The sequence below is a fragment of the Agrobacterium sp. 10MFCol1.1 genome (assembly GCF_000381165.1).
Classification (GTDB): Bacteria; Pseudomonadota; Alphaproteobacteria; order Rhizobiales; family Rhizobiaceae; genus Agrobacterium; species Agrobacterium tumefaciens.
Map to the genome: position 1 here is coordinate 1 of NZ_KB906079.1, position 115343 is coordinate 115343.

Annotated in this window: 98 protein-coding genes and 1 pseudogene; 61 read left to right on the top strand and 38 right to left on the bottom strand. The window is 57.7% G+C overall.

The window, feature by feature from the left end:
* The coding region (locus F617_RS28040; protein WP_155846275.1) for a transposase at positions 1–209 on the bottom strand (209 nt) is incomplete at its 3' end.
* Between the two features lie 80 nt (positions 210–289).
* Here F617_RS28040 and F617_RS0118655 point away from each other — a divergent pair.
* From F617_RS0118655 to F617_RS0118685, 7 genes are all read left to right on the top strand, one after another.
* Positions 290–964 (top strand): hypothetical protein, encoded by a 675-nt coding sequence (locus tag F617_RS0118655; RefSeq protein ID WP_019566292.1) that lies wholly within the window; start codon positions 290–292, stop codon positions 962–964.
* A 204-nt stretch (positions 965–1168) separates the two neighbouring features.
* Complete coding sequence (locus F617_RS0118660; RefSeq protein ID WP_081626769.1) at positions 1169–2254, top strand: GTP pyrophosphokinase family protein; 1086 nt, start codon at positions 1169–1171, stop codon at positions 2252–2254.
* 220 nt (positions 2255–2474) lie between these two features.
* A complete protein-coding gene (locus F617_RS0118665; RefSeq protein WP_245260821.1) occupies positions 2475–4694 on the top strand; it encodes a sigma factor-like helix-turn-helix DNA-binding protein in 2220 nt (739 codons plus the stop codon).
* 18 nt (positions 4695–4712) lie between these two features.
* Entirely contained in the window at positions 4713–6683 is a 1971-nt protein-coding gene (locus tag F617_RS0118670) for a DEAD/DEAH box helicase family protein (protein ID WP_245260823.1), read from the top strand.
* On the top strand, positions 6673–6870 hold the full coding sequence (locus F617_RS0118675; RefSeq protein ID WP_019566296.1) for a CxC ATPase DNA modification system associated small protein: 198 nt from the start codon (positions 6673–6675) through the stop codon (positions 6868–6870). The genes F617_RS0118670 and F617_RS0118675 overlap by 11 nt, the downstream gene beginning before the upstream one ends.
* Positions 6860–8839: a hypothetical protein gene (locus F617_RS0118680; RefSeq protein ID WP_155846276.1), complete on the top strand. Its 1980-nt coding sequence runs from the start codon at positions 6860–6862 to the stop codon at positions 8837–8839. Before F617_RS0118675 ends, F617_RS0118680 begins: the two co-directional genes overlap by 11 nt.
* Positions 8836–9324: a hypothetical protein gene (locus F617_RS0118685; RefSeq protein WP_019566298.1), complete on the top strand. Its 489-nt coding sequence runs from the start codon at positions 8836–8838 to the stop codon at positions 9322–9324. Before F617_RS0118680 ends, F617_RS0118685 begins: the two co-directional genes overlap by 4 nt.
* A gap of 57 nt (positions 9325–9381) precedes the next feature.
* Here F617_RS0118685 and F617_RS0118690 read toward each other — a convergent pair whose 3' ends face one another.
* From F617_RS0118690 to dndB, 5 genes are read right to left on the bottom strand one after another with little or no spacing between them, the layout of a single operon-like run.
* Complete coding sequence (locus tag F617_RS0118690) at positions 9382–10545, bottom strand: cysteine desulfurase family protein (RefSeq protein ID WP_019566299.1); 1164 nt, start codon at positions 10543–10545, stop codon at positions 9382–9384.
* Positions 10542–10916, bottom strand: a complete 375-nt coding sequence (gene dndE, locus F617_RS0118695) for a DNA sulfur modification protein DndE (RefSeq protein WP_019566300.1) — start codon at positions 10914–10916, stop codon at positions 10542–10544. The genes F617_RS0118690 and dndE overlap by 4 nt, the downstream gene beginning before the upstream one ends.
* Positions 10897–12879: a DNA sulfur modification protein DndD gene (gene dndD, locus F617_RS0118700; RefSeq protein ID WP_019566301.1), complete on the bottom strand. Its 1983-nt coding sequence runs from the start codon at positions 12877–12879 to the stop codon at positions 10897–10899. The genes dndE and dndD overlap by 20 nt, the downstream gene beginning before the upstream one ends.
* On the bottom strand, positions 12876–14357 hold the full coding sequence (gene dndC, locus F617_RS0118705) for a DNA phosphorothioation system sulfurtransferase DndC (RefSeq protein WP_019566302.1): 1482 nt from the start codon (positions 14355–14357) through the stop codon (positions 12876–12878). Before dndC ends, dndD begins: the two co-directional genes overlap by 4 nt.
* Positions 14357–15469 carry a DNA sulfur modification protein DndB gene (gene dndB / locus F617_RS0118710; RefSeq protein ID WP_019566303.1) on the bottom strand — a complete coding sequence of 371 codons (1113 nt, stop codon included), beginning with the start codon at positions 15467–15469 and terminating at the stop codon, positions 14357–14359. Before dndB ends, dndC begins: the two co-directional genes overlap by 1 nt.
* A gap of 440 nt (positions 15470–15909) precedes the next feature.
* On the opposite strand from dndB, the gene F617_RS0118715 reads away from it, so the two are divergent.
* Genes F617_RS0118715 through F617_RS0118725 form a run of 3 tightly spaced genes read left to right on the top strand, consistent with a single transcriptional unit; the run spans position 15910 to position 19044 of the window.
* Positions 15910–16428, top strand: coding sequence for a hypothetical protein (locus tag F617_RS0118715; protein ID WP_245260825.1), 519 nt, complete (start codon positions 15910–15912; stop codon positions 16426–16428).
* Position 16429: 1 nt separating this feature from the next.
* Entirely contained in the window at positions 16430–17677 is a 1248-nt protein-coding gene (locus tag F617_RS0118720; RefSeq protein ID WP_019566305.1) for a DNA phosphorothioation-associated DGQHR protein 1, read from the top strand.
* 26 nt (positions 17678–17703) lie between these two features.
* Complete coding sequence (locus F617_RS0118725; protein ID WP_081626773.1) at positions 17704–19044, top strand: transposase; 1341 nt, start codon at positions 17704–17706, stop codon at positions 19042–19044.
* 77 nt (positions 19045–19121) lie between these two features.
* Here the strand turns inward: F617_RS0118725 and F617_RS0118730 are convergent, their stop codons facing one another.
* The 3 genes from F617_RS0118730 to F617_RS0118740 form a co-directional block, all read right to left on the bottom strand.
* On the bottom strand, positions 19122–20027 hold the full coding sequence (locus tag F617_RS0118730) for an HNH endonuclease (RefSeq protein WP_019566307.1): 906 nt from the start codon (positions 20025–20027) through the stop codon (positions 19122–19124).
* Between the two features lie 311 nt (positions 20028–20338).
* Entirely contained in the window at positions 20339–20776 is a 438-nt protein-coding gene (locus F617_RS0118735; protein ID WP_026330942.1) for a hypothetical protein, read from the bottom strand.
* Positions 20777–20830: 54 nt separating this feature from the next.
* Entirely contained in the window at positions 20831–21799 is a 969-nt protein-coding gene (locus F617_RS0118740) for an RHE_PE00001 family protein (RefSeq protein WP_019566309.1), read from the bottom strand.
* 481 nt (positions 21800–22280) lie between these two features.
* On the opposite strand from F617_RS0118740, the gene F617_RS0118745 reads away from it, so the two are divergent.
* A complete protein-coding gene (locus F617_RS0118745) occupies positions 22281–23489 on the top strand; it encodes an MFS transporter (protein WP_019566310.1) in 1209 nt (402 codons plus the stop codon).
* Between the two features lie 100 nt (positions 23490–23589).
* Here the strand turns inward: F617_RS0118745 and F617_RS0118750 are convergent, their stop codons facing one another.
* Positions 23590–24678 (bottom strand): hypothetical protein, encoded by a 1089-nt coding sequence (locus tag F617_RS0118750; RefSeq protein ID WP_019566311.1) that lies wholly within the window; start codon positions 24676–24678, stop codon positions 23590–23592.
* A 347-nt stretch (positions 24679–25025) separates the two neighbouring features.
* Between F617_RS0118750 and F617_RS0118755 the strand changes: the two genes are divergently transcribed.
* From F617_RS0118755 to F617_RS28905, 8 genes and pseudogenes are all read left to right on the top strand, one after another.
* A complete protein-coding gene (locus F617_RS0118755) occupies positions 25026–25463 on the top strand; it encodes a hypothetical protein (protein WP_019566312.1) in 438 nt (145 codons plus the stop codon).
* 129 nt (positions 25464–25592) lie between these two features.
* Entirely contained in the window at positions 25593–26102 is a 510-nt protein-coding gene (locus F617_RS0118760; RefSeq protein WP_019566313.1) for a cytochrome P460 family protein, read from the top strand.
* Between the two features lie 183 nt (positions 26103–26285).
* Positions 26286–28031 (top strand): cytochrome c biogenesis protein DipZ, encoded by a 1746-nt coding sequence (locus tag F617_RS0118765; protein ID WP_034502378.1) that lies wholly within the window; start codon positions 26286–26288, stop codon positions 28029–28031.
* Positions 28032–28077: 46 nt separating this feature from the next.
* Positions 28078–28836 carry an alpha/beta hydrolase gene (locus F617_RS0118770; RefSeq protein ID WP_019566315.1) on the top strand — a complete coding sequence of 253 codons (759 nt, stop codon included), beginning with the start codon at positions 28078–28080 and terminating at the stop codon, positions 28834–28836.
* A 201-nt stretch (positions 28837–29037) separates the two neighbouring features.
* Entirely contained in the window at positions 29038–30084 is a 1047-nt protein-coding gene (locus F617_RS0118775; RefSeq protein ID WP_019566316.1) for an alpha/beta fold hydrolase, read from the top strand.
* A 95-nt stretch (positions 30085–30179) separates the two neighbouring features.
* Positions 30180–30920 carry a response regulator gene (locus F617_RS0118780; protein WP_003508322.1) on the top strand — a complete coding sequence of 247 codons (741 nt, stop codon included), beginning with the start codon at positions 30180–30182 and terminating at the stop codon, positions 30918–30920.
* Entirely contained in the window at positions 30917–32233 is a 1317-nt protein-coding gene (locus F617_RS0118785) for an ATP-binding protein (RefSeq protein WP_019566317.1), read from the top strand. The genes F617_RS0118780 and F617_RS0118785 overlap by 4 nt, the downstream gene beginning before the upstream one ends.
* A 113-nt stretch (positions 32234–32346) precedes the next feature.
* Positions 32347–32481 (top strand): annotated as a pseudogene (locus tag F617_RS28905) (integrase); the annotation flags it as partial.
* Between the two features lie 14 nt (positions 32482–32495).
* Here the strand turns inward: F617_RS28905 and F617_RS0118790 are convergent.
* Complete coding sequence (locus tag F617_RS0118790; RefSeq protein ID WP_019566318.1) at positions 32496–32909, bottom strand: type II toxin-antitoxin system VapC family toxin; 414 nt, start codon at positions 32907–32909, stop codon at positions 32496–32498.
* Positions 32906–33154, bottom strand: coding sequence for a type II toxin-antitoxin system VapB family antitoxin (locus F617_RS0118795; protein WP_006313527.1), 249 nt, complete (start codon positions 33152–33154; stop codon positions 32906–32908). Before F617_RS0118795 ends, F617_RS0118790 begins: the two co-directional genes overlap by 4 nt.
* Before the next feature lie 576 nt (positions 33155–33730).
* Between F617_RS0118795 and F617_RS0118805 the strand changes: the two genes are divergently transcribed.
* The 11 genes from F617_RS0118805 (at position 33731) to F617_RS0118855 (ending at position 45351) form a co-directional block, all read left to right on the top strand.
* Entirely contained in the window at positions 33731–34147 is a 417-nt protein-coding gene (locus F617_RS0118805; protein WP_019566319.1) for an organic hydroperoxide resistance protein, read from the top strand.
* Positions 34125–34283 (top strand): hypothetical protein, encoded by a 159-nt coding sequence (locus tag F617_RS28435; RefSeq protein WP_155846277.1) that lies wholly within the window; start codon positions 34125–34127, stop codon positions 34281–34283. Before F617_RS0118805 ends, F617_RS28435 begins: the two co-directional genes overlap by 23 nt.
* Positions 34284–34582: 299 nt before the next feature.
* Complete coding sequence (locus F617_RS0118815; protein ID WP_019566320.1) at positions 34583–35392, top strand: cyclase family protein; 810 nt, start codon at positions 34583–34585, stop codon at positions 35390–35392.
* Positions 35393–36148: 756 nt separating this feature from the next.
* A complete protein-coding gene (locus F617_RS0118820; protein WP_019566321.1) occupies positions 36149–38026 on the top strand; it encodes a TRAP transporter large permease subunit in 1878 nt (625 codons plus the stop codon).
* 65 nt (positions 38027–38091) lie between these two features.
* Positions 38092–39102, top strand: a complete 1011-nt coding sequence (locus tag F617_RS0118825) for a TRAP transporter substrate-binding protein (RefSeq protein WP_003517515.1) — start codon at positions 38092–38094, stop codon at positions 39100–39102.
* Between the two features lie 76 nt (positions 39103–39178).
* Positions 39179–39982, top strand: coding sequence for an SDR family NAD(P)-dependent oxidoreductase (locus F617_RS0118830; RefSeq protein WP_026330943.1), 804 nt, complete (start codon positions 39179–39181; stop codon positions 39980–39982).
* 1 nt (position 39983) lies between these two features.
* On the top strand, positions 39984–40847 hold the full coding sequence (locus F617_RS0118835; protein WP_019566323.1) for an IclR family transcriptional regulator: 864 nt from the start codon (positions 39984–39986) through the stop codon (positions 40845–40847).
* Entirely contained in the window at positions 40844–42013 is a 1170-nt protein-coding gene (locus F617_RS0118840) for an acetyl-CoA acetyltransferase (RefSeq protein WP_003517520.1), read from the top strand. Before F617_RS0118835 ends, F617_RS0118840 begins: the two co-directional genes overlap by 4 nt.
* Positions 42010–43650, top strand: coding sequence for an acyl-CoA synthetase (locus F617_RS0118845; protein ID WP_019566324.1), 1641 nt, complete (start codon positions 42010–42012; stop codon positions 43648–43650). Before F617_RS0118840 ends, F617_RS0118845 begins: the two co-directional genes overlap by 4 nt.
* Before the next feature lie 31 nt (positions 43651–43681).
* The gene (locus F617_RS0118850; RefSeq protein WP_019566325.1) at positions 43682–44461 is read left to right on the top strand and encodes an SDR family NAD(P)-dependent oxidoreductase; all 780 of its coding nucleotides are present in this window, start codon (positions 43682–43684) and stop codon (positions 44459–44461) included.
* Complete coding sequence (locus tag F617_RS0118855; RefSeq protein ID WP_019566326.1) at positions 44458–45351, top strand: DUF296 domain-containing protein; 894 nt, start codon at positions 44458–44460, stop codon at positions 45349–45351. The genes F617_RS0118850 and F617_RS0118855 overlap by 4 nt, the downstream gene beginning before the upstream one ends.
* Positions 45352–45389: 38 nt before the next feature.
* Here F617_RS0118855 and F617_RS0118860 read toward each other — a convergent pair whose 3' ends face one another.
* Together F617_RS0118860 and F617_RS0118865 are read right to left on the bottom strand one after the other, a co-directional pair.
* A complete protein-coding gene (locus tag F617_RS0118860; protein WP_019566327.1) occupies positions 45390–45797 on the bottom strand; it encodes a PPC domain-containing DNA-binding protein in 408 nt (135 codons plus the stop codon).
* On the bottom strand, positions 45784–46350 hold the full coding sequence (locus F617_RS0118865) for a hypothetical protein (RefSeq protein WP_026330944.1): 567 nt from the start codon (positions 46348–46350) through the stop codon (positions 45784–45786). Before F617_RS0118865 ends, F617_RS0118860 begins: the two co-directional genes overlap by 14 nt.
* Before the next feature lie 160 nt (positions 46351–46510).
* On the opposite strand from F617_RS0118865, the gene F617_RS0118870 reads away from it, so the two are divergent.
* Positions 46511–47029: an Lrp/AsnC family transcriptional regulator gene (locus F617_RS0118870; RefSeq protein ID WP_019566329.1), complete on the top strand. Its 519-nt coding sequence runs from the start codon at positions 46511–46513 to the stop codon at positions 47027–47029.
* A 155-nt stretch (positions 47030–47184) separates the two neighbouring features.
* Here the strand turns inward: F617_RS0118870 and F617_RS0118875 are convergent, their stop codons facing one another.
* Together F617_RS0118875 and F617_RS0118880 are read right to left on the bottom strand one after the other, a co-directional pair.
* The gene (locus tag F617_RS0118875) at positions 47185–48768 is read right to left on the bottom strand and encodes a hydantoinase B/oxoprolinase family protein (protein ID WP_245260827.1); all 1584 of its coding nucleotides are present in this window, start codon (positions 48766–48768) and stop codon (positions 47185–47187) included.
* A gap of 2 nt (positions 48769–48770) precedes the next feature.
* Positions 48771–50864, bottom strand: a complete 2094-nt coding sequence (locus F617_RS0118880; protein WP_019566331.1) for a hydantoinase/oxoprolinase family protein — start codon at positions 50862–50864, stop codon at positions 48771–48773.
* A 160-nt stretch (positions 50865–51024) separates the two neighbouring features.
* On the opposite strand from F617_RS0118880, the gene F617_RS0118885 reads away from it, so the two are divergent.
* On the top strand, positions 51025–51699 hold the full coding sequence (locus F617_RS0118885; RefSeq protein ID WP_019566332.1) for a TetR/AcrR family transcriptional regulator: 675 nt from the start codon (positions 51025–51027) through the stop codon (positions 51697–51699).
* On the opposite strand, the gene F617_RS0118890 is transcribed toward F617_RS0118885, so the two are convergent.
* The 3 genes from F617_RS0118890 to F617_RS0118900 form a co-directional block, all read right to left on the bottom strand.
* Positions 51672–52436, bottom strand: a complete 765-nt coding sequence (locus tag F617_RS0118890; RefSeq protein WP_013761249.1) for an IclR family transcriptional regulator — start codon at positions 52434–52436, stop codon at positions 51672–51674. The genes F617_RS0118885 and F617_RS0118890 overlap by 28 nt on opposite strands.
* 169 nt (positions 52437–52605) lie before the next feature.
* Positions 52606–54258 carry a hydantoinase B/oxoprolinase family protein gene (locus tag F617_RS0118895; protein WP_233283667.1) on the bottom strand — a complete coding sequence of 551 codons (1653 nt, stop codon included), beginning with the start codon at positions 54256–54258 and terminating at the stop codon, positions 52606–52608.
* Positions 54255–56306: a hydantoinase/oxoprolinase family protein gene (locus F617_RS0118900; RefSeq protein WP_026330945.1), complete on the bottom strand. Its 2052-nt coding sequence runs from the start codon at positions 56304–56306 to the stop codon at positions 54255–54257. Before F617_RS0118900 ends, F617_RS0118895 begins: the two co-directional genes overlap by 4 nt.
* Positions 56307–56782: 476 nt before the next feature.
* Between F617_RS0118900 and F617_RS0118905 the strand changes: the two genes are divergently transcribed.
* The 4 genes from F617_RS0118905 (at position 56783) to F617_RS0118920 (ending at position 62066) form a co-directional block, all read left to right on the top strand.
* The gene (locus tag F617_RS0118905; RefSeq protein WP_019566334.1) at positions 56783–58312 is read left to right on the top strand and encodes an ABC transporter substrate-binding protein; all 1530 of its coding nucleotides are present in this window, start codon (positions 56783–56785) and stop codon (positions 58310–58312) included.
* 126 nt (positions 58313–58438) lie between these two features.
* A complete protein-coding gene (locus F617_RS0118910) occupies positions 58439–59386 on the top strand; it encodes an ABC transporter permease (RefSeq protein ID WP_013761253.1) in 948 nt (315 codons plus the stop codon).
* A complete protein-coding gene (locus F617_RS0118915) occupies positions 59383–60225 on the top strand; it encodes an ABC transporter permease (RefSeq protein ID WP_013761254.1) in 843 nt (280 codons plus the stop codon). The genes F617_RS0118910 and F617_RS0118915 overlap by 4 nt, the downstream gene beginning before the upstream one ends.
* 17 nt (positions 60226–60242) lie before the next feature.
* Entirely contained in the window at positions 60243–62066 is a 1824-nt protein-coding gene (locus F617_RS0118920) for an ABC transporter ATP-binding protein (RefSeq protein ID WP_026330946.1), read from the top strand.
* A gap of 170 nt (positions 62067–62236) precedes the next feature.
* Here F617_RS0118920 and F617_RS0118925 read toward each other — a convergent pair whose 3' ends face one another.
* Genes F617_RS0118925 through F617_RS0118955 form a run of 7 tightly spaced genes read right to left on the bottom strand, consistent with a single transcriptional unit; the run spans position 62237 to position 69519 of the window.
* Positions 62237–63565, bottom strand: coding sequence for an FAD-binding oxidoreductase (locus tag F617_RS0118925; protein ID WP_019566336.1), 1329 nt, complete (start codon positions 63563–63565; stop codon positions 62237–62239).
* A gap of 3 nt (positions 63566–63568) precedes the next feature.
* Positions 63569–65029, bottom strand: a complete 1461-nt coding sequence (locus tag F617_RS0118930) for an aspartate ammonia-lyase (RefSeq protein ID WP_026330947.1) — start codon at positions 65027–65029, stop codon at positions 63569–63571.
* Position 65030: 1 nt separating this feature from the next.
* Positions 65031–66347, bottom strand: a complete 1317-nt coding sequence (locus tag F617_RS0118935; RefSeq protein ID WP_003517554.1) for an FAD-binding oxidoreductase — start codon at positions 66345–66347, stop codon at positions 65031–65033.
* A gap of 45 nt (positions 66348–66392) precedes the next feature.
* Entirely contained in the window at positions 66393–67139 is a 747-nt protein-coding gene (locus tag F617_RS0118940) for an amino acid ABC transporter ATP-binding protein (RefSeq protein ID WP_013761259.1), read from the bottom strand.
* Positions 67136–67936, bottom strand: coding sequence for an amino acid ABC transporter permease (locus F617_RS0118945; RefSeq protein ID WP_236768948.1), 801 nt, complete (start codon positions 67934–67936; stop codon positions 67136–67138). The genes F617_RS0118940 and F617_RS0118945 overlap by 4 nt, the downstream gene beginning before the upstream one ends.
* A gap of 14 nt (positions 67937–67950) precedes the next feature.
* A complete protein-coding gene (locus F617_RS0118950; RefSeq protein ID WP_003517557.1) occupies positions 67951–68667 on the bottom strand; it encodes an amino acid ABC transporter permease in 717 nt (238 codons plus the stop codon).
* Positions 68668–68685: 18 nt separating this feature from the next.
* Entirely contained in the window at positions 68686–69519 is an 834-nt protein-coding gene (locus F617_RS0118955; protein ID WP_013761261.1) for a transporter substrate-binding domain-containing protein, read from the bottom strand.
* Positions 69520–69694: 175 nt separating this feature from the next.
* Between F617_RS0118955 and F617_RS0118960 the strand changes: the two genes are divergently transcribed.
* On the top strand, positions 69695–70465 hold the full coding sequence (locus tag F617_RS0118960) for an IclR family transcriptional regulator (RefSeq protein WP_019566338.1): 771 nt from the start codon (positions 69695–69697) through the stop codon (positions 70463–70465).
* Here the strand turns inward: F617_RS0118960 and F617_RS0118965 are convergent.
* Positions 70459–71160: an SDR family NAD(P)-dependent oxidoreductase gene (locus F617_RS0118965; RefSeq protein WP_019566339.1), complete on the bottom strand. Its 702-nt coding sequence runs from the start codon at positions 71158–71160 to the stop codon at positions 70459–70461. The genes F617_RS0118960 and F617_RS0118965 overlap by 7 nt on opposite strands.
* A gap of 15 nt (positions 71161–71175) precedes the next feature.
* Positions 71176–72498 carry an FAD-binding oxidoreductase gene (locus F617_RS0118970; RefSeq protein WP_019566340.1) on the bottom strand — a complete coding sequence of 441 codons (1323 nt, stop codon included), beginning with the start codon at positions 72496–72498 and terminating at the stop codon, positions 71176–71178.
* 365 nt (positions 72499–72863) lie between these two features.
* On the opposite strand from F617_RS0118970, the gene F617_RS0118975 reads away from it, so the two are divergent.
* The 11 genes from F617_RS0118975 (at position 72864) to F617_RS0119025 (ending at position 85633) form a co-directional block, all read left to right on the top strand.
* A complete protein-coding gene (locus tag F617_RS0118975; protein WP_013761265.1) occupies positions 72864–73652 on the top strand; it encodes a GntR family transcriptional regulator in 789 nt (262 codons plus the stop codon).
* Positions 73653–73682: 30 nt separating this feature from the next.
* Positions 73683–74798 (top strand): ABC transporter ATP-binding protein, encoded by a 1116-nt coding sequence (locus F617_RS0118980; protein WP_013761266.1) that lies wholly within the window; start codon positions 73683–73685, stop codon positions 74796–74798.
* Positions 74795–75724, top strand: coding sequence for a sugar ABC transporter permease (locus tag F617_RS0118985; protein WP_013761267.1), 930 nt, complete (start codon positions 74795–74797; stop codon positions 75722–75724). Before F617_RS0118980 ends, F617_RS0118985 begins: the two co-directional genes overlap by 4 nt.
* An 11-nt stretch (positions 75725–75735) precedes the next feature.
* Positions 75736–76617, top strand: a complete 882-nt coding sequence (locus F617_RS0118990; protein ID WP_019566342.1) for a carbohydrate ABC transporter permease — start codon at positions 75736–75738, stop codon at positions 76615–76617.
* A 60-nt stretch (positions 76618–76677) separates the two neighbouring features.
* On the top strand, positions 76678–78207 hold the full coding sequence (locus F617_RS0118995; RefSeq protein ID WP_019566343.1) for an extracellular solute-binding protein: 1530 nt from the start codon (positions 76678–76680) through the stop codon (positions 78205–78207).
* Between the two features lie 70 nt (positions 78208–78277).
* Positions 78278–80608, top strand: a complete 2331-nt coding sequence (locus tag F617_RS0119000; RefSeq protein WP_026330949.1) for an alginate lyase — start codon at positions 78278–78280, stop codon at positions 80606–80608.
* A gap of 18 nt (positions 80609–80626) precedes the next feature.
* Positions 80627–81376, top strand: a complete 750-nt coding sequence (locus tag F617_RS0119005; RefSeq protein WP_019566345.1) for an SDR family NAD(P)-dependent oxidoreductase — start codon at positions 80627–80629, stop codon at positions 81374–81376.
* Between the two features lie 15 nt (positions 81377–81391).
* Positions 81392–82561 (top strand): SGNH/GDSL hydrolase family protein, encoded by a 1170-nt coding sequence (locus F617_RS0119010; protein WP_019566346.1) that lies wholly within the window; start codon positions 81392–81394, stop codon positions 82559–82561.
* Positions 82558–83592: a hydroxyacid dehydrogenase gene (locus F617_RS0119015; protein ID WP_026330950.1), complete on the top strand. Its 1035-nt coding sequence runs from the start codon at positions 82558–82560 to the stop codon at positions 83590–83592. The genes F617_RS0119010 and F617_RS0119015 overlap by 4 nt, the downstream gene beginning before the upstream one ends.
* On the top strand, positions 83589–84386 hold the full coding sequence (locus F617_RS0119020; RefSeq protein WP_019566348.1) for a sugar phosphate isomerase/epimerase: 798 nt from the start codon (positions 83589–83591) through the stop codon (positions 84384–84386). Before F617_RS0119015 ends, F617_RS0119020 begins: the two co-directional genes overlap by 4 nt.
* Positions 84386–85633 carry a glucarate dehydratase family protein gene (locus F617_RS0119025; RefSeq protein WP_019566349.1) on the top strand — a complete coding sequence of 416 codons (1248 nt, stop codon included), beginning with the start codon at positions 84386–84388 and terminating at the stop codon, positions 85631–85633. Before F617_RS0119020 ends, F617_RS0119025 begins: the two co-directional genes overlap by 1 nt.
* A 196-nt stretch (positions 85634–85829) precedes the next feature.
* Here F617_RS0119025 and F617_RS0119030 read toward each other — a convergent pair whose 3' ends face one another.
* Together F617_RS0119030 and F617_RS0119035 are read right to left on the bottom strand one after the other, a co-directional pair.
* The gene (locus F617_RS0119030) at positions 85830–86129 is read right to left on the bottom strand and encodes a DUF982 domain-containing protein (RefSeq protein ID WP_019566350.1); all 300 of its coding nucleotides are present in this window, start codon (positions 86127–86129) and stop codon (positions 85830–85832) included.
* Positions 86130–86202: 73 nt separating this feature from the next.
* Positions 86203–86679 (bottom strand): Hsp20 family protein, encoded by a 477-nt coding sequence (locus F617_RS0119035; RefSeq protein WP_026330951.1) that lies wholly within the window; start codon positions 86677–86679, stop codon positions 86203–86205.
* Positions 86680–87366: 687 nt separating this feature from the next.
* Between F617_RS0119035 and F617_RS0119040 the strand changes: the two genes are divergently transcribed.
* Genes F617_RS0119040 through F617_RS0119050 form a run of 3 tightly spaced genes read left to right on the top strand, consistent with a single transcriptional unit; the run spans position 87367 to position 91021 of the window.
* Complete coding sequence (locus tag F617_RS0119040) at positions 87367–88569, top strand: glycosyltransferase family 4 protein (RefSeq protein ID WP_019566352.1); 1203 nt, start codon at positions 87367–87369, stop codon at positions 88567–88569.
* Positions 88566–89849 (top strand): glycosyltransferase family 4 protein, encoded by a 1284-nt coding sequence (locus F617_RS0119045; RefSeq protein ID WP_019566353.1) that lies wholly within the window; start codon positions 88566–88568, stop codon positions 89847–89849. Before F617_RS0119040 ends, F617_RS0119045 begins: the two co-directional genes overlap by 4 nt.
* Positions 89846–91021 (top strand): glycosyltransferase, encoded by a 1176-nt coding sequence (locus tag F617_RS0119050; RefSeq protein WP_019566354.1) that lies wholly within the window; start codon positions 89846–89848, stop codon positions 91019–91021. Before F617_RS0119045 ends, F617_RS0119050 begins: the two co-directional genes overlap by 4 nt.
* Here the strand turns inward: F617_RS0119050 and F617_RS0119055 are convergent.
* From F617_RS0119055 to F617_RS0119085, 6 genes are all read right to left on the bottom strand, one after another.
* Positions 90985–91593, bottom strand: a complete 609-nt coding sequence (locus tag F617_RS0119055) for an acetyltransferase (protein ID WP_019566355.1) — start codon at positions 91591–91593, stop codon at positions 90985–90987. The genes F617_RS0119050 and F617_RS0119055 overlap by 37 nt on opposite strands.
* A gap of 3 nt (positions 91594–91596) precedes the next feature.
* Complete coding sequence (locus tag F617_RS0119060) at positions 91597–92874, bottom strand: hypothetical protein (RefSeq protein WP_019566356.1); 1278 nt, start codon at positions 92872–92874, stop codon at positions 91597–91599.
* Positions 92874–93503, bottom strand: coding sequence for a YdcF family protein (locus tag F617_RS27195; protein WP_245260829.1), 630 nt, complete (start codon positions 93501–93503; stop codon positions 92874–92876). The genes F617_RS0119060 and F617_RS27195 overlap by 1 nt, the downstream gene beginning before the upstream one ends.
* A 73-nt stretch (positions 93504–93576) precedes the next feature.
* Entirely contained in the window at positions 93577–94722 is a 1146-nt protein-coding gene (locus tag F617_RS0119070) for an MraY family glycosyltransferase (RefSeq protein WP_019566358.1), read from the bottom strand.
* Between the two features lie 254 nt (positions 94723–94976).
* Positions 94977–96236, bottom strand: a complete 1260-nt coding sequence (locus tag F617_RS0119080; protein ID WP_245260831.1) for a DUF4038 domain-containing protein — start codon at positions 96234–96236, stop codon at positions 94977–94979.
* A 64-nt stretch (positions 96237–96300) separates the two neighbouring features.
* Complete coding sequence (locus F617_RS0119085) at positions 96301–97500, bottom strand: glycosyltransferase family 4 protein (RefSeq protein ID WP_019566360.1); 1200 nt, start codon at positions 97498–97500, stop codon at positions 96301–96303.
* A 270-nt stretch (positions 97501–97770) separates the two neighbouring features.
* Between F617_RS0119085 and F617_RS0119090 the strand changes: the two genes are divergently transcribed.
* The 3 genes from F617_RS0119090 to F617_RS0119100 all read left to right on the top strand — a co-directional run bounded on the left by F617_RS0119090 (position 97771) and on the right by F617_RS0119100 (position 101693).
* Complete coding sequence (locus F617_RS0119090) at positions 97771–99003, top strand: polysaccharide pyruvyl transferase family protein (RefSeq protein WP_019566361.1); 1233 nt, start codon at positions 97771–97773, stop codon at positions 99001–99003.
* Between the two features lie 222 nt (positions 99004–99225).
* Positions 99226–100737 carry an oligosaccharide flippase family protein gene (locus F617_RS0119095; RefSeq protein WP_019566362.1) on the top strand — a complete coding sequence of 504 codons (1512 nt, stop codon included), beginning with the start codon at positions 99226–99228 and terminating at the stop codon, positions 100735–100737.
* The gene (locus F617_RS0119100) at positions 100734–101693 is read left to right on the top strand and encodes a glycosyltransferase family A protein (protein ID WP_019566363.1); all 960 of its coding nucleotides are present in this window, start codon (positions 100734–100736) and stop codon (positions 101691–101693) included. Before F617_RS0119095 ends, F617_RS0119100 begins: the two co-directional genes overlap by 4 nt.
* 33 nt (positions 101694–101726) lie before the next feature.
* Here the strand turns inward: F617_RS0119100 and F617_RS0119105 are convergent, their stop codons facing one another.
* Positions 101727–106010 carry a CheR family methyltransferase gene (locus F617_RS0119105; RefSeq protein ID WP_019566364.1) on the bottom strand — a complete coding sequence of 1428 codons (4284 nt, stop codon included), beginning with the start codon at positions 106008–106010 and terminating at the stop codon, positions 101727–101729.
* 787 nt (positions 106011–106797) lie between these two features.
* Here F617_RS0119105 and F617_RS0119110 point away from each other — a divergent pair.
* The 4 genes from F617_RS0119110 (at position 106798) to F617_RS0119125 (ending at position 111691) form a co-directional block, all read left to right on the top strand.
* Complete coding sequence (locus tag F617_RS0119110) at positions 106798–107526, top strand: response regulator transcription factor (protein WP_026330953.1); 729 nt, start codon at positions 106798–106800, stop codon at positions 107524–107526.
* 216 nt (positions 107527–107742) lie between these two features.
* Positions 107743–109146: a glutamate-1-semialdehyde 2,1-aminomutase gene (locus tag F617_RS0119115; protein ID WP_019566366.1), complete on the top strand. Its 1404-nt coding sequence runs from the start codon at positions 107743–107745 to the stop codon at positions 109144–109146.
* 117 nt (positions 109147–109263) lie between these two features.
* Positions 109264–110334 carry an NAD(P)-dependent oxidoreductase gene (locus F617_RS0119120; RefSeq protein ID WP_019566367.1) on the top strand — a complete coding sequence of 357 codons (1071 nt, stop codon included), beginning with the start codon at positions 109264–109266 and terminating at the stop codon, positions 110332–110334.
* 13 nt (positions 110335–110347) lie between these two features.
* On the top strand, positions 110348–111691 hold the full coding sequence (locus F617_RS0119125) for a DUF4910 domain-containing protein (RefSeq protein WP_019566368.1): 1344 nt from the start codon (positions 110348–110350) through the stop codon (positions 111689–111691).
* A gap of 4 nt (positions 111692–111695) precedes the next feature.
* Here F617_RS0119125 and rfbC read toward each other — a convergent pair whose 3' ends face one another.
* On the bottom strand, positions 111696–112223 hold the full coding sequence (gene rfbC / locus F617_RS0119130) for a dTDP-4-dehydrorhamnose 3,5-epimerase (RefSeq protein ID WP_019566369.1): 528 nt from the start codon (positions 112221–112223) through the stop codon (positions 111696–111698).
* A 307-nt stretch (positions 112224–112530) separates the two neighbouring features.
* On the opposite strand from rfbC, the gene F617_RS0119135 reads away from it, so the two are divergent.
* From F617_RS0119135 to F617_RS0119145, 3 genes are read left to right on the top strand one after another with little or no spacing between them, the layout of a single operon-like run.
* Positions 112531–113823: a class I SAM-dependent methyltransferase gene (locus F617_RS0119135; protein ID WP_019566370.1), complete on the top strand. Its 1293-nt coding sequence runs from the start codon at positions 112531–112533 to the stop codon at positions 113821–113823.
* Positions 113820–114632 carry a glucose-1-phosphate cytidylyltransferase gene (locus tag F617_RS0119140; protein WP_019566371.1) on the top strand — a complete coding sequence of 271 codons (813 nt, stop codon included), beginning with the start codon at positions 113820–113822 and terminating at the stop codon, positions 114630–114632. Before F617_RS0119135 ends, F617_RS0119140 begins: the two co-directional genes overlap by 4 nt.
* On the top strand, positions 114629–115282 hold the full coding sequence (locus F617_RS0119145; protein ID WP_026330955.1) for a PIG-L deacetylase family protein: 654 nt from the start codon (positions 114629–114631) through the stop codon (positions 115280–115282). Before F617_RS0119140 ends, F617_RS0119145 begins: the two co-directional genes overlap by 4 nt.
* Positions 115283–115343 lie beyond the last annotated feature (61 nt).

Genomic DNA, 115343 nt, shown 5'->3' on the forward strand with positions numbered 1-115343 from the left:
GCCGCAGTGTCAGATCTTGGCTCCTCGATCCGACAAAGCTCTTTGCGCCAACGGAACAACTGGCTGACATGGATCCCGGCCGCGCGGGCAATCTCCGAGATGACCGCGTCTGGCTCAAAGCACGCAGCGACGAGCCGCTCTTTATCTTCGCGTGACCAGCGCCGACGGCGCTCTACGGAGGTGATCACCTCAATTGCATGCTTCGTCATATGACTACTCCTAGTGTTACCACTAGGACTGGCAGTCAGAAGGCCGTCATCGCAAGACGGCCTTCACCGTGGGCTTACGATTGTTCAACGAGCGATACATCAGCACGCCCATTTCACAAGTTCTGGCCTACCGCTTCAAGTGTGGCGTGTCGGCCGAACATCCTCACCCGACTCTAAGCGTCGCGAAAGACGGTCCTGGTGCGAAGCCTTGTGTAGATTTTGCCGCAATCGAGAAGTTTCCCAAAGTCCGCGCTCTGGTCGAGTCAAAATGGCTTAACGATGCTGGAGTGAGGGCTGAGGCGCTCGTTTGGGATTTAATCCGACTCGAGATGGTTGCTCACGCTGAAAATGCTGAGGCTTTTTTTGTACTGGCCGGCAAACGTAAACGAATGAGAGAGGTATTTGAAGGTGTACGCTATTATTGGCAAAATGCCAAAGGAGCAGAAGGTCCAATCTTCGACCGCATTCATCGAACGAGTGTTGCAATAAACGAGATCGATGGGAAGTACACCGCAAAGCTGCACCCTTACTTCCAAAAATATCCAACGGGCTCGTTCCCGTCAGAGATTCACCTGAGCCAACCCTACTCATACCCTTATGGGAAAACTACGCTCGATATGAACGATGAGGCTCGTCAGCCGAAGAGCAAGACGTCCGAACCAAAGAATGGGGGCGGGGAGCCGAAGTATCAGGTCTGGGTCTGGGAGGTTAAATCTGAAGGCGTTCGCCGGTTTCAGCCGCTTGGCGACCAATAGATCAGGCATCCCAAAATTCAATCGCTTTTCGGGTAACGGGCAAGTTAGCGCTAGTTTGCAGTAGCCGCTTTTAATTTAAAAGCGCCATACTCAGCGTACGATCGCTGCTATGGACATTTAGCATCCACAGATTGTTACTAATATCAGATTCCCGCTCTCGACTAATCTGAATGCGCGAGATACTTTGAGTCGGGGAGCTATGACATGCCGATTTCAGAGAAAGTTATAAGCGCTGCAGTCGCTCGATACGATCGGGAGCGAGATCGTTACCTGAAGCTCGCGGCCCGAGTCTCGGATATTTGTCGAACCAGCATAGTCGAAGACAATGCGATCCGCGCGCAGGTGACGTTTAGAACCAAGACGGTCCGGAGTTTCGAGGGAAAACTAAAACGATTCTCTCGGCGCCAAGATAAAAATTATGCAACCGTTGATGATGTGTTTGCTGGCGTTGGCGATTTTGCCGGGGTCCGCATCGCCACTTACAGGCCCGAGGATGAGCAAAGGGTAACGGAAGAAATTTGCAAGTTGTTCGAAGGAGAATCCGGCGGCGATGTCTTTGTCGACAAAAAGGACAAGCTCGCCGTGAACAGCTATCAGTTCTACCGTGCGACCCACTGCCAGGTGTTTCTTAGGAATGAGGATTTGATCGGCAATTACGAAAATCTGCGCGGCACCAGTTGCGAAATCCAAGTATGTTCGATGATGGCGCATGTGTGGAACGAAATTGAGCATGACATAGGCTACAAGCCCGAAGGTGGAGGGCCTGGTGAAGCTGAAAAGGGCTTGCTTGAGGCGCTGGGGCATCTGACCCGCTCCGGTGATGCCGCGATCACTCGGCTGCTGGCTGCCAACGCTGCCCGTATGCAGGAGAATGTCGGCGATTTCGTCGATATTCATGATTTCGTCGCGCAGCTTCGTCCGACCTTCCCGAGCTCCGATTTGTCGGTGAACGCCGGCCAAGCTTTCGATACGGCGGTGCAGCTAGGTCTCAATTCGGTAGCAAAGCTCAAGGACGCCGTTGGAGAGGAAGCGCTGACCCCAGAGACTTCCACCTGCAGGATAGAGGCTTTCAATAAGTACCTGATGTCGATCGAAAGCGGTGAATACGCCCTCAATCCGGTGTCTGCAGACGCAGTCACTGTAGCCCTGCTACATAGTTTCGCTGGAAATATTGTGGAAAGTAACTCGACCGATCGTACCAAAAGCAGACCGGCGAGGATCTTCGAGATCGCTCGCCTCTATAGTCGCTTTCTGGACGCCCAGAAGACCGGTGAGCGCGACGCGGCATGAAACTTCAGCATCAGTCTATGACGGGAGCATTAACGCGTTGTTCGTTCGCCGGTGTAAGCGCACCGGTCAGCCGTGGTGACAATCTTTCAGACTATGTCACAGAATCCGCAGTCAATCCGTGTCGTCACCAAACTGATCAGATGGTGAAATGGTAGGCAACGTTACGCCCGTTCACTCTGAATTGCTTGCCCCTTCGCAATACGGTCTTAACCGGACGCAGATGGTTGATGATATTGGCGACCTAACGTTGGCCAAGGCCATCGAAGGTGAGTTGCTTTCTGTCCGCCTGCAGCGGACTCTGACCGCTCCCGACCTTCAGACCATTCGCTTCGCTGACGTTGTTCTAAACCTCGACACCTTCCTCGATAGTATGCGGACGCGGCCAAACATAGGCAGAACGTCAATTCGTGAAATGTCTTCTCTCGTAAAGCTTGTAACACGAAGAGTGCTGGCAGAGCGCGGCGTGGCGCAAGAGCACATTGCGCAGGCCTGCGAAGCTTTGTTTGGCGACATGCGGCAAGACGAGCATGCCTCGGCTGACACGATCCCGACGTTCGAGACGCTTGAGGAAAGCCTTGATTGGTTGCTCGGGCAATGCAATGCCCGAGACCGATTGGTCATCGAGCGCAGATTCGGTCTAGCGTCAAACGCGCGCGAAACGTTAGAGGAGATCGGGTCTGACTATGGCGTGACGCGCGAGCGTATCAGGCAGATCGAAAAACGCGCTTTGACACGCATGCGGGTTCGCATGCGCCTTGTTCCACTTGCCGATTTCGTCGCCTCCGCATCTCCATCCGCTTGGTTGAAGCTCAGCGAGGGGCGTGGATGGGTTTCAGATAAAACGGTAGACTCTGCCTTGCGCGACCTGGATGGCACTCTTCAGCTTTCGCTCGAGCTGATTGCAACGCAACCTCGGATGTGGCTTTCAAGCATAGCGACACGGGCCACCCACGGTTGGATCGGCGCACCGGCTGATGCCGAGCTCGCGATGGCGGCTGCCGATCAATTCAGGGCACTCGCTCATCTGCCTCTGCCGCGCTCCATCTCCGAATACGGAGGGGACGGCGAAGCTCATGTGGAAGCCGGGCTGCGGGTCGAGCTCGGCCTCGAGCTTGACCAAGGCTACGTGCTCAAGTCGAAACCGGGGCCAAGGATGCGTCGAGCCCTTGGTCTGCACCGACTGCTGGCGGCGGCGGCGCAACCTCTTCCCGCAGAGAGTTTAATTGAACTGTACCACCAGCTTTGTCCGTTCGATCCCTGCTCTGCGCGTGACGCCGATATCGTCATGCAAGCGGCGCCGCACCTCTTCATCGAAACGTTTGATCAGGTCTGGTTTGCAATTGGAGCTGGAGGCGAGCTCCCTATTTCAGATGATCGCGGAGACTTTTTTCGCGAAGCGCCGCCCAAATATGAGGACATATTTGCTGATGACGATGGTGCCACGTGTGTCGCAGCACTTGCCGCTGCACTCGAACGACGTGGCCCAGAGCGTCTTTTGACGCTTTATCAAAATGCACCTGAGGTTCTTCCGCCAGGCCGTTCACCCAATAGCATCGGGCCAACTTTGCTTCTAAACCCTCAAATTTTTTTGCGGTTCCTGCCGGGCGTTTACGGCCTTCGCCATCAGTTGCCATCACCGGAACATCTCCTCGCCGATCCTCCTCCTTACCTTTTGGAGAACAACCAGTTGCGCCTGTTTGCCCTCGGGCGCCGGGCTGGCGAGAGACGAGATGTCTTCCCGCTTTGGTCGCCCGAAGGGGAGTTTGCGCTTGCCAAGTGGGGCCGGCACAATGGTGCCCCGGAAAATTATCGCTCCCTCCTTGCCGTTGCGGACATCGACGTCTGGCCAATCTCCGGCTCGGAGCGCGCGCATTGGCGGGAAGTCGCGAGGCACGAAGGCCGGTTTGAACTCGCGGACACACCGCGTCAGGATGCCTACGTCAGACCACAACTGCATCGCATTCTTGCCGCCTGTATCGAAGCGAGCAACGTAGGGACGCTGAACTGGATGGCTGTCAACCGCATTGCAGGGCGTCGGATCGATAGCCATGCGGCCGTGTCGGTTTTGGCGATCCTGATTGCCCTTGGCGTCTTAAACGCCGTAGACACCGGGTATTCGGGCTGGCAGCGAACCCATTGTGCTACGGATCGTGCCAGAGATCTGGTCAGGCAGATGACAAGCGAAATGTCTTCGACTGGCATCCTCTCTTGGGACCGCGGCATTGGATCAGTGATGCGGGACGAGATTTGCGCCGCGAGCCCGTTTTTAACGGGATGGCCTGAACCAGATCGGCTTAGTGCGATTTTTGATAGCGACCAAGCGCCGGCAGCGCCTGATCCTGTGGAAATGGATTCGTTGGACGTTATCATGGCGGAAAGCCGTCAGTCCGCCGAGAGGCAAAATCGCGAGGACTTGCTACGGTGGTTGCTCGAGGAATGACACGGCATTGGATTTTAAATGAATAGAGCAACTGGACATTCGGGCTTTCGTCCTAAAAGTCACTATCGCAGCGGCCGAGATAGCCTTGCCGATGACTTTTTTGCGCCTTGTATTCGGGAGGCCGCCCTTTACCGCCGAGCGGCTGGATACTTCTCAAGCACTGCTCTGCTTTCCTGGATCGATGGACTTCCTCGGGCGGCGCTGAAGATGCTGACGATCCGTCTGATTTCGTCGCCGATGATATCGGAATCTGACAGGCGCACCCTGACGGAGCTTGAAGACGAGCAAGAGCGTGCGGCCTATCGCTCGATCGTGGTCGATCGTATCCTTGAAGAGATTGCCGAGCTGGCGCTGTCACCCAACGATACTGCCATCCGTGCACGCGTCTTCGCATGGCTTATTGCCAATGATAGGCTCGAACTCAAGTTTGCCTTTCCCGAGCATTTGGACGAACCCGGCATATTTCACGAGAAATTCGGTATCTTTGATCTCTCGTCCGGCAGGACGATTGCCTTCACCGGCTCGGCGAACGAAACAACTGGCGGCCATAGCCGTAACTACGAAAGTATCGATGTTTATTGCGACTGGATCGCTGGGGAAGAGGAGCGGGTCGCCACCAAGTCTGAGCAGTTTGATGAAACCTGGGCAGGCGAGGCCGCGGGCTTGGCGGTGATCGCACCGTCAGCGAAGATTCTGGAGAAGTTCCGGAAGAATGCTGACTGGCCATTCGTCGATACAGTTGTCGAGAAACAGCCCGAGGCCCCGACAGAAGTTGATCCGCGCTGGCTTCACCAGGAAGAGGCGGTTTCGGCGTTCCTTGAAAAGCCCGCTGGCATTCTCGAAATGGCAACAGGCACGGGTAAAACCAGAACCGCGCTGAAGATACTGGCAAACCTCGTCTCCGATGGCGCGATCGACTGCGCTATCGTGACGATGGAAGGCACCGACCTCCTTGAACAATGGGCGGCCGAGTTAGACGCATGGAACTTGGATGGTGGGCCAAAGTGGCTAATCTACCGTCATTTCGGGCCCCATCACGAGATGGGAGACTTTATCGTTGACCCCAAAAAGTCTCTCATCGTTGTCTCTCGTGGGCAACTCCCACGACTGCTCATGCGCTTGCCTGATCATATCAAGGCAAAGGCCCTGATCGTGCATGATGAAGTGCACGGCCTTGGCATGCCGAGTTTGGTCGGTAGCGTGAAGGGTCAGCACAAAGCTTTTGGCTGGCGGGTCGGCCTGAGCGCCACGCCGGAGCGTGCTTACGACGCTGAAGGAAATAACTTCATCACCGATGAGATCGGCCCGACGCTGTACCGCTTTCCGCTTGAAAGAGCGATATCGCGTGGGGTTTTGAGTGAATTTGACTATCGGCCCCTCCCTTATGATCTTACAGACGCTGACCGGGAGCGACTTCGGCTAGTCTACGCGAAGAAGGCAGCACGTCAGCGCGAAGGCCGACCGATGGGGAATGAGGAGCTCTGGACAGAGATCGCGAAGGTCTACAAAACTGCCGAAGCGAAGCCCGCGGTTTTTGAGGACCACCTGAAAAACTCCCCGGAGATTTTGAACCGCAGCATCGTTTTCGTGGAGACGAAAGAATATGGAGAGCGGATCCTCGCCTCGATCCATCGCCGTACCCACCGCTACAGGACATATTACGCAGATGACGATCGCGATCATCTCACCGCGTTTGCCCGCGGCGATATAGACTGCCTCATTACCTGCCACCGTATTTCACAGGGAATCGACATTCGCTCGCTGAACACCGTAATTCTTTTTGCCTCTGCACGTGCGAAGCTTGAAACCATTCAAAGGATAGGGCGCTGCCTTAGGATCGATCCGGCGAAGCCTGACAAGCGCGCTCTTGTGGTGGATTTTGTTCGACCGGAAGCTGAAACTGATGCTGTCCCGAACGCAGACCAGGAACGTTGCGCCTGGCTCTCCGAGTTGGCGAAGGTACGGAAAGGAGACGACTATGGCACTTGATAACGCATTGGCGGAAGCTTTGCGTGAAGCTGTCGACGAGAGCGATCAGCCGAGAGCGCTGTCACTGCGGCTGGAAGCATGGCTCTTGGCCATGACCGCGGGCGACGACTCGCAGGAAGCCCAGGCGCAGAGATACGAGGATGTCCGCTTAGCGGTACAATTGGAGGAACAACCGAGTGCGCATTGATATCGCCGGATGGTCGACCTCCGGGCTACGTTGTCCTGACGTTGAGATTGATTTGATCGGACCAGGGTCCACGGTTCCCAAGGTCACACTTCTCCAGATGCCTAACGGGACCGGAAAGACGACAACCCTCGAGATGTTGATTGCGACGCTAAGCGGCGTTGCGACGTCGTGGGACGAAAAGACCGTCCGCAGCTACCGTAGAAAGGGCGATGAGCGCGAACTCGGCACGTTCGTCGTGTCGCTGCTGGTCGACGGCCGACAATTATCGATTGAGCTGGTTCTCGACTTCGAAATGGGTGTGGCGCGCTATCGGACGACCAATCCGGGGAGCGGCGGCGTGGTCCAGTCTTGGCAACCCCTGCCAGCCGTGCGCCGCTTCCTCGCGAAAGAATTTCTGGGTCTCTTCATCTTTAACGGCGAGTTCGCGGCACGCCTCCTTGACGAACGGCAGACCGCGGCGGATGACGCGATCGACGCCCTTTGCCAACTCTATCTTCTCAACGAAATTGGAGAGTTCGTCGAGCAAGAATGGTCGCGGCGTACTAAGCAAGCCGGTGCGAAGAGCGACAATGCACTCAACCGTTTGCGCACACAGCTTAGTAACATGACGGCGCGGCGCACGACTATCGCCAAGGCGAGGGAAAAAGCGGAGGGCCAAGTCCGTGAAATCGGTGCGGAGATTACGGATCTTGCTGCCAAGATCGAGGATCGGCTCGGGACTGGTCGATCAACCCGCGAGCAGTTCAACGAAGCGAAAATCGAAATGACGCGGACTGTCGGAGCGCTATCCAATGCAGCAGGCGATGCGATGCAGGCGCTCCGTCAGCCATTGGCAATCCACCCATCCTTCGCCACATCGCTGATCTCGCTCAAAGACAATCTTGACAACTTGCGTCTGCCGGAAAACACCTCAACTCAGTTCTTCAATGAGCTTCTTGAGGAGGACGAATGCATCTGCGGCCGGGAAATGACGCCCGGTGCCAAGCACGAGATTCGGATCAGGTCGCTGCGTTATCTCGATGCATCTGAATCGGGAGTAATCAATGCCATCAAGCAGGACATTGGCGATTTCACCGCCGCGTCCGAGACTGGATCACCTGAAGAAAGACTATCGCAAGCCATGGCTTCGCTTAGTGCTGCCCGGCGCGATCAGAAATTGGCTAGCCAGACAGTCAACGCGCTCAAGCAAAAGCTGATCGACGAAGGCGATGAGGAGTTGCTTGCATGGCAACAACAACTAGAAAAGCAAACCCAACTCCATAACGACTGCAAGCGTCTCCTGCAGGAGATCGACGCTGACGATGAAAAAGATGGCTCGGCGGAGCCTTGTTCGCTCAAGCTAATCGACAAAAAAATCAAGGAGTTTGGTGGCAAGATCTCGGAAATTACAGAGACCGTAACGCTTCGCAAGCAAACTGACGTTATCAAAGCCATTATGGCCCGGACAACCGAGCTGGCCAGATCAAAGATTAAGGCAGAGCTGATTGACCTATGTAACGCCCGCCTTGAAAAGGTACTCGCCAATGACCCGTTGACCATTGGCCGGATTGATCGCTCGATCCGCCTGGAAGGGCAAGGCACCGGCAGTACCGCTCAAGTTCTGGCTGCCGGTTACGTCTTCCTGATGAGCGCGCTTCGCCGTGGCAATAACGACTTTCCGCTCGTTGTTGATAGCCCTGCCAACCCGATGGATCTGGGCCGGCGGCGACGGATCGGCGGCCTGATCCCGGAACTCTGCAGTCAGTTTGTGGCGTTCACGATCAACACCGAGTTGTCAGGCTTTGTGCCCGCACTGGCGGATTCGACTGACGAAATCCGATATCTGACGATGTTCAGAAGGACAACGGGAACGGCTCGCCTGCTTCCGGGGCTCCCAACGACAGGTGTCTCGGAAAATGATTACTCGGTCGTGGTTGAAGGCAAAGACTACTTTATGAGCTTCGACGTTACCGACGAAGAGGACGAATGACCATGGCCTATTTTCGCCTTCGCACCGACGCACAGAGCTGGTTTTCAGAAATCGCAGACTCACCGCCATTCAGAACGAAGTTCGACGTCTACTACCTGTGCTTGATCGCTGGTCTTGCGAGCGGGCGTGCAACTGAACTAACCGGCACAGCCTATCCTGCAACCGATCTTGTGGAGAAGTTCGTCGAGGATTATCGCCCTGCCAGCCGTTTGATCATCGGACTGCTCGTCACCGCGGAGCTTCGCAAGAGCGGCATCGACGTCAGCGAAAAGGCGCAGGTACGTGCACTCTTTAAGCGGCTCGTCGATTCAGAAAGTCCGAACAGTTTGACTGACCAGGGGATGCGGCGGCTCAATGCATATGCAAGCGGCGGCTATGAATATCTGGCAGAGCGACGGGACATGAAGCCTTATACGGCCGAAGAGTTTATCCAAGGCTACACGGCGCTGATCGAAAGCGCAGTAGAGGAGTTGCTGTCGGTCTAAAGACGCGACACACATGATCCTTGCTTGAACAGATGCGGCCAAAGGTCTCCTTGACGTTCAGGCGGCGCGCGTGCTGTCCCTCAACGCGCGCGTTTCGTTTCCGAGCAATTTTGCGGCTTCGATGACATCGTCTGAACTCGTAAAGCGGCCCGGTGCAATACGGAAGGCTTGTCGTGCCCTTTGTGTGTTGCCAAACATGGCCAGAAGCACATGCGAGGTTTCCATCTTGTCGGTCGCGCAGGCACTTGACGCTGAAAAGCTGATCCGCCCTCTGAGACGCCTCATCAAGGCCAGCGGCTCAACACCTTCGACGGATATAGAAAGATTGTTGGCCAGTCGCCCGGACGTCGGTCCATTGATAACGGCTTCCGGAACACGTTCGCTGAAGATTGACCAGAAGGAAGAACACAAACCGGACACGTGTTCGGCGTCCTTTGCCGATCGCTCCTTGCATATAGCAAAAGCCCGGCCGAGACCAACAATCGCGGCTGTGTTGAGCGTGCCGGGACGCAAGCCTTTCTCCTGTCCTCCGCCGAAAAGCAACGGCGCCAGCTTAACCCTTGGTTTGCGGGCGCGAACGTAAAGCGCGCCTATTCCCTTAGGGCCGTATGCTTTGTGGGCGGACAGACTGGCGATATGTATGTTGTCTTTCTCGACATCCACCGGATGGTACGCCAGCACTTGCGCCAGATCGCTGTGGAACAGAGTACCACGCTCGGCACATATTGCGCCGATTTCTCGGATCGGCTGGATGACACCAACCTCGTTGTTCGCTGCCATCACGCTTACCAGCGCCGTCTCCGGTGTAATCGCGCCAGCCAGTTTTTCGAGACTGATGCGGCCGGTCTCGTCGACGCCCAGATAGGTGACGCGGTAGCCTTCGCGCTCGAGTGCTCGCATCGGCTCCAAAACCGCCGGGTGCTCGATCGCGGTGGTGACGAGATGACGTTTCTCCGGGTTGGCTCGTGCGGCGCCGAAAATGGCGATATTGTTGGCTTCCGTCGCGCCAGCGGTGAATACGATTTCCGTCTCGCGGGCGCCAATTGCGCTAGCAGCCAAGGCTCGCGCCGTATCGATCGCGCGCCCGGCTTCATATCCGTGCTGATGCTCCACGCTCGACGGGTTGCCGAAGATTTCCCGCAGGTGGGGTTCCATCGCATCGACCACGAGCGGGTCGATTGGTGTTGTCGCGTTGTGGTCGAGGTAGAGCGGCTGGCTCATGCTGCCTCCGGAATAATGGCAAGCAGATCTGCCGCCGACTTGGCCCGTACCGAAAGCGTGCCGACGCCGCGATGGATATGTGCCCTCATACGCATAAGCATCTCCTCGTCCGACAGCTCAGCTTCGCCGCCTTGCTCCTCCACAAACCGAAGGAGTGCGATGTAAAGGGCAGAATGTTCTCCAGTAAGCGTGTAGGAGTTGAATTCAGATCCTTCCTCGTCTGGAGGTGGTACGCTACCGATCACACCTTCTTCGAGCGAGGTCATCAGCGCAATCCGGCACAGGAGGTTTGGTGTGAGGCCAGTCCTCTGGCGGAGAAACCTGAGTTTGCTCGTGGCGTCAGCAGAAATCCTAAGCTTGCTGTAGTGCATGGCCTGCCTCCTCGTTGTCGACATCGAAATATCCGGCGGAAACCGTAGAACGGCGCGCTGCATGATCGTAGACCAGCTGATAGCTGTGGGAGACGAAAGGCTCCAGCGTCTGCATCGCTTCGTTACTGATCTCGGTATCCGTCGATAGGAGGATCACTTGATGCGACGCCACCGGAAAATATCGCTCGATGAGCCTGGATCGATGTTCTGTATCGAGCCGCGCCAGCGGAGTGTCGATGATCATCGGAAGATGGCGTCCACTCGTTCTCGCCAGAGCCCAAAGCATGGCGGTCGCATAGATTTGTTTCTCGCCGGCGGAGAGTTCGCTTTTGGGGATCAGGTTTCCGCTCGCATCGAACAGCGAGACCGTAAAGGTCGACTGGTCTATACGAGCCTCCGCAACCAGATCGGGCTTGCGGGCGAGATGTGCAAAACACCTGACGAATTCCGATTGAAGCTGCTTGAGCTTGAGGGCAAGAAGCTTTGCTTCATACTCTAGCAAGGTCTTTGCGGCGCGGTATCCCAGATCATTTCGCCTTGACCCCATCTCATCGTTCGCTTGTTCTGCGAGAAGCTTCGACCGCTCGCGCTCCAAGGTCGCCACCGCGTTTCGCGCTAATCTCAACTCTTCCAGTTTCGCGCCCAGAGCGGCTTCGGTGCTACCGAGATTACGGTCGGCATCTCTCAGTTCGTCGAGCATTGCGCTTGCCTTGGCGTGATCCGCTCTTGCAAGACTTGCTTCGAGTACATCGCGTTTCGCAACCAATGATTGGAGACTCCGCATCAGCGTTTGCGCTTGTGGCCGGACATCCGTGCCGACCAGATCGAGTACAGCGAGTGCACTCCGTCGATCCGATAGATCCTTGAACGAACCTGTATCAGTCGTTGCGGTACTCTCAAGAAACGCGCGGAAATCCCGGCGATGCACTGCCGTCCACGTCGTCGAGATCCCGTCCCATTTCTCGAATTTTTCGAGAACGCGCCGCATGCTGTCGATATCAACGCTGCCTTCCAACGAGGAGGCAAGCGCGGACTTGAACCTGCTCAATAGCCGCGGTGCGTACGCTAACGGCATTAGCTTGTTCGCAGCATCGCGGAACGCTGCCTCTGAAGAATGAAGGTTTGCCTTGTTTTCCTGGATTTCGGCTTCGAGCTTGACGCGGCCAAGAGCGATATCGCCACCTTCCGCCGTAAACCGGCGTCGAACCTGCTCCGCGACCCTTGAGCTGGCTTCCCGCTTCGCGGTCAATTCGGCGGAATCTTCAAACAATTCATCCGCATGCCACTGAGCCGCCTGTATGTCCCGGATGTTGGCCTCCAGTCGCGCGGTAAGGCTGTCTGAGCCCTCCTGGGATTTGTGGCGTGCAAGATAAAGGGCAAGGTCAGTGCGCAGCCTGCTGATAAGCTCGATACCCAATAGCCCGCGTACGGCGTCAGCGAGATACTCTTCCTCGCCACTGCCGTCGGCGATCTCTTGTATTTTCTCTCCGTCGAAGAAGAAGAGCTGCGATAGACCCGGAGGAATGAGTTCCTGCAGAAAACTATGCCACTCTTCCTTCGGAACAGACGTGATCGTCTTGCCGTCTTTTTCCAGTTCAATGGCCTCGGCCACCGACCCACTTCTTGCCGACCACTCGCGCCGGACCGCGTAACGATGGACAACGCCAGCTTCGGCGTAATCGAACTCTAGGGAGACGGCCGCAGTCAAGCTTCCGCCGCCCCGATTGAGACGCGACCGCAGATACTGCTCGTATTCCGACTGCCCTACCCGTGTCCCAAGCGCCCGTTTTCCGTAAAGGGCGAGACGCAGAGCTTCGAGGAAAGTTGTCTTTCCCGCGCCATTCTTCCCGCCAACCAGGACAATCGGGGTATCTCCGCCAGATCGTTTACGCGGCGCGAGGTCAAACTGGGTGACCCCTTGGTAGAGGCCGAAGTTTTCAAGTATTAAAGAATGCAGGATCATGTGTTTGTCTCGACGTCGAATGCGAGTTCCGGCCGCTCGTCCTCGTCAGAATTATCAACATCCGGTATCAAGCCGTCGGCCACAAGCTGCCGACGGCGTTCAGCAACGATTTCGTCCACCTCGCGCCACTCCTGCTTGAAGATGTCTTCGATCCTGGTGTGGACCGCATGCCTGCGTTTCAGACCGTGCGCGGCACGCTCAACGTCTAGTAACCGGGCGATAAGCTCGGTGGGTACGCCGTTAGAGGCGCAGAGTTCGTCCAGCAAACCAGCATCCTCGCGGTTGAAGCTGACATTGTCCTCTATGACCCAGTCCAGATCGCGGCCAAGGACCTCGCGGACTATGGAGGGAACGCTGTCCGCCCAGTCGCCGCGCTCGGCTCGCCAGATCTTTCTGATCTCGTGGAGTTCTGCCTCATGGATGAGGGGCGCGCTCTCGCCCGGAGGCGCATTGCGATGGACCTCAACCTGTGTCTGTAGCAGCTTGGTGAGAAGCTCTCGGCAGAAATCGAGGGTGTAAGGTCCTGGCACCGGGGTGGCGCTGTCGCCGATAAAGGAGACCTGACCACTCCTACGTCGAAAATCGCGATAGAGACGCTTTTTCGCGGGATCCTGAGTTTCGGCCAACATGTCGCGGTAGTCCAGCAACGGTTCGAGCCAGTCTTCGCCGGAATCGATCATCGCTTCCATCGACTTGTCTTTGGTTACGACGGTGCATACCCAGCATCCGAAACGCGAGTTGCCGCAGCTCGGCGTCGTCGTATCAACCACAAGCGGGCACTCGCCCGACGAGGCGTTCCTGTACATCGCGACGAGATCACGATTGTCGTTGCCCCATGGGGAGTCGTTCTGAAGCAGATAGGTCCAAACATCATCGGTAGAGAAAGCCTCGATCGGAGCATAGACGAAGGCATTCAGAAGCGAAGAATGGCGTGAAAGCAGCGAGCCTTTGATCTTGTGAAACGACATTGACTGCGCGCGTGTCGCGCTCTCAGAAGTGCGCACGCCTAACACCATCACAACCTCGCCGTATTCGGCGACCCGCTCGCGAATGAACTCGTCGGCGGGCTCGATCTTAAGGCGCTCCGTGCACCAGCGGAACCTTCGAGACGGCGCTGGATACCCACGGCCGATCAGATTGACCCAAAAGCTTCGATCGACCCTGGGCATGACTTTCTGTGTTTGGATGGGCAGCCCCTGTGCGCGTGCAGCAGTATCGATCCTCTCCAGTGTTACGTCGATGTAGCGGACGATAACTGGGGTTTCGACCAGCGTATCCGAACTGATCACGAATACAGGTTTGCGCCTCTGTTCTTCCGGCAGCTCAGAAAGGGCCTGCCAGACGAGCTGAAGGGTGCACGTGGAATCCTTACCTCCCGAATAGCCAACAACCCACGGCCTGTTGTCGGAAAGGTAGACGCGCTGAATTTCTTCGATACGAGACGATAAGCCTCCATCGGCAAAGATACTTTCATCCATCAGCCTGCAGCCTTTATTCTGTGCACGTTCTGCGGTGCATACATGTCTTCAACTCTCTGCGCCTCTTCGCCCAGACGCAGCCCCAGTCCGCCAATCACCACGTTGCTGACGAGGATAATGCTGTTTTTGGATCTGTTGACCTTTCCGGCCACGATCGCCCTTCCGTCCCACAGCGCTCGGTTGGCGCGAGACCAGTCGACGTTTCGAAGCCCCGCAAGCTTTGGCGCCCAGTCCTTGGGATGAGAGGCGATCAGCTGTGCGCCCGCGATCGCGATCGCCTGAACACCCACGCCATGGGAATGAATGTAATCCTGCCGCAGCTCCGCGGCAGATACTTGTCGCGTCCCGACCCTCTGCCAGTCTGGCATTTCCTCAATAACCCGCTCCCAGAAGCGCCGCACCAAAGGCAGATCACCGTCACCGACCGTGTCGCTACGCCCCTTACCCAAAAAGGCAGCCGTTGCCTGATGAAGCGAGCTAAAAGTGAAAAACTTGATGGAGCGGTTCGAGATGCTTGCGCTGTCGAAGCAGGTGAAATCCCGAAACAACGGGATCTGCTTCACGACCTCGCGGGTAAGCCCGGCAAGATCGTCGCGGTGGTCGTAAAGTAGCTTGATGGAGCTGTTCGGCCGAACAGCGTGGATGTTGAGATCTGCAAACATCTGTTGTGCACGACGCAAACCCTTGTCAACAAACAGAACGACGGAGATCGTCTCAGATGCCAAGGCCGGACGCTCCCGGAGCGCTTGGACGAGCGCCGCGCGACGATGCTGGCCGTCGTTGATCAGCAGTGTTGCATCAAGGGAAATTCGCAGCTGACCAACATTTCTGAGCGGCCCGTCGGGAACGGCGGACTCGAATGCAATGTCTCCGTCCACGGATCCGCACAGCGACGAGAGGATATACTCCTCAGGGTTTGAAATGATGTAGTCGGCGATTTGTGGCACACGTGCTTTGTTCAGCAACCTCTGCGCTCGCAAGTCGGCCGGCACGGCGTCATCATCGAACTTGAAGAGCACCGAAAGCGTTTTAAGCGGCACCATAACGACGTAATAGGCACAACCAGCTTGGACGCCCCGTATCGCTGCAAAGTTCAGAAAGTTGCCATCCATAGCCGATTCTCCTTGAACCGACTTTCGACGCTTCCCGAATGGAAGTCAATAGCAGGCAGCAAGGAAGTAAGTTATCTTGCTTCCTTGCTGCAATTTTTTCAGGCATGCACCCTCTTGTCGAGCCTGGGTTTTCACTGCCACCATTTCTCCTCACATTTCAACCGCCGATTCATGACCCGAGTAAAAGGCTGCTGCCGTCGAGCGCCGCACGTTTGCTCCACTCAGGCGCATGGCCACCGACATAATCGGTACCGCTATAGACGATTAGAGAGCTATTGGATCCCCAAATCTGCAACCGTTTGTTGCTTATTCGGTCCAGCTGTCTGTATTTATAGAGAATAAACGATCTGATCGATTTGCTAGGAGAAGCCTGTTAAGCATCGACCATATCGAGTGCTGTGGTGCCTGGTAAAGATTGACGAAAGGAAGGGCCGAGGGGAATGGTCAAAGGTTCAGGGGGCGTTGCTTATCTACAACGTGAATTGGGACGAAGGTTTTTTGGCCCGATGGGTCACTTTACGTTCTGGGTCTATCTCATCGTTGGTATCGTCGGCTTTGCCGGATTCGGCTTCTGGTACGAAGCTTTACCGCTGATGCTGTCGCGCCCTGGGAGCACGAGTGCGGGTGTCTTCACCGCAATGCTCACCTTCTTCCCGGCTCTCGCAGGATCATCTGTTCTTCAGCTCCTTTTTGCTGACGGCGAGAAGCCGCTAAAAGCATTCTCCGTGATCTACAGTGCGATCCTCATTGCGCTTGTCGTCTGGCTCGGTTTTGCAAGACCAAACGCCGAGTGGTTGGCTTGGGCGATCGCGACCGTTGGATGTATCCTCGCGATTTTGATGTGGTGGCTGACAAGCGGTGAAGATCCAGCTTTCAACGACGCCATCGACGATCGCACGACGCTTGGTCCTGACACAAGCGTTACTCCAAAGGGCGATCTTAACGGTTTTGAGGTGTAATATGGTCAGCTTCCCTTATAAGACCAAGGCGATCCTGGTCGAACAACCGCTCTACACTTTTTATGCCGCCGTCATCCCGGCGGAGGTTCTCCTGACCGTTGCTTTCAGCGACGCCATGCAAGCAAAGATCAAGGACGACGGGATCGGTTACACGGTCGAGGCAACGCAGCGGATTATTCAGTCGAAACGCCTCGAGCAAATTGCCAAGTATATCGACCGCGAGGACGCGGCGTTTCCCAATGCGATCATTCTCGCTGCAAACTTCCGTTCCGATGGACTGATCGAGGACGATGAGCCATCGCTGACAGACACGGAAGAGCAGAACCCGGCTGAAGTTCCTGTTGCACCGCCCTCGCGTCGGTGGGTGCTGACGGAAGATGCCTGTGGAGGCTTTGATCTCGTTATTCCGTCGGAGGCAAAGCTCGCCGCGATTATCGACGGTCAGCACAGACTGTTCGCCTTTGCAGAGGCTGATCGCGCGGAACGCTTGCAGATGAACCTTTTATGCTCGGTGTTTATTGACCTACCGAAACCCTACCAAGCGCAGCTCTTTGCGACAATCAACTCGACGCAAAAGCCAGTTGACAAGAGTCTTACTTACGAGCTCTTCGGCTATAATATCGAAGAAGAACAACCCGAATATTGGTCGCCAGACAAACTTTCCGTATTCCTGTCGCGAAAGCTTGGGACGGATCCCACGTCCGCGCTCCGTGGCCGCATCCTGATCGCCCCGAAGAAAGACAAGGCACTTGAACAACTAGGTGCAGCAACGGACTGGGGTGTTTCTACCGCAGTTGTAGTCGAAGGGATAATGAAGCTGTTTTCGTCCAACCCCAAACGCGACACGCAGCTTATGCTTACTCCGAGTCGCAATACGCGCCGCGTGCTGCTGGACGGCCCACGGGACAGATCGCCGCTACGCGCTCCATACATCGAGACCAACGACAATCTGATCTACACCCTTGTATTCAACTACCTTGCGGCCTGTGAGGACGTGTTCTGGTCTAACGCGAGCAGTAAGTCCTTCATAATGCGGACCGTCGGAGTTCAGGCACTGTTTGATGTTTTGAGGCGTGTTTTCGCTCCAGCGGCGCTCGAAAAGCGAAACTTGAAGAAGGAATTCTTCGCAGAGCATTTGTCGCGGGCCGCGCACATTGATTTCGCCGGAGAGTCGTTCAAAAACGCATCCGGGTCGGGACGGTCATTCATTCGACGAGCACTTGAGGAGGCCATTGGTCCTATCAAGTGAGCCGGCTCCTCGATTTTCCCCCTAATATGTACGAACTTGCTCCTGACGAGGTTGCCCTGTTTGGGCATGACCCCGACATCAAACGCTGCGTTGAGCATTTCAAAGCGGCATTGGGTCACGAAGAATGGATTAAGCGACGGGATGTGACCGCTAAGCGCTTTTATCAATCACTGATCGGTGAGAAGCCGGATCCTACTGGCGTTGGCAAGTTTTACGATGGCAAGGACCTTTTCGCCTGGTATCTGTTCCTCGGCGAAGCCTTCAATGATCATCCCCAAAACTACGAAGTAGTCTTTGGTTGCCGAGTGATGCCCGTGTTCTCGGCACTTGGCCGCAACATCGAGAACTTGCTGAAAGTCGGTGGATATGAGGAGCGGCTGAAGAGGCTCATCTTTAAAGAACGGGGTCAACCCAATGGCGGACTGTTCGAGTTTCTGGTTGCCGCTGCTTACGTACGCGAAGGTTATCAGGTTGCCTTCCACCCCGAAGAACCGGGTCGCGGCCGAACACATGACCTGGACGTGATCCGTAGTGGACGTCGTTTCGCTATAGAATGCAAGAGAATGGAAACCGGCCAGTATCACGAGATCGAGCGGAAGCGGATGCGGGGTTTGTGGAAGCCCGCTTCTGATTTTCTAGTTAGAACAGGCGAGTCGTTTTGTTTCGACCTGACGTTCAAAGTCGAAATCGACAAAATCCAAAATAGTTTTCTCCTTGATCTGGCAAGTGATTTTCTTACCAAGAAAATCGACAATCAGATCATTCACGGCGACTTGGCCTATGGTACGATGAGGCGCCTCGATCTGTCTCCGCTGAAGGCAGCCCTATCGGAATCGAGCTGGATGCACCCAGGGCCGAAGTATAACAATTTTCTACTCGGCTCGTACCGGCGCTATGAGTCCCTTCTGCTCGCGCACAAGATCAGGTTCGCGCAGAACCCGCACTTCATTGACGAGGTCGATCAGGCTGTTGCCCTTCGCTGGGTGAGCGGGTCTGATGTGGCGATCGGGAAAAAGGCTCGCGATGTCATGGGCAAGTTGGTTGAGGCCAACAAGCAGCTCCCGGAAGACACCGTCGGCATTGTTCACATAGGTCTGGATGCTCTGGGTGGTGATGTAGTGGAACAGCGTAGGTTCGACAAAATTCGGACGAGCGTCGCCAACTTCGATACCGATGGAAAGCCACTGCGTTACGTCTTCTGCCACTATTTCTCTCCGGAAGCATCTATCGAAGAGGCGTGGGCAATTGACGAGACCACGTCTTACCACAAGGCGAGCGCCGACCCCCTGCCGCTAAACAACACCTTTTTGATAACTCCAGCCAAAGAGCCCATGCGGTCGGGCGTTCATTGGGATGGCGCAACATAGCCTGTGAGGCTGCAGTCGCAATCATTATCAATACTGCGAGCCCTCTCTGTTTAATTCCCTCGGTGACCTACCCACTTTTATGACTGGGTATCGATTAGTGTCTTCAGCTCGGCGACGGTCAGGCATTTCGGACCATAGTGCGCCATCCGGTGGCAGTTCGCGCAAAGCATGGCGAAATCCTGAACGCCCGTAGGTCGATTGTCACCTTCACGCTCGTTGAGCGGGTTGATGTGGTGAGCCTCAATAAACCCTCTTCCGTGGGAGCCATACACCTTTTCGAAATCGAAGCCGCACGCCTCGCAAATCAGAGGTTTGGCTGTCCCTTTTGCCAGCTCGACGATTCCGCGGTGACGAACGAGCGTTTTCACCTCTTTAATAACGCGCTTGCCTTCCTGAACCGAGAGCTCCGGCGATACTATCGGTGACACAGCGTCTGGCCTCACGCGTAATCCCACCACAGTAAATTCGAGAGAGGTAATCTCTTTCTCTGCGTCCCTATAGCTGAAGTGCCTGTGCCGCGCGTACGGAGTGTGCGCAGCCGCATATAGGGCCTTCAGCGGATAGTGGATACCGCCCTCGTTGACGTACCTGCTTTTAGGCGGGTTGCCCTCGGTGTATTTAGTTAGAAACCTCGCTGTCCCAATCTCGCGAAATTCCCGCATCGCCCGCAGCACCGTCGCTCTGGTCGGTCGAAGGATCGGAGGTCGATCCTCTTCTCCGACTGCAACGATATCGATAAACCCGACCTCACGCAGTCGTCGGATGCCGTTGCGATAGTCCATACCGCTCGGGTTGGCCGGAGGCGTATGTGCTGCCACCGATATGGCTTTCATCGGGTAGAGGTTGCCGTTGATCCGCACAAGCCATCGTTCGGGCGGCGCGCCTTTTTCATACTTGTCGAGGAATTGCTTTGCGCCAATCCTGTCGTATTCCGCAGCAACACGGAGGACGCTTTCCCGTGTTGGCTTGGGTTCATCAGCCATGCTACCTCGAAAATAATACGCTCTCCTGCGTGAGCTCCTGGATCATCACTCTTCCACCAACGTAGGCCCAAGCTACACTGACCGCATTCGGTCGCCAAGGGCAACGTCCGGCGATTGGAGAGAGGAGAACGCGGTTACTTGCAAGGCGATCTCGCTCACGATTCACAATGTTCCCCACGCCCAAAACCTCCCCTCCCCGTCATCTCGAGAAAGTCGAGCTCCAAGACGATCCGCCGCGCCGCCCGCGGCGTTAGGCTCAGTGATGGACGCCGCCGCCGTGGCCGGGCTCATTAGACGCGTGGGCTGTACCGTTACGAGGTAAAGAAGGAAACTGCTTGGGAGGCTGATACACGTTGAGGAAGGCCCTTGCCTCTGGCAAGCTCGCGGATCGTTTGGAACTTGAATTTCTTGTTCCCAGCGGCGTAGTTGTCAATCATATGGACCACCTCGCCATATGTCTTGACTATCCGAAGTTTGCCCCTATTCGCGCCACTACCATACTCGTTGCAGCCGTCGCACCAGAACATCACGCCGTCCGCACCCGTATACATGCTGGCTCTCGTCGCAGTATTTGCGCAGCTATGGCACTTATGTTCAATCGGTCGGCGGTCGAAGATGCCGATAAGTCGCTTAAACTCGCCCTTCATCTTTTCAGACCCATGCCCGAGCGCCCACTGGACAAAATCAGGGTGGTTAAGGACCATATATTCGTAGCTTCTTCCAGCGTGCTTTCCTGACTGAATTTCCATCGCGTACCTCCAGCGGGGGGACACCCAATATAAGATCGAGAAGACACAATTTCACTACGCTTCGGCCAATAAATTAATCCCTGCCAGCGCTGCGACCCTACATTTCGGTGCAAACAGGGGCGTGGGTTGAACGAAGGGTATGTCGGAAAGGATTCCCCGTCCGCTATCCCGCGCACCCGAGTCGCCATCGGTGGCGACGCTATCCAGTTCGGTGACGAGTCCACCGGTGTTGATGGCGGCGAGGTGATTTTGCGTGGTGATGCCGGCTTGGCGCAAAAGCGAGGCCGACAGCAACCGCCCCAACCATGGCGCGTGTTGCAACACATCGAGACTGTACCAGGCGTCAAGCACGACAATCGCCTGCAGCATCGCCGGCAAATCTCTGGCCTGCCGCTGCACGGTGCGCCATTCATCCAGCCGGGCATCTTCATCCCAGTCGAGATCGTAAACCAGCGGGTCGGCCGGAGCCCGGCCTGGCTTCCTTGCTTGCGCGATGGCGGCCTCGGATCGGGCGAGTAGCGCATCAATTTCAGCGAACTCATCCAGCAGATCTGGATCATCGTCTTCAGACGCCCCCTGCCCTGCATCGTTGCGATCGTCATCCACGATCTCACTTGTCACGCCCGTTCCTGCTTTGCCCGACGATGCTACAGACCACGCCTGCTCGGTTCGGTCCTGGCGTAAGCTACGAATACCGTCTGGCGACAGTGCCCAATCTGATGGTTGTGCAACGATGCGCCGGCGGGTTTTCAGAACGTCGCGGGCGATGGTCAGTTCATGGGTCGGCGCGCGGACATCACGGGTGGCGTCGTGCAGCACCAGGTCTTCAAGATGCACCAGTTCGCCATCGATCCATAGCGAGGCACAGGCGTCACTAAAATTCCGGCGTTCACACCAGCCTGCGCCAACGGTGGAGCGGGCAATGCGCTCATCGAGACGACAAAATGCTGCCGTGGCATCGCTGAGCGGTTTCAGCAGGGGGGAGATGGGAAATTTGGCGAGATCGTAAACCATTGAAATCATAGTAAATGATTTGTTAAACGAATGCTATATGTCTTTTACTGTTCGTCAGTGGATATGGTTGGCAGTTGGTATAAATACCAACGATAATTACCCCTTAACATCAGTAGAATCGCTTGATTCGCAGTAAAGCAATATAGATATATTCATCATTTATATTAATCTATACTTAAGCAAGCCTTACGAACGGGATTCCGGTCATCCAAACGCCCGCGCGTTGAGGACGCGCAGGTGGCAATCGGCGCTGGCCCTGCGGGCGAAGAAATCCATCCGGATCAATATGGTCGCATCAAGCGGTGGTTCCCCTGGGATCGCAACGCAAAGAAGGATGGCACGGATACGTGGGATAATCCGGCCCGCACAGTGCGCAAGAAAGATTGTGCAACGCACAAAATTCGGAGGAATAGGTATGAAATTCGGATTTTTAGATACATATCATCCGAAAAAAATCGTCTAAAACTCTCCCAACGCAAGGAGAGACACCATGACGGACACGACATCAGAATTTGATGGGTCAACAATTGGCCTGGAGGCCGCAGAGGAACCCGCATGGACCGCCGCAACCTGGTTTGCGGTTCTTTCGATGGCGGCCACCAGCTTTGCGCTGGTATCGGCCGAGTTTCTGCCCGCGGGATTGTTGACGCCCATGGCGCGCGATCTCGGTATTACCGAGGGCACGGCCGGACAGGTTGTCACGGCTACAGCCTCCGTGGGCGCTGTAACGGCTTTGCTGAGCAATGTTCTCATCGGCAAACTAAACCGCAAGACTGTGCTTGTCGGTCTTAGCGCGCTGGCGATTGGCTCCAACATTCTCGCATCAGTTGCTGCCGATTTCTGGCTATTGCTGGTCGGCCGGGCCGGACTGGGTATTGCGCTCAGCGGCTTCTGGGCGCTTTCGGTTGCTGTCGTGGCGCGGCTCGTTGGCGCGAATTCGACCGGGCGCGGCATGGCTATCGTCACACTCGGCGTTTCGCTCGCCACCATTGCGGCTCCCTCCATGGGCGCCTTGATCAGCGACTGGGTGGGATGGCGCATTGCCATGTCGATGACGGCGGGGCTTGCGATTATTGCCATGCTGCTCCAAATATTCAGCCTGCCCTCGCTGCCAGCGAGTACAAGCAACAGTCTTTCCGATGTTTTCCGGCTGACGCGGCGGCGCAGCGTTCAGCTGGGGATGCTGGCAATTCTGTTGCTGATGACGGGGCATTTTGCCGGTTCGGTCTATGTGCGTCCCTTCCTCGAACAGGTGACGCTGCTTGAGACCACGCCGATTGCTCTTGCCCTGCTCGGCTTTGGCGTCGCTTCGGTGATCGGCAATGTGCTGGGGGGCCGGATGGCTGACACCAGTATCCGCCTCGCGCTCATCGTTACCGCCGCCCTGATGGCATTTGCAACAATCGCCCTCGTCCTATGGGGTGTTCATAGCAGCGCCGCATTCGCGCTCGTCGCGCTCTGGGGTCTTGCCTTTGGCATGGCGCCCGTGGTGCTGCCGACCAACCTTTCCCGCGGCGCACCCGATGCGCTGGAGGCGGCAGGCAGCCTGATGGTTGTTTCTTTCCAGGTGGCCATCAGTATCGGGGCGGTTGTCGGCGGATACATCGTGGATTCCTACGGTGCCACTGCGCCGCTGGCGCTGACCGCGATCCTGGCTGCATCCACGGTCGCACTTGCCTTGCTGCAGCGTCGCGATTGACCCTGTCCGTGACGGCAGATGCCTAAAACGAAAGTCCCGCCCGGAATTTGGTCCGGGCGGGACATTTGTGAAAAGACGATTTTTCTTGCCGTCGCTCTGATTACTTGCGGTAGGAAAGACCACCCCAGATACGGCCTTCGTCTCTGTGGCGGCCGCCGTGTACTGCACCGATATAAGCAGCGGCAGCGGAAACGAGTGCGGAAGCAGCCAGCAGGAACGCGGTCAGAATGCCTGCGACGCGCGCTTTTTCTGCGGCATCCGCGGCTTTGGCCTTGGCATCGTCCAACGCCTTCTGCGCCTCAGCCTTAAGGGCTTCGACCTGCTTCTGCGCTTCATCGACCTTCTTCTGCGCTTCCGCCCTGACGGCCTGCACGCGTTCTACCGTCTGGTTTACGCGCGTTTGCGCATCCGTCTGGCTGATGTTTGTGCGGGCAGCGACCTGGTTGGCAAGCCATGTCTTATCGGCATCAGATATCTCACCGGTTGCAAGAAGATTGCCGAGGATGCCGCTGATCTGGCGCTGATAGTCGCCGGCGCTCTGGTCACCCGTAAGAGGGGCGGCGGGCGCATCGGTTCTCAAAAGACTATCCGTGAAATAGTCGATTGGATTGGCTTTCAGGCCCTGCGGAAGCATTTGCTCGATGCTGGGCGCTGCAGCTTGACCGGCGCCTTGCGCCAGACCACCTGCTGCACTACCAGCGCCGGAAATGATGCCGCCCGCAAGTTGGCCAGCACCCTGAACGGCGCCACCGACTGCGGAACCCGTTGCCTCAACCGCGGTCTGCGCCACGCTGCCGACAGCCTTGGCGCCACCGGACAGAACGCCGAGCGCTAGAAACGCCGAGACGACCGTGCCGAGACCCCATACGACCAAGCCATTCACACCATCGCGGACGGTCAATTCGTTCCTGTCGGCAGCGCCGGCAGGCCGACGCATGCGGCCGGCAATATAGCCACCCAGCATGTAGGAGCCGACCATGGAAATGATGACGAAGAGCGCGGTTATGATGAGCCAGACTGTGCTGACCTCGCCGCCATTGTCCGCCGAGATTGAACTCAGGCCCAGGCCGCCCGCAAATGCGGTGAGAATGGCCATGGCGCCCGAGGAAATGACGGCACCGGCGAAAATCGCGGGCCAATCCACATAGCTGCGGTTTGGATTCGTTTCGATACCCGTTGGATCAACCATCAGCGTAGCCCCAACAATGAGAGGATGAACAGGACAACGACGACGAGGCCGACTAGATAGATGATGGAATTCATGCGATCTCCTCCGAATGGACGATCAATCCTCCGCGTAGCGGCGATTATATGCAGTGAGACATGCGAGCTGATTGCTCCTTCACCAAACTCGCCGCGCTCCGAAAAGTTTCACGACTTCTCGTTGCTTCGGAATGATTTTGCGCAATTCCACCGGCGAGGTGACGAAAGAAATGTGCTCGTGGTCGCCAAAGAGAGGTCGCCGAACGCAGGCAAGCAGCATGACCAGCCAGACACAAGCCACCCGAACCAGATTGCGACCGAAGGAGATATACCATGTCTGCAATCGATCGAATTGGCTCCACCGCTTCGCTTTACATACGCCCACGGCCACAGGACGTTTCCCAGGCAGTGCCCGATCCCACACCCGAGCGGTCGGCATCGTTGATCGGAGGGGGCGCCGCGCCTTCGCTCTCCTCCAATCTTGCCAACGCACTCTGGTCACTCCGGGGGCAAGAGGGCGGAATAGAAGAGACCCCGCTTGAGGGCGGCGGAACAGGCTCCGATGAGGCCGAGCTTAGCCGCTGGGCAAATATGAGCCTTGGCGAGAAAATCCGGGCCCAATATCAGGAGGCGCGGGGATTGTCCGAAGGCGACCTCGCCGCCATGCCGCCCGACGAAAGGAAGGCAATAGAGGACGAGATCCAGAAGGCGATAAGGGTCGCGATGGAGTCTCCAAAAGACGATGACGTGAGCGTGCTCGCGGGCCTTTGAGCGTGACATGCCTCCGGGGGCACTGCGCACTGCTACGATCTGATACATAAATGCGGGTTTCAGGAAACATGCCGGATACCTGCAGGGAAGATCATGGCCTGATCTATTTCGGATCAGGCAGGATTTTCCATGAAGAGGCAGATTTTCTTCGCCGTCGCCCTATCGGGTGCGGCAGCAGGTTTTGGAACCGTTTATTCGAGCTCAGCGGACACGCCGCCGGAACTTGCTTCTCCCATCTATGGTGTCACGCTTCCTGAAGGATATCGTGACTGGAAGTTCATCGCGCCCGCGCAGGAAGCGCCGCCGCTGGACGAGCTTCGCGCTGTTCTGGCAAACGATATCGCCGTCGACGCCTACAAGAGCGGAACCCTGCCCTTCCCCGACGGCTCGATACTGGTGAAGCTCGCCTATAAGCGGCAGCAATCCACGGAGTTTCCGCCGGCCACGGTTCCGGGCGCGGCGACCACTGTGCAGGTGATGGTGAAAGACTCCATGAAATATGCCGCCAGCCACGGCTGGGGCTTCGGGCGGTTTGCCAACGGCAAGCCGGTGGATGCCGCCCAGCATGAGACGTGCCTCTCCTGCCACGAGGGCAACGTCAAGGACCATGATTTCGTCTTTACGCGATATGTACAGTAACCGATGCCGGGGCTCCGGCGATTTCGCTTTCGCGACTGTTCGCGGAAAGGCGGCCTCTACACTCGATTACAAATTCACCGAAGCCCCGACACATCGGGGATACGTGACGCCGGGAAATTGGTGCCATCGCCGGGTCGCCTTCGCCGCCCGGAGCCGCGAACCCCAGCCTGAAAGGACACGATGATGACGTTTCTGATCATTGCCTATCTCGGAGGGGCGCTGACAATTCTCAGCCCCTGTATCCTGCCCATCCTTCCCTTCGTTTTTGCGCGGGCGGGACAACCGTTCCTGCGCAGCACGCTGCCCCTGCTTACGGGAATGGCGGCAACCTTTTGCGCCGTCGCGACGCTGGCGGCGGTGGGCGGCAGCTGGGCAATCAGCGCCAATGAATATGGCCGGCTCGCGGCTCTTGCGCTGCTTGCGGTCTTCGGCGTCGGCCTGATTTCTCCACGCGCGGCCAGCATCATCACCCGCCCGGTCGTTGAACTCGGTAACCGGCTCGCCAATGCCGCCGGCAAGCCCGGGTCAGTACCGACGATTGCGGGCTCGCTGATACTCGGCATCGCCACCGGCCTTTTGTGGGCACCCTGCGCGGGACCAATCCTCGGGCTTGTCCTGACGGGGGCGGCCCTGAAGGGGGCCAATCTGGAAACGAGCCTGCTGCTTGCCGCCTATGCCGCCGGGGCAGCGACATCCCTTGCCGTTGCCATCCTCATCGGCGGCCGGGTATTTGCGGGTATGAAGCGGTCTCTGGGTTTTAGCGAGCGGATCCGCCAGGCGCTTGGCGCGGCGGTGCTTGCCGGCGTCACGGTCATCGCGCTCGGTCTGGATACAGGTTTCCTGTCGCAGATTTCCTATGCGAGCACGGCATCCTTCGAACAGCAGGTGCTCGATCGGCTCCACACCGCCAAAGCGCCTGAAGCGGCGGGCGCCAGCGCCAGCGCTGCTGCGGCCCGGTCGGAGCTGCCGGTTGAGGGCAAGGCTCCATCCCTCGATGGCGCCAACGAGTGGCTCAATTCCCCGCCGCTCACGCGCGAACAATTGCGTGGCAAGGTCGTCCTCATCGACTTCTGGACCTATTCCTGCATCAACTGCATCCGCACCATTCCCTATGTGCGGGCGTGGGCAGACAAATACCGCGATCAGGGCCTCGTCGTCATCGGTGTCCACGCACCCGAATTCGCCTTTGAAAAGAAGATCGACAATGTCAGGCAGGCCGTCGCCGGCTTCAAGATCGATTACCCGGTGGCGATCGATAATGATTACAAGATCTGGCGCGCCTTTGATAACAGCTATTGGCCGGCGCATTACCTGATCGATGCCAAGGGCCAGATCCGCTACCACCATTTCGGCGAGGGCAACTACCGGCAGACCGAAGAGGCGATCCAGGACCTGCTGCGTGAAGCCGGTAGTAGCGCTTCCTCCAGTGCACCGGTGAGTCCGGAGACGACAGGGGCTGAAGCCGGTGCGGATATCGGGCACATGCGCTCCGGCGAAACCTATATCGGCTACCGACAGGCTGAGAATTTTGCATCTAACGAGGCGGTGCGCGCGGACACGCCGCGCGACTACTCCGTCACGACGCCTTCTCTCAACGAATGGGGACTTTCCGGTACCTGGACGGTTGGCGCGGAGGCGGCCACACTTGATGCGGCTGATGGCGGCATAACCTACCGCTTCAGCGCCCGTGACCTGCATCTGGTCCTTGGGCCGGCAAGCGCCGGAAAACCGGTTCGTTTCCAGGTCACCATCGACGGGCATCCGCCGCGCGCAGATCACGGCATCGACACGGACGCCGAGGGCAACGGCGTTGTTACCTCAACCCGTCTTTACCAGCTCGTCCGCCAGTCCGGCACCGTCGAAGCGAGAACCTTTGCCATCCGCTTCCTCGACCCCGGCGTGCAGGCCTATGCCTTCACGTTTGGCTGAATCTGCATTTTCCTTCCCTTTCACATTAAACCAAAGGAAAAACATGATGCACCGTCGTCTCATGCCAAAATTCGCGATTGCCATCGCAACCGCACTGATCGCTTTTGCCGCACATGCGGCGGAGGTGAAGAATATCGTCATAGTCCATGGCGCGCTGGCCGATGGCTCGGCCTGGCGCCGCGCGACAGAGATCCTTCAAAGCCGCGGTTTCAACGTCACGATCGTGCAGGAGCCAATCACCTCGCTTGCCGATGATGTAGCGGCCACCAACCGTGTCCTCGATCTCCAGCAGGGCCCCAGCCTGCTCGTCGGGCACAGCTACGGCGGCATGGTGATTTCGGAAGCCGGTAACCGGCCGGATGTGGCCGGGCTGGTCTATGTCGCCGCCTTCCAGCCGAAGAAGGGAGAGAGCCTTCTCGACCTCGCCGGCTCCAAACCGCCGGCCGGCAACGGCATCAAGCCGACGAAGGATGGCGCGTTCCTTTATCTCGATCCGGCCGTCTTTGGACAAGATTTCGCCGGCGATCTGCCGCATGAGGACGCAACCTTCATGGCAAGAAGTCAGGTCTTCGCCGCCAAGGCCGCCTTTGCCGCCAAGGCCGGCGAACCCGCCTGGGAAACCAAAAAAAGCTGGTCGATCGTCGCAACGCAGGATAGGTCGATCAACCCCGATCTCGAGCGCGACATGGCCAAGCGCGCTGGCAGCGCGGTGACCGAGATTGCGGCAAGCCATGCGGTCTTCGCCTCCCAGCCCGATAAGGTTGCAGACGTCATCGAACAGGCCGCCCGGCAATCCTCAAAGTAAGCGCACCTCGGTAAGATCAAATGCAGCCGCCCTAGACAACGGGGCGGCTGTTTGCGTTGGAAGGGCGAGCCAAATGTATCAGTCTGTATCCGGAATGCGCCCTGCTACAAAACCATTCACATTCGCCTCCCTTTGGACACATCGAGGATACACGCACCCCGCTACCTGTCCGGCATCCAACACGGACAGGAGAGATAGCAAATGACTTCCGAGATCAATTTCCAACGCCGCCGCTTCTTCGGCATTGCCGCAATGACGGTTGCCGCCGTCGAATTCGGGGCCACAGGCCTTGCTCATGCTAAGGGCGAAGCGCCTGCGCCTCAACCGTCAACCGGACGCGACGGAGCGACCTCCTTTGGCGCCCTTAAGCAGGTTGAAGCGGGTGTACTCAGCGTCGGTTACGCAGAAGCCGGCCCCGCAGACGGCCCAGTCGTGCTGCTGTTGCACGGATGGCCTTATGACATCTACAGCTATGTTGATGTCGCACCCATCCTTGCATCGGCTGGATATCGGGTACTCATCCCCTATCTGCGCGGATATGGCACGACCCGTTTTCTCTCGGACGACACGGCACGCAACGGACAGCAGGCGGCGCTTGCGGTCGACATGATTGCCTTTCTCGACGCACTCGGCGTCAAACAGGCCGTCGTGGCAGGTTATGACTGGGGCGCTCGCACCGCCGACATCATGGCCGCACTCTGGCCCGAGCGTTGCACCGGGCTCGTATCGGTCAGCGGCTATCTCATCGGCAGTCAGGAAATCAATAGAAAGCCACTTCCGCCCAAGGCGGAACTTTCGTGGTGGTATCAGTTCTATTTCGCGACGGAACGCGGCCGTGCGGGCTACGCAGCGAACACCCGCGACTTCGTGCGCCTGATCTGGCAGACGGCATCTCCGACCTGGAAATTCAGTAACGAGACCTTCAATCGTTCGGCCCCCGCATTCGACAATCCCGACCATGTGGCCATCACCATCCATAACTACCGCTGGCGGTTGGCACTGGCAGACGGGGAAGCCAAGTACGATAATTACGAGCGCCAGCTTGCAAAACTTCCCGTCATCACCGTGCCGACGATAACATTGGAAGGCGACGCCAACGGTGCTCCGCATCCGGACCCTTCCGCCTATGCATCAAAGTTTTCCGGCAAATACCAGCACCGCAACATCAGCGGTGGCATAGGCCACAACCTTCCGCAGGAAGCGCCAGAGGCTTTTGCCAGGGCTGTTCTGGACGTCGCAAAGCTTTAAACTTGCCGAAGCCCGCGAACCGTTGTCTTACTGCATGTGACAGCGGGGCGCGCGGTAGCGGGCCACTCGAACCGTCCGGACGACGAAGGCATCCAATGGACCATATCGACCATATTCTCGTCGTGGACGACGACAGGGAAATCCGGGAGCTGGTCTCCAGCTACCTGAAGAAGAACGGCCTGCGTACGAGCGTGGCGGCCGATGGACGGCAGATGAGAAGTTTTCTCGACGGCAATACCGTCGATCTCATCGTGCTCGACGTGATGATGCCTGGCGATGACGGGCTAGTTCTATGCCGCGAGTTGCGGGCGGGGAAACACAAAGCCACGCCGGTGCTGATGCTGACCGCCCGGGATGACGAGATGGATCGCATTATCGGGCTCGAAATGGGCGCCGACGACTATCTGTCGAAGCCCTTCGCTGCCCGCGAACTTCTTGCGCGTATCAAAGCCATACTGCGCCGCACGCGGATGCTGCCTCCCAATCTGCAGATCAGCGAGGCCGGGCAGCTCCTGACCTTTGGTGAGTGGCGCCTCGACACGGTGGGCCGTCACCTGCTCGACAGGGAGGGCACGACCGTGGCCTTGAGCGGCGCTGAATACCGGCTCCTTAGGGTCTTCATCGATCATCCCCAGCGCGTCCTCAACCGGGACCAGCTGTTAAATCTCACTCAGGGCCGTGATGCCGAACTTTTCGACCGATCGATCGATCTTCTCGTGAGCCGCGTGCGCCAAAGGCTGGGGGATGACGCGCGCGAACCCGTCTACATCAAGACGGTGCGGGCGGAAGGCTATGTCTTTGCGGTGCCCGTGGAGATTTCGGAGCCGAGGATATGAACGGCCCACGCCTGCTCGCCGGCTGGTGGCCGCGCTCGTTGCGGTCCAGACTTTTCATCATCCTGTTTGCGGGCCTCGCCATTGCCTACGGTCTGTCGTTCAGCATCCTCTTTGCCGAACGATATATGTCGGCAAAGGCGGTCATGCTCGGCACTCTTGAGCAGGATCTGGCTGTATCGATCGCCATAATCGACCGCCTGCCTGCGGAAGAGCGGGCGCAATGGGTCCATCGCCTGAGCCGCAGCAATTATCAGCTCGTCCTCGGCCCGGGTGTTCCAGGTGTTTCCGACATGTCTGGCCGCGGCGCTGAAATTGCGCAGAGGATCGAGGAGGCCGCAGGACACCGTTTCCCCGTCAAGGTCGAGTCCATTCCCGGCGACGGCAAGCGGCTTCAGGCGCATCTGACGCTATCGGACGGCTCGCCCCTCACAATTGACGTGACACCGCGCGGCGTGATGCCGCTGGCGGAGTGGCTGCCTTATGTCTTCGCCGCGCAGATGGCGCTTCTACTTCTGTGCACCTGGTTTGCAGTGCGACAGACGACCAGACCGCTCAGCGCGCTGGCTGCGGCAGCCGAAGCGTTGGATCCGGGGGAAAAGGGGTTGCCGATGAGTGAGAGCGGCCCAAGCGAAGTTGTCCACGCCGCCCGCGCCTTCAACGCAATGCGCGATCGCGTCGCCCAATATCTCGAGGAGCGGGTCCAGATTCTTGCGGCGATTTCGCACGACCTGCAGACGCCCATCACCCGGATGCGGTTGCGGGCCGACATGGCAGACGATACGCCGGAAAAGGAAAAGCTGGTCAGTGACCTGCGTGAAATCGAACGTCTAGTACAGGATGGTATCGCTTATGCACGCAGCGCTCATGGCAATGGCGAGAAATCCTCACGTATCGATCTGGCCTCTTTCATCGACAGCATAGCCTACGACTATCAGGATACCGGAAAAGCAGTCACGGTTGACGGTATGGTGCGCGGCACAGTATCGACAAAGCCACATGCCCTGCGAAGAATCCTGACGAACTTGATAGATAACGCGCTCAAATTCGGAGGCAGTGCGGAAATCAACGTCGACCGGCGCACTGAAGGCACCGTGGTCATCACGGTGCTCGATCGTGGGCCGGGCATCCCCGACGAGATGCTGCAAAATGCCATGCAGCCCTTTTTCCGGATTGAAACATCGAGAAACCGCGACACCGGCGGAACAGGACTCGGACTTGCGATCGCGCAGCAGCTCGCCGGAACAATCGGCGGCTCGGTGCGCCTCTATAACAGGCAAGGCGGCGGGCTTGCAGCCGAGGTGGCTTTTGCCTGACAGGGACGCAGATTAACGATAAGTATCCCTTATCATTTGATCACCTCGGACTCCGGAATAACGACAGCTTGGGCCCTAGCTGAAGTAAGCACTTCGCCAGATGGTGTGTGCGCCTGACCGAGGCTGCCAACCGCGGAATTCCCCTGCCAGAAGCCATGGAGCAATCACGCCACCGATCCGTCCAGCAAGCATCCAGCTATTATAACAGTGCTACACGGAGAAGCAGGCGAGCGGCCCGATTTTTGTAGATCGGGTCTCACTGTTAGAATTGCCAGGGCGAGATCAATTCGAGCCCTGTCGTCTCGAAATCTTTGAGGTTTCGGGTCGCCAACCGGCCACCATTGATCCGCGCTATCGCCGCGATCATGCCGTCCGGAGCCGACATCCCCCTCCCCTGCCGCGCAGCCTCTCCCATGATATCGCCATAGGCCAATGCTGCTTCTTCCGTGAAGGCAAACATCTTGTCGGAGAACCGGCGACGCCAGCTCACAAGTCCCTCTTCCAGGCGATCGGCGCGCTGATCCGGCCTGATCTTTTGAATACCAAAAGCGATCTCGGCAACTGCAACCGTCGACAATGCCAATTCGGCGTCGTGACGAACCAGCCATGCTATGACTGCAGAATCGGGAGCTTTCTTCAAAGTCTCCGACATCACATTCGTGTCGAGAAAAATCAAAGCTCGACGCCTTTGTGAGCGCGTCTGTTTTCATCGATGATACTGTCGAAATCGATATCCGTACCCGACTGCGATGAAAGACGACTATAGAATTTCGCAGCGGGTTCACGTCCTGCCTCACGAGCCTCATATGTTTCGAGCGCGCGCTCGACGATATCGGCAATCGTGCGATTTTCTCGGCGGGCGAGCTTGTGTGCAAGGTCGCGCGCTTTGGAACTGCGGACAGATAGTTGCGGGGTTACCATTGAGTGCTCCTTCGTCTGGATCGAATATAGCTTAAATGAAGGTAGCCATCAAGATGGCATCTGCCATCTTGATGGCTACCTGTTGTTTTTTCGCACCCTTTGTTTCGGCCATCATGCATGTTCATTCCGCGTGGAGACAACACATCCCCCCCCTGAACGCCGTGCTTTAAGCAACTTCTGCTGTAGACGGCCGCCAACGTGCATTTGATGCAGGTTATGTCATAGCTCCACCGAACGCCGCATTTCGAGCCTGATGACGTTGTACTTAGCTCATACACGCTTACAACCGGTCATTTTTTCGCGCATTTCTTATCTGTACAAAGCACCTGAAAAATGCGCGAAAATAACATGACAAAACGGCAAGCCGCCAATCCATCGCAGGTCCCCAAACGGGCCGCCAACCTGCCCACCGCAGAACTCCCACCAAAATATCGAAAAGGTGGCGTCTGAAGACCAGTAACAACGATACTTTTCGATACAGTTTTGCAGTTTCCGGAAACATGCCGGATACGCCGATCCGTCACAAAGCTCCTATCACGAAACGCCGCAGCAGCGGCACAATGAAAGGAGCCTCCCATGACCAAGATCGAGACTGTTCTTTATACCGGCAAGACCCACACGACCGGTGGGCGCGACGGATCGGCGCAAAGCGATGATGGCGCGCTTGGCATCAAGCTTTCCCCTCCGGGCAGCGGAAAGCCGGGCACGAATCCCGAGCAGCTTTTTGCGGCAGGCTGGTCGGCATGTTTCATCGGCGCCATGACAAAGGCGGCGGCAAAACACCAGCTCCGGCTTCCCGCCGACACCACTGTCGATGCGGAGGTTGACCTCGGCACGACGGGTGGCGAATTCTTTCTGCAGGCTCGCCTGTCGGTCAGCCTGCCCGGTATCGATCGTCCCATCGCGCAGACGATAATAGAAGATGCCCACCAGATCTGCCCCTATTCGAAGGCAACCAGGGGGAACATCGATGTTACGCTCATTCTCGCTTAAGCCGATGGTTTCCGCCCGCGCGCTTGTCATCGCCATCGTGTTTGCGGCGATATTTGCAGTGCCATGCGTATATGACGCAACATCCGACGAGCCCTCGCCGCTTGCGGGACTTCTGGGCGCGGTTTCATCGATCTGACCCAAGGAAACGGCTCGGCGCCCCGCCGCGGCCGTTTTCGCCAACACTTCTTCCTGCCATCCCTCTTAGTAACGCAGTCGCGTCGCGCAACGCCCTGCGGCAAGCGGATAATCTGTCCACCACCCTTTCCCGATATCGGAGACCGGCCTGCCGGTGGGCAAGCGGGTACTGCCTATGGACGCCGGGCTGCCGAAACCGCCATCTGAACACGGGTCAAAAATCAGGGAAGGTCATGGCTTGCGTCACTCCATCGTTGCGCTACGGTTGCGATCAGGGATTTTCACTGGAGGGACTAAGGTATGTGCAACCATTGCGTGATCGAGAACGTGAAAAAGAACATGCTGTCGCGACGCTTGTTGTTCAAGGGCGCCGTGGCCGGTGTAACGGCGATGACGGCTGGCAGCCTCGCGGCCCCGGTGCTTGCGCAAACACCCAGACAGGTCATCGATCTCACACATACATATGATTCCACATTCCCTACATTCGATGGCAAGCCGGGCATAGAATACGAGTGGGCAGCTGAGATCGCCAAGGACGGTTATCAGCTCCATAAACTCACGATCTACGAACATACAGGAACGCATATTGACGCACCTTTCCACTTCAGCGCCGACGGGGCGAGTGTCGATCAGTTGGAACCGCAAAAACTTGTCGCGCCGCTGGTCATCATAGACATCACAGACCGCGCAAAAGAGGATGCCAATTCCACGATCGAGGCCGAAGACATCGAGCGCTGGATATCCGCAAATGGCGACATTCCGGCAGGTTCGATCGTCGCTCTGCGCTCTGGCTGGGCAACCAGAGTAAAGAGCCCTTCCTTCCGCAATGACGACGCCGGAAAATTTGCCTTCCCCGGTTTCGGCAAGTCGGCAACCGACCTTCTGCTCAAACACGATACGGTCGCCATCGGTGTCGACACGCTCTCGCTTGATCCTGGCAACTCTGCCGATTTCGCAGTTCACAATTCCTGGCTCCCGGCAGGGCGCTACGGCATCGAAGGCCTCAACAACCTTGAGGCTTTACCGGTAAAGGGCGCGACCATCGTCGTCGGTGCGCCTGCACATCGCGGCGGAACGGGTGGTCCGGCCCGGATTCTGGCTCTGGTCTGAACGTAGTACGGCGGGGCGCCCCTGCATGCAGCAACCGCTTACCTGCCGCATCAGATCAATCCGCTCAGCATCCGCCGCAGTCTTCAAGGAAAGGCTGGGCGATGCTTCGCCGCGCGCTTGACAGGAAGAATTCCAAGCGGTGACGTCGCGAAGAACATATTTTCTTGCCGCATAACGTTAGGTCAAGAAACCACCGCAAGGGAAGGTTTCGATAGATAATCGACGCCTGTATTTCCGTTTAGGGAGCGCTCCGCCGCACCACCGTCATTTTTCCCATTGCGCCCAGCGGTCGTCACTTTGCAGCTTTTCCAACCCTCGCCAGTTTAAGGACAGGCAGACATGTTTTCCGGCTCTCTGTAACGCGACGCAGGCGTCCCGGATGTCCGGCGACCTGCTCTAATCGGTAGGCACGATTTGCATTGACTGGCCTTTGAACGAGGTGCCGCGCTGCAAGGCGATCACGAGAAATGAGCGCTGCCATCAAGTATGATCCACTATATGGACCTTATAGATGGACAAATTAACTGCATAAATCCGTCTATTTACTGTTGATTTCATGAATTTTCCTGTGTATCCCGAATACATGATTTTGTAACGGTCCATATTGTGGAGGCAATATCCCGATACATTCAGACCTTTGGAGGGGTCTGGCCTGTCTGGCAACAACAGCTATCCTGATGTCGCGGTCGTGGCACGGACGTTCTGTTTTGCAGACATGTTCATTGCGAAGGTTGTTCTGTGGGAGAGGAGGCCCCGATGACCATGACCGCAAACGCGAATGACGACGTATTTGTACTCGATGGCGAACTGTTGCACACCGGACAGGTAACAGGCTCCTGGTTCATGCGCCCCATCGAGGCCGTGGCGGCGGTGCTGCTGGCGGTGATGATCGGCCTGCTTCTGCTGGGCGTGACGTCACGTTATGCCCTGCATCTGCCGATTGTCTGGATCGATGAAACGGCGTCCTTGTGCTTTCTGTGGTTTGCCATGCTGGGCGCGGCAATCGCGATCGATCGCAGTGAACACCTGCGCCTCACGCTGTTTCTCAACATGTTCCCGCAACGTGTTCTGGGCTATATCAATTCCCTGGCACTGGTGCTGGTGGCGACATTTCTTGCGGCAATCATCAAGCCCGCCATGGAATACGCCATCGAGGAGTGGGTGGTGACGTCAGCGGCGCTGAATATTCCGATGTCGTTTCGCGCTGCGGCGCTGCCGGTCGGCGCCTGTCTCATGCTGCTTTTGGTGCTCAACAATCTCTTCCGGCGAGAAAATCTGCGCGATATCATTGGGGCCCTTGTAACGGTCGCGGTTGCCTCCGGCCTGCTCTATCTGGCATCGCCGATGCTGGAATCCCTCGGCAATTTTAATCTGGCGATCTTCCTCGGCCTGTTCGTTGCACTATTTCTGGTGCTGGGCGTTCCGATTGCCTTCTGCTTCGGCCTTGGAACCCTCGCCTATCTGACCTTCACCACCTGGGTTCCGACCATTGTGATGATCGGGCGCATGGATGAGGGCATGTCCGGCATCATTCTGTTGTCAGTGCCAGTCTTCGTGCTGCTGGGCTGCGTGCTCGACGCAACCGGCATGGGTAAGGCGATTGTCGAGCTTCTGTCCTCGATGTTTGGCCACATTCGCGCTGGCATGTCCTATGTTCTGCTCGGTTCTCTGTTTCTTGTCTCCGGCATTTCCGGCTCCAAGGTTTCTGATATGGCAACCGTCGCACCGGCGCTGTTTCCGGAAATGAAGCGCCGTGGCCACAAACCCAAGGAAATGATCGCGCTTCTGGCCACCGGCGCCGCCATGGCCGATACGGTTCCGCCCTCAATCGTGCTGATCGTTCTGGGTTCGGCTGCAGGTGTGTCTATTGCCGGCCTCTTCACCTCCGGTTTCATGATTGCAATGGTACTGCTTCTGGTGCTGGCCGTTCTGGCCCGCTGGAAGGCGCGGGATGAAAACATGGAAGGCGCAAAGCGCACGCCATGGCCGCAGGTCGGCAAGGCAGCCCTGATTGCCGCACCGGCGCTCGTTCTGCCCTTCCTCATCCGCAGCCTGGTGGGCGGCGGTGTCGCCACGGCAACCGAAGTGTCCACTATTGCCGTGCTCTACGCCATGATCGTCGGCGCGGTGCTTTATGGCGGCATCAGCCTCAGGAAGCTTTATTCGATGCTGGTCGAGACGGCAGCCCTTTCAGGTGCGATCCTGCTGATCCTCGGCTGTGCATCGGCCATGGCCTGGGGGCTGACACAGAGCGGCTTTGCTTTCCAGCTGACCGCGATGATTACCGATCTTCCGGGCGGCTGGATGACCTATATGGTCGTGTCGATCCTGATTTTCATGATCCTGGGCTGCGTCCTGGAAGGACTGCCAGCAATCGTTCTGCTCGCGCCGATCATGTTCCCGATCGCCCGCACGCTTGGCATCAATGACATTCATTATTCCATGGTCGTGGTGGTCGCCATGAATATCGGCCTGATGGCGCCGCCCATCGGTATCGGCTTTTACATCGCCTGCAAGATCGGCAACGTGTCGCCGGACGAAGCCATGGGTGCCATCTGGCCCTATCTCGCAGCCATGATCATCGGCCTGCTGCTGATTGCAGCAATCCCCGGATTTTCGACCATTCTGCTCTGAGACCGTGGCGGGTCCGCCCGCCACGCCGATGAATGATAACTGCTTTATTTTGGGAGGAGAAAGCAATGAATATCAACAGACGTACCATACTCGCCGGCGCCGGTTCCGCCGTACTGGCCACCGCCTTCGTGTCGCGCGCCCGCGCTGCTCAATACAATTATAAATATGCCAACAATCTGCCTGCGGCGCACCCGATGAACATTCGCGCCAAGGAGGCCGCCGAGCGCATCGCCAAGGAGACCGATGGACAGGTCAATATCAGCATCTTCCCCAGCAGCCAGTTGGGTGCCGACACAGACGTTTTGAGCCAGGTGCGCTCTGGAGGCGTTGAATTCTTCACGCTTTCGCCGCTGATCCTGTCGACGCTGGTACCGAACGCCTCCATCAGTGGCATCGGTTTCGCCTTCCCGAACTATGAGTCCGTATGGGCGGCCATGGATGGCGATCTCGGTAAATATGTCCGTGGCGAAATTGCCAAGCAGAATCTCGTTGCCATGGACACCATCTGGGACAACGGCTTCCGCCAGATCACCAGCGCTTCCAAGCCCATCGCCACGCCGGCCGATCTCGAAAGCTTTAAGATCCGCGTGCCAGTGAGCCCGCTCTGGACCTCTATGTTCAAGGCATTCAAGTCGGCCCCTGCCTCGATCAATTTCGCCGAGGTCTATACCGCGCTGCAGACCGGTGTGGTCGATGGCCAGGAAAATCCGCTGGCGATCATTTCCACCGCAAAGCTGTTCGAAGTGCAGAAATTCTGCTCGGTCACCAATCATATGTGGGACGGGTTCTGGTTCCTGGCCAACAAGCGCGCCTGGGAGCGTTTGCCGGATGACCTGCGCGCCATCGTCGCCAAAAACCTCAACCAGTCGGGCAAGGATGAACGCGCCGATGTGGCGAAGCTTAATGCCTCGGTCAAGGAAGATCTGATTTCCAAGGGCATGACCTTCAACGACACGGATGCGACACTCTTCCGCGCCGCGCTGAAAGAGGCAGGCTTCTATTCCGAGTGGAAGGGCAAATACGGCGATGAAGCCTGGGCCATTCTTGAAAAGGCCGTTGGTGCAAGCCTGACCTGACCGGCCCGTTGAGTAACTGGCCCCGCCCGTAGCGGGGCCAACCCGACTATGTCTGACGATTGGAATGGAGACTGCTTTGACAGGTCGCCTGACGGGAAAACGCGCGCTTGTGTTTGGCGCAGGATCATCGGGGCCGGGTTTTGGCAACGGCAAGGCTGCGGCCGTGCAATTTGCCCGCGAAGGCGCGCGCGTAGCCTGTGTCGACCTCTCCGCTGACGCAGCCGAAGAGACGGCTGAGATCATTCGCGGAGAAGGCTTGGAGGCGATTGCGGTTGCCGCCGATGTCACTGAACTACAGTCCGTATCGGCCACCGTTGCCCGCACCTGCGAGGCCTTTGGTGGCATAGATATTCTGCACAATAATGTCGGCGTGACCCATATGGGCGGGCCGGTTGAGCTGGATGAGGAAAGCTTTCGCGCCTCGGTCGATCTCAATATCGGCTCCGTTTATCGCACCTCCAAGGCTGTGTTGCCGGTGATGTTGGCGCAGGGCGGCGGGGCCATCGTCAATATCTCGTCGCTCGCCTCCATTCGCTGGACCGGCTATCCCTATTTTGCCTATTACGCCATGAAGGCAGCTGTAAATCAGGCGACTGTGGCGCTGGCCATGCAATATGCCCGGCAGGGCATTCGCGCCAATTGCATTCTTCCGGGAATGATCGACACCCCACTGATCTACAAGCAGATCAGCAATCAATATGCGTCTGTCGAGGAGATGGTGGCGGCGCGCAATGCGGCTGTCCCGGTGGGCCGCATGGGCGATGCCTTCGATATTGCCCGCGCCGCCGTTTTTCTCGCATCTGATGAGGCTAAGTTCATCACCGGCGTCTGTTTGCCGGTCGATGGCGGGCAAAGCTGTGCGGTGGGGGCGTTTTCCTGAGATGGCAACAACAACAACGATCCCGGTTGAAAAAGATCTGACGGGCGCGCGCGCGGTGGACCGGGCTCTGGCGCTGCTCTCCATGGTCGGGAGGCACGCGGAACGCGGCGTGGCGCTTTCGGTCATCGTGACAGAAAGCGGACTGAACAAACCCACGGCCCGCCGCCTGCTGCTGGCTCTGATCCGCGCCGGGCTTGTGGAGCAGGATGAGGAAACGCGGCGTTATTACCTCGGCGAAGAAACCTATGTGCTCGGCAGCCTGTCATCGCGCCGGTTTGGCCTTCTTCAAATGGCGCAGGACGGCCTGACGCGCATTTCCCGCCGCTCGGAGGATTCGAGCTTCCTTTCCGTACGCCGTGATACATTTGCCCTGTGCCTTTACCGCGAAGAAGGCACCTGGCCGGTGCGCACCCATGCGCTTCAGGCCGGTTTCGAACACCCCTTGGGTATTGGCGCGGGTTCGCTCGCCATGCTGGCGGCTCTGCCGGACGCCGAGGTGGAAAGTATCATTGCGGCCAATAGCGGGCTGATTGCCGCTAATTATCCCGGCATCACGCTTGAGGGCCTGCGCCGTGATGTCGAGTTGACGAGAGCCAATGGCTATTCGCTCAACCCCGGCCTGATCCTTTCTAATTCCTGGGGTATTGGCGTTGCCATCCGCGCGCCTGATGGCGTGGTGGTAGGAGCGCTGAGCATTGCCGCTGTGGACAGCCGCATGCGGCCGGAGCGCCAGCCGGAACTGGCAGCGCTGCTGCGCGAGGAAGTAACCCGCATCGAGACCCGCATCGCAGAAATGATGGCCAGCCGCGCCCGCACGCGCGGTGAAGGCGACATGAAACGGCAAACGAGGAGAACGAGCAAATGAGCAAAGCGCAGATCGTCGGCTGGGCGCATTCGCCTTTCGGCAAGTCGGCCCTTGAAAATACCGAGCAACTGATGGCTTCGGTCGTGGCGCCGGCTATAGACCATGCGGGCGTCGATGTCAGCGATATCGATGGCATTTTCGTCGGCGTGATGAACAATGGCTTCTCGAAACAGGATTTTCAGGGTGCTCTGGTAGCGATGGGCGATGAGCGCCTCGCCTATACGCCGGCGGTGCGTTTCGAAAATGCCTGCTCAACAGGATCGGCCGCCCTCTACAGCGCCATGGATTTCATCGAAGCCGGGCGCGGCCGCATCGCACTCGTTGTCGGCGCCGAAAAAATGACGGCGCTGCCGACCGCAGAGGTGGGCGAGATCCTGCTCTCCGCCTGTTACCGTGCGGAGGAGGCCAATATTCCCGGCGGGTTTGCCGGCCAGTTCGGCCGCATCGCACAGGCATATTTTCAACGTTATGGCGACCGCTCGGAAGAGCTGGCGATGATTGCCGCAAAGAACCACGCCAATGGCGCGGTCAATCCCTATGCACATATGCGCAAGGATTTCGGCTTCGATTTCTGCAATACGGTTTCGGACAAGAACCCCTACGTCGCAGGCCCGCTGCGCCGCACCGACTGCTCGCTGATTTCTGATGGCGCTGCCGCGATCATTTTGGCCGACGAGGAAACGGCAGCGACACTCAACCGCGCCATCGGTTTCCGGGGCCGCAAGCATGTCAACGACATCATGGCATTGAGCCGTCGCGATCCGTTGGCATTCGAAGGCGCGCGCCGCGCCTGGGCCGGCTCGCTGGAACTTGCCGGCGCAACGCTCGACGACCTCTCTTTCGTTGAAACGCACGACTGCTTCACCATTGCCGAACTTATCGAATATGAGGCCATGGGGCTTGCGAAGCCCGGTGAAGGATATCGCGTTGTCCAGGATGGAACGGCGCTGAAGACCGGACGTCTGCCAATCAACCCATCGGGTGGATTGAAATCGAAAGGTCATCCCGTCGGAGCGACCGGCGTTTCCATGCATGTCATGGCGGCGATGCAATTGATGGGCGAGGCAGGCGACATGCAAATTCCCAATGCCTCGCTGGCTGGCGTGTTCAACATGGGTGGCACGGCGGTTGCCAATTACGTCTCGATCATGGAGCGTGTGAAATGACGACGCAAAGTGCCGTGCAGCATCCCGCGGGCGGGGTTGCGCCCTCCACCACGCGGGTGATGAACCTCTCGCATTTCCTGACGCAGGCGGCACGCCACAACCCGGACCATATCGGTTTCGTCTGGGGTGAAAAGACTTGGAGCTGGGCTCAAATGGAAGCCCGCGTCGACGCCATGGCCCATGCGCTGGAGACTGAATTCGGCGTCAGAAAGGGGGACCGCATTCTGGTGCAGTCCTCAAACAACAACCAGATGTTCGAATCCATGTTCGCATGCTTCCGCGTGGGTGCGGTGTGGGTGCCGACCAATTACCGTCAATCGCCCGATGAAGTTGCCTATCTGGCGAAGGCCAGCGGCGCACGCGGCATGATTTGCGCCAGTGCTTTTCCCGATCATGCAAAAGCCAGCCATGAGGCAAGCACTATCGATTTCAGCATCGCCATCGGTACGGCTGAGTTCGGTGAGGATTACGATGCCATCGTGGCCCGTCATATGGGGCACAAAGTCAAAAGTCAGGCAGTGGATCGGGATGACCCGTGTTGGTTCTTCTTCACCTCAGGCACCACCGGCCGGCCCAAGGCTGCAGTGCTTACCCATGGCCAGATGGCGTTCGTCATCACCAACCATCTCTGCGATCTGATGCCCGGCACTGGACCGGACGACGCCTCCATCGTCGTTGCCCCGCTTTCACACGGTGCGGGCATTCACCAGCTGGTGCAGGTGGCGCATGGCGCGAAAACCGTGCTTCCGGCGGCGGAAAAGCTCGATGTGCCCGCCGTCTGGGCGCTGATCGAAAAATGGCGTATCACCAACGCCTTCACTGTACCGACCATCCTTAAAATGCTCGTCGAAGACCCCTCTGTGGATCGTTTCGACCACTCCTCGCTGCGCTATGTCATCTATGCCGGCGCGCCGATGTATCGCGCGGACCAGAAACGGGCGCTTGCAAAGCTTGGCCCGGTGCTGGTGCAATATTTCGGCCTGGGTGAAGTCACCGGGAACATCACCGTGCTGCCGCCTTCTTTTCATAACGCCGAGGACGGTCCGGAAACGCGCATCGGCACCTGCGGCTTCGACCGCACCGGCATGGAAGTGCAGATCCAGAACGATGCTGGCGAGGAGGTTGGCGCAGGCGAAACCGGCGAAATTTGTGTAATCGGTCCCGCCGTTTTCGCCGGCTACTACGATAATCCCGAGGCCAATGCCAAAGCCTTCCGCAATGGCTGGTTCCGCACGGGCGACCTTGGTCATCGCGATGAGAACGGCTTCCTCTACATCACCGGGCGCGCCTCCGACATGTATATTTCCGGCGGCTCGAACATCTATCCGCGTGAAATCGAGGAAAAAATCCTCATGCATCCTGACATCAGCGAGACTGCGGTTCTGGGTGTGCCGGACGCGGTGTGGGGCGAGGTCGGTGTGGCCGTTTGCGTGGCCCGCGAGGGCGCGGATATCGCCGCTATTGATCTGAAGGCCTATCTGGAAGGCAAGATGGCCCGCTACAAGCTGCCGAAATCAGTGGTGTTCTGGGATGCCATGCCGAAATCCGCCTACGGCAAGATCACCAAGAAAATGATCCGCGAGGAACTGGAGAAACGCGGTCAGATGCCGGCTTTCGAAGAAAAGCGGACAGGCTGACAGGCGTGACATTCAATCGGGAGGAGACGGTATGACACAAGAGAAAACAGGGACAAAAGGGGCCGTCGCGATCACCGGCGGTGCATCCGGCATCGGTTTCTCCACTGCGCAGCTCCTGATGGCGCGCGGCTGGCAGCCATGGTTGCTGGATCTCAAGCGCGAGGCGCTGGATATAGCCTGCGAAACACTCGGTATCGATCTCTCGCGCGGCATCGTCTGCAACGTTGCGGACGAGGCATCGATAGAGATGGCTTTCGCCACCCTGACCGCGGGAGATTCCGATCATGCGGTTGATCTGGTCGCCGTCGTCAACAGCGCCGGCATCGGTATCGACAAACTGTCCGTCGACACAAGCGTCGAAGAATTTCGCCGCATCGTTGATATCAATCTCGTCGGCAGCTTCGCGGTAGCGCGCACTGCCGCACGTTACTGGCTGGAGCGCGATCTTGCCGGCTCGATCGTGAATATCAGCTCTGTTTCCGGCATGTGTGGAAATCGTGGCCGCAGTGCCTATGGCGCTTCGAAAGGCGGCGTCAATCTTCTGACGATGGTAATGGCAAACGAGCTGGGGCAATCGGGCATTCGTGTCAACGCGATTGCGCCCGGTCCGGTCGATACCCCCCTCACCCAGGCGGTTCACACTGAAAATGTTCGCGACCAATGGCATAGCCGCGTTCCGATGCATCGCTATGGCAGGACGGACGAGATCGCCTCTGCCGTGGCTTTCCTCGTGTCGGATGACGCAAGCTACATCAACGGACAGGTGCTCGCCGTGGATGGGGGCTTCATTACCGCGGGGCTTGCGGTATGACGGAGACAGGCACGCAAGAGCTTCCCCGCCACATCGTCCATCCCGGACCGATAACGCCTGAACGCTTTCGCGCCGTCGGCTGCCATGCCTATCCTGTTACGCTGACGGTCCGGTCCGGCGTAAGCGCCAATGAAGCGATTGCCGATGCCTTTGCGGAGTTGGGGTTCGAAGGTGGTTACGTCAGACTGAAGAACGTACCGATGAAACGGTTGCATTATGTCATGCCGGCAGCCGCACCGGATGACGCACATGCCGCATGGTATAGCGAAACCTTTTCCATGCCGGGTGGCACAATCATCGATGCCGGCCTGCATATGGGCCGGCGTGATAGCGCGCCGTTTCTGCATTGCCATGGTTCATGGAAGAGTGCCGACGGCGTAGTCTCCATGGGGCATCTGCTGCCTTTCGAGACCGAATTTGCTGTAGAAACAAAGCTTGAGGCTCTGGCGCTGGATGGAGCGATCCTCGATGTGCAAAAGGATGAGGAAACCAATTTCCCACTTTTTACACCCATCGGCCAGCAGCGCCGCCAGAAGGGTTCGGGTCTTCGGGCACTTTTGTGCACAGTGCGCCCCAATACCGATATATGCACGGCACTCGAAGAGGTCTCTACCCAGTTTGGTCTGCGAGAAGCCGAAGTCAATGGAATTGGCAGCCTGGTCGGTGCGGATTATGACGACGGAACAATCCTCACTGCCTACGCGAGCGAAATCCTCATAAACAAGGGCCGTATCGGCACGGCCGCGTCGGGAGACCGACAAGCAATGCTGGATATTGCGATGGTGGACCTCACCACACATATCAGCGGCGGGCGGCTGGTGCGCGGCAAGAACCCGGTCTGCGTTACTTTCGAGCTACTTCTGACCGAAAGACAGGGGCGCGCCGCATGAGTTGCGCTGAGCAACTCACCGGCCCGCCTTACTACAACTCACGCCGCCTGCGGCTTTTCCGCAGGCAACCACTCTTCCAGCGTCACTTCAAAAGTCATGCAAACCGGGTTAGCTCCGGCGATGAAGGGACCGCCATAAACCGAACCTTCGGTATCGGCGACGACACCGGTCAGCGAGGCGCGCAGCGAGCCGTCGGGCTGGGCACGCACTTCGCCGGCAATGGAGACGATTTCCACGGCGGGACCGCATATTTGCAAGAACGCGCCGCTGCGGGTGCCGAGACAGGCATCGACCAGACTGCCCAGCGCGCCGCGCACAAAGGCATTTCTGAAACCTTCGGCAAGGCACAGTTTTTCGACACCGAGAACAAGGTCTTCATTGGGTGCGATTCGGGCATAGGCCACACGCCCCATGGATCCGATTTCGACAGTGTTATGCGTGTTCATCGGCGCGCTCCGTACGGTTCCTGGGTTGAAGAAGGGGAATGTTGGTTTCAGGGTCGAAGGACTGCTGCAGCACGAAACTGTCTAGCGACGTCACCAGGGCGGAAACGCCGCTCTCGCCAACAATACAGGATTCAGTCAGCAGATGGCCGCCCCTGACCACACCTGCCGCGGTGCGCATGGCGGCATGGCAATGAACAATCGGCTCGCCCTTCATGCTGCGCCCGAGCGTAGCATTGCCGAAGACAAGCCAGGCCGCACCGGCGTCGATGGGTTTCGTATAGGCAATGACCGCCTTGCCGGAAGGGTCGGGCGGAGCGACGCAATAGGACAATATGTCGAAATAGCCGCCAAGAATGGTGAGCGAGGCATTCTCAATGCCGTTTTCGAAAAGCGGCTGCACGATTCCATCGTAAAGACTGCGGCCCGCCGCAATGAACAGCCGCACGTGGCGCGCGGATGGCGAGTGCAGGCTGTTGATGCGCACCGGCGAGGAAATGCCGGGATGGATCAACGTTCTCGGCCTTGGAAAATGATGCTGTTCTACGGGTGCCACGCCTGCTCCTCCCTGCTGCCTGTACCTTGCAGTACGGTACTTAAAAATCAGCGGAAGGTGCTTTCGAATGCCAGCGCCAAACCGCCCGTCGGAAAACATTTCTTTCGCAGTCTGCCGCAGTGACGGCAGATTTTTGCAACGTATTGTGTGGAGACAGGGGATGACGAAACCGCTGGACAGAATTGACCGCAAGATATTGCGCACCCTGCTGGAGAACGGCAGGTTGAGCAATGCGGAGCTTTCGGAAAAGGTGGGGTTGTCGCCCAGTCCCTGCTGGCAGCGTGTCAAGCGGCTGGAAGACGAAGGGGTCATTCGCGGCTATACCGCCATTCTCGATCAGGCCAAGCTTGGACTGAGCGAAACTGTTATCATCGAGGTGATGCTGGAGCGCCACGACGACGAGGTTCTGGAACGCTTCGGAGAAGCGATGGCCGCTCTTCCGGAGGTGCTGGAAGCCTATTTGACGACAGGCGAATATGATTATCTCATCAAGGTGGCGGTGGCAGGAACCGCAGGCTACGAGCAGTTTCTGCGCCGGAAGCTCTACAAGATCGAGGGTGTACGCCACTCCCGATCCTGTTTCGCACTTAAATGCCTCAAACACACATTATCAGTCGTACCCGATCCCGAACCTCCATCAATGGAAGCGACTGGCCCCGGCCGCGTGCCGGCAAGATAGCGGCAGCGGATTGATGGTAAAAAGGTAGTAGTCGCGTTTGCGCCCCCCTTCCTTCCTCAGCTGGTGGCTGAACCGACTTGAAATTGTCGTTTCGGGGCAATGGCGTGCCGCAGAAGATCGCAGATGTCCAAGGTATGCGGGAGACTCTAGCGTCTCTATTCGATCTGAACCGGAACCCTCCCCCAGCCGCCGCCGCCGGGCGTTTCCACGACGACCGTTTCTCCAGACGAAAGCGTTACCGAGCCTTTCCCGGCTAGCGGTGTCGCAATGCCGGCCGCATCGATGACCGAGTTTTGTCCCGTCGCGCCAGCATCACCGCCATGCAGACCGTAAGGACCAGTGATCCGACGGTCCGATTGAAGTGAAACACGCGCCTCGTGATCCACCGCTGTAATGGCGCGTATCAGGCCTTCGCCGCCGGCATGGTGCCCCGTCCCGCCCGATCCCTGGCGCAGCTCATAACGTTCGATACGCAGTGGATAGCTGATTTCAAGCGCCTCGATCGGGGTGTTGAGCGTGTTCGACATATTTGCGTGCACGCCATGCATGCCAGCACCATAGGGACGGCCGCCCTGCCCCCCGCCAATCGTCTCGATATAGGTATAGGGCCTTCCGCTTCGGGGATCACGTCCACCAATGCCGATCAGGTTCATCGTCCCCTGACTGGCGGCGGCGATGCGATCGGGCGCGATAAGCGCAAAGGCGCGCAGTACCGTGTCTGCCACGCGTTGCGTGGTTTCAGTATTGCCCGCGCAGACGGCGGCCGGCGGCTGGGCATCGAGGAAACAGCCCTGCGGAATGTGAATTTCGACTGGACGCAACACGCCGGCATTTGGCGGAAGCGTTGCGTCGGTCAGTATCTTGATGGCGTAGAACACAGCCGAGTGTGTCATCGGCTTGACCGCATTGACATTGCCACGCCGCTGCGGCGCGGTTCCTGCAAAATCGAATACCAGACGGTCGGGCGCAACATCGACGGCAACCTTGATCAGGACTTTCTCCGGGCTTGATCCATCGTCATCCAGCCAGTCTTCGGCCTCGTAGCGGCCGGGCGGCAACTCAGCGAGGCGCTTCAGCATGCGCCGCTCGGAATAGTCAAGAATGGCCGACAGGCCCTGTTTAAGCCCATCGACACCGAAACGCCCCACCATTTCCTGCAGGCGGGTCTCCCCGATCCTGAGAGCCGCCAACTGGGCATTGAGATCACCGCGCCTCTCTTCCGGCGTGCGCACATTGGCAAGCACCATGCGCATGATACCGGCCTGTTCCGCACCTCCGTCGTAAAGCAGGACTGGCGGAATGATCAGGCCCTCTTGGAAGATCTCTGTTGAGCTGCCGGGCATCGAACCGGGCTCCATGCCTCCGACATCCGAATGGTGCGCGCGGCTTGCCACGTGCGCAACGAGTTCACCTGCGGCGAAAACCGGAGCTATCAACGTGATGTCGGGCAGATGCGCGCCGGCAACGAAAGGATCGTTGACGATGACGACATCGCCTTCCTTGAGCGGTGGCAACTGTGCAAGTGTCGGCGCAACGGCCCTCAGCATGGAACCAAGATGCACCGGTACGTGCTCGGCCTGCGCGACCAGCTCCGCATTCGCGTTGAAGATTGCGCAGGATGCGTCCATGCGTTCTTTAATGTTGGGCGAAAAGGCAGTGCATTTCAGCACGACGCCCATTTCCTGCGCGGTTGCTTCCAGGGCATTTCGCAGAACTTCGAGACGGATCGGATCAAACATGGTCATTCTGCTACCTCAACGATCAGACTGCCTGATTTGTGAACCGTGAGACGGTCGGCAGGATAAAGAACGGTGGTCGAAGAAACTTCCTCGATAATGGCGGGGCCGAATATCATGTTGCCAGCCTTGAGCTTTTCCCGGGCGTAGACCGCCGCCTTATAGAACGCGCCACGCGCGCCGGTATCCCCAGGCTCGTAATAGACCGGGCGTTCGCCGGTCCGGGCATCGTCGTCGGGCACAGGGCCTCCGTCGTCGAGTTCGGGAAGCACCGGCGTTTTGATGCGGCCGATACCTGTGACGCCGAAGCCGGCGATCTCGATTGCGGCGTTTTCGTCAGCATGACCGAAGCGGGCCCGGTGCGCGGCGTGAAACCGGCGAGGAAGGTCGGCCCACCAACAGGGTTCGCCGGGATTCACCGTCACTGACAGTTCAAACGACTGGCCCTGATAGCGCATGTCGATGCGTATTTCCACGTCGCGCCGGTCCGGCGCGACGCCATCATGATCGAGATGGCCGTCGGCGCGGTCAGTCAGGCGCTTGATGCGCAAAGCCGCTTCAGATTCGCCATTGGCGGCATAGGGGACGACGTGTGTTTCGACGAAATCGTGGCGCAGGTCTGAAATCAGCTGTCCCAGCGCACAGAGAATGCCAGGGGTCGGCGGCACCATTACACGCGGCATCTTGAGTTCGCGGGCTACGGGACTGCCATGCATCGGTCCCGCACCGCCGAATGGCACAAGCGCGAAATCACGTGGATCATAACCACGTTCCACGGAAACAACGCGGATGCCCCGAACAATGTTGGCATGGGCTACGCGCAATATTCCTGCCGCCGCCTCATAGACATCAAGACCAAGCGGTTGTGCAATGACATCGTTGATGGCTTTGTGCGCCCCATCCAGATCAAGTGTCATCGAACCGCCCAGACGCGATTGCGGCGAGAACCGCCCCAGCACAAGATTGGCATCGGTGACTGTCGGCAACGTTCCACCGCGACGATAACAAACGGGGCCCGGCACCGCCTCGGCGCTCATCGGCCCCGCACGCAACGCCCCACCGTCATCAATCCAGGCAATGGAACCACCGCCCGCACCGATAGCATTAATATCGATAACCGGCAGGCGGATCGGCACGGTTTCGAGACTGGCCGAACGGGTAATTTCCGGCCGTCCAGCCCGGATGAGACTGATATCCGTGGACGTTCCACCAATGTCCATGGTGATGATATCGGGAATACCTGCCAGCATAGCCACATGCGCGCTGGCGACCACACCACCGGCGGGGCCGGATAGAACGGTATGGACGGGCTTGAGGCGCGCTCCTTCGAGGCTCATCAGTCCACCGGCCGCATCCATCACCATAACCGGACGGTCGCGGCCAAGGCCCAGCCCTTCCTTCTCATCCTGCAACATACCGGAGAGCGAAGACAGATAACGGTCCATGACCGGACGAAGATAGGCATTGAGCACCGCTGTCGAGCCGCGCTCGTATTCGCGGAATTCAGCATTCACCTCGACCGAAGCGGAAATTGCCACATCTGGGAGGACTTCAGCCAGAATATCGCGCGCTCGCAACTCATGGGAGGGATTGGCGTAAGAGTGGAGAAAAAGGATGGCGACGGCCTCGACGCCAGCCGCCTTCATCGCTTCACCAGCCGCGCACACATCGGCCTCGTCGAGCGGCTGCAACTCTTCACCTGTCGGCAGAATACGGCCCCGCGCCGTAAAACAAAGTTCGCGCGGCACCAACGGTTCAGGCTTCACTCTGGTCAGATCGAACAGCGTCGGACGGTTCTGGCGGCCGATTTCAAGGACATCGCGAAAGCCGTGATTGGTGAGAAATGCCGTCTTTGCGCCATTGCGCTGAATCACGGCATTGGTTGCCGTTGTCATGCCATGGCCGACATAAGCAACATCCGCACCGCTCGCGCCCTGTAGGCCCAGGGCGTTTCGCAGGCCTTCAAGCGTGCCGAGCGCACGGTTGACCGGCGTGGTCGATACCTTCGAGACGGTTATGGTTCTCGTCGTCTCGTCATAGGCAATGCTGTCGGTGAAAGTTCCGCCGACGTCGGATGCGACACGTATATGCGGGGTCATAACTGCCTCTTGTGTAACAGTAACGTTGTCGTTACAAAAAACAGAAGCGATGGGAGCTGTAAAGAGGTGTTGGCGACAACGCTGCAAAATTCGTTCCCTGCCGAAGAGAGGACAAGACGAGACAAAGATGATATTCACCGGCCACGGAAGGACGACATGAATGAACGACAGGCCGCAGGCAACAAAGGTGAAGGAAAAGCCGCCAGGATCACACGCGGCGCGCACCTCGCGCACCCGCAAGGCCATTCTTGTGGCTGCGGCAGGCGAATTCGTTGCCCACGGTCTGGAAGGTGCAAATATCGAGGCCATCGCCCATTCGGCTGGCGTTAACAAGGCACTTGTCTATCGGCATTTTTCCCGCAAGGAAGTGTTGTTCCGGCATGTGCTGGAAGACGCTTACCGGGCGATGCGCGATGCAGAGGAATCGCTGGCGATGCCTTCGGATCCGGTTGCTGCGCTCGACCGGCTTGTGGAGTTCACCTTTGACTACTACCGGAACAATCAGGGCTTCCTGACGCTTGTCGGCATTGAGAACCTGCACGGTGGCGAGAACATCCGCGAATCGGAGCCCGAAACGGTATATGCGGGAAATATTTCCCGGATGGTGGCGGGCATTCTGGAGCGTGGCGTCACAGCTGGCGTGTTTCGCCCTCGGTTGGACCCTGTCGAGTTATGGCTGTCAATCTCGAATCTGTGCTGGGCCACGGTCTCCACGGCACACACCATCCGCTTTACCTTCGGGCGGGATGTTCTTGCTGAACCGGCGCGCACCGCGCGCCTTGCCCATATCCAGGAAATGATCCGGCGTTACGCGTTGAGGCCGGACCACTTGTAGGGCAGTGCTTCAGACATCAGCGCGACGCAGCGCTGTGCCTCGTCATCCGAAACGCTGTTGGCCAGCGCAAGCAGAGAAACCCCGGTTTCGCCATAACGATTGTCACCGGGCGCGGGCGCAAAGGAAAGCGTCCAGACCTCGTACCCCGCCGCCTTGCGCGTGCCGATCACATAGCCTTTTTCGAGAAACATCTCGATCTCGGCGCGGATGGTATCCGTTTCGATCTGCCATTGTTCGTAATGCGGGGCGTTGATTTCGAGGATGCGTTCGCGGGATTCCCTGTCCAGCCGCGCCATCATGCAAACCCCGGCATGGCCGATACCAAGCGGCAGACGCCCGCCCACGCCCGATAGCAAGGGTTGGACCGGCGCCGCGCTGAGCTGGAAATCGAGGCAAACGGATTCGAAACCCGACCGCGCCATGAGAAAACTTGATATGTTTGTGCCGGCGGTGATGGAAATAAGCGCCGGACGGAAGAGATCGACCAGATCACCAATACCTGGCACGCGCTGCGCCAGCGCATAAATCGCGCTACCCAGCCTGTAGTTGCCGCGCCGACCGCTCTGCTCAACAAAACCGTAATGAGACAGTCCCGTCAGAGCCCGATGCACCGCCGATTTAGCATCACCTATCCCATCTGCGATTTCAGCAAGGCTCATGCCGCCGACACCCGCATTGCCTAGCGCCAGAAGAATTTCCGCACCGCGTTCGACATTGCTGGACGATTGCTTTGCCATGCTGTCCCCTGGGTTTCGGTGAATATATCATTCATTAAAATCCGATAATTGGAACTGGATTAGGCAATATGGCATGGGTAGTCAAGCGGGTTAAAAAATTGGAACCTCAAGCCGCTCGCCCAAAAAAGACCCGGCTCCCTATGGAGGGAAACCGGGCCAGCTTGGGAAATCAGAGCCCGTAAACGGATTTGGCCGCTTCGGAGGAAATGCGTCCGTCACGGACGTCGGCTGCAATGGATGCCGGGTCGCGCATGGAGGGCTCGCCATATCCGCCGGCACCGGGCGTTACGATCTCGAGAATGTCACCCTTGAAGATGTCGCCGGCACCATTCACCAGCCGCTCGGGCGCACCGAGAATGGTAAAGGAGCCAAGACCACCTGCAAGGCCACCATCCAGACCCCAGGGGCGCGAGACGAAGCGGGAGCCACCGATGGAGACCCGGCAATCTGCTTCTGCGCGATACACGCGGCGAAGACCCATGCCACCCCTGAACTGTCCGCCACCACCGGAACCGTCGACCAATTCATAGGCAACCAGCGTTAGCGGATACTCGGTTTCAAGCGATTCCAGTGGCAGGTTGGACGTATTGGTCATGTGGACATGCACGCCGTCCAGACCATCCTTGTTATGCCGCGCCCCGAAGCCGCCACCGATAGTTTCGAGATAGACCCAGAGGCTGCCGTCCGCGCGCGTACCAGAGAAGCTCGCAACCGCGACAGATCCGTTGCAGGCCGCGGTGACGCGGTGCGGAACCACCTTCGCGAGTGCGCCATGGATGAGATCGACCACGCGCTGGCATGCGGCAATGCGGCCATCGACTGCGGCCGGGTGAGCGCAATTGAGCAATGTGCCCTTTTTCGCCGTCACATGGATGGGCCGGGCCAGACCGGCATTCGGCAGGACGGTTGGATCAACAACGGTCTTCACCGCATAATAGACTGTGGAGAGGAGAGCGGTATAGACCACGTTCAGACCCGCGCGAACCTGCGGCGGGCTGACGAAATCAAGATGCATCTCGTCACCCTTGACTGTAATTGTCACCGAAAATTCGAGCTCGTCCCGCAGCGATTCCGCATCGAACATATCCGAAAAGCTGTAGGTGCCATCCGGAATGGAAGCGATGCCGGCGCGCATCTTGCGTTCGGCATAGTCCATCAGTTCGCGACCAGCAGCGAGAACCGTTCCGGTGGAATACTTGTCGCAGAGTTCCTTGAGGCGCGTCACGCCAAGGCGGTTCGCTGCCATCTGGGCGCGCAGGTCCGACATTCGCTCATGCGGCACCTGGCAGTTCAGGAGAAACAGCTTCTGGATGTCTTCCTGAAGAATGCCCTTTCGATAGAGGCGAACCGGGGGAATGCGCAGGCCTTCCTGATATATGTGGGCATGGCCGCGATCTGCGAAGTCGGAATGGTGCGCTGTATTGATCGCCCAGGCGATCAACTTGCCGTCCTGGAAAATCGGCTCCGCCAGAACGATATCCGGCAGATGGGTGCCGCCACCCTCATAGGCGTCGTTGCCGATAAACACGTCGCCGGGAGCAAGACTATCCGCGCCCACATGCTCCAGAATATAGGGAATAAAGCCGATAAACGAGCCGAGATGCATCGGGATATGTTCTGCCTGGCAAAGCATTGCCCCCCTGGCGTCGAACAGTGCCGTCGAGCAATCGCGGCGTTCCTTGATATTGGTGGAATAGCTGGCACGAACGAGCGCCTCTCCCATTTCCTCGACGGTGGAGGCAAATGCGCTGCCGATGACCTCGACAGTTATCGGATTGAGTGCTGCAGCAGTGTTCTGTGCGATGGCTGCATTCGTCATCATTTTCCCTCCACGATGAGGTTGAGATAGGCATCGACCGTGGCGACATATCCAGGCGGCAGAACCGTGGTCGAATCCATCTGGTCGATAATGGCAGGACCGGCGACGACGTTACCGGGTTTCAGCAGATCGCGGTTATAGAGCGACGCTGCAGTAAAACCGCCGGCTTCGGCCATCCAGACATCACGCTTGCCGGAGATCGCAGCAGAGGAATCCTCGCCCTCGATCTCGCGGGCCTTGAACGCTGCTTTTTCGACGACGCCGCTTGCGACCAAACGATAGGTAACAAGCTGCACCGGCTCACCTTCGGCGATGAAGCCATAGAGCTGGCGATGCGCCTGCTCGAAACGCTCCTTGACGAGGCGGAAGGTTTCCTCGGTGATCGGGCCTTCCGGCAAGGCGACTGCGATCTCGTAATTCTGGCCGGCGTAGCGGCAATCGACGGTGCGGGTGACAACGCGGGCGGCTGGTGCGATTTTCTCACGCTCGAACCAGGCATTGGCTTGAGCAGAAAGGCCATCATACAGCGTGGAGATCGTTCCCGACGCCACCTGGTCGAGGCGATGCAGGACAGTCGCCGAGAAGTCCGTTCTTAGATCCGTCATCAAAAGGCCAAGAGCGCATAAGACGCCCGGCGTCTTCGGCACGACGATGCGCTTCATGCCCAGCTCACGGGCCAGACGCACGGCATGCACCGGACCCGCTCCGCCGAAGGCGACCAGCGCGTAGTCACGCGGATCATGGCCACGCTGGACGGAAATCACGCGAATGGCCTTGGCCATGTTGGCCGTCACGATGTCGAGAATGCCGTTCGCGGTTTCCAGAACGCCCATATCGAGCTTTTCCGCAAGCCGCTCGACGGCCTTTACCGACAGCGAACGGTCAATCTTCATTCGGCCGTTGAGCAGATATTCCGGGTTCTGTGTCTGAAGTACGACATTGGCGTCAGTGACCGTGGGCTCGTCATTGCCAAGGCCGTAGCAGGCCGGACCAGGATTGGCGCCTGCAGAACGTGGACCGACTTTCAGGTGATTGCCGGAATCGATATAGGCGATCGAGCCACCACCGGCCCCGACCGTGTGTATATCGAGCATCGGAGCCTTGATCGGATAACCGTGGACCACCGACTCGTTCACCACTCGGCACTGACCATCAGCAAGCAGTGCAACGTCAGAGCTGGTACCGCCCATGTCAAACGTGATGAGGTTGTCGATGCCGGTCATGCGACCAACCGCCTGGGCAGCGACAACACCGGTCGAGGGACCGGACAGAACCGTGCGTACCGGCATTTCGGCAGCAGCATCAAAGCCGATAACGCCGCCATTCGACTGGGTGAGCTGCGGCGCAACCGTGATGCCGAGATCGGTGAGCTTGCCGGACAGCGCTTTCACATAACCCTGCATGACGGGGCCAAGATAGGCATTGACGACCGTGGTCGACAATCGCTCGAACTCACGGAATTCCGGCGCGATACGGTGTGACAGCGAATGGAAGGCTTCAGGAAACTCATCTTCCAGAATGCGGGCCGCGATCTTCTCATGCTCGGCGTGCATGAAAGAATATAGGAAATTGACTGCGACCGCCTTTACGCCATCGGCCTTCAGAGCCCGCACCGCTTCGCGCAATGCAGTCTCGTCCAGTGGTGTTTCAACAGTGCCAGTGGCCAAAACACGCTCTTCAATACCGAAGCGCAGGTGACGCTCGACCAGAAGTTCAGGCTTATCTGCCTGGAGATCATAGAGGTCCGGGCGTTTCTGACGGCCGATTTCCAGCAGATCGCGGAAACCACCGGTCGTCAGAAGCCCTGTTTTTGCGCCACGACCCTGAATGAGCGCGTTTGTGGCAACCGTTGTACCGTGACCGACATAAGAAACGTCCTCGGCCTTGATGCCCACGCGCTCGATGCCATCGGCCACACCCTGCGTGATCCCGCGCGAAGGGTCATCCGGTGTCGATGAAACCTTCCAGATCACCACCTCGCCCGTCTCATCCTCAAACAGACAAACGTCGGTAAAAGTACCACCGGAATCCACGCCAATCCGCCATGCCATGGCTCGCTCCTTCTTCTGGATGTCATAAGGCAACGCCTCATCTGGAGGTCGTGCGACACTGCCTTGATTGCATGCGCCGCCCGCAGCGAAAGCCAAGCCTTCGGCCCCGGAGAAACGGCTGCCGGGCAATCCGGGCCAGTTGTTCAGACCCTATGATCGGCTTCATTCCCTTGTCAATCTCAATTCCATTATTACGACCAGATTATTTCTGATATTCCTATAATTCGATTATAAGCCAAAATTACGCCGGAGATTGAAAAATTTGCGATCTTATTCCGTTATTTGACACAAGGATTTCCCAATGAATTAATTAATGGAATTTCGCTTGACACCCGGAAAAGGCTCTCTTTATTGTTTTCGATATCGACGGGACCAGATCACGCCCACCGGGACCGACACTTTTCCGGAAAGGTGGCGCGCCGAAATCGTCCACGCCGGCTGGCAAGCATGTATCAACACATAATGGGGAACTAACCATGATACTCGATCGCCGTACCCTTCTGAAATTGACCGCCGCTTCAGGTGCCGCATTTGCCATCGGAGCGTCCAGATCCTTTGCGCAGGCCTCTTCCGACACATTGCGCATCGGCCTTTCCACCTATCCCGCTCATCTGAAACCGTGGGTGAATGTCGGCTATGCCGGCCAACTCGTTTCTTCGCTGATCAACCGTTTCCTCATGGCCTACACGCCAGAAGGCAAACTTGTGGGTGAACTGGCCGAAAGCTTCGACAGAGACGGCGACCGCGCCTGGGTGATCAAGCTGAAGGATGTTAAATTCTCCGACGGCCAGCCCGTCACGTCGGCCGACATCGAATGGAATATCGAGAAGATCAAGGCGGAGGGCTCCGGCGCCTATACCCGTGATGCGATGCTCGAAGTCGAGAAGGTCGAGATTGTCGATGACCGCACCTTCAAGCTCCTGACGAAATCACCGAACGCGGCGCTGCCGGCGCTCTTCGCCAATCCCTTCCTGCAGATTATCGCCAAGGGTTCGACCGACAAACAGGACCATGGCATAGGCGCAGGCCCGTTCACGCTGGCCAATGCAGAAAAGGGCGTAGGCCTCGATTTCGAAGCCTCCGCGCATTACTTCAAGGACGGCTTGCCGCATTTCAAGAAGGTTCGTGTCACCGCCTACGCCGACGAAAACCTACGTGTTGCAGCGATCACTGCGGGCGATGTCGATGTGATCGATTACGTTCCGTGGAGCGCAATGGACCAGCTCGACAAGGACGCCAGTGTTGCGCTTGAGACAGCTGCCACAGGCGCTTTCATGTTCCTGTCGTTCAACGGAGCTGGTGCATTCAAGGACCAGCGCCTGCGGCGCGCCGTTTCCCTCGCCATTCGCCGCGAAGAGATCGTCAAGGGCGTGTTCTTTGGGCGCGGTGCGGTTCTAGAAGGCGTGCCGCGCTCGTCCGCGACTCCGTTCTACAACGCCGAACTCGCCAAGGGGCAAAGCTACGACCCCGACCGCGCCAAGGCGCTGATTAAGGAGGCCGGAGCAGAAGGTGTGACCGTCAATTTGCTCTCGACCGCGCAGTACGGCATGCACCGCGATACCGCCGTCATCGTCCAGGGCCATCTGGCTGAAGTCGGCATCAACGTGACACTGACGATGCCCGACTGGTCCACCCGCGTTACCATGGGTAACCGTGGCCAGGGCGATTTCGCCATTCAGGGTCTCGGCCTCGACACCTTCGATCCGGATGCGACAAGCGCCCTCATTGACCCGACGCTGTCGCCTACCTTCTTCCGCTCACGCAATTTCGAGGTTCCAGGCCTGACCGAGCTGCTCGCCAAGGGCCGTGCGGAGTTCGACCTGGAAAAGCGCAAGGCGATATATGCCGAAGTCGACAAGCTCGTCATCGAATACACGCCTTTTTGCGGTCTTTCCTACCGCGCCACCGGCTTTGCCCACCTGAAGCGCGTCAACAATTTCCATATGCTTCCGGACCAGATTTCTCCCTTCTCCGGTCGCCTTTTCGACGAGCTTTCGCTGTCGTAACATCTGGAATTAGCCCGGTCGGCACTCGCCTGTCCGGGCACCCGTTTCTCATCTTCCGTGCGGAAGAGGCCTGAAAGGCAAGTATTTTCAGGCTGACGTTGCACGGCTGACTGCCGGAGGGTCTTCATGTTCTGGTTCCTGCAGCGAATTGCCATTTCTCTGGCGCTGCTCTGGGTCGTTACCAGCCTCGTCTTTCTTTCCATTTATATGGTGCCAGGCGATCCGGCTGAACTGCTGCTTTCAGGAGAAGGTTCGACGCCCGACGCGGCTTCGGTTGCGCAGTTGCGCAACGATCTGGGCCTCGACCGGCCGATACTGACGCAATATGTCGATCGGATGTCCGGCCTCATTCGCTTTGATCTTGGCAACTCGATGATCGACGGTTCACCGGTCGCACCCGAAATTGCCAAACGCCTGCCGCGTACACTTGAGCTGATCGCAGCCGCCGCGATCCTCAGTTTGATCATCGGCTTACCGGTCGGCGTTGTCGCAGCCTTGCGACAGGGCGGCAGTTTCGATCGCGTCTCGAATTTTCTTGCCGGTTTTGCCCAGGGCATCCCCGTTTTCGTCGCCGGTACATTGATAATTCTGGTCTTTGCCCAGATGTGGAAGCTGGTGCCAGCCGGTGGATACGTCAATATTTCAGACGACCCCGGCAAGCATCTGATCCTGCTGGCAATGCCCGCTTTCGCCATAGCGCTCGGTCTTGCGGCGATCGTCGTGCGCATCGCGCGTGCCTCAGTGCTCGATGTTCTGCCGCTGGATTATGTCCGAACCGCACGCGCCAAGGGTCTGCCGCAACGGCGCATCATTGCCCGCCACGTGCTGCGCAACGCGCTGATGCCGGTCATCACGGTCTTCGCGCTCAATCTTGGCGGCCTGTTCGGCGGCACGGTGCTGGTGGAATATGTCTTCAACTGGCCGGGCTTGTCCGGCATGCTGGTCAGCGCCGTCAATTCCCGTGACTACCCCACAGTTACTGCGGTCATACTGGTCATTTCGGCCCTGTTCATCACGCTCAACCTCATCGTCGATATTGTCTACGGTGTCACCGATCCGAGGATTCGCAAATGACGCGCTCGCTTCGTCTCGTCTGGCCGCTGCTGCTCGCGCTCATCGCACTGATATGCCTGCTTGCTCCAGTACTGCCCCTGTCAGATCCCCTGAAGATGACCATGGGTCAGCGGTTCGCCGGGCCATCTCCAGCTTTCCCGCTCGGGCAGGATGAAATGGGCCGCGACATTCTCTCCCGGCTGGTCTTCGGCATCCGTATCTCGCTGTTTATCGCCCTCTCGACCTCCATCCTTTCTGGCGTCATCGGTACCGCATTCGGCATTATCGGCGGTTACATGCGAGGTTTTCCAGAAATCCTGACGCTCAGGGCCATGGATGTCGTGCTCTGTTTCCCCCCGCTTCTCCTCGCCATGCTCGCCGTAACCCTTTATGGGCCAGGCCCGATGACACTGATCCCCGTGCTTGCCGCAGTGTTCGTTCCCGGCTTCACCCGCATCGCCTATGCCAGCGTGCTTACCGTTCGCTCGCAGGATTACGTCGAGGCGGTACAGGCCATGGGTGCCAGTAACATCCGCATCATGTTGAAAACCATTTTGCCCAACATCATGGGACCTCTTCTGGTTCAGGCCAGCTTCGTCACGGCGGCGGCGGTTGTGCTTGAATCGGGCCTGTCCTTCCTTGGTCTCGGCGTCGTCCCTCCCTCGCCCTCACTCGGGCTGATGATCGGAACCGGCCGGGCGGCTATCGCTCATCAGCCCATGCTGCTTGTCTGGCCCTGTCTGGCGCTGGTTGTGATGATCCTCGTGCTCAACGGGGTCTGCGATCTGCTGCGCGACTGGCTCGATCCGCGTTCGGCGGCAGGAGCCGTCCTTGCGGGCGGCGGCAAGAGCGGCGTATGAAACAGGAAAAAGTGACAATGACCGAAACCACGCCTCATCCTGTCCTCTCCATCCGCAATCTCAAGGTCTCATTCCTGCGCGACGGCACGTTGAACCCGGTGGTTCGCGAGCTGAACCTAGACATCCATGCCGGGGAAACACTTGCGATCGTTGGAGAAAGCGGTTCCGGCAAGAGTGTTACGGCACTGTCCGTGATGCAGCTTCTGCCGGAAAAGACGAGCCGCATCGAAGGCTCGATCAAGCTCGACGACGAAGAACTGATCGGCGCTTCCCCTGCTCGCATGCGAGAGATCCGTGGCAACCGGGTGGCGATGATCTTCCAGGAACCGATGACGAGCCTCAATCCGGTACTGACCGTCGGGGAACAGATCGCGGAAGCCCTGATTGCCCATAACGGTATTTCGAAAAGCGTGGCACGGACGGAAACTTTGAAACTGATGGAGAAAGTGCGGATTCCCTCCTCTGCCAAACGTATCGACGATTACCCGCACCAGTTTTCCGGAGGCATGCGCCAGCGCGTGATGATTGCGATAGCACTTGCCTGTCGCCCCGCCCTTCTGATTGCCGACGAACCGACCACGGCGCTTGACGTCACCATTCAGGCGCAGATCCTCGACCTCATCAAAACCCTGCAGGAAGAGGAAGGCACCGCTGTGCTTTTCATCACCCATGACATGGGTGTCGTCGCTGAAATCGCCGACCGTACACTGGTGATGTATCGTGGCGACCAGATTGAGACCGGCACGACACCAGAAGTCTTTGCCAGCCCGCAAAAGCCCTATACGCGCACCCTGCTTTCCGCGGTGCCGCAACTCGGTTCTGCCGGCGAAGATGGCCCCAGTCCTTTCCCGATTATCGACATGGAAACAGGACAGGCACTGCCACAGAATAAGCGGCCCGATACCATCGACGCGGCGAGTGGCAAGCTTCTCGAGGTCAGGAACCTGTCGGCGCGGTTCGAGATGCGATCCGCCTTCACCCGGATGGTGCACTCGCGCGTGCATGCGGTCGAGAATGTCAGCTTTTCGCTGTCGCGAGGTGAAACACTTGCGCTGGTAGGTGAATCGGGCTGCGGAAAATCGACCACTGGCCGCTTGCTGGCCGGGCTTAACCGGCCGCATTCCGGCTCAATCCATATCCACGGCGCGGATGTTGGCTCCTTCACCAGATCGGACCTGTCCCGTCAAGTTCAGATGATTTTTCAGGACCCGTTCGCCAGCCTCAATCCCCGCCTGACAGTTGAAAACGCCATCGCGGAGCCTCTCTTGATCCATGGGTTGGAAACGCCCCGCAATGCCCGAAAGCTTGCGCGTGATCTGCTTGGCGAAGTTGGTCTGGCTGGGGCGATGGCGAGCCGTTATCCGCATGAGTTTTCCGGCGGGCAACGCCAGCGCATTTGCATCGCAAGAGCGCTGGCGCTCCAACCCGAACTCATCATTGCCGATGAGGCGGTTTCGGCACTCGACGTTTCAGTCAAGGCTCAGGTGGTAAACTTGTTACTGGACCTTCAGGAACGACTGAAACTCGGCCTGCTGTTCATTTCCCACGATATGGCAGTTGTCGAGCGCATGAGCCATCGCATAGCTGTAATGTATCTCGGCGAAATCGTTGAGACCGGACCGCGCGAAGCTGTTTTCTCCAATCCGCAACATCCCTATACCCGGCGCTTGCTATCGGCCGTGCCGCTGCCAGATCCCTCACGCAGGCATATGCGGCGCAAATTCGCTGATACAGAGTTGCGCAGCCCAATCCGGCCGAAAACTTTCACGCCGCCACACCGCGAATATCGCGAAGTTACACCCGGCCACATGGTTCAGGTGTGGAATGAGGAGTGGGCCTGATCTGGCCCTGGGCGTCCGTATCAGCCTGGACGACCTGACGGGAAACCTGGCCGTTTTCCGAGCCGTAAGATGTCTGCGAGATGACCGGCGCGGCAAGTATCAACTCGCCTGTAGCACGTCTCGCAGAAGCGGGCCGCGCACCGGACGCTATCTCTTGATCTTTAAAAATCTTACCGCAAATTCTCCAGCGAGCGGTGCAGTCGCCCGAAACGCTCCAGGCGGAACGGCGCCGGATCGACGCATGGCTTGGAGCCTGTCACCAGATCAGCCGTCAGCGCTCCGGCACCGGGGCCGATACCGAACCCATGGCCGGAAAATCCGACGGCCAGATAAAGGCCGGGAATGGCACTGGCAGCAGAGATCACCGGAACGGCATCCGGCGTGACATCCATGAGGCCGCCCCAGGTAGCCGTGATGCGGGCATTTGCAAATGCCGGGAAGGACTTAGACAACTTGTCGATACCTTGGGAAATGAGCTTCGATGACGGAACGGGATCGAGAACGCGGATCTGCTCGAACGGCGTCACAGCGTCACTTTTCCATTGGCGGGGCATCGCCATTTCCCGCAGGAACTGCCCGCCTGTCCGAAAGCGTAATGCCCGCCAGTTTTTAACGAGCGACGGCAGGTAGTCGGCGAACAGACGGAAGCTATCCGGAGTGACGGGCGCGATATCCGCGTTGCGCTGCGCTACCGTAAAGCCGCCATCATGACGGCGACGGAAGGCGAAATCGTTACCGCCCACCGGCATATCCGTCATGCCATCAACACCCGACAGACGCGCGACGCTGCCCAGGATTTTGAGGATCGGAATATCAATTCCCATATTGCCTGCAAAAAGCCTGGACCAGGCGCCCCCCGCCAGCACGACGGAAGAGCAGCGGATTTCGCCATGTTCCGTCACCACACTGCTTACCTTCCCGGCGGAGCGTTCGATTGACCGGACCGCACAGCCCGTGAGGATATGGGCACCCTTTGCGGCAGCACCGCGTGCCATGGCGGGAACCGCCATGAACGGCTCGGCCTTGCAATCGCTCGGAGTGTGCATCACGGCCTTGAACTGCCTGCCCATGCCCGGCACCAGCGCGTGCATTGCCTCACCGCGCACAATGCGCGAGTCGAGACCCACTGAGGCGGCATGTTGGAGCCACTCCTCGTAAAAGGCGACGTCAGCGTCCGTCTCGCACAGATAGGCAATTCCGCACTGGCGCAACCCGGTTTCGGCGCCGACCCGCTCGTTCATGCCTCTCCAGAGCCTCAAGCTTTCCATGGAAAGCGGCAACTCGGCCGGATCACGCCCCATCTGGCGCACCCAGCCCCAGTTCCGGGACGATTGCTCACCAGCGATCAGCCCCTTTTCACAGACGGCAACGCTGATGCCACGCTCGACCAGCGACAACGCTGTCGATACGCCAATGATGCCGCCACCGATAACCACGACATCCACGTGCGCAGGCAGGGTCTTCGACGACAAGACGGCATCAGGGATTATTCTGGACATTTTTTAGCGCCTGTTGAGGGTGGATGTGCGGTTGCGGAAGCTGGCGATCCGTTGCTCGGTCCGGTCCGGGTCTGCGAATGCTGCAACATCGGAAAAAAGCAGGTCGGCCTCCGCTCGCGTCATCAGTCCGCAAGCCTCGGAAGCCTCCTGGACGGACAGGCCGTTGGTGGCCGCATGCTTGGCGACGGCAGATGCCGCCGGATAGCCGTAGATCGCCACCAGTGCTGTCGACAGGGCGAGCGATCCGGATGCATCGCTGAGGCCGCGCTCCGTATTGACGGTTATCCCCGAGATACAATGGGAGACAAAAAGCGGGATCGCGCGTCGCATCAAACGAATGCTTTCGCTGATGGCTTCGAGAATGATCGATTCCCACACATTGAGGTCAAGTTCACCCTCGGCGGCGCGGGTGACTGTGGCATCATTACCGATCACACGGAAGGAGACCTGCATCATCATTTCAGGCATAACCGGATTGACTTTGCCCGGCATGATCGACGAACCCGGCTGCACCGCCGGAAGGGTGACCTCGGCAAGCCCCGCCCGCGGTCCTGATGACATCAGGCGCAGATCGGCCGCAAATTTCGACAGGGTCAGGGCGATTGCTTTCAATGCGGCTGAAATCCTCACCCAATCGTCGGCATTTTGCAGCGCGTCGAAAAAATTCTCCTCCGGCTGATAAGATTTGCCGGTCAGTGCCTGCAATTCTTCGAAGACGAAGCGGCGATAGGCTTGCGAGGCGCCAAAGGCAGTGCCGACGGCAGTGGCGCCAAGCGGCAGCCGCAGACAAACGTCTTCCAGACCAGACATCCCCGCCATCTGTCGCTCAAAGGCGGCTGAATAACCTGAAAACTGCTGACCGAAAGTGACAGGGAGCGCATCCTGCAAGCAGGTTCGACCAAGCTTGACCACGTCGCGAAAGGCATTCTCCTTGACCCGAAGAGCATCGACGAGAGAGCCCAGACCTGCGCGGAGGCCAGCCAGTTCACCCCCAACCGCCATTTTCATTGCCGAGGGAATGACATCGTTAGTGGATTGCGCCATGTTGACATGGGTATTGGCATGAACGGGATCCTGTCCCTTCCTGCCGGTCAGAATTTCACTTGCCCTGTTGGCCAGGACTTCGTTGACATTCATATTGGCCGCAGTACCGCCGCCGCCATGATAGATATCGACAGGAAAATCCTGCCTGCCTGGCATTACAGCGTGTTCGCTCGCAGCCATTTCGATTGCCCCGGCGATCTGCGGATCAAGGTCGCCGGCCCTGCAATTGGCCCGTGCGGCAGCCTGCTTTATGGCAATAATCGCCGGGATGAAGCCTTCGATATCGGCGATCGTCCGGCCGGAAATCGAGAAATTCTCGACCGCGCGCGCCGTCTGGATGCCATAGGCCAGGGCGGCCGGTATCAGCCGTGTTCCGAGCCCATCTTCTTCCAGGCGCATTTCCGCTTGCCCTTCATCCATCTCAACGCCCCGGCCGGTCGAGGAAATCGCGCAGACGATACCATCCGGTAAAGGCAGGCAGAAACCATGGCTTGCCGGAATAAAAAGGAACGGCGGTGAATTTTTGCCGGTCGAACGCCGATTTGGCGTTTTGCTCGCCCAGGATCTTTCGCGCCGTCTGATAACCGAGATAGGTCATCAGCGCGACACCGTTGCCATTGCATCCCACCGCAAAATTCGCCCCATCGCGCTCACCGATATGAGCGAGCTTGTCAACCGTCATGGCGACACTTCCGACCCAGGAATGGGTGATCTTGACGCCAGCGAGCTGGGGCCAAACAGCCAGCATCCTGGCATAGATGTGCTTTGCGGCGCGCCTTTCCGACATTTCGAACACACCCGGGCGCGAACCGAACAGCAGCCGCGTCCCGTCCGTCGATGGTCGGCTGAAGATGAGATCCCGGCGGGTGTCCGAAATCATGCGGCCCTGCGGGATAAGCTCAGCCATCAGATCGGCCGGCAACGGCTCGGTAGCGATTTGATAGCTCTTTACGGGCACGAGCCGGCGCGCCAATTCCGGCGTCGCATCATCCGCCGTATAGCCATTGGTCGCGACGATCACATCCTTCGTGCGGATCGTCCCACGCGCCGTTGGTACAATCTTATCGCGGTTTGGCCCGTCCTCAACGACGCCAGCACGGGCGTGGGAACGCAGCATGACACCGGCAGCCTTGGCCCGCCCGCGCAGCGCCTTGTGGTAAAGTCCCGGATGCAGGCCGCCATAGTCATCTATCAGCATACCCCCGTGATAATAATCCGAACCGATGGCCGCGCGCTGCTGATCTCGATCAAGGAAGCTGACCTTCACGCCAGTCTTTTCGGCAAGCAGAGCGCCGTGGCGCTTCAGCGTCACGTAGTCTGTGGCGGTGTGGGCGCCAAAGAAGCGACCAGTCAGCTTCAGCCCGGCATCGAGCTTCTCCGTGTCGATTAACATTTTCAGATATTCGAAGCTTTCGTTACTTTCGCCGATAAGCCGGTTGATCAACTCCGGGTCAATTCCCTTGATCGCGCCTCCAACGACGAGCTTCTGGCCGCTGGACACCATTCCGCCGGACCTCGTCGAGCAACCGGAACCGAGCCGGTCACTGTCCAGCACGACAACGGAGCGTCCGGCACGCGCAAGGTGGGTTGCGGCAGCAAGACCGGCATAGCCGGAGCCGACAACCACGACGTCGGCATACTCGGGAACGGGATCGAGATTCGTCTCCGGCTCGGCCTCCTCCCACCAATAGGGAGCTTCCTTGAAATCGGCGGCGTAGATATCGTCAAACTTACGCATTGCATACCGGGCCGCAAAGGCCCGCCTTTCAGGAGTTTTGGGCAATCACAGAACCTGGCCAAGAAACTCGCGTGTGCGCGGATCTTTTGGATGGTCGAACAGCTCGACGGGTGGGGCACTTTCAACAATCAACCCCCGGTCGGTGAAGCAGACGCGGTGTGAAACCTCACGCGCGAATTTCATTTCATGGGTGACGAGGACACAGGTCAGCCCTTCCTCAACAAGCTCGCGGATCGTAACGAGAACCTCCTTGACCGTTTCCGGGTCCAGGGCGGCAGTCACCTCATCGAAAAGAATGACTTCCGGCTGCATGGCAAGCGCGCGGGCAATAGCCACGCGTTGCTGCTGGCCGCCGGAAAGCTGGCCAGGATAGCTGTCGGCCTTTTCCGACAGGCGCACCTTGGCGAGAAGCTTCCGAGCGCGATCCGCGACCTCTGCCTTGTCATGGCCGAGCACTTGGATCGGCGCCATCATGATGTTTTCCAGGGCGGTGCGATGCGGAAAGAGATTGTACTGCTGGAACACCATCGCCACCTGGTGGCGCAATGGCCGCATTGCCTTCTCGGTGCGCATCTCGTGCACCTTGTGATTTCCCACCCGGATAAAACCCTCATTGACCGGAATCAGGCCGTTGATGCAGCGCAAAATGGTCGACTTTCCGGAACCGGACGGTCCGATGATGCAGACAGCCTCCCCCTTGCCGACGCTGAGGGAAATTCCTTTCAGGACCTCGAACGTGCCGAAAGATTTCCGGATGCCATCGATCTCGATCAGGGCGTTGGAGCGGTTCATAGATTGTCTCCTTTAACCGCATGCTCCAGGCGCCGCGCGAAGATCGCGATCGGGTAGCAATAGGCAAAAAACAGGAAGAGGATGGTCAGATAAAAATAGACGAGCGCCCGTTCGCTCTCCATCGCCAGTGAGGTGTTGAGGATGGTCAAGACGTCCTGAATACCCGTGACCGTGGCAAGCGCGGTTGCAATCATCAGCAGGGCATAGAGGTTCATCCAGCCAGGTATCATCCGGCGCAAGGCCTGGGGAAGGATGACGTAACGATAAATCTGCAGCTGGGTGTAACCGAGCGAACGGGACGCCTCCCATTGACCGCTATGGATCGACTGCACCGCCCCGCGAATGACTTCGGAGAAGTTCGCCGCCGTCGGTAACGCCAGCCCGATGACCGCCTTTACGAAAGGCGGGAAGGGAACGACGAAGCCGAAGATCTTCATCTCGAAAGGCAGAATGTAAAGCATCGCGAAAAGCAGCACGAGCCAAGGCGAGTTTCGCAGGAAATTCATGACGAAAAATGCCGGCAGGCGAATGAAGGGCGATTTTGCGAGCGTCGCAAGACCCATCACTGTGCCAAGGGTAGTCGCCACCGCCATGGAGGCAATCGACAGCAGGATGTTGAGGATGAAGCCGCCGCTTATCGGCCAGCCGGAGCCGGAGCCTGTCAGGAGCAGTGGCAGGCGCACGGCGACGCGGTTCCAGTGTTGCGCGCCGCCGGCGAGTGCATCGATCGCAATCCAGATTGCCACCGCAAGCGCGATGAAAAGCAGGACGGCGCGTTTTTTGTTTTCGTAAGTCATGGTGGAGACCATGGTCAGTGTCCCTTTCCATAACCGGGGAAAGCCATCCAGGCTTCGAGCCTGGACATTGCAAATGTCAGGATGGATACGAGCCCCACATAGATGACGAGCACGAGGATCATGACCTCGAGTGTGCGAAACGTGTCGTTGTAGATCTGGCCCGCGTAATACATCAGTTCCGGCACCGTAATGACCGAAGCCTGAGAGGTTGTTTTGAACAGGTTGGTGAGAATGTTGGTAATCGCTGGCAGGCTGATGCGCACAGCAATCGGCGCCTCAACTTTCCAGAAACGCGACCACCGGCTGTATCCGAGCGACCGGGCCGCTTCTATGATCGACCGCGGCATGGTTTCGATACCGGACCTGAAAGCCTCGATCGCCAGCGCTCCGCCAAACAGGCTGAGCGAAATCGAGGCGCAGGCGAATGCACTCAGTAGCGGCATCTGCAAACCGGTGGAGGGATCGGTGACTTTCAACCCCAGTGTCGACAGCGTGAAATAGGCAAAAAGCATCTGCAGCAGTGGCGGCGTGTTGCGGAACACCTCCACGAACAGCTCGATGATGGCATCCAGCCAGAAAATCCGCAAAGTCAGCGCAAGCGCACCGAGAAGGCCGATGATGATCGCGGCACTGGATGACAGTGCCGCAAGCTTGAGTGTGTTGAGGACCCCGGTGAGCAGCCATTGCTGATAGGCTGGATCCGTAAGCCAGGAATAATCAAGACCGAACAATAGCTGCTCCAGACCCTATCAGTTCAGTTTTGCTTTGGCAGCCTTGGCGCGCTCGGCAATGTAATCGGCGTGGGGAATATTGAACTCGGTTTCCCAGGCGATCATCTTGCCTTCGGCTTCCGCCTTGGTGATGGCCTTGTCCACAGCCTCCTGGAACGCCTTGTCGCCTTCGCGGATACCACCTGCCATCGGCAGATACTCATAGGTGGGGACGGCGACCTTGTAGCCCTTCCAGTCCGCTTCCTGAACCTTAAGGTCAAGGGTCATCTGGTCGAAGACAAAACCTACGCAACGATTGTCGCGCAAAGCGCGCATGGCCTCCGGTTGGGTCTTGAAGGCAACGAGCTGGATTCCGAATTCCTCGGTCATCTTCTTGTTATAATAGGATCCCTGAATGCCGCAGACCGGCTTACCCTTCAGTTCCTCCCATTTGCTGGTGGTCGCTTCTTTAGCCATCATGACCGCCGGGCCTGGCGACGATACGTAAGCGGTGGTGAAATCGATGACCTTGTCGCGCTCCGGCGTGACGCCAAGCGTCGCGAAAATCGCATCGATACGACCAGCGGTCAGGAACTCGATACGATTGGCGGCAACGACCGGCACAAATTCGATCTTGTCTGAAGACCCCAGAAGTTCCTTGGCGACGTATTTCGCCAGTTCGACTTCGAAGCCGATGATCTCACCCTTGTCGTTGAGATACCCATAAGGTGGATAATCGTTCTTGACGCCGACGATCAGCTTGTCGCGGGCCTTGACGTCATCAAGCGTACCGGCGAGCGCGGCACTGGCCGCCAGCATGCCCAAGGCCGCCAGGGCGGTAGTTGCGAGAATGTTTGCTGCTTTTTTCTTCATTTTGTTCCCCTGTTTGTTCAAGCGGGTCTGGCGTTCTCGAAACCCGCAGGTCGTCTTCAAAATCAAGCTGCCTACAAAATATTCACTTATTTAATCTGCTCAATTTTGGTCATTGAATACGCAGTTTTCTCATTATACAAGTTATTGAGATTTTATTTTCATAATGTGAGACGATATGGCCAAATCCACCCAATCCTCCTCTGGTGGCGCGCAGCTTCTGGATCGAGCGGTAGCTCTTCTCGATCTTGTTGCAGACGGCGGCGTACAGGGCGTCACGCTCAAGGAACTGACGAACAGATCCGGACTCAACACGGCTACCTGCCACCGCATCCTCAACACGCTGGTCGGCCACAAGCTCCTCGCCCGTGACGACAGGAAGCGCTGTTACCGGCTGGGCGCGCGTATGGCGATTTACGGTGCGCGCGCCGCACGTGGACCTGGCATCATCAGCCGCTGCGAAATGGCGCTGACCCGCATTCGGCGCCGAACCGGCGATACCATCCACCTGATGGCCCGGCTGAACCACGATTCCGTTTGCCTCGACAGACGCGACGGAGAATGCGTGGTGCCGACACTGACCGGCTCGATCGGTGGTTCGGTCCCGCTTGGCGTCGGTCCAGGCTCAATTGCCATGCTCGCCTTCCTCGAAGAGGACGAACAGGAATTCATCATCCGCGCCAATATCGAGCGCTATGCCGCCTACCGCGATCTCACCGCCGACAAAGTGCGCCGACTGATCGCTGAAACACGCGAACGCGGTTATGCAATCGACGTCGGCGAGCTTATCCCCGGGATTGCCGGCGTTTCCGTGCCGATTTTTTCGGATGGTACAACGCCAAACGCTTCCCTGGGCTTCACACTTTTAAGTGCCAAGCTGGAGCCCGGCACATTGGAGCAATATGCGATGCTGCTGAAGGACGAAATCTCGGCGATCGTCGATCAATAGCTGTCATCGAGCAGGCAGTTGACCCAGAATTCCGAAACACTCGCGCGGTTCGGCAAACTGACGACATGCAGGATGGAGCTGGCAATATCTTCAGGTTGGGTCAGGGTGTCCGACGGCGTCGCGCCTGCCAGAGGCAGCCCCATATCAGTCGCAACGAAACCCGGACATATGGCGGTCGCCCTCACACCCTTGTCGAAACCGGCATGACGGATTGCATGCGACAGGCCAAGGGCTGCGAATTTCGAGACCGAGTAGGCGCCTGACACGGCCGATTTGACCCTTTTCCCCGATAGCGAGGCGACAATCGCCACGCGACCTGCTCCGGACGCGATTAGCGGGTCCCAGCAGGCCTGCACAAGGCGCCGCGGGCCATTGACGTTGACGTCCATCAATGAGGCGAACTCCTCGTCAGTCGCTTCCACCACGGTCTTGCGCACCATGACGCCGGCGTTGGCAACAACAGCATCGATGCGGCCGAACCGTGCCAGAACGGCAGCCGCCCAGTCGACAGGCGATTGCGGGGCGAGCGCGTCATAGGCCTGCACGTGGACTAACGCTGGATCTGCCCATTCCGGCAGTAGCGGCGTGCGCATTCCAAGCGAGACCTTCCAGCCGGCCTCCATAAAGGCCCTGCCAGTGGCAGCACCGATACCGCGATTGCCTCCGGAAATGAGGACGGTTTTCCTGTCGGTCATATAGGTTTTCCTTTCTCAGGCATGGGGCAGAAGGGTGGCGCCTTCCTTGCGGGTTGCACGGTTTTCCTGCATGCGAAAATAACGAAGGCGCAGACCGGGCGCGAAGGACATCAGCAACGGCGCCTTGTGCAGCGGTTCGATTTTCAGGGAGAGATCCTTGTCCGGCACGCCCAGCGCCCATTCTGACAAGACGCCGCCAAGCATGGAGCCGGTTGGCACCCCGCGGCCAGAAAGTCCCGTACAGGCAACGATGCCGGGCGCCAGATCATAGAGCCTCGGGACAGTGCGCATCTGCATGTCCAGTTCGCCGAACCAGAAATATTCCCAACGGATTTCCTCGCTGATCTGCGGATGAAGGAATTTCAGCCGGTCTGTGAGAACCTGCCGGGTATAGTCAGGGTCGGCGCCACGCTGGCCCATGGGGAACATGGAGGCAACAATGCGACCTTCACGGTTGTATTTGTAGACATAGATATCGCCGCGCCCATCATGCATGGTCGTATTGTGGGGCAGGACTTTTGCGCGCGTTTCCGGATCGAGCGGCTGGGTGGCCGCGAGAAATACTTTCTTGATGCGGAAGCTTTTATCGAGGTTTTTCCAGCCACCGACGGTGTAGGCGCCGGTCGCGAAGATCACCTTTTCAGCCAGCACAGTGCCCCGGGGCGTTCGCACGGACCATTTCCCGGCCTCTGGCTGGACATCCTCGACCGGGGACGCGGTAAACACCTGCCCGCCCTCTGCGATAACGGCGCGCGCAAGGCCACGTGCGTATGAAAGCGGGTTCAAATGACCGCCCTCCTCGTGATACCAGGCGCCATAAAAACGAGGGCTTCCTGTCAACGCTTCGACCTCGTCCCTGCCAATGACCCGGCAGCGCGCGCCAGCGCCGGCATATGCATCAGACTTCATCTGCAGCGTGGACATGGCGCCGGGACGCAATGCGCCCATAACATAACCATTCTGGACCCATTCGCAGTCGATTCCGTAGGTCGAGATCATCTCGACGACGCGATCATTGGCCCGCGTCTGGCGGTGAATAAGGCGCTCCGCCCAGGGCTCGCCCAGAATTTTTCCGAGCGACGGCAGGCTGTAATAGCTGAAGGTCGGGGTGCAGTGGCCGGCATTGCGGCCCGAACCGCCAAAACCTGCCTCTTGCGCTTCGACCAAAGCAACCTTGACGCCCCTGCGCGCAAGCTCCAGCGCCGTCGTCAATCCGGTATATCCCGCGCCCACGACACAGACGTCCACATCGACACGGCCTTCGAGCCTCGCGGTTTTCGGTGCGGGCGCTGCGGTTGCAAACCACAAGGTTTGGTCAAAAGGTGAAAATTTTCCCAAATTCGTTCTCCTCAAGGCACACGAAGGTAATCCGGGAACAGCGCAGTTCCGGGAAAAGATGTCTCGACATGGATTACAGATGAGCACTGCTGATTTTCTATGCGTGCCAGATTTTACAGCAAATCGTCAATCGCGATCTCATATTACGACCGTCATAGCGTTCTTTTTTCATATAGTGATTTTTTTGCCGTGCGACGAGCGGCAAGCATGGATCGGCAGATAGCCAGACAACACCGGCCACTGCCGGACGCATTGAGGTCGGACCCGATTATTCAACCGCCAATACGAGACTGCCCAGGGCTTGACTCGCGGAAAATCAAAAGATATGTCACTTTCAATTCTAATATATCAGTTAGGCATTTGATATGTCTGTTACCCTTGAATTCCCATCGTTACCGCTGTCCGAACTCGTCACCCCCCAAGACCTGCCGGCTGACGGAAACATGACCAACAGGATCCATGCCTTACTTCGCAAACTGATTGTCGAGGTGAAGCTGCTCCCAGGGCGGGCGCTGTCGGAAAAGGAGATCGCGACACTGCTGCATGTCAGCAAAACGCCCGTCCGCGAGGCGATCATTCGCCTTTCCGAAGAAGGTTTCGTGACTGTCGTGCCGCAAGGTGGCACCTACATCTCGCCGATCGACGTTCAGCGGTACATGGAGGCCTGTTTCATCCGGTTCAAGCTGGAAGAAGGCGCTGTGATCGAGGCCACCAAGCGGCATTCGCTGGAAGACATCGCACGGCTGAAAACCTGTCTGTCGCAGCAGCGCACTGCTGCCGCGGATGAGGAATTCACCAACTTTTTCCTGCTCGACGAGGAATTCCACCGCACGATCTTTTCGGCAGCTCGCCTTCCTGGAGCCTGGAGCGTGGTAAATCAGGCGAAAGGCGAAATGGACCGAATGCGACACCTGAAGCGCGTTTTTGCAGTCCGTCGCACCGAGAAGGTTATCGAAGAGCACGAAGCAATCGTGAACTCAATCGAATCCGGCGATATCGAAGCGGCAAGAGAGGCCGTACAGCGCCACCTCGGATCACTCGAAACAAAAATCGCAGAACTCTCCAAGAACCCGAAGATCTGGACCTTCATCGAGCAGGTCAACACGCGCGTCACGAGGAAGCGCGCTTCACGGGGGCAGAAGACGCCTGACTGAACATTCAAGGCTTTTGAGGAGGGGCCTTTCATGTCCGCAGTTCAAATCAACGACGTCGTCAAGCGCTATGGTGCCCTTGAAGTCGTCCACGGTATCAATCTTTCCATACAGCCGCAGGAATTCGTTGTCCTCGTAGGTCCTTCGGGATGCGGAAAGTCCACCACGCTGCGCATGCTCGCCGGGCTGGAAGACATTTCGGACGGCACCGTTTCAATGGACGGCCGAGTGGTCAACAAGATCGCGCCCAAAGACCGCGATGTCGCGATGGTGTTTCAGAACTACGCGCTTTATCCGCACCTGAGCGTGGCCGATAACATCGCTTTTGGCCTGCGAGTCAGGGGAGAAAAGCGAGCGGTTATCGACAAGGCGGTGGCAGAAGCTGCACAGATCCTCGGGCTCACCGAATATCTGGGCCGCAAGCCGGCAGATCTTTCCGGTGGCCAGCGCCAACGCGTCGCCATGGGTCGTGCCATCGTGCGCAGGCCGAAAATCTTCCTGTTCGACGAACCTCTCTCGAACCTCGACGCCAAGCTGCGCACCCACATGCGGGCCGAGATTAAACTGCTGCACAAGCGGATGAACGCCACCAGCATCTACGTGACGCACGATCAGGTCGAGGCAATGACACTTGCGGACCGCATCGTCATCATGAATGGCGGCCATATCGAGCAGGTCGGTTCGCCGATGGAGGTTTTCCTCGAACCGGCCAACACGTTCGTCGCAAGTTTTATCGGCTCACCGCCCATGAACCTTCTGGACGGGACGATTGAAAAGCAGGATGGCACCGTAAAGGTCAAAATCACGGGTAGTGCCGGACAACGCTTCAGCGTCCCGGAAGCATTTGCGAAAAATGCGACGGAAGGACAGCAGGTCAAACTCGGCCTGCGACCCGAAATCATGTCGGTAGAGACCGAAGACAGTCGTGAAAACCTCAATTGCAGCATCGACCTTGTGGAGCCCTTGGGCGCGGAGGCTCTGCTCCACGGCAGGGCTGATGGCCAGCCATTTATCGCCAAGGCGGAAACACTTTACGGCGATCATACTCTCAACGGCGTCACCCGACTTGGCATCGATACCACACGCATCCATGTCTTCGATGCGGCAACCGGAAGGTCGCTGAAAACCCCAAGCGGGGCGCGACCATGAAAAAGGGTTTTCAGGAACGCCTTCACGATCTCCAGGAAGATGTTCGCCGCGACTGGCAGCTCTACCTACTTCTCGCTCCGATGATTATCTGGTTCGCCGTCTTTCTCTATAAGCCTATGTACGGGCTGGTCATCGCGTTTCAGGACTTCTCGATTTTTCGCGGCATTGCAAAGAGCCCGTGGGTCGGTTTTGAAAACTTCGCGGAGCTCTTTCACAATGACATGTTCATCCGCGCCTTCTGGAACACCCTAAAAATCAGCGCTCTCGGCCTGATCTTCGCGTTTCCAGTACCGATCATCCTGGCCTTGATGTTCAACGAGGTTCAAAACAGCGTTGCCCGAAGCTGGGCCCAGACGATCGTTTACCTGCCGCATTTCATTTCGGTGGTGATCGTGGCCGGCATCGTCATCAATTTCCTGTCGCCGTCGATAGGCATCGTCAATCTTCTGCTGAAAGGCCTTGGATTCGAGCCGATATACTTCCTGACCCAGCCGGAATGGTTTCGTCCAATTTATATCGGCTCGTCGGTCTGGAAGGAAGCGGGCTTCGAATCCATCGTCTATCTCGCCGCCATCGCTGGCGTGAGCCCGACGCTTTATGAATCCGCCCGGGTGGACGGGGCATCGCGCTGGCAGATGATGTGGCGGATCACCCTGCCCTGCATCCTGCCGACAATCGTGATCATGCTGATCATCCGCATCGGCAATCTGGTCGAGGTCGGGTTCGAATATATCATTCTGCTCTATCGGCCATCCACCTATGAAACGGCAGATGTCGTTTCCACCTTCATTTACCGCACCGGCTTGCAGGGTACCCAATACGATCTCGCGACGGCCGCCGGACTGTTCAATGCGGTTATCGCTTTCGTCCTCGTCTATTCGGCAAATCGCATCAGCCGAAAAGTCTCGTCGACATCGCTTTGGTGAGGAGCTGAAAGATGGCAAACTTCAATCTATATTCCCGCGGCGACAGGATTTTTGGCTGGGCAAATGCCATTCTTCTGGGTCTGTTCGTTCTGTCGACGCTTTATCCCTTCATCTATGTGCTGTCGGTCTCGCTATCTTCTGGGGCCGCCGTCACGGCTGGCCGTGTCACGCTATGGCCGGTTGATGTGACCCTTGCCGCTTACGACAGGGTATTGTCGGACAAGATGTTCTGGGTCGCCTATGGCAACACGTTCATCTACACCTTCGGCGGCACGCTGATGAGCCTGCTGATCATGATCCCCGGAGCCTACGCCCTTTCGCGCAAACGCCTGCGCGGCCGCACTTTCTTCAACATCGCCATCGCTTTTACGCTGTGGTTCAACGCCGGCATGATCCCCTTCTTTCTGAACATGCGCGATCTTGGACTTCTCGACAGCCGCTTCGGCATCATCCTCGGATTTGCGGCAAACGCCTTCAACGTCATTCTACTGCGCAACTTCTTCGAAGCGGTGCCAAAGTCCTTCGAAGAAGCCGCCAAAATGGACGGCGCAAGCGAGTTGCAGCTGCTGTGGAAGGTGTTCATTCCGCTTTCCAAGCCAGCAATCGTCACCGTTGCGCTGTTCTGCGTCGTTTCGCGGTGGAACGGTTACTTCTGGGCGATGGTCTTGCTGCGCGGCGAGGAGAAGATCCCGCTTCAGGTCTATCTGAAGCGCGTGATCGTCGATCTTAACTCGAATGACGAATTCGCATCGAGTCTGCTCACCGCCCACTATTCGTTCGAGACGGTAACATCCGCGATCATGATCGCTTCCATCATTCCCGTCCTCATCATTTACCCCTACGCGCAGAAGTATTTCACCAAAGGAATTCTGCTGGGCGGAGTCAAAGAGTAGCAGCACAAGGGAGGAGAACCTGTGAGAGCACTACGAAAAGGCACGCCCCTACTGGCGTTGATGACAGCCGCAACCCTGGCCTTACCGGCATCGGCGCAGGATTCAGGGAAAATTTCCAAGGATCCGCTGGAGCTTACGATCCACTTCCACTTCCGTGACAAATACGTCTACTCGGAAAAATGGCCGGTGGAGCAAAAGGCCGCCGAGATCACCAACATTCATGTCCGCAACGTGGCGTCGCTGGCGACCACCAGCAGCCGCGATGCATTCAACCTTCTGATCGCCTCGGGCAACCTTCCCGACATCGTCGGCGGCGACGCCACGGGCGGGCTGAAGGAAGACTTCATTCGCTACGGGTTGGAGGGCGCATTCATTCCACTCGATGACCTGATCGAGGAAAACGCCCCCAACCTCAAGGCATTCTTCGACAGCCACAAGGAAATCCGCAACGCCATCTCCGGACCGGACGGCAAGCTCTATTTCATCCCTTACGTCCCTGATGGCAAGTTCTCGCGCGGTTGGTTCATCCGCCAGGATTGGCTCGACAAGCTTGGGCTGAAGCAGCCGGAAACACCGGAAGAGGTCTACGAAGTTCTGAAAGCCTTCCGTGACAAGGACCCGAACGGCAACGGTCTCAAGGACGAAGTTCCCTACTTTGCCCGTGAGGAAATCGATGCAGTCCGCCTTATCAATCTGTGGGATGCGCGCGTGTCCGGATCCGAGCGTTATGGCGACTTTGCCGTTTATGACGGACAACTTCGTCATCCCTGGGCGGAGGAAAACTACAAGACCGGGATTTCCAACGTGGCCAAATGGTACAAGGAAGGCCTGATCGACAAGGAGATTTTCACCCGCGGTGCTCGCTCGCGTGAATATCTGCTGGGCAACAATCTCGGCGGCATGACGCATGACTGGTTCGCCAGTACCTCGACCTACAACGACGCCCTGTCGCCAAAGATCAACGGTTTCGCGCTAAAGCCGATGCTGCCGCCAAAGACGGTCTCGGGCCAACGGTTTGAGGATTCCCGTCGGCTGCGTGTCCAGCCCGTCGGCTGGGCTATTTCGGCGACCAACGAACACCCGGTCGAAACAATCAAGTATTTCGATTTCTGGTTTTCTCAACAGGGGCGCATCCTGTCGAATTTCGGCGTCGAGGGCCTGACCTACGAGATGGTCGATGGCAAGCCGCAATTCAAGAAGGAAATCCTCGACAACAAGGACCCGGTGAATGCCCAGTTGTGGGCGGTCGGTGCGGCGATCCCGCGCGGATACTGGATGGACTACGAATATGAGCGCCAGTGGACAAACAAGATCGCGCTTGAAGGCATCGATATGTACGACAAGTGCAACTGCCTCAAGGATGAGTTCATGGGCGTTTCCCTGAACGCAGAGGAAAAGGCGACATTCGACCGCTACTGGCCTAGCATCCTCACCTACATGACCGAGATGCAGCAGACCTGGATACTGGGTGCCCAGGACGTCGATGCCGGCTGGGATGCCTACAAGACGCGCCTCACGGCCCTCGGTTACGACGAGGTCATCAAGATGATGCAATCGGCCTATGACCGCCAGTACAAGGCCGCGCAATAAACCTTCGACCGTGATGGCGGCTTTGTCGCCGCCATCCTTTCCCTTCTGTTTTCATAGGAGTTAGAGCGCAATGTGTCCCTCTGCCCCGGCCATCTCCCGACAGACACTTCTCGATGAACCCCGGCCGGGTTCATTGACCATTGGCTACGAGCCAAGCGAAGAAGTGCCGCCGACGGAGAACCCTCCGCGCTTTTCATGGCTGCCCGACATCGACGACGGTGCGCGCTACGTATTGCGGATTTCGTCCGATCCCGGTTTTGCAGACAAAAAGACGCTCGTCTTTGAAGATCTCGCGTGGAATTTCTTTACGCCGGACGAAGCCCTTCCGGAAGGCCGCTATCACTGGTGTTATGCGTTGTGGGGCCAGACGTCCGCGACGCCGGATTCCAACTGGAGTACCGTACGCAGCTTCGAGATCGGCGCTTCGCTGCCGAAAACGCCGCTACCCGGCAGGAAGGCGCGTCATGCAGCCGCGCATGCCAGCCATCCACGGCTCTGGCTCAATCCGGAACAGTTGCGCTGCTTCTCGGAGGCGGTGGCAAAGGACCCCAATCATTGCAACTGGTCCGTGTTCTACGAGAAATCGGCAAAACCCTGGCTTGAGCGCCCGATCATACCGGAACCTCAGCCTTATCCCAACAATATGCGCGTCGCAGGACTCTGGCGACAGATGTATATCGACTGCCAGGAAGTGATCTATGCGATCCGGCACCTGGCCATTGCCGGTCGGGTTCTCGGACGCGACGAACTACTCGATGCGTCCCGCAAGTGGCTGCTGGCAGTCGCTGGCTGGGATCCGAAAGGCGCGACCTCCCGGGCCTATAATGACGAGGCGGGGTTCCGCGTCGTCGTGGCACTGGCCTGGGGCTATGACTGGCTATACGATTATCTGAGCGAAGACGAGCGCGAGACCGTACGCTCGGTTCTTCTTGAACGAACGCGGGAGGTCGCCGACCATGTTATTGCCCATGCCCGCATCCACGTGTTTCCCTATGACAGCCATGCCGTACGTTCGCTTTCGGCAGTATTGACGCCGGCCTGTATCGCACTTCAGGGCGAAAGCGACGAGGCGGGCGAATGGCTCGATTATACCGTTGAATTCCTCGCCACCCTCTATTCTCCCTGGGCTGGAACTGATGGTGGCTGGGCGGAAGGGCCACATTACTGGATGACCGGCATGGCTTATCTCATAGAGGCCGCCAATCTGGTCCGCTCCTATATCGGTTACGATCTTTATCAGCGGCCATTTTTCCAGAACACGGGGCGCTTCCCGCTTTATACCAAGGCGCCGGGAACCCGTCGCGCCAATTTTGGCGACGACTCCACGCTTGGCGATCTTCCCGGCCTGAAACTGGGTTACAATGTTCGGCAATTTGCCGGCGTTACAGGCAACGGCCATTACCAATGGTATTTCGATCACATCAAGGCCGATGCGACGGGCACAGAAATGGCCTTCTACAATTACGGCTGGTGGGACCTGAACTTCGACGATCTCGTCTATCGTCACGACTATCAGCAGGTGGAAGCAGTCTCGCCTGCAGACTTGCCGGCACTCGCTGTTTTCGATGATATCGGTTGGGCGACCATACAGCAACATATGGAAGACCCGGAACGGCATCTGCAATTCGTCTTCAAATCCAGTCCCTACGGTTCGCTAAGCCACAGCCATGGCGACCAGAATGCCTTTGTCCTCTATGCCTACGGCGAGGATCTGGCGATCCAGTCCGGCTATTACGTGGCGTTCAACTCGCAGATGCATCTGAACTGGCGCCGTGAGACACGGTCGAAGAACGCCGTCCTGATCGGCGGTAAGGGACAATATGCGGAAAAGGACAAGGCACTCGCGCGTCGTGCCGCCGGCCGTATCGTATCGGTTGAGGAAAATCCCGGACATATCCGGATCCTCGGAGATGCGACGTCTGCCTATCAGGTCGCGAACCCGCTGGTTATGAAAGCGCAGCGCGAAATGCACTTCGTCAACGACAGCTATTTCGTGATTGTCGATGAGGTGGAGTGCTCCGAGCCCCAGGAACTGCAATGGCTTTGCCATACCACAGGAGCACCGCAGACCGGCAAGTCTAGCTTTCGCTACAATGGCCAAAAGGCGGGCTTTTACGGCCAGTTTGTCTTCTCGTCAGCCGGCACACCGCAGATCGCGGCCGTCGAAGGTTTTCCCGACATTGATCCCAAGGAGTTCGAGGGTCTTGATATCCACCATCACGTCTGCGCCACGGTTCCGGCAGCAACTCGGCATCGGCTGGTCACCCTTCTGGTGCCTTACAGTTTAAGGGAGCCGAAGCGCATCTTCAGCTTCATAGACGATCAGGGTTTTTCGACCGACATCTATTTCAGCGACGTCGACGACCAGCGTTTCAAGCTCTCCCTTCCCAAGCAATTCTAACCATACGAGGTTCTTCAAATGCAGCGTTTTACCAACATGACCGTTGTTGTAGCCGGCGCCGGCCGGGATATCGGCCGGGCATGCGCCATTCGTTTTGCGCAGGAAGGCGCCAATGTCGTCCTCACCTACAATGGAGCCGCTGAAGGTGCGGCCACGGCTGTTGCCGAAATCGAAAAGCTTGGCCGTTCGGCTCTGGCGATCAAGGCAGACCTGACAAACGCAAGCGAAGTAGAGGCTGCCATTTCTGCTGCCGCAGACAAATTTGGCGAGATCCATGGCGTCGTCCATGTTGCGGGTGGGCTTATCGCCCGCAAGACAATCGCTGACATGGACGAAGCCTTCTGGCATCAGGTCCTCGACGTCAACCTGACGTCGCTGTTCCTGACAGCCAAGGCCGCACTGCCCAAAATGGCAAAGGGCGGCGCGATCGTAACCTTCTCGTCGCAGGCGGGCCGTGACGGCGGTGGGCCGGGCGCGCTCGCCTATGCCACTTCCAAGGGTGCCGTGATGACCTTTACCCGAGGACTTGCCAAGGAAGTTGGCCCGAATATTCGCGTCAACGCCGTCTGCCCCGGCATGATCTCCACCACCTTCCACGACACCTTCACCAAACCCGAAGTGCGTGAAAGGGTGGCGGGCGCCACATCGCTGAAGCGCGAAGGCTCAAGCGAAGACGTTGCCGGTCTGGTGGCGTTTCTTGCGTCCGACGATGCCGCTTATATCACCGGCGCCTGCTACGACATCAATGGCGGCGTCCTGTTCTCCTGATATCCGGTGAAAACCATGTCCGTATCGTTACCAAGGGCGAGCCGGATTGCCGTTCTCGGCACTTCGCTCGTCCAACAGAACCATATTGGCGACGCGTCCTCGCTGGCCACATCGGCCCGCGGCTGGATGAGTTGGGCCGAGGTATTGTCGCATGGCAGGCTTTGCTGCCCTGTCCACCATGATCCATCAGCACCAACAGGCTGGGAACCGAGCAATCGACCGGGTGTCAGCCGGTTCTTTTCCGGCCTCAATTTCGGAGTTTCCGGCCAGAAGGCAATCGAGATCGAACGGCGGCTACCGCGACTGCTGCAATCGGATTTCGATCTGGTCATCGTCGATGCCGGCACCAACGACATGATGGTGGAAACACGCCAGACGATTGCCGATACACGGGCGCGGATCGCTTCGGCTCTGCTCGACGCAGGCAAAACCGTCATCCTGCTCCCGATCCTCGCCCGTGGCACCGGGAAATGGCCGGCAGGCGGTGCAGAGCGGGCAAAAGCGCACTGGATCAACCGGCAGAGCATCGAATTTGCCGCAGATAATGCCAATTGCCATGTCTTCGACTGGAACTCGGCATGGGTCGATCCCGAAAGTGAATTCGGCGAGCCTCACCCCGGCTATTCCGACGACGGCACCCATTTTGCGGTGACAGGCGCTTTTGCCGTAGGAAAGCTGCTTGCCACTTATCTGGAGGCGATCGTGCCGCGAGCGCCGGCCCGTATCCTGGCGACAGACGATCGTTTTGACCCGGTGAACAATCCAGCAGGCAATCTGGCATCTGATTTTTCAGCCCTGACAGTCACGGAAACAGGTGAACAAAGCCACCGTCTCGGCGGGCGGCTTGTCCATCCGGGCACAGGCTTATGGGTGGAGGCCATATGCGATGTTGATGTGCCGGCGCATTGCGACGTACTCGGAATATCGCTGCGTCTGAAAGATGCTGCAGCCGAAGGACAGGAGGCGGTAGCACTTGCGCCTTTCCCTGCCGAAGACGGCACATTTTTTCCTTTCCCCGCCACCCAATGGACAGGGGCGCTCAGAACTCCTCCCCTGAAACTCAGGCCAGGTGAAGCCCCTCCGGAAGTTTTTCTCGATGTGATCCTGCGGCCCGGTTCTCAACCGATCGAAATCGACGTCAACCGCATCGAGGTTCGACCTGTTTCAAGTCCGGTACGCCAATGAGACCATCTCAAGAGAAACCACGGCTGTTGATCGCCATGCGGAACGAGCTTCCCGAAGGTTTTTTTGGTTCGCGCGAATGGGCACGCATGAATGCCGTAACCGACATCATACCGGGTTTCCCCTACACGGATTTCGACACGGAAGCGGGAGCAGAAGCGTTGGCCGAGGCGGACATTCTCCTCGCCGCCTGGGGCACGCCATCCCTGACACGCGAGCGCCTCGCCCGTGCGCCGAAGCTCAGGATGGTCGCTTATGCCGCGTCCTCGGTGCGCGCTGTTGCCCCCGCCGAATTCTGGGAAACATCCGATATTCTTATCACCACGGCGGCATCGGCCATGGCCGTGCCGGTTGCCGAGTTTACCTATGCGGCAATCATCATGTGCGGCAAGGATGTGTTTCGTCTGAGAGACGAGCATCGGGTAGAGCGCGGCACCGGCGGTTTTGGCAGCAGACGTGGCATGAGCCTGCCCTATCTCGGCAATCATTCCCGCAAAGTCGGCATCGTCGGCGCGTCACGGATTGGTCGGCTTGTCATGGAGATGCTGACGCGCGGAAAATTCGAGATCGCCGCCTACGACCCGTTTCTTTCGGTGGAAGACGCGGCCGCACTTGGTGCTACGAAAATGGAGCTCGACGAGCTTCTCGCCTGGTGCGATGTGGTCTCCCTGCACGCGCCGATCCTGCCTGAAACCCGCCACATGATTGGTGCCCGCGAACTGGCGCTGCTGGCGGATCATGCAATCTTCATCAACACGGCACGGGGCTGGCTGGTCGATCACGACGCATTGCTGGCCGAGGCACTTTCCGGGCGGCTGCGTATCCTGATCGATACACCGGAGCCGGAACCCTTGCCGACGGATAGCCCATTCTACGATTTGCCCAATGTCGTGCTCACCCCCCACATTGCCGGGGCGCTGGGAAATGAATTGCGGGCGCTTTCCGATCTCGCCATTACCGAGATCGAACGTTTCGTCGCGGGGCAAGCCTCGCTTCACCCGGTCCATAAACAGGATATGGAGCGTATGGCATGAGCGCTTTCGATTACTGTTTTTCAACGCTTGGCTGCTCCGAACTTAGCCTGCACGAAGCGGCCGATCTGGCACAGAGGCATGGCATCGGGCATGTGGAGTTGCGCACGCTCTCCGGTACGGTCGACCTCATCCCGGCACTCACTGCCGAATTTGCTACTCCTTCCAGATTTGCAGCCTTTCTGGCCGAAAGTGATCTCGAGGTTGCCGCCCTAAACACATCCATTCGCCTGTTCGGCAGCACCGATCTTTCCGCCGTCGAGCCCTTTATAGACTGGGCGGAAGCCGCAAACATTTCCTATCTGCGCATCTTCGACGGTGGCAAACAGTTGGGACAGGATGAGATGACGCAGGCAGCGGGCCTGTTGGACAACTGGCAATCGCTGCGACTATCACGCGGTCTGAATGTCGACCTCATGATCGAAACACACGACGCGCTGGCGGACTTCGAGCAGCTTCTCGCCTTCATCGCGTGCGTGCCAGCATCGAAGCTCTTGTGGGACACTCACCACACCTGGGCCAAAGGCAGCGATCTCAAAATCCTTTGGCAACACATCGCACAAAATGTCGTCCATCTGCACGTCAAGGACAGCACCACGGACAGCGATGGCCGACGACGCTACGTATTGCCCGGCCATGGCGATTTTCCCATGGCGGAACTGCTTTCGCTTTTACAGTCGGATGAACGACATATCCCTCTCAGTCTGGAATGGGAACGCCACTGGCATCCCGAACTGTCCCCGCTGGACGATGCGCTAAAGGCTGCGCGCGGCTGGTGGCGACAAGGAGCTTTTTAATGCGCATAGCCGAAATTCACCTCACACCGGTCGCCATTCCCGACAGACCGCTACTGAACTGTAAAGGCGTGCATCAGCCGCATGCGTTGCGCACCGTCATCGAGGTCATATGTGACGACGGTACGGTCGGCCTTGGTGAAAGTTACGGAAGTATCAAGGCGCTGGATGGGTTGCGACGGGCGGCCCCTGCCCTGATCGGGCTCGACCCGTTTCATCTTCACGAGCTGAAATCTCGCGTCATCACCGCATTGCCCGGCAGTGGCGGCATCAACGCAAAATCGGCGGTGGCCGATCACAAGTTGACGGACGTGGTTGCCTCAGCCTTTGAAGTCCCCTGCCTCGACATTCAGGGCAAGCTTCTCGGGCGGCCGGTCTCGGATCTGCTTGGTGGCGCCATTCGTACCAGCGTTCCGTTCAGCGCCTACCTGTTCTTCAAATTCGCAGCCCATATAGGTGAAGCCGAGGATGAATGGGGAGAGGTACTTACTCCTGATCAGGTGGTTGGCGAAGCCCGCAGGATGGTCGACACATACGGTTTCCAGTCGCTGAAGCTCAAGGGTGGCGTGCTGCATCCGGATCTCGAGATCGAGACCATGCTGAAGCTTCGGGAAGCTTTTCCCAAGCATCCGCTGCGGATCGACCCCAATGGCGGCTGGACTGTGGACACGGCCATCTACATCGCACACAAGCTTGAGAATATCCTTGAATATCTCGAGGATCCGGTCATCGGTATGGATCAGATGGCACAAGTCGCAGCCGCTACGTCGATCCCGCTCGCCACGAACATGATCGTCCTTGAATTCGACCAGATCGCCGCGGCCTTCCGCAAAAATGCGGTGCAGATTGTGCTGTCAGATCACCATTATTGGGGTGGACTGCGCGCCTCGACCCATCTCGGAAAAATTTGCGAGACACTGGGTCTTGGCGTCTCCATGCATTCCAACTCGCATCTCGGGATCACTCTGGCGGCGATGGTCCATGCTGCCGCCGCAACGCCGAACCTGAGCTTCGATTGCGACACGCATTACCCATGGACCGGTGTCGACGTGATCGAGGGCACGCCGTTCACGTTCCGTGGCGGTCGCCTCGATGTCCCCAATGGGCCGGGACTTGGCGTGACGCTCGATCGGCAAAAACTCACCGAACTTGCGGCACTTTACGAACAGACCTCGATGAAAGAACGCGATGATACAGCCTATATGAAGCTCTTCGACCCAGACTATGAAAGACGTGTGCCACGCTGGTGACGAGAAGATGCCATGTTACACCCTCGTCAACCTCGAGGCAGCACACCTGTCCTCCTTACCCAGACCGTGACAGTCTTCGCGGTAATCGCTTTCGCAGGGGCGGCAAATCAGCTCGCTCGGCATTCTAGAGCCCGTGCACGATACCGCCCCCGCATAACGGACAACTAGCCGCTACACATTTATAACCGTGTCTATCTCAATTCACATGCGGATCTCTGTCGCGCAAAAGACGAGACGCGGCGATGACACCATCTTCCGGTGCAAGTAGATCGTGTCTTTCGGCAAAGGCCACGAACAAACCGCGGGCGGTCTCCGCTTCAATTTCGCCGCGCAACGCGGCAGCGCATGCCTTAAGCGCAATGGAATGTGCGCTATCTCGGTTTGTTGCGGGCCACTCGGAAAGATGTCGGTATGCCTCCAGCACGTTTCGAACCTCCGCTGGAAAGCCGAGACCGACAAGAATGAAAACAGGCTGTCTGAACATATCGGGTTTCATTGCTTTCTCCTTCCCATCCCGGATATTCGTGGGCGCCATCGCGACGGCGCCCCTGTTCATCCAACAATGTAAATCAAGCCGCCTTCTGTGCTTCGATCTGGCCCGGGGCAACTGTCGGCACCAGAACCGCATCGGTCTGGATGTCGATTTTCCGGGGCTTCAGGGCCTCCGGGATTTCGCGGACGAGATCGATCGAAAGGAGACCGTTTTTCAGTTCGGCGCCGCTCACTCTGACATGATCGGCGAGTTCGAACCGATGCTCGAACGGACGGGCCGCAATGCCGCGGTGCAGGTAGCCCTCCGCGGGTGTCTCCTGCCTCTTGCCTGTCACGGTCAGGAGATTGGACTGGAAAGTGATGTCGATCTCGTCCCGTGTAAAACCAGCCACCGCAATAGAAATCTGATAGCTGTCTTCGGCCGTCCTGATAATGTCATAGGGCGGCCAGTCACTGATCGAGCGGGTGCGCTGGGCGTTTTCGAGAAGATTGAAGACCCGGTCGAATCCGATGCTCGATCGGTACAACGGTGCATAGTCGTAAGATGTTGCCATAACCATATCCTCCTTGAAGCAACATGGGTACCAAAGCGCCAAAAGCGGCGCTTCCAGCACGGCCAGTCCTGTCATCAGCGACTGGCGGCTGACGATTTGGTTTTTCGTGTTTTCAAAATCAAGAGGCGAAGCGAACGAAATTTGCTTTCGCACCCGTATTAAATATGGCTCGGGTACCGCGCGATCAAACGCCTCCAGCCACGCCGATATTCGGCCCGGGAAGCAGGATTTCTGCCCGAGCCTTGGCACAACCTGGAACCGCCATTGAGGCGCCGCTCTCCTGGACATCGGCGGGTAACTCGGTCGGACTCGGTGTTACATCCATATCTAAGACAGGACTTCGGTTCGAGGCCACAGAGCGTCGCGTGCGGCTGCGCCTCGGGACGGCGCGCAGTCAGCTCGCGATCCACATCGGCCGTCCCTGCCATTGATTGGCCGGGGCATCATGGATTTCATAACCCATAAGGGCGTCATCTGCGTTTCAGCTACCAAAAGGATAGTACGGCGCCAACTTCGGAGTAATAGCCACTCCGTATCATGAGCCCACTAGTCCTTACGACCAGCTTGCCGCCTGTTTTCACCTCGCCAAGAATGCTCCTTCAGACCGGACATTTCGTGGGAGAAAAAAGCGTGAGGACGATCTTCCTGAATAGGTACGGTTTCCCCGACCAGTCGGCAACAAGCCGTATGATATCATCGCTCGCCTTTTCAATGGCGCAGCGCGGAATGAATGTGACTGTCGTTGCAAGTCGCGAAATACACAATCATCCCGGAAGCGTGTTGCCCGCAACCGAAACGGTTCGGGGTGTACATATCCGACGGCTCGCAAGCGGCCGCTTCGGCCGGCACAGCCTCATGCGCCGTAGCATTGATTATCTTCTTTTTCAGGTGCTTGCATTCGCCTGGCTTCTGCGCAACGTTCGGGCGACGGACACGGTCGTTGTCTGCACCGATCCTCCGCTCCTCTCCGTCATGAGCAGCATCGCGATCCGCCTCAAGGGCGCACTCATGGTGAACTGGATCATGGATCTTTTTCCGGAGACCGCAATCGAGCTTGGATTTTTCAGGAAACGTGCACGGTGGCTTGCGCCATGGCTGACGCAGGCGCGCAACTGGTCTCTGCGATCCCCCGGCGTGGTTGTCTGCCCTACCGACAAGATGGCGGAATTCCTCTTCACTCAAGGCCTTGCAAAGGACCGAGTCAGCGTCCTGCATCACTGGTCGGATGGGGAGGAAATCTATCCTGTCTTGCCCAAGGATAACAGCCTGCGGAAGGCGTGGGGACTGCAGGATGTGTTTGTCGTTGGCTATTCAGGAAACTTCGGGCGGGCGCATGAGTTCGGCACTATGCTGGCAGCGGCGAAACGTCTGGAGCACCGGCAGGATATACGGTTCCTTCTCATTGGCGGCGGACACCAGCACGCGGCTGTGAAGACTGTCGTTCAGGATCTCGGTCTTCATAACGTCATCTTCAAGCCGCTGCAGCCCGTGGAGAAACTTGCTGAAAGCCTGAGCGTTGCGGATGTGCATCTGGTCTCGCTGCTGCCGGAACTGGAACACTGCATCATTCCAAGCAAATTCTATGGAATCCTGGCGGCCGGGAGGCCAACGATCTTCGTCGGCGACCCGGATGGAGAGGTGCCGCGCGTTCTCAGAGCCAAAGGATGCGGCAGCACCGTCGAAATCGGAGAGACCGAAAAGCTCTCCGGCACCATCGAAAAGCTCTGCGACGACCCAGATGCCACGACAGCAATGGGGGATGCGGCACGGCGGCTGTTGTGTGCCGACTATTCCCGAGAAAAGGCGGCAGATGCCTGGGCAGTGCTGATCGCCGGGCTGCAGACTGTCGAGCCTTCCAGGCCACCTATCGCTCAAGGTATCTCGTCATGAAAGACAAAGTCGTCGTCAGTCAGCTCGGCGCCCGCATGCATTATGCCGTACCGAGAATATTTGCATCCGCTGGCCGCCTTGCGCATTTTTACACTGATATATGCGCCACGAAAGGTTGGCCCCGGATCGTCAATTCGTTTCCGGCGACCCTTTATCCCGCACCTGTCAAACGGCTGGCCGGCCGGCTGCCCAAAGGCGTGCCGACAGCGCTGACGACGGTGTTTTCCAGCTTTGGCCTCCGTTCCGTGCTGCGCCACATGCGAACGAAAGACGTTGTAGAGGAAACCTCTCACGCGATCTGGGCCGGGTCGGTTTTCTCCGAAATGGTGGCCCGGCGCGGCTTCCATGGCGCAGATGGGCTCTACGCCTTCAGTGGCGACGCACTCGAACAGATGCGGGCGGCAAAACAGCAGGGCCTTTGGACCGCAGTCGAGCAAATGATCGCGCCACGCGATGTCGTCGAAACGCTTCTGGACCAGGAGATGATGAGGTTTCCCAAATGGGCCGGTCCTGTGCGGGATAATCCGCATGCGCGTCTATTCGCCGATCGGGAGAAAGCGGAGTGGCGCCTTGCAGATGTCATCGTCTGCCCGTCGGAATTTGTCCGCAAGCACGTGGTCGCATGTGGCGGGCCGGAAGACCGGTGTGTCGTCGTTCCCTATGGGGTCAATGCCAGCGCTGCCATCGACAGACCGGCGCGCATGCCGGGGCCAATCAGGGTCCTGACCGTAGGCGAAGTCGGGCTGCGCAAGGGATCGCCCTATGTTGTGGAAGCCGCCAGATTGATGGAGGGCGCCGCCCGCTTCCGGATGGCGGGCCGCGTTCGTGTGCCCGATGACGTCAAGCAGGAGATTTCGCAATGGGTCGAGCTAAGAGGGATCGTTCCGCGCTCGCAGATCGTCGAGGAGTTTCGGTGGGCGGATGTCTTCCTGCTGCCGTCGCTCTGCGAAGGCTCCGCGACCGCCGTCTATGAAGCGCTGGCAGCGGGCCTGCCGGTTATAACGACCGAAAATACCGGCAGCGTCGTTCGCGATGGTATCGAAGGTTTCATCGTTCCCGTCTGCGATCCGGAAGCTATCGCAACTGCGGTGCGTGCGCTTGCCGACAATCCTGAGCTCAGGCGAAGCATGTCCACCAATGCACTCCTGCGCGCAGCCGAACATACCGTGGAGTCATATGGCGAGCGGCTTCTTGCCGCCTTGTCCGGGCCGAATCTGTCGGGGTCGGCGGGTCTTTGCATGGCCGATGACACGCGATACCTGGGGAACAAAGAGACATGAAGATCATCCACGTCATCGCTTCGATTGATCCCAAATACGGCGGCTTGCAGGCCGTTGCCATGCGCTTAGCCGCTGCACAGGCCGGCCTCGGCGCAGATGTGAATATCGTCAGCTATGGCGACGCCGCCATTGAAGCGCAGGTCAAGGAAATTGGCCGCACCATACCGCATTTCGAGAATATCCACTGGCATCTCCTGCCGCCAGCCGGGAGGCTGGAGACATTGTTCTGCTTCAGGGGCCGGCGCATGCTGAAAGCCGTGCTGAAAGATGCCTCCTTCATGCATATTCACGGCGTGTGGGAGCCATTTCTGCTCTATGCTTCCAAGCTCGCCCGCGCCGCTGGCGTACCCTACTGCATTTGCCCGGCCGGCATGCTGGACCATTGGAGTCTCGGCCAGCGATCGTGGAAAAAGAAGATCGCCCTGATGCTGTGCTACCGCAAGATGCTGAACGAGGCTGCGTTCCTTCACCTGTTAAATGTCGATGAAATGGCAGCTGTAGAGCCGCTGAATCTCCAGGCACGAAATCTGATCATTCCGAACGGTGTTTTTGCCGAGGAATTCGATCCCCTGCCCGCCCGAGGACATTTCAGGCAGAAAATCGCCCTGGCGCACGGCAGGCGATACATTCTGTTCCTGTCACGCCTGCACATCAAAAAGGGTATCGACATCCTTGCCTCGGCCTTTTCGGCTATCTGTGACACCTACGTCGACGTTGATCTCGTCGTCGCAGGCCCGCCCGGTGGAGCAGAGGGCCACTTCATGCACCTGGTGAAAAAACTTAACATCCGGCACCGCGTCTTTATGGTCGGAGCGATCTACGGCGAAGCGAAGCTCGAAGCCATGGTCGATGCCGACTGTTTCTGCCTGCCAAGCCGACAGGAGGGTTTCAGCATGGCAATCACCGAAGCGCTTGCCTGCGGCACGCCTGTTGTTATCACCGACCAGTGTCACTTTCCCGAAGTCGGAGCTGCCGATGCCGGGGTTATCGTCTCGGTTGACGCGGCAGAAGTTGCCAAAGGCTTGGCAAGCGTGCTCAGCAATCCCGCCAAGGCGAGGACGATGGGCGAAAACGGCCGCCGACTCGTGCTGGAGAAATTCACCTGGCCGGCAATCGCCCATGCCACGCTTGAAGGTTATCGGCTGAGCGCGTTGGACGCGGCCGCTTCCTGACGACGCGAGCCGACTGGTCTTGCCGGATTGCCGACATAGATCGTCCAGGGCTCCAATGACTTCGCGGTAACGGCTCGCGCGCCGAGAACAGCCCCCTTGCCGACGACGACACCGGGACCGACGAAGGCTTCCGCCGCCACCCACGCGTCCTCCTCGATCACCACCGGCTGCGTCACGAGGGGAAACGCACTATCCTGAACGTCATGCGACCCGGTGCACAGATGGGCACGTTGCGAGACAGAGGCATATTGGCCGATGGTGATCATGTCGACGTTGTAGCAGATCACCCCAGGTCCGAGAGATGAATGACGCTCCATGACGAGGTGCCCCGGCCACCAAACGATCGCCTTGGAATGCACCATCGCCGTGGCATGCAGGCGCGCGCCGAAACTACGCAGGAGAAAATTGCGCCAGCGCCGCATCGGCGGAGGCGTCCAGGAGGCAAGAAGCCGCCAGACGATCATCCATACCAGCCGTTTCAATCGCAAATGCAGTGCAAAGGTCGGACCTCCGAAGCGCGGCAGAGGCGTCGTTGCATGCTGGAAGGCAGGATCGTCGTATCGTGAGCGCATGGCCTATCCTCCGGCTTGAGACGTCAAGGATGGTATCGCGTATCGACGCTGCTGCACGCGCGCGGGTATGACGGCAAATGCCAGCGTCGGCGCTGCAAACATCAGCATATGCACCCAGACCATGAGAACCCAGTCGGTTTGATGCGAGATGGCGTGCATGGACGGTATGATCGACAGCAGATAGGTGAATTGCGCAGCGAACTCGCCCGTGTTTGCGGTCACCCAGATCCGGCGCACCAGATAGGCGAGCAGGAAAAATTTGAACGCTCCCAGATACCAGAAGGATCCGAACGCATCCGCCATTCCGGTCTCGGTCGTGCCGAGGACAGGATTGTAGTCGCGCGATTGGACCGGCACCGGCAGCATGAAGGATTGCTTGACTTCCACGCCCACGAGTTGCGCGGGTACGAAGTTGAACACCAGCCTGTTCCAGTGGAACTTGCCGTAGTCGAATTGCAAGGTGTTTGCGGTGTTGTCGATCCGCATGATCGCGTTGCGCATCTCGTCGCCGCCGTCCCGGAACACTCTCTCGAGATTGCCGATGAAATCTATCTTCTTGATGTCATCCCACACGGGAGCGTCGTTGGCCTTGGTGATGGCGCGGTAGTCGCCCATGCTGTTCATCGACAGTGTGCCTAGGAAAAGTGCCACGATCACGAAGATGCGCGGGATCGCCCATCCCTTGTAAAACCACCATGCCAGCGCGAACATCATGATGAGTTCCACCGCTTCGGCGCGCTTTCCAGTTATCACGATGCGATCCAGGTAAAAGACGAGATCGAACGCAAGGACGGCCAGCGCCAGCCAGGAAAATCGCCGTGCAAGGCAAAGCACCGCAATGGCCAGACCATAGCTCAACAACCGCGAAAAGAAGATGTACATGACCGGAACTCCGGTCATCTGCACCGCAATGGTCAACTCTCCAGGCAAACGGCTAAGCTTGAAATAGAAGTAGGCGCCGGCGACCGAGAGAACGGCTGCGACGATCAGCAGACGTGTTTCATCGAAATCGATACGAAAGAATGCAAAGGGTTTTGCCGTTCTGCTCCACCCCCACCAGCACATGAACAGGCACAGCATCATAACGATTGCTGTTCTTGCAAACGCGCCTTCCGGCAAGAATCGTTCAGACGCCAGTCCGGGAACCTGGGGCAAGATGAAACTGAACGTGATGACGCCCGTCAGAAACGGGAACTCGTAAATTCGCTCCCGACGCATCATTCCCCAACAGATGAGCAGGATAACACCACCAAAGAGGCAAAAAACCAGAAGCGTGTTCATCAGGCGAGCCTCGCCTGAACCGGAGGAAAATCCTGCACGAAACTGCTTCTGAGGTCGTAGAGGAGCGCTTTGGCGTATTCCTTGAACACCTGCACCCCGTCGCCGTTGATGGTAAGCCGCCACAGCGACACGGTTCGTTGCGCAGGAAGGGAAATCCACTGAATTTGAGGCATCACAAACCGGAAACGCTTTACTGCGCGCCTTGAATGAAACCAGCTCGTGACCAGAATGGCGCTTTTTGCTCCCATTCCAGTCAGTATCGGCTGTGAGAATGTCGCGTTTTCCCAGGTGCTGAGCGAAAGACATTCCGTTGAGACGGCTGCGGAATCCACCCCCAATTGCACCAGCATGTCGCGGATGAAGTCGCAATCCCCATAACCAGTCACCAAAACGAGCGGCGCCCTTCCCTCGTGCCATAGTTTTGCGGCCTGAGCAGCTCGAGGTGGACCGTCACCGCCCAGAATAACGATGACGTCGGCTTGCGCAGGCGGGTCCTCCACGACAAGGAGCGACCCCGCTGAAACGAGGGCAAGTCCGTAGAGCCCGATTGAACTCAGCATCATCAAGCCCAGTAAAAACGCGTTCCGTTTCAACGGCGGTGCATTTCTGATGTTCTGGGAAATGCGCAAACGCGAAAGCCGTCCTTTCGAAACCGGTGTCGAGGGAATTCGCGTTCCGGGCCACGGCGCTTTCATGATGCGATTACTCATCACTCGCCGATTGCATGGCTCTTGGCTCCGGTGCGGCGTTGGCGGAGACAGGGAGACGCGCCACCTCGCGGTAGAGATCGAAATTTCCCCTGTGAAGCCAGGTTTTCGAGAGATAGCCCGTCGCGGTTAGAACGAAAGCCGTGTGGAGGGCAATCGGCACGAGAAGTCCGGCCGCCATCATTTCCGGCGGGATACCGGCTTTTATCCCCGCAAAACCGACGCCGCCGCAAATGAAGGAAATGACGACCAACGTGTTCGTTGCAGCCGCCGGCGTGAAACCATAGTCCAGCAGCAGATGATGAAAATGCCAGCGATCGGCCGACATTGGACTGCGACCGTTCATGATACGGCGAACAATCAGGCTGAGCGTATCTGTGATCGGCAGGATCACGATCCAGAGCAATGCCGGAAAGGATACGGCAGCGCTTGTGGTCGCCAGCAGGACGATAACATAGGCAATCGTCGCACCCAGTGCGGTACTGCCCGCATCGCCGAGGAATATGCTCGCCCGTGCGCGCCATGGACCGCGCATGTTGAAGACCAGAAAAGCGCAGAGGCATACGCAGAGTGCCTGAAGCGGCGGGATGACGTCGCCGATACCTGCGAAGATCGCTACGACCATTAGCCAGATCAACGCGACACCCGCAGTGCCGCCAGCAAGCCCGTCGACACCATCGAGCATGTTCCACGAATTCACCAGCCCGGTCACGAAGAGAACTCCGATGACGAAAAACAGCGGCAGGAACAGATCCGAATGCTGCGTGAACAGTACGCCGATGGAGAGAGAGCCGATATCGGCGCCGCCTACGAGAGCGATCGCCATTGCCAGTTGCATGAGAAGTCGTCCTGCTGCGGGCAGCGGCCGGCGATCATCGACGACGCCCATTAGCAGGATGACCGCCAGTCCGAGCCAGAAGTTCATGCCGAGAGCCTCGCTCCACCCACCAACGAAGGCGGAAACGGTGAAAGCGGCAAAGATTGCGATGCCACCGCAAAGCGGAACGGCTCCCGTGTGGCGTTTGCGGATTGAATCGGGGCGATCCACCAGCTGAAACACAATGGTCAGGCGCCTGAGAACGACGATGAGGGATACGCACAGAATGAAAGTGGCGATGGTATTGAAGAGTATCCCCGACATGTTTGATCCCCACGCTGAACCTTGGCGGCGCATTTGCGACGAAACTCGCCTCCTGACGATCCTAAAAAACACCGGCCCTGAGGGGTATGCGGGCAAAAGGCGTGTGAAATCCACCAAAGGGAGAGGGTGTCGAAATTAACGCCTACCCTGCCTACCCCCGAACCGGATCGACCATCGAAAGAGCTAGGTTTGGGACCTTGACGGCAAGCGACCACAAATGAACGACTCGGCAGCCAGCGGCATCTTATGAGTGATCATTCCTGTGTGGAGAGAACGGCAATCCAGTCCTGAAAGCCGAAAGCATTCGCCAATGCCGGCACCGTCACGTTGCGAAGGCCGCTGCGGCCAAGACGCTCGATCGGTTCGATGTAGATTCCATTCGAGGGATCGTACCAGCGAAGGGTTTTCTCGCCTGCCGCCAAACTGTCGAGATCAATCGCAACGGAAGGAGTATCGAGATAGAGCACGGCGAAAGATCCTTCCCTGTCGCGCGCCGCGAATGCGCCCGCATCGCTTTTCAGCAAGCTGCCCTGATCGGGTACGAGCTTCCACCATGCCAGTTGTCTGAAAAGCGAGGCCAGATGGGTGATGCTTTGAGCACCACGGCTGTTCAGCGAACCCTGCCAGCTGTCCTTCGCTTCATAAAGCCCGGCGGCGGAAAAATGCCAGACCGGATTGTTGCCGAAGAGCTGACCGCTCGCTCCTGAAAGCAGCGCACCATAGGCAATAAGACGAACCTGACGCTCCTTCACATCGTTCTCGCCTTCATATGCGCCTTCGATGAGGAAAAAAGGGCGTCTTGGTCCAGATCGGTAACGATCCAGTACCGCCACCGCGACATTGCCGTAAGTGTAAACTGAATCGATATCGAGCCAGGAAGCATCCCGCCAAAAATCGCTCGTCACGGTATCGGGATTGCCATGCACGGTCTGCAGCGCCGAAGGATTGGTTTCCGCAATTCCCATTGCAACAGCCGTGACCAGATTACGATCGGGCGGATCGTAATCCCCGCCCTGCACCCAGATGATGTTGGGGTACTTCGCAAAACGCTGCCCGACATAGCGTCCATAAGCCCGCAGCTTTTCTGGCCCGGCCGCGACCATTTCCTGATACCATCCCTCGGGGCCGCCGCGTGCGCCGCTATAGGCCGGACAGAGAAGCACCAGCAAATTGCGACTGGCGGCTGCCTTTATGACGGCTTCCGCCCTGTCGAAATAGGCCTGGTTCGGTTGCTCAAAGGCATCGCCTGCGAAAGGTTTCTCGTCGTAGAAGTTCGCCGGCGCCTTGCGGGAGAACTGATGCTCGATCAACGATACAAGCACGGTGTTGAAGCCCTGCCGCTTTCGGGTTTCCAGATAAAATTCCGCATCGGGAATGGAGGTATCGCCAATGAGCGACCACGCACTGTCGCCGACAATCAGGAACGGCAGACCCTTGCTGTCTTCAAGATAACGCCCGTCCTGCGACGTCTGCAGCGGAAAAACGGGATCCTGTGCGTTGCAGGCCGAAAACATGCATAGCCAAAAAAAGAAGACGCCGCACAGATGTCCAAGTCGCCGCTGATCGCCGAACATCGCTTCAGAGCCGTTCACGAACGACGCGAAGCCAGTTTTTCAAGGGCAACGGCAGATAGGTTCGAAGGCCCGGCCTCAAACCGGCGGGAATAGACCAGTCCTCCATCCTGAGCACTGTTGACAGGCCGGGACGGTCGTTGAGTGTCATGGTAATGACTTCGTTATAGCGTGCGGCCATCCGTTCGATGCTGAAGCGGTTCAGGACCATTTCCTTTCCCGCGATCGACATCCGCTCGAGAAGGTCGCGATCGGCATGCAAACGCGCGATCGCATTCGCAGCTGCCGTATAATTGCCGATCGGGAACAGGAAGCCGTTTCGGCCCGGCTCGACAATCGTATCCGTCACACCCCGGATATGAGACACGACCGGGACGCAGCCGCCGGCCATTGCCTCTATCATCGTCATGCCAAGCCCCTCGAAGCGGGACGGCATGATGAGAACATCGTGACTGGACATGATGACCGGTATGTCTGAAAGCTGCACGGATCCTGCGTAACTGACGCGATCGCCATGGCCATCTAGCCTTCGCCTGAGCTTGCCCATATCCGGCCCATCTCCGACGATCGTCAGGCGCACTGCCTCAGGCGAGGCATCCAGTATTTCCCGCAGCCACATCACGCCTTTCGAAGCATCTTCAATGCGGCCGACGAAGAGAGCTTTGAGTTCCGGCCCCCGGTTGACGCGCCGAACCGCCTGGCTCCGGAACGCATCGCTATCCACCGCATTCGGGATTGCGTAGGTGCGATCCTTCGAAAAGCCGTTGCGCGCGACCAGATCGGCGCGGCACCGCTCCGATACGCCAATCGTGACATGGGCATAGTCCCGGACCGAGCGCGCGGCCGCGTATGTTCCGGGTGAGATATTATGAACGACGAGAATACGCAGGATACCTTCGGGGAGATAGCGCGCGATATTCGTCTGCAACTGATCGCCAAGAACATTGACGATCACCCCGTCAAACTCGCCTTCTTCGATGGCGGCCGCCATTCGCGATGCACATTCACGTTCGCTGAGATTGACGGGCATGCGCAGCAGTTGCCCGAATGCCTTTTCACCCTGCAGATCGAGAGGCAGCCCGTATGTTTCCTTGCACACGCCGAGCCATCGCACGTCTATGCCATAGGCGGCGAGGCCTTTGCGAAGATGTTTGAAGACGGAATAGGTGCCGCCAATATGAGGAAGGACAAAATAGGCAAGCTTCATGGGACACTCTCGCTCCTGCATCCACAACCATGCCGCAACGGATCGACGGCGGACGGTTCGAGTGGCTGCTAAGGCGACATACTAAAAAGCCACGGGATGACAGTCAGTTGCATCTTAGGCTTAGCTGTATCTTCCTTTGAGAGGTTTGCGTCGGCCAGACTATTCGTTTGGCGTAAGACGCAACCCGAAGGTCGGTGTGGGGTCGTGCTGATCCAGCGGATATCAATACCATATCGAGCGTGTCGGCGCCGGGCTGCGATTGGAAAATAAATGAGGATCACTCTCCTTGGACAATTTGGCTCTGGCAATTCGGGCAATGACGGATCGCTGGAAGCCATGCTCCTTTATCTGCGCAGGATGAGGCCCGATGCCGATCTGTTGTGTATCTGTGCAAGTCCGACAGTCGTAAGTGCGAAGTTCAATATTCGGGCGATGGGCGTTGGCGGGCCTCCCCTGACAAACGCTTGGATGAGGCAACTGGACAAGCTGCTCGGCAAGGTGCCTTCACGGCTCATGCTATTGGTCAGTTCCCTCTTTAGTTTCGACAAGGCTGACCTGATGATCATACCGGGGACCGGCATCCTCGATGATTTTCAGGAAAAGTGGTTCGGCTGGCCCTTTGTCGTGTTTTGCTGGTGCCTCGTCGCACGCCTTCGCAACACGCGGATCGCCTTTGTCAGCATCGGCGCCGGTCCGATGAAAAGCCGTCTCAGCCGCTGGTTCCTGCGCTCCGCCGCACAGATGGCTTCATATCGATCCTACCGGGACGATTTCTCGCTCAACTACATGAAAATGATCGGTGTCGACGTGTCACGCGACCACCGTTACCCCGATATCGCCTTTGATCTTCCTGTTACTGTGCCCCACCGGCAGAGCCCCGCCGGCGGCTCAATGAGAATAGGCGTCGGCGTTATGGACTATCGCGGCTGGCGTCACAACGATCCCGAGGCCGCCAGGATTTACAAGACCTACATCCACAAGCTCTCACGTCTCGTGAGCTGGTTGATCGGTGAAGGCCATCGCATCACCCTTTTGATGGGGGACGTTACCGACAGGGTCGCCTGCGCGGATTTGATGTTCCTGCTGACGGAAATGCTATCCGAGGACAAGCTGTCGCGGATCGACATCAGCTCTGCCGCAACGCTGCGCGATATCATGCAGCAGATGGCAGCAATCGATCTTGCCGTGGTGTCGAGATATCATGGAGTTGTCTGCTCTCTGAAACTTGGCATTCCAACAATATCAATCGGTTACGCCAGAAAGTTCGGTGATTTGATGAGCGATTTCGACCAGGAGAAATTCTCCCGGCATATCGACACGTTCGAAGTCGAGGAAGTCATTGAGCTGGTCAAGGAGATACTCGCTGGAGCCGGTGCAGTGAGGGAGAGGATTGCCCACGCCAATGATCGCTTCAAGCGCCAGCTTTCCGAGCAGGAAGCGCTGCTCGGCCGGGAATTTCTCTCAATTGATGTCGTCGCAACGCCGCAGAGCGTGACGCCTTAGACACGCAGTCCTGCAACCTAATGCTTTCGGCGTAATACCGAGGCTCTTCAATACTCGACGGGAGTAGACCGCACGCTGTTGCATGCCCCTCAACAAACATTCTCCAAACGGCCTACACCTACGGATCCGGCTGCCATCCCAACGGTCAGATTTCCAAGGTCCAAGTCCACACTCTAGATTTGACGCTACCGTCGATTATCGGCGACGCTGTCGGAGCCCTCGATGCACAAAGTCCGCCGCGCCTTTTTCATGGCCATGCTGGAACAGCACCTCGGAATTGCGATCAATTTCGCTCTGATCGCGATCGTATCGAGACTGCTCTCGCCTGCGGAAGTTGGTTTTGCCGTTATTGGCTACGGGGTGACAGCGGTGATCTTCGCCTTTCGCGAATTCGTTTCTTCCGATTTCCTTATTCAGCTCGATGTTGTTGAACACGATGACATCAACACGTCGCTTACGCTCTTGCTTCTGGTCAGCGGCATTCTAGGGATCGTTCTCTATCTATGCGGACCCTTTCTGGCGATTTTCTACCACCAGCCCAGTCTCCAGCACTATCTTATCCTGGCGATTGCCGCGGTCATGGCCGAAAGCCTGGGTATGCCAGCGTTTTCCATGCTGCGTCGCCGGCTAGCCTTCGGCACCATCGCACGCGTCCGAACCACCGGCCTCGTCGTTATGGCTGGCGTGACGATCTTCGCTGCCAGCAATGGATGGGGCTTTGTCAGTTTCGCGCTCGGCCTGCTCGTCGGCAACAGCGTTGCCAGCGCCCTTGCCGCCTATGCCGATCCGGCCCAGCGTACCGCACGCCTTTCTCTGAAGTCGTGGCGCCGTATGGCCGAATTCGGCCGTTACAGGGGCGCTGCAACCATCGTCGACAAATTATACGAGTCCCTGCCGCAACTGGTGCTCGGCTTTGCCATGACACCGACAGCGGTCGCGATCTACAATCGCGCCAATACCGTTTGCTCCATTCCCGATCGCATTTTCCTCTCGGCGATCTTTTCCTTCGCCTTCCCGGCGCTCGCCGCCGAGGTTCGCGAAGGTGGAGATGTCCGCAGATCCTACCTGCGCGCCCTCAGTTACATCACTGTGCTGTATTGGCCGTCGCTGATCATGGTTGCCATTCTCGCCGATCCCATCGTGCGCCTTGCACTTGGAGACCAGTGGCTTGCCGCCGTACCGATCACCCGGATTCTCGCGCTTGCGTCGATCTTCTGGTTTCCCATGGTTTTGACAACGCCGCTGCTGATCGCTCTCAACGCCAACCGGGAGGCTTTCCTGGGCAATTTCGTCTGCCGCAGCGTCTCGGCAATTGTGCTTTGCTCTGCGAGCTTCTTCGGTCTCACCGCGGTAGCGTTGAGCCAGTTCGTCACGCTGCCCTTCCAGATGCTCGTCGCCTTCTATCTGGTAAGACGCCATGCGCACTTTAAACTACCCGAACTGTTCGCTGCCATCGGGCCGAGTTCCGCTGTGACCCTTGCCGCGATTGCGGGGCCGCTCGCCATATCCGCCTGGATGGGATTTCGCTTCGATTACTCCCTCGCCCAGGCTGGCGGCGCCGTCCTCCTTTCGGTGACAGGCTGGGCCGCTTGCCTCTTTCTTCTGCGTCACCCACTCGTCAGCGAAATACGTTCGACGCTCGATGCTTTTGCCGGGCGTCCGCGCAAGATCGGAAAACCTCCTGTATCGGCTTCCATTCCCGACACCGTCGTTCCCGCAGCGGTGGAACCATGAGCAGCATCGATATCGTCATCCCCAACTACAATTACGGTCGCTTTCTGGAGGGATGCGTAGCAAGCGTCCTTGGCCAGAACATCCCGGACATGCGTATCCTCATCATCGACAACGCCTCCACAGACGACAGTGTCGCGATCGCCCGGTCTCTGGCGACAACAAATCCCCGTATCGAAACGTGCCTGCGGCCAAAGAATCTTGGCGGTCACGCGTCTTTCAACGAAGGCATTGATTGGTCCCGGGCGGACTATTTCGCCATCATCTGCGCCGACGATGTCCTGTCGCCTGGAGCACTCGCGCGCGCGATGGAGGCGCTCGACAATCACCCCGCCGCGCACATGGCCTTCGGCCGCACCGCCTTCTTCCGTGACGACGCCGAAATAGCATCGGGCCTTCGCAGCGATGCCAATGGCATGCAGCTTCATCGGGGCATGGACTTCATCGCCAAAATTTGCGCGACGGGACGCAGCCCGGTGCCAGGCCCACTCGCTGTCACCAGAACACACATTCAACAACATGCCGGTCACTATCGGCCAGCACTGCGCCATACTGACGATGTCGAGATGTGGATGCGGCTCGCAGTTCTGGGCGATATCGTCGAACTTGACGCCGTGCAGAATTTCACCCGTATCCACGGTGCCAACCAATCCGCCATCCTTGATAACGTCCTTGCCTGGAATACCGAAATCGAAGCCGCGCTCGAAAGCTTCTTTGGCAATGAAGGGGCTTTGCTTGCCGATGCCCAAACCCTACTCCGGCGCGGTCGCGCGAGCCTGAGCGACCGCGCCTATTGGTGCGCGCTTTCCAATCTGGTCCGGCGCCGGCCCGGCGCGGGTGCCCTTCTCGCACAGGCTTTCCGCCTGAGACCCGCTTCAGCGTTTCTGCCGCCGGTAAGTTATCTTGTCCGCCGACCTGATGCCTTGCATCGAATTCGCGCAGCGATCGCCCGCCGATAGTGATCGACCGGCCAAACTTTCGATGATGAAGGCCTATTCTTCTGCATTCAGTACAAGCCGCAAGAGCGCCGGCAACGAAGTGGATTTCGTTCGGCGCATGATTGAGGCGCGATGGTTCTCGACAGTGCGCTGACTAAGCTTCAAATCGGCTGCAATGATCTTGTTGGCCTGCCCCTGAACAATTCTATCAAGGATCTGACGTTGCTTGCGAGTAAGAGCCGCCAGCGTGGCTCGAGCCGTTTCACGCCGCTCTTCGCGCTCGTTCACATCACGCGATCGCTCGAGGGCCGACTGCACGCTCCGATATATTTCCTGGTAAGAAAACGGCTTCTCGATGAAATCGGCCGCTCCATATCGCATCGCATTGATTGCCATACGGACATCGCTGCGACCCGTGATCACAATCACCGGAAACCGATGATGTTTTTCTTTCAGCAAACGCAGCAACTCCATGCCGACCATGCCCGGCAGATACGCATCGACAAGCAGACAACCTGATCTGTCCGGATGGTAATCTGCAAGATATTCTTCTGCCGATACATAGGTTGCAACCGTCCAGCCTTCTCCTTCGAAAAGAGCGCGCAAATTGTCCCTGATGTCCTGCTGGTCGTCGATGACTTCGATGAGCCGACCTGTCATAGGCCTCATGTATTCGGGTTCGCTTATGTGCACTACCCTCTCGTCGGTTTGGCGAACAACCAGGGTCTCTACGACCTGCACGACGTCTTTGAGTTTCGCCGGCTTGTGCAGATAAGGAATTTCGTGCTGTGCAAAAGCCCTCAGGGCCTTGCTTGAAATATCGCCTGTGAGAATGAGCGCCGGAACATTTCGGCGGAGTGCTTGCCGGATATATCCGATCGCAGCTATGCCATTCCCGCCGGTAGGGAGATTGTAGTCTGCGAGAATAACGTCGGGCGTGAACTGCAATCCGCGAACAATCGCGAGCGCCTCAGCAGCCGTAGAGGTCGCAGCCACCACATATCCAGTCTGCTCAAGTCCCATCTTGAGCAGATCACGCATGCCGTTTTCGTCTTCGATGATCAGAACCGACGCCCACGAAAGGGTAGCCGCCTGGTTCGGATGGTCATCCACTGGCGCAGGCAGTGATACAAGCGGCTCACCTGCCGGTGCGTGATCGATCTCGATCATGAATGCCGAACCTTTATGTAGTCGTGACTGCACCACTACCCTTAGTTCGAGAAGCTCGCTGAGCCGCTTGACGATCGACAATCCCAGCCCCAAACCACGGTCTTCCGTTCCAGCAGGCGCATCGAGCTGGAGGTATTCCTGAAAAACATCCTCGATATGATTTTCGGGAATGCCGATGCCAGTGTCCCACACTTCAAAGCGAACCTTCGTACCGCGACGGCGACAACCCACCAGAATTTTGCCGCTCGGCGTGTATTTCAGTGCATTGGATAAAAGGTTGCGAACGATCTGCTCGAACAGGCGGGGATCGGTGCGAACGGCAAGGCTGGACGGTACGACACGGAGTTGCAGCCCGGCGGCCTGAGCGGGATAATAAAATTCCTTGAACAGCCTTCCCAGAAGATCGCCAATCGCAAAGCTCACGATCTGCGGTTCCACCATCCCCGCTTCGATCTGGTTGATGTCAAGAACAGAGTTGAGTATACCCAGCATCGAGGACAGCGTCTCTCCCATCCTCTGGACGAAAGTGCGTGCTTGCCCTTCACCCACGTTCCTTTCCAAAAGCCCGTGCAACAGCTTCAAGGTTTGCAACGGCTGACGCAGATCGTGGCTTGCCGCAGACAGGAATTGCGACTTGGCCTCGGTCGCCCGCTCGGCGAATTTCTTGGCAGCTTCCCTGCTTTCGGCAACCTGTTTCTGGGCACTTATATCGATGAAGGTGATGACCACTCCGTCAATTGCCTCGCTCGCGCCGCGATAGGGTTTGACGCGGCGGACATACCAGCGGCCATCGGGTCCTCCTATCTCTCGGTCGATTGTGTTGCCTCGGAGCAGCGTCGCCGTTGCATCGACTTGAAGCGTAATGTCGCCGTCAAAGCCGCTGAGGTCCGACAGGGGTCGATCGACATCGGAGGATATGATGTTGAATACTGAACGGGTGGCGGGTGTGAAGAACCGTATACGAAGGCTGGAATCCAGAAAAAGCGTTGGGACATCCGTGCTGTACAGGACATTTTGCAGATCGTTGGAAACTGCCCGCTGACGCTCCAACGCTTCTTGCAATTGATTGTTGAGGGCTGTCAGCTCTTCATTGAGGGATTGCAGCTCCTCTTTCGAAGTAAAGAGTTCCTCATTGGTCGACTGATACTCCTCATTCAGAGACAGCGCTTCGGCGGTGATCTGCTTCTGTTCTTCGCTGGCAATTTCCAGATTGCGTATGGCGCCCTGCAATTCCGCCCGTGTCTCCTCCAGTTCGAATTCAAGCTCGGTAATGGGCGACGCATCTGTCGTTGATGATTTCTGCGATCGGACAACAGCGTTGGCCTGCGCAGCATCCTCCACAAAACATATGAGGAACAGCTCTTCACCCTGACTGAAGAGCGGCTCGACATGAATGTTGAACTCGATGTGTGCGCCGTTGCTGTCGAGTTTTGCATTCTTGGCTACGAACGGCTTTTGATCCCGGCTCGCATGGTGGATCGCAGACCTGATCTTATTATGGAGCGCCGTCGGTGTGATGGCGAACAGGTCATGCGATGCCGGGCCTGAAGCAATTCGCAGAAACCTTGCTGTCGGGCCGATGGAGTAGAGATACTCATACTTCCGATTGACGAGGATTGCGGCGGGCACGTAGCTACCGAGCAGAACCTGGGAAACCGCCTCGGCAAGCGCACTGTGCCTCGACGCTGAAGTCACCTTTCCTAGCGAAGAGGGAATTCTGACATTTCCGCCCGCAACCGCACCGAAATTAAGATCACCGAAAACTGGCGGCCCGATACGCCGATATACCCTTTCGGATTCCGAAATCAGCTTGAAACGGTCATCCATTCCGCCAACGGTTTCGGATTTTCCGACCAGTAAAATGCCGTTCTCCCGCAGGGCGAACCTGAAAAGCGACAAGACCTTGGCTTGGGCTTCCGCTTCGAGGTAAATCAACAAGTTGCGGCATGAAATTAGATCGATCCGTGAGAACGGTGGGTCGCTGAGGACATTCTGCACGGTAAATACCACCGCCCCACGCAGTTGCGCCGTCACGGTATATCCGTTGTCATCCCTTACGAAATATTTTTCCAGCAAGTCCGTCGGCAGCGACTTGGTCGCCTCATGTGAATAATGTCCATCTCTGGCAATTGCCACCGCCTCGCCATCAGCATCCGAGGCAAACATCTGAAACTGGAGACGAAGGCCCATGGACTGAATGAGCTCGAGGAAGAGAATAGCCAGAGAATATGCTTCTTCCCCCGTGCTGCATCCAGCGACCCAGACCCGCACTGCTCCGTGAGCCGCTTTTGCGTGGAGAATATCCGGAATAATGGTATCTCGTAGAAAGTCGAACACCTTCCCGTCGCGGAAGAAACTGGTGACGTTGATCAGGAGATCTCTGACGAGATTTTGCCGCTCGTCTTCGCTGCTTTCGAGAATCTCAAGATACCGGTCTATCTTCTCAATCTCGATACCGAGAACCGCCATGCGTTTTTCGACCCGGCGCTGCATCGTTCCATGTTTATAGGCCGAAAAATCATTCGCTGTGGAAACCCTCAATATCTCGATGATCCGGTCCAGTTGGGGCATTCGGCGCTCCATCGAGTGATCGGCTCGAAGCCGCGACAACAGCGCAATATGTTTGGCGATGGCCGCAGGCATCTCTTCGACCGGTAAAACCGTAGCGCCAATGCCCAGCGAAATAACACTTTCGGGCATGCCGCCAAACTGTGCCTCTTGAGGCTCCTGGACCAGAACAAGTCCCTTGAAATCCCTGATCTGCTGGACGCCGGATGAGCCATCTGACCCCGTGCCGGACAGGACAGCTGCTATCGCCCACGGCCCGAATTCCTTGGCCATAGAACCCAGGAGAAAATCAAACGGCAGAGGTGCCTCATGCAGTTCCCGCCGGGGCGACAGATATATCCTTCCTCCGTCAACCGACATCAGGAATTTTGGTGGAATGACATAGACGTGCTCGGGCTCTATCAAGGCAAGGTTGACAGCCTCCGTTACGACCATAGTCGTTTCGCTCGCCAGAAGTTCTGCGAGGATGCTTTCATGCGACCGGTCAAGATGCTGAACGAGAAGAAACGCACAGCCGGTTTTTTCAGGCAACGCTTTGAGCAGGGCTCTGAACGCATTCAGTCCACCCGATGAAGCACCGACGCCGACAATCGGGAACATCCTAAGAGGACGTCCTTCCTGTGATCCGGACATCGAACCGGTGTCTACCTCGAAAGTAGAAGGAACCTTGTTACTATCCTCGCCGCGTTCCGCCATATTCACTCTCGTTAAAATTGACGCGCATTCCAAATAGAGATCGACCCTTGCGAAGCGTCAGGCGTTGTGGGTCAACAAGTCTTGAAAGCAGCAATCAAGGCCTTGAGATCAGTCGTCAGGGATACATAGTCACCATGCCCCGTCATATGCGGGGCGCAGCGCGTCCGATTGTCGTGAGGTGCAATTTCAAAATGCGATTAACACGCATAAGTTGATGACATCGCGAACAAACGCACGAATGGAGGATGATAAATCAATCCGGCCGCGATTATAATTCATCCATTATAGTTAGTGGTGTCGCGCAAAACATGATGATGGCCTGAAAGAATTATATTTCAACAGTTATGGCGTGTCTGGTTGTCTACCCACATCATGCCAGATTGAACGCCCGCTCGAAATCTCAATCAAAAGTGAGTAATTTCCGAACCTTTTCCAGTTGCGATACTCCATTGTAGGATGCCGGAGTAGAAATTCGGGTAGTGCCACGTCTGTTGATTTCTGGCCGATTTTTAAATTCCGAAAAATCCAGACCGCAACAGAGTAGCTTCCTAAGTTCTGATTGATGACGGCGTTCCGGGTTGAATTACTTCAAACTTCCGTGGTGCCGAATCTTAGAAAGAAAATCTTCGGTTGCGTCTCTGCCAAGCCAGACAGATCCGCAAAGCACTCTTTAGCGCGGATAGGACATACCATGCTGACATCAGTTCCCAACAACGGACATAGCCAATTCTCATCAAATTTCCATGTGGTTGCGCACTCGAAACCTATGGAAACTTCGGTCAGAAAGTTGGCGATCATCGCTGACCGCGCGCTCGACCGTGAGTGTCTGGCTCAGAGCCTGATCGCATACGGCCTTGATATGGAAGTCGAGTTGTTTTCATCACTCGACGACTGGAGACATGCTCCAAACGGCCAGCATAGCGGCATCCTGGTCAACGTCGGTCGCAGCGATTTTTGCGATGACGTATCCCTCCATGAGTTACGGGAATTTATTGCCGACTTCCCTTATCTGCCGGTCGTCATTCTCGCTGAAAACCGCGATCTGCGTCAGGTCATGAGGGCGTTTGACGCGGGCGTTCGGGGATACATATCCTCGTCGATAGGACTGGCGGTGTGCGTGGGCGCCATCTCACTTGCATTGGCGGGCGGCGCGTTCGTATCGGCTGAAAATCTGAGCGATCTCAGGCAGTTGCTCGTGGTTGCGGAAGACAAGGAACGTCAGCGCACGGCCATGTTCACCCAACGTGAGGTCGACGTCATCAACGCCTTGACGCAAGGCAAGCCAAACAAGATCATCGCCTATGAGCTCAATCTTCGTGAAAGCACCGTAAAGGTACATATTCGCAATATCATGAAGAAAGTAGGCGCCAAAAACAGAACGGAAGTGATCTTCAAAATATCCGATCTCTTCAAAAACTAAAATCAAGTGTCTTGCAGTGGACCTATTGCAGAACCATAATTGCCTGCGGGTGTCGGGCCCCGCATGATGCGGACGCATCGGAGCGATTATGACGGGAAGGCTGTACATCTCCTCTAAGCCTTTCGGCTAGCATTCCCAACATAAAGACGGGGTAACGGCCACCGAGCCGGATACGGTAATCTCTGGTCATTGGACATATGGACCCGGGATTGCGCCATGCAAACTTTCGTCGAAAATTTCGAAAACTCGGATCGACTGCGCCAGCGCTCCCGCAACATCATACCGGGCGGTGCACATACCTATGCAAAGGGTGACGACCAGTACCCTGTCCTGTCTCCCGGCTTTATTGAACGGGGATATGGCTGTCATGTCTGGGATGTCGATGGAAATGAATATATCGAGTATGGCATGGGCAATAGGGCTGTCGGCCTTGGCCATGCGTATGCCGACGTCGTAGAGGCGGCGCGTGCGGAACTATACCGCGGCTGCAATTTCACGCGCCCGTCGAAGATCGAGGTGGATTGCGCCTCGACTTTTCTCGATACGATCCAGACAGCCGAAATGGTCAAATTCTGCAAGAACGGTTCCGATGCGACATCCGCCGCGATACGACTTGCACGGGCTGTTACCGGCCGTGACCTGATCGCGCGCTGCAGCGACCACCCCTTTTTCTCCACTGACGACTGGTTCATCGGAACAACGGAGATGAATGCGGGCATTCCTCAGGCGATCCAGGATCTGGTCCTTGGCTTCAGCTACAATGATCTGGCGAGTGCGCGCAGTCTGTTTGACCGCTTTCCAGGTCGTATCGCCGCCTTTATTCTGGAGCCGTCACGCGGTGATCCTCCTCGGGACCAGTTTCTTCACAAACTCCAGAAGCTTTGTCACGAAAACGGCGCGCTTTTTATTCTCGACGAAATGATCACCGGCTTCCGCTGGGATGCGGGTGGCGCGCAGAAGACATACGATATCGTCCCCGATCTATCCTGTTTCGGCAAGGCGCTGGGGAATGGCTTTTCGATTTCCGCACTTGCCGGCAAGCGTGAGTTCATGGAACGAGGCGGTATCGATCAAACCGATGCCCCGCGTGTCTTCCTGCTTTCGACGACGCATGGCGCGGAAACGCATGCGATGGCGGCGGCCATCGCGACCATGAAAGTTTACACGCAGGAACCCGTGGTCCCACATCTGGTCCGACAGGGAAATTCGCTGCGCGCCGCCATCAGCCAGATCGCAATTGCGCACGGACTGGATTCCTACTTCGGCATTCAGGGCCACTCCGCCTGCCTCAGCTACTTCACGCTGGACCAGACCGGAAAGCCGTCTCAGGCTTTTCGCTCGCTGTTTCTGCAGGAAACCATCCGTCGCGGCCTTCTCGCACCGTCTCTCGTTGTAAGCTACACGCATGAGGACGAGGATATAGCCAAAACGCTTGACGCCATCGATGGAGCGCTTGTCGTCTACCGTAAAGCGCTGGAATACGGAGTCGACAAATTCCTAACGGGACGCCCATCCGATGTCGTCTTCCGGCGTTTCAACGGCAACGCGCAGCATCAGGTCAGCCATGGGTTGGTAATGACCGACATGCCCAAATTATCGGAAAGCATCCGAAAGCCTTAACCGGCCGGGGCACCTAGACCGTTCGCATTATCGATACAGCCGCTTTGTGCGGTGCATCGATCTCGCCTGAAAAGATACGCTCGTTGCAATCGAAAATAGATTTTGAGGGGAAATTTCATGCACGTTCTGGTCACCGGGCATCGCGGATATATCGGCTCCGTCATGGTACCCATCCTGCGCAAGGCGGGTCACGAAGTACACGGCTATGACACTGAATTCTACCATCGCTGCGCTTATGTTCCAGGCGGACCTTTGCCGCAGGTCCCCGGCGTATGCAAGGACATCCGCGATATCCAGCCTTCGGATATGGAAGGTTTCGACGCTGTCATTCATCTTGCAGCGCTGTCCAACGATCCGCTGAGCAATCTCAATCCGGAAATTACCTATGAGATTAATTACCGCGGCAGCGTTCGGGCAGCGCGAGCCGCGAAGAAGGCTGGCGTCAAGCGTTTCATCTTCGCCTCGTCGTGCAGCAACTACGGCGCCGCTGGCGAGGGACTGGTCAACGAGACGGCAGAGCTGAAACCGGTATCGGCTTACGGCACGTCGAAGGTCTTGGCGGAGCGGGAGATTGCAAGCCTCGCGAGCCCAGGCTTCTCGCCGGTCTATATGCGTCCGGCAACAGCGTATGGCCTTTCGCCCATGCTGCGTTTCGATATCGTCCTCAACAACCTGACCGCTTGGGCGGTGACGGAAGGACTGATCCTCCTGAAATCCGACGGATCGCCATGGCGCCCAATCGTTCACATCGAGGATATTTCGCGCGCCTTTCTGGCTGCGCTCGAAGCGCCGACCGATGCCATACACAATCAGGCTTTCAACGTCGGACAGGATGCGCACAACTATCAGATCCGGGAGATCGCCGAAATCGTCGCTCTCACGGTACCTGGATGCCGGCTGCAATATGCGAGCGATGCAAGCCCCGACACCCGTTCCTACCGCGTCGATTTTGGCAAGATCGCCCGTGCGCTTCCGGCGTTCAAACCGACATGGACGGCGGCCGCGGGTGCCGAGCAACTCTACCGGGCCTACAAGAGTGCCGGCCTGACAATGGCCGAATTCGAGGGACCGCACTATCAGCGCATCGGCCAACTCCAGAAGCTGATCGGCGACAAGGATATCGACATCAACCTGCGCCGCCCCATGGCCGCGCCGCGCCAGAACGCCGATATTGCGGCATCGGTTTAAACAGGAGGCCCGGATGGGCAAGATGGAGCCTGGTGCAAAGCTGACAGGCGATGCATGGAGAGAGGCAGGTATCGGCCAGACTATTCATGATCTGGCTTCCCGCCTCTTTCCGATCTGTCGCAGCATCACCGGCAAAGGCGTGCGCGACACCATCGATATCCTTAAAGACTATATCGATATCGAGCAGCGCGCCGTCCCTAGTGGGACGCGGGTTTTCGACTGGACGGTGCCCCAGGAATGGAACGTCCGGGACGCCTATGTGAAGAACGCGGCGGGACGCAAGGTAATCGATTTTCAAATGTCGAACCTGCATCTCATGAGCTACAGCATCCCTCAACGTCGCGTGATGCCGCTGGCCGAACTGCAAGCGCATATCTACACCTTGCCGGCACAACCCGATCTCATTCCTTACAAAACAGCCTATTACACGGATGCCTGGGGCTTTTGCATGTCGCATCATGAATTCCTCAAGCTAGAGGAAGGCGACTATGAGGTCGTCATCGACACCGAAAAGGCGTCAGGCAATCTGTATTACGGCGAATATCTGCATATCGGACAAAGTACCGAAGAGGTGCTTCTCTTCGCGCATATCTGTCACCCGTCGCTCGCAAACGACAATTGTTCCGGCCTGGCATTGCTGACGTGTCTTGCCGCAGGCCTGAAAAGCAGGTCCACATATTACAGCTACAGGTTCGTCTTCGCACCCGGAACGATCGGCTCCCTGTCATGGCTTGCGCAGAACGAAGACGGGATATCGAACATTGCGCATGGTCTTGTGGTTTCGTGCATTGGTGACGGGGGCGGGCCGAACTACAAGCGCAGCCGCAGGGGAGATGCACTGATCGACCGGATCGCCGCCTGCACCCGCTGCGGAGAGGATCGTAAACATCTGGCAATCGCCGACTTCATTCCCTACGGCTATGACGAGCGCCAGTTCTGTTCGCCGGGCTTCAACCTGCCGGTTGGACTATTGCAGAGAAGCGCTTTCGGAACCTTTCCCGAATATCACACCTCGGCCGACAATCTCGACTTCATCCGGCCCGAACATCTCGACTCATCCTTTTGGATGATCATGGACATGATCGATGCTCTCGAAGACAACTGGACGCCGTTGAACCTTCGGCCCAAGGGTGAGCCACAGCTCGGAAAATACGGGCTTTTTCCTGCGATAGGCGGCCATAAGACGAATGACGACCGCACCATGGCCTATCTATGGATACTCAACCTCGCCGATGGAACCAACTCACTACTGGATATCGCCGAAAGGTCTAAAATGCCGTTTGTCGATATTGCGAGCGCTGCCGGCAGGCTGCTCGAGGCGGGCCTTGTCTCGAACCTCGGTTTCCTGACGCGCTAGACCTTCATTGCAAAGCGGGCCAACCGAGGTCCTTTTCCGATATGACCGAGGGCGGCGCAGGCCATTCTACACCTATCGCGGGCTCGTCATACCGGATCCCTGCCGCACTTGCCTCGGCATAGGGCACCGAAATCAAATAGGACACAGCAACGTCGTCGCTGAGCGACTGGAAGCCGTGTGCAAAACCCTCGGGAATGTAGAACTGCGCGCCATTGTCGGCCGACAACACCGTGCCAACCCATTGCAGATAGGTGGGCGAGCCCCGGCGCAGATCGACGGCGACATCCCAGATCGATCCTTTGACGCAGGAAACCAGCTTTGTCTCCTGATGCGGCGGTCGCTGGAAATGCAGCCCTCGTACCGTGTGTTTCAGCTTCGATAGAGAAAGGCTGTGCTGACTGAAGTCCGATACCAGCGCGTTGCTCTCAAATTCGCGTTTGCAGAACGTCCTGGCAAAAGAGCCGCGACTGTCCCGCACAGGCACCGTATTGACGACCCAGAGCCCCTCGATTTTCGTCTTCTCAAACAGCATTCGGCGCTCCTGATGCAATCCCGTATTCGAGAAGAATTCTCCACCATTTCAGCGGCTCCGGAATACACCCATAGGCAGCACCATACCTTGAAGGCGGGCTGGCAAATAAGTCACCCTTTCGGTTGCGGAAACCAGCCGCCGGAAGCGAATTTTAGCGGATTCCAATATAACCCTACGGCTTATGGATGACGTTTTCGAGCCGAATGCAGTATCGTCACCCACCCCGATCCATAGTATTTTTTCCAGTTAATAAAAGAATTTTCTGAAATTCACTCGAAGACAATGCGATGAAATCAGGGGGCGTCAGATGAATAATGAGGCAGTTTTTTCTGCAAGACTGAGCTCGACGCATCACGTCGGGCTTTGCCGTCTTTGCAGCTCGCCATTGGTGCATACCTTCGTCGATCTTGGAATGTCTCCGCCCTGCGAAAGCTTCGTCGCAGCTGACGCAGCCAACGACGTCGAGCCGTTTTATCCGCTCCACGCATTCGTTTGCGACGAATGCTTCCTCGTCCAGCTTCAGGAATATGTGGCGCCCGAGAATATTTTCACGGAGTACGCGTATTTCTCCTCGTTCTCGGACAGTTGGGTCGCTCACGCAAAGCGGTACTGCGACATGGTCATCGAGCGCTTCGCGCTTGGCGAATCCAGTTTCGTTGTCGAGCTTGCCAGCAACGACGGGTACCTGCTGCAACATTTCCTGACCAGCAACATCCCGATGCTGGGAATTGAACCGGCGGTCAACGTCGCAAAGGTTGCGATCGGCAAAGGTATTCCGACACTGACTGAATTTTTCAACGAGGCTCTAGCAACCGATATGGCGGCCAGAGGCCAAAAAGCCGATCTCATCATCGGCAACAATGTCCTTGCCCAGGTGCCTGATATCAACGATTTCGTCGCCGGTATGAAAGTGCTGCTCAAGCCTGAAGGCGTCATCACCCTTGAGTTCCCGCATATCGAAAAGCTAATCGCGGAAAACCAGTTCGACACCATCTATCACGAGCACTTTTCCTACTTCTCATTGCTGACCATAGAAAAAATGGCCCGCCGTCATGGGTTAAAGGTTTTCGATGTCGAAGAGATTCCCACACATGGCGGTTCGCTGCGGGTCTTTTTCTCGCACGAAGACAGCAAGTTCCCGCGTGAACCCCGCGTGGATAGCCTCCTGGAACGGGAGCTGAATGCCGGGCTCGACAGAATAGAGACCTATACGGCCTTCTCCGAAGCCGTACGCCAGACAAAGCGAAACCTCCTGTCTTTCCTCATCCGCCTCAAGGAAATGCGCAAATCGATCTGTGCCTATGGCGCACCGGGAAAGGGCAACACGCTGCTAAATTATTGCGGTATCGGCACCGATTTCATCGATTTTGCAGTCGATCGCAATCCTTACAAACATGGTCGCCTCACGCCGGGAATGCATATTCCGATCCGGCCCGTGAGCGAAATCCAGCGCATGAAGCCGGATTACGTTCTCATTCTCCCCTGGAACCTGAAGAATGAGATCGTTGCACAAATGAACGACATCAGAAACTGGGGCGGTAAATTCGTCGTTCCAATTCCCGACATATCCATCATTGATCCGAAGGAGTTGGTACAATGAAGGTCGTCTTGTTCTGTGGCGGCAGGGGTACTCGCATCAGAGAATATTCCGAAAGCGTCCCGAAACCGCTGATCCCGCTTGGGTCTCAACCGATCATGCGGCATGTCATGCAATATTACGCCCGTTTTGGGCATGAGGACTTCATCCTCTGCCTTGGCTACAAGGCGCATGTCATAAAAGAATTCTTTCTAAACAGCCGGCCGGAAAGCTATGCCGACTGCGTCATATCGAGCCCCGGACGCGTGGAATTGCTCGAGGAGCTACCTAGGGACTGGCGCGTATCCCTGATCGATACGGGGATATGGCGCAATATAGGCGAGCGCCTCTGGGCCGTACGTCATCATCTCAAGGGCGAGAAGATGTTCCTTGCCAATTATAGCGACGGCCTGACCGACGTCGATCTCGACGACATGATTGCCCAATTCGAAAAGAGCGACAAGCTCGCCTGTTTTCTGGCTGTCAGACCGCCCCTCACTTACCACCTGGCGGAAATCGACGAGAGCGGAAGAGTCCGGGAATTTCGGTCGTCGGAAACATCCGACATGTGGATAAACGGCGGCTACTTCCTGATGCGACCCGAAATTTTCGACTACATGCGCGAGGGTGAGGAACTCGTGCTGGAACCGTTCTCGAGGTTGATTTCTGAAGATAAATTGATGGCCTACAAACATGAGGGTTTCTGGCGGTCAATGGATACGCTGCGCGACTGGCAGACGTTGGAGGCAATGGTAGAGCGTGGTGACATGCCATGGATTGGAGACGATGCGTCGATGGCACGCAAGTCGTCAAACACGAAGCTGCTGCCATGAAAAACATGTCCCTCGCTTCCGCCGGTGATCGTCTGTCGATCCTTTGTCTCGGAGCTCACTCCGACGACATTGAGATCGGCGTCGGAGGCACGGTACTCAGCCTGCTTTCAAAGGGCGTGTTGCTCGATGTCTATTGGTGCGTCCTCAGTGCCGGTAACGAGCGCGCCCTGGAGGCACGCAGTTCCGCCGAAGCTTTTCTTGCAAAAGCAGCATCCTACTCGATTGAACTGGCATCGTTTCAGGACAGCTACTTTCCCTCGCAGAGCCGCGAGATCAAGTCATGGCTGCTGACATTGCGCGACAAAGTCAGTCCCGACGTCATATTCACGCATAGCCGCGAGGACGCGCATCAGGATCACCGGGAAATCAACAGGCTCACATCCAACATCTTCAGAAATCACCTGATCATGGAATACGAAATCCCGAAATGGGACGGCGATTTCGGCAGAAGAAACGCCTACGTGCCGTTGAGCGAAGACGCGATGAACATGAAGGTCGAGCTTCTCTTGCAGCATTTTGGAACACAGAGATCCAAGGACTGGTTCGATGCGGATACCTTTCGCGGCCTGGCGCGGCTGCGGGGAATGGAATGCCGTGCGCCTACACGTTTTGCGGAAGCCTTTACCGTCAGGAAGCTGACGTTCGCCTGAACAGGCAGAAGGCCCGTTTACGGTACGAAATCGACGTTTTGCGGAAATTAAAAGAAACCAA

Bases quoted from the DNA above. Each gene is read 5' to 3' on its own strand.
- F617_RS0118660 (WP_081626769.1), top strand. From the start codon at position 1,169: ATGCCGATTTCAGAGAAAGTTATAAGCGCTGCAGTCGCTCGATACGAT.
- F617_RS0118665 (WP_245260821.1), top strand. From the start codon at position 2,475: ATGGTTGATGATATTGGCGACCTAACGTTGGCCAAGGCCATCGAAGGT.
- F617_RS0118670 (WP_245260823.1), top strand. From the start codon at position 4,713: ATGAATAGAGCAACTGGACATTCGGGCTTTCGTCCTAAAAGTCACTAT.
- F617_RS0118675 (WP_019566296.1), top strand. From the start codon at position 6,673: ATGGCACTTGATAACGCATTGGCGGAAGCTTTGCGTGAAGCTGTCGAC.
- F617_RS0118685 (WP_019566298.1), top strand. From the start codon at position 8,836: ATGACCATGGCCTATTTTCGCCTTCGCACCGACGCACAGAGCTGGTTT.
- F617_RS0118690 (WP_019566299.1), bottom strand. From the start codon at position 10,545: ATGAGCCAGCCGCTCTACCTCGACCACAACGCGACAACACCAATCGAC.
- dndE (WP_019566300.1), bottom strand. From the start codon at position 10,916: ATGCACTACAGCAAGCTTAGGATTTCTGCTGACGCCACGAGCAAACTC.
- dndD (WP_019566301.1), bottom strand. From the start codon at position 12,879: ATGATCCTGCATTCTTTAATACTTGAAAACTTCGGCCTCTACCAAGGG.
- dndC (WP_019566302.1), bottom strand. From the start codon at position 14,357: ATGGATGAAAGTATCTTTGCCGATGGAGGCTTATCGTCTCGTATCGAA.
- dndB (WP_019566303.1), bottom strand. From the start codon at position 15,469: ATGGATGGCAACTTTCTGAACTTTGCAGCGATACGGGGCGTCCAAGCT.
- F617_RS0118715 (WP_245260825.1), top strand. From the start codon at position 15,910: ATGGTCAAAGGTTCAGGGGGCGTTGCTTATCTACAACGTGAATTGGGA.
- F617_RS0118720 (WP_019566305.1), top strand. From the start codon at position 16,430: ATGGTCAGCTTCCCTTATAAGACCAAGGCGATCCTGGTCGAACAACCG.
- F617_RS0118725 (WP_081626773.1), top strand. From the start codon at position 17,704: ATGTACGAACTTGCTCCTGACGAGGTTGCCCTGTTTGGGCATGACCCC.
- F617_RS0118730 (WP_019566307.1), bottom strand. From the start codon at position 20,027: ATGGCTGATGAACCCAAGCCAACACGGGAAAGCGTCCTCCGTGTTGCT.
- F617_RS0118735 (WP_026330942.1), bottom strand. From the start codon at position 20,776: ATGGAAATTCAGTCAGGAAAGCACGCTGGAAGAAGCTACGAATATATG.
- F617_RS0118740 (WP_019566309.1), bottom strand. From the start codon at position 21,799: ATGATTTCAATGGTTTACGATCTCGCCAAATTTCCCATCTCCCCCCTG.
- F617_RS0118745 (WP_019566310.1), top strand. From the start codon at position 22,281: ATGACGGACACGACATCAGAATTTGATGGGTCAACAATTGGCCTGGAG.
- F617_RS0118750 (WP_019566311.1), bottom strand. From the start codon at position 24,678: ATGGTTGATCCAACGGGTATCGAAACGAATCCAAACCGCAGCTATGTG.
- F617_RS0118755 (WP_019566312.1), top strand. From the start codon at position 25,026: ATGTCTGCAATCGATCGAATTGGCTCCACCGCTTCGCTTTACATACGC.
- F617_RS0118760 (WP_019566313.1), top strand. From the start codon at position 25,593: ATGAAGAGGCAGATTTTCTTCGCCGTCGCCCTATCGGGTGCGGCAGCA.
- F617_RS0118765 (WP_034502378.1), top strand. From the start codon at position 26,286: ATGACGTTTCTGATCATTGCCTATCTCGGAGGGGCGCTGACAATTCTC.
- F617_RS0118770 (WP_019566315.1), top strand. From the start codon at position 28,078: ATGCACCGTCGTCTCATGCCAAAATTCGCGATTGCCATCGCAACCGCA.
- F617_RS0118775 (WP_019566316.1), top strand. From the start codon at position 29,038: ATGACTTCCGAGATCAATTTCCAACGCCGCCGCTTCTTCGGCATTGCC.
- F617_RS0118780 (WP_003508322.1), top strand. From the start codon at position 30,180: ATGGACCATATCGACCATATTCTCGTCGTGGACGACGACAGGGAAATC.
- F617_RS0118785 (WP_019566317.1), top strand. From the start codon at position 30,917: ATGAACGGCCCACGCCTGCTCGCCGGCTGGTGGCCGCGCTCGTTGCGG.
- F617_RS0118795 (WP_006313527.1), bottom strand. From the start codon at position 33,154: ATGGTAACCCCGCAACTATCTGTCCGCAGTTCCAAAGCGCGCGACCTT.
- F617_RS0118805 (WP_019566319.1), top strand. From the start codon at position 33,731: ATGACCAAGATCGAGACTGTTCTTTATACCGGCAAGACCCACACGACC.
- F617_RS28435 (WP_155846277.1), top strand. From the start codon at position 34,125: ATGTTACGCTCATTCTCGCTTAAGCCGATGGTTTCCGCCCGCGCGCTT.
- F617_RS0118815 (WP_019566320.1), top strand. From the start codon at position 34,583: ATGTGCAACCATTGCGTGATCGAGAACGTGAAAAAGAACATGCTGTCG.
- F617_RS0118820 (WP_019566321.1), top strand. From the start codon at position 36,149: ATGACCATGACCGCAAACGCGAATGACGACGTATTTGTACTCGATGGC.
- F617_RS0118825 (WP_003517515.1), top strand. From the start codon at position 38,092: ATGAATATCAACAGACGTACCATACTCGCCGGCGCCGGTTCCGCCGTA.
- F617_RS0118835 (WP_019566323.1), top strand. From the start codon at position 39,984: ATGGCAACAACAACAACGATCCCGGTTGAAAAAGATCTGACGGGCGCG.
- F617_RS0118840 (WP_003517520.1), top strand. From the start codon at position 40,844: ATGAGCAAAGCGCAGATCGTCGGCTGGGCGCATTCGCCTTTCGGCAAG.
- F617_RS0118845 (WP_019566324.1), top strand. From the start codon at position 42,010: ATGACGACGCAAAGTGCCGTGCAGCATCCCGCGGGCGGGGTTGCGCCC.
- F617_RS0118850 (WP_019566325.1), top strand. From the start codon at position 43,682: ATGACACAAGAGAAAACAGGGACAAAAGGGGCCGTCGCGATCACCGGC.
- F617_RS0118855 (WP_019566326.1), top strand. From the start codon at position 44,458: ATGACGGAGACAGGCACGCAAGAGCTTCCCCGCCACATCGTCCATCCC.
- F617_RS0118860 (WP_019566327.1), bottom strand. From the start codon at position 45,797: ATGAACACGCATAACACTGTCGAAATCGGATCCATGGGGCGTGTGGCC.
- F617_RS0118870 (WP_019566329.1), top strand. From the start codon at position 46,511: ATGACGAAACCGCTGGACAGAATTGACCGCAAGATATTGCGCACCCTG.
- F617_RS0118875 (WP_245260827.1), bottom strand. From the start codon at position 48,768: ATGTTTGATCCGATCCGTCTCGAAGTTCTGCGAAATGCCCTGGAAGCA.
- F617_RS0118880 (WP_019566331.1), bottom strand. From the start codon at position 50,864: ATGACCCCGCATATACGTGTCGCATCCGACGTCGGCGGAACTTTCACC.
- F617_RS0118885 (WP_019566332.1), top strand. From the start codon at position 51,025: ATGAACGACAGGCCGCAGGCAACAAAGGTGAAGGAAAAGCCGCCAGGA.
- F617_RS0118890 (WP_013761249.1), bottom strand. From the start codon at position 52,436: ATGGCAAAGCAATCGTCCAGCAATGTCGAACGCGGTGCGGAAATTCTT.
- F617_RS0118895 (WP_233283667.1), bottom strand. From the start codon at position 54,258: ATGATGACGAATGCAGCCATCGCACAGAACACTGCTGCAGCACTCAAT.
- F617_RS0118900 (WP_026330945.1), bottom strand. From the start codon at position 56,306: ATGGCATGGCGGATTGGCGTGGATTCCGGTGGTACTTTTACCGACGTT.
- F617_RS0118905 (WP_019566334.1), top strand. From the start codon at position 56,783: ATGATACTCGATCGCCGTACCCTTCTGAAATTGACCGCCGCTTCAGGT.
- F617_RS0118910 (WP_013761253.1), top strand. From the start codon at position 58,439: ATGTTCTGGTTCCTGCAGCGAATTGCCATTTCTCTGGCGCTGCTCTGG.
- F617_RS0118915 (WP_013761254.1), top strand. From the start codon at position 59,383: ATGACGCGCTCGCTTCGTCTCGTCTGGCCGCTGCTGCTCGCGCTCATC.
- F617_RS0118920 (WP_026330946.1), top strand. From the start codon at position 60,243: ATGACCGAAACCACGCCTCATCCTGTCCTCTCCATCCGCAATCTCAAG.
- F617_RS0118925 (WP_019566336.1), bottom strand. From the start codon at position 63,565: ATGTCCAGAATAATCCCTGATGCCGTCTTGTCGTCGAAGACCCTGCCT.
- F617_RS0118930 (WP_026330947.1), bottom strand. From the start codon at position 65,029: ATGGATGAAGGGCAAGCGGAAATGCGCCTGGAAGAAGATGGGCTCGGA.
- F617_RS0118935 (WP_003517554.1), bottom strand. From the start codon at position 66,347: ATGCGTAAGTTTGACGATATCTACGCCGCCGATTTCAAGGAAGCTCCC.
- F617_RS0118940 (WP_013761259.1), bottom strand. From the start codon at position 67,139: ATGAACCGCTCCAACGCCCTGATCGAGATCGATGGCATCCGGAAATCT.
- F617_RS0118945 (WP_236768948.1), bottom strand. From the start codon at position 67,936: ATGACTTACGAAAACAAAAAACGCGCCGTCCTGCTTTTCATCGCGCTT.
- F617_RS0118955 (WP_013761261.1), bottom strand. From the start codon at position 69,519: ATGAAGAAAAAAGCAGCAAACATTCTCGCAACTACCGCCCTGGCGGCC.
- F617_RS0118960 (WP_019566338.1), top strand. From the start codon at position 69,695: ATGGCCAAATCCACCCAATCCTCCTCTGGTGGCGCGCAGCTTCTGGAT.
- F617_RS0118965 (WP_019566339.1), bottom strand. From the start codon at position 71,160: ATGACCGACAGGAAAACCGTCCTCATTTCCGGAGGCAATCGCGGTATC.
- F617_RS0118975 (WP_013761265.1), top strand. From the start codon at position 72,864: ATGTCTGTTACCCTTGAATTCCCATCGTTACCGCTGTCCGAACTCGTC.
- F617_RS0118980 (WP_013761266.1), top strand. From the start codon at position 73,683: ATGTCCGCAGTTCAAATCAACGACGTCGTCAAGCGCTATGGTGCCCTT.
- F617_RS0118985 (WP_013761267.1), top strand. From the start codon at position 74,795: ATGAAAAAGGGTTTTCAGGAACGCCTTCACGATCTCCAGGAAGATGTT.
- F617_RS0118990 (WP_019566342.1), top strand. From the start codon at position 75,736: ATGGCAAACTTCAATCTATATTCCCGCGGCGACAGGATTTTTGGCTGG.
- F617_RS0118995 (WP_019566343.1), top strand. From the start codon at position 76,678: ATGACAGCCGCAACCCTGGCCTTACCGGCATCGGCGCAGGATTCAGGG.
- F617_RS0119000 (WP_026330949.1), top strand. From the start codon at position 78,278: ATGTGTCCCTCTGCCCCGGCCATCTCCCGACAGACACTTCTCGATGAA.
- F617_RS0119005 (WP_019566345.1), top strand. From the start codon at position 80,627: ATGCAGCGTTTTACCAACATGACCGTTGTTGTAGCCGGCGCCGGCCGG.
- F617_RS0119010 (WP_019566346.1), top strand. From the start codon at position 81,392: ATGTCCGTATCGTTACCAAGGGCGAGCCGGATTGCCGTTCTCGGCACT.
- F617_RS0119015 (WP_026330950.1), top strand. From the start codon at position 82,558: ATGAGACCATCTCAAGAGAAACCACGGCTGTTGATCGCCATGCGGAAC.
- F617_RS0119020 (WP_019566348.1), top strand. From the start codon at position 83,589: ATGAGCGCTTTCGATTACTGTTTTTCAACGCTTGGCTGCTCCGAACTT.
- F617_RS0119025 (WP_019566349.1), top strand. From the start codon at position 84,386: ATGCGCATAGCCGAAATTCACCTCACACCGGTCGCCATTCCCGACAGA.
- F617_RS0119030 (WP_019566350.1), bottom strand. From the start codon at position 86,129: ATGAAACCCGATATGTTCAGACAGCCTGTTTTCATTCTTGTCGGTCTC.
- F617_RS0119035 (WP_026330951.1), bottom strand. From the start codon at position 86,679: ATGGCAACATCTTACGACTATGCACCGTTGTACCGATCGAGCATCGGA.
- F617_RS0119040 (WP_019566352.1), top strand. From the start codon at position 87,367: ATGATATCATCGCTCGCCTTTTCAATGGCGCAGCGCGGAATGAATGTG.
- F617_RS0119045 (WP_019566353.1), top strand. From the start codon at position 88,566: ATGAAAGACAAAGTCGTCGTCAGTCAGCTCGGCGCCCGCATGCATTAT.
- F617_RS0119050 (WP_019566354.1), top strand. From the start codon at position 89,846: ATGAAGATCATCCACGTCATCGCTTCGATTGATCCCAAATACGGCGGC.
- F617_RS0119055 (WP_019566355.1), bottom strand. From the start codon at position 91,593: ATGCGCTCACGATACGACGATCCTGCCTTCCAGCATGCAACGACGCCT.
- F617_RS0119060 (WP_019566356.1), bottom strand. From the start codon at position 92,874: ATGAACACGCTTCTGGTTTTTTGCCTCTTTGGTGGTGTTATCCTGCTC.
- F617_RS0119070 (WP_019566358.1), bottom strand. From the start codon at position 94,722: ATGTCGGGGATACTCTTCAATACCATCGCCACTTTCATTCTGTGCGTA.
- F617_RS0119080 (WP_245260831.1), bottom strand. From the start codon at position 96,236: ATGTTTTCGGCCTGCAACGCACAGGATCCCGTTTTTCCGCTGCAGACG.
- F617_RS0119085 (WP_019566360.1), bottom strand. From the start codon at position 97,500: ATGAAGCTTGCCTATTTTGTCCTTCCTCATATTGGCGGCACCTATTCC.
- F617_RS0119090 (WP_019566361.1), top strand. From the start codon at position 97,771: ATGAGGATCACTCTCCTTGGACAATTTGGCTCTGGCAATTCGGGCAAT.
- F617_RS0119095 (WP_019566362.1), top strand. From the start codon at position 99,226: ATGCACAAAGTCCGCCGCGCCTTTTTCATGGCCATGCTGGAACAGCAC.
- F617_RS0119100 (WP_019566363.1), top strand. From the start codon at position 100,734: ATGAGCAGCATCGATATCGTCATCCCCAACTACAATTACGGTCGCTTT.
- F617_RS0119105 (WP_019566364.1), bottom strand. From the start codon at position 106,010: ATGTTCCCGATTGTCGGCGTCGGTGCTTCATCGGGTGGACTGAATGCG.
- F617_RS0119110 (WP_026330953.1), top strand. From the start codon at position 106,798: ATGCTGACATCAGTTCCCAACAACGGACATAGCCAATTCTCATCAAAT.
- F617_RS0119115 (WP_019566366.1), top strand. From the start codon at position 107,743: ATGCAAACTTTCGTCGAAAATTTCGAAAACTCGGATCGACTGCGCCAG.
- F617_RS0119120 (WP_019566367.1), top strand. From the start codon at position 109,264: ATGCACGTTCTGGTCACCGGGCATCGCGGATATATCGGCTCCGTCATG.
- F617_RS0119125 (WP_019566368.1), top strand. From the start codon at position 110,348: ATGGGCAAGATGGAGCCTGGTGCAAAGCTGACAGGCGATGCATGGAGA.
- rfbC (WP_019566369.1), bottom strand. From the start codon at position 112,223: ATGCTGTTTGAGAAGACGAAAATCGAGGGGCTCTGGGTCGTCAATACG.
- F617_RS0119135 (WP_019566370.1), top strand. From the start codon at position 112,531: ATGAATAATGAGGCAGTTTTTTCTGCAAGACTGAGCTCGACGCATCAC.
- F617_RS0119140 (WP_019566371.1), top strand. From the start codon at position 113,820: ATGAAGGTCGTCTTGTTCTGTGGCGGCAGGGGTACTCGCATCAGAGAA.
- F617_RS0119145 (WP_026330955.1), top strand. From the start codon at position 114,629: ATGAAAAACATGTCCCTCGCTTCCGCCGGTGATCGTCTGTCGATCCTT.